Consider the following 111,991-nt stretch of genomic DNA (forward strand, 5'->3'; position numbering starts at 1 on the left):
CTTGTTATTGCACCTTTACCATCGTCGCTCAGAATTTACCGGTTCGTTGTTTGAGCTGACGGTTCGCATATCTCATGTCCTGCACGAACGGCCCGCGACGCCAGAGTTGAGGGATCGACGAAGGCAGAAGCGAGAAAAGCTGAAGGCTGCCCAAGGCAGCCTTCAGCTATGAAACATGTTTACCGGACACTAGTGACGCTCTGCGTGGGAATGCCTCTTGTGACGCTCTGCGTCAGGCTTTGGGACGCAGAGCGTCCCGGGCTGCATTCCCACGCGGAGCGTGGGAACGATCATTGGCTTAGTACCATCCTTTCTTCACCCACTTCCTCGGCATACCGCGCCACCACCTTCTGACACAACCCCACAATCTCCTCCACCAACTCCACCCCCACACGCCACGACACCACCACCTGCAAATTCGGCAGGCGTTGCGCCATGGGCAGCATCACCAGCTCTCCGCGAGCCAGTTCTTCCATCACCAGCACCGGCGGTAACGCGCCAATCCCGAAGCCATCGCGCAGCAAGCGGGTAATCGCCGACACCGAGTTCACGCAGTTCATGCGTGGCGAGGCCACCCCGTTGGCCTGCATCAGGCTCAGCACATCCTGGTGCGGGTGGGAATTTTTCGAGTAGGTGATGATGCGCTCCTGGGCCAGTTCGGCGAGGGAGGCGTAGTCACGGTTGTAGATGGAGTGGCTGGCGACTATCCAGGCCATGGGGTGGCTGGCCAGCTCCAGGCTGCGCACGGTTTCCAGGCGCAGCAGGTCGGTTTGCAGGATCAGGTCGAGGAAGCCTTTTTGCAGCTGATCACTGAGGTTAAGCGCCGTATCGGCGACCAGTTCGATTTCTACCCGCGGGAAGTGATCCATCAATTGTGCCACCAATGGGCTCAGCCAAGTGTGGATTACCGTGTCCATGGCACCGATGCGGATGCGCCCAACCTTGCTGCTGGTGGTCTCCAGGGACTGCTTCAAACCCTGCATTGTGACCATCATCTGCTCGGCATAATCGAGCACCTTCAAGCCTTCCGGGGTCAGGCTGACGCCGCGTGAATCGCGCAGAAACAGCTTCACACCCAGTTCGCTTTCGAGCACGGCGATGCGGCTGGAAATCGAGGCCTGGGTGGTGAACAGCTTTTCGGCGGTCAGGCGAAAGCTCTTGAGCTTGGCCACCCAGACGAAAGTTTCGAGGAACTTCAAATTCATGGGATCAACTTTTCTTATGCTTGGATCGGTTTTTATTAGTTGGACGCCGCACCCGGCAAACGCCAAAAATCGAGGCATTCCACGATAAGCGCCGTTAGGGTGTCAGGACAAGTTGCGAGTTCTGCGTAAAAAATCCCACACTACAAAAAATACAAAGCCTACAGGAGCAACCACCGTGAGCCGTCTGCTTTTGAATTGCGACATCGGCGAAAGCTTTGGTAACTGGACCCTGGGTCTGGACGCCGAGGTCATGCCGTTCATCGATTGCGCCAACGTGGCCTGTGGTTTTCATGCCGGCGACCCGAGCATCATGCGCCAGACCGTCAGCCTGGCACTCAAGCATGGCGTGCAAATAGGTGCGCACCCGGCCTACCAGGACCTGCAAGGGTTCGGCCGCCGTTCCATGGCCTATACGCCGCAGGAAATCCAGGACCTCATGCACTACCAGATCGGCGCCCTTGAGGGCATCTGCCGTGCGCAGGGTACCCGCGTCAGCTACGTCAAACCCCATGGTGCGCTGTACAACGACATGATGGCCAAACCGGCGCAACTGCGAGCGGTGATGCAGGCTGTGGCCGCGTATGGCGATTTGCCCTTGATGTTGCTGGCCAAAAGCGACAACAGCGAGGCCCAGGCGATGGGCGATGAATTCGGCCTGACACTGTGGTTCGAAGCCTTCGCTGATCGCGCCTATGACCCTAAGGGCCATCTGGTTTCGCGTCAGTTGCCGGGCGCGGTCCATCACGACGCCGACACCATCGTGCAGCAAGCCCTGACCATTTCCCGTGGGCAAGCCCTGACGGCCAGCGACGGCAGCGCCCTGGTGTTGCAGGCCAACACCCTGTGCGTACACGGCGACAACGCCAGCTCGATCGCCGCTGTGCAGCGCATCCGCGAGGCGTTGAAACCAGCATGAAGCCACGCATTGAAGTGGTGGCCATCGACTGCCTGATGGTGCGTCTGTTTGAGGTGATTGCGGAAGCCAACATGCCGTGGATGCTCGCCGCCACCCAACGTCTGCGTGAAGGTTTTGGTGACGCGCTGGTGGATCTGGTGCCGTCCTACACGACCTTGATGGTGCATTACGACCTGACTGCGCTGAGCCCCGCTCAAGCGCGGGAACTGATCGATCAGGCGCTGACCGACTTGCAACCCCAGGCGCAGGGCAGCGGCCAGTGCCACGTGTTGCCGGTGTGGTACGACCTGAGTGTCGGCCCGGAACTGACGTTGCTCAGCCAGCGCAGCGGGTTGTCGATCGAGCAGGTGATCCATCGCCACAGTGCCCACGAATACCAAGTCTTTGCCCTCGGCTTCGCGCCCGGTTTTGCCTTTATGGGCTTGGTCGACGAAATCCTCGCCACACCACGGCTCAACACGCCGCGTAAACGCGTGGCGGCCGGCAGTGTCGGCATTGCCGAGCGGCAAACCGCCGCCTACCCGGTGGTGTCGCCGGGCGGCTGGAACCTGATCGGTCGCACCCCGGCCAAACTGTTCGACCGCGAGCGTGACGGCTACAGCCTGATGCAGCCGGGCGATACCGTGCGTTTCGAAGCGGTCGGCCACGCCGAATTCATCCATTTGGGTGGCGATGACACGCCGTTGGAGGCGCAGGCATGAGCCGCTTGTTGATCGAGGCCAGCACGCCGCTGTGCCTGTTACAGGACGCCGGACGCTTTGGCGTGCGCCACCTGGGCGTGACCCAGGGCGGTGCGCTGGACTGGGTGTCGATGTCTTGGGCCAATTGGCTGCTGGGTAATACGCTGGATGCGCCGGTGGTGGAAATCACCCTGGGCGGGTTTACCGTGCAGGCCGAAGACTATTGTTTGCTGGCATTGGCCGGGGCGGATTTGGGCGCCTATATCGACGAACGCGCCATCAGTCCCGGGCGCAGTTTTATCCTGCAAAAGGGTCAGCGTCTGCGCTTTACCCAGCCATTCAGTGGTGCGCGGGCTTACCTGGCGGCGCCCGGCGGGTTTGATGCGCCGGCTGTGCTGGGCAGTTGTTCCACGGTGGTACGTGAGGCATTAGGTGGGCTGGACGGTTTCGGCAAGGCCTTGGCCGAAGGCGGGCGGTTGGTTTATTCCGGTACGGGCGGCGCGATGAACGTGCTGAGCACGCCTGATCTGCCGGCAAAAGCGCCGCTGGACGTGATTGTCGGCGCGCAGATCGGCCAGTTCAGTGGGCAGAGCCTGTTCGATGCATTCAATACCGACTGGTCGCTGGACAGCCGCGCCGACCGCATGGGCATGCGCCTGCTGGGCACGCCGTTGCAGTACCAGGGGCCGTCGTTGATCTCTGAAGGCATCCCGTTGGGCGCGATCCAGGTGCCGCCGGATGGGCAGCCGATTGTGTTGCTCAATGATCGGCAGACCATTGGCGGCTATCCGCGTTTGGGCGCACTGACGCCGTTGGCATTGGCGCGGCTGGCGCAGTGTTTGCCGGGGGAGAAGGTGAGGCTGGCGCCAGTGGTGCAGGAGACTGCGCATCGGCAGCACATCGAGTTTTTGCAGCGGTTTTTGAATCGCTAAAAGCATCGCAGGCAAGCCAGCTCCCACAGGGGAATGCATTTCAACTTTGGAATGCACTCCCCTGTGGGAGCTGGCTTGCCTGCGATAGCGTCAGTGAATACACCACCTACTTAGACAGAAAACGCATGCCTTCTTCCAGCCCACGCAACGTCAGCGGATACATCTGATCCTCCACCAACTCGCGCACAATCCCCGTCGACGCCGTATAGCCCCAAGTGTCTTTCGGGTACGGGTTAATCCAGATCAGCTTCTTGTACTTGGCCATGAAGCGCTGCATCCACACATACCCAGGCTCCTCGTTCCAGTGCTCGACACTGCCGCCGGCCTGGGTGATTTCATACGGCGCCATCGACGCATCGCCGATAAAAATCACTTTGTAGTCGGCGCCGTACTTGTGCAGCAGGTCCTGGGTAGAGGTGCGCTCTGAAGTGCGGCGCTGGTTGTTCTTCCACACCGACTCGTACACGAAGTTGTGGAAGTAGAAGTACTCCAGGTGCTTGAACTCGGTTTTGCACGCCGAAAACAGCTCTTCGCAGATCTTCACGTGAGCGTCCATCGAGCCGCCGATATCGAACAGCAGCAACAGCTTGATGGTGTTGCGCCGCTCCGGGCGCATCTGGATATTCAGCAAGCCGGCATCCCGCGCCGTGTGGTCGATGGTGCCGTCGATATCCAGCTCTTCAGCCGCACCCTGACGCGCAAACTTGCGCAGGCGGCGCAGGGCGATCTTGATATTGCGCGTGCCCAGCTCGACCTGATCGTCGAGGTTCTTGTATTCGCGCTGGTCCCAGACCTTTACGGCTTTGCCCTGGCGTTTGCCGGCATCACCAACCCGGATACCTTCCGGGTTGTAGCCGCCGGAGCCAAACGGGCTGGTGCCGCCAGTGCCGATCCACTTGTTGCCGCCGGCGTGGCGTTCTTTCTGTTCTTCCAGGCGTTTCTTGAATTCTTCGATCAACTTGTCCAGGCCGCCAAGAGACTGGATCTGCGCGCGTTCCTCATCGGTCAGCGAGCGTTCGAATTCCTTGCGCAGCCATTCTTCAGGGATCAACGCCTGCAGGTGGTCGTCGAGCTTTTCCAGCCCATTGAAATAGGCGCCGAACGCACGGTCGAACTTGTCGAAGTGCCGTTCGTCCTTGACCAGAATCGCCCGGGCCAAGTAATAAAACTCGTCCATGTCAGCGAAGACCACGCGCTGTTTAAGCGCGTTGATCAGGTCGAGCAGCTCGCGCACCGACACCGGCACCTTGGCGGCGCGCATCTCGTTGAACAGGTTGAGCAGCATCAGCGATTACCGCGACGGCTCATGAACGCCAGACGCTCCAGCAACTGCACGTCTTGCTCGTTCTTGACCAGGGCACCGGCCAGCGGCGGAATAGCCTTGGTCGGGTCGCGCTCGCGCAGCACCGCTTCGCCGATGTTGTCGGCCATCAGCAGCTTGAGCCAGTCGACCAGTTCGGAGGTGGACGGCTTTTTCTTCAGGCCCGGCACTTTGCGCACGTCGAAGAACACGTCCAGCGCTTCGCTGACCAAATCCTTCTTGATATCGGGGTAGTGCACGTCGACGATCTTTTGCAGGGTGCTGCGGTCGGGGAACGCAATGTAATGGAAGAAGCAGCGGCGCAGGAACGCGTCCGGCAGCTCTTTTTCGTTGTTGGAGGTAATGATGATGATCGGGCGTTTCTTGGCCTTGATGGTCTCGTCGATTTCGTAGACGTAGAACTCCATCTTGTCGAGTTCTTGCAGCAGGTCGTTGGGGAACTCGATGTCGGCCTTGTCGATTTCATCGATTAGCAGGATCACGCGCTCCTCGGACTCGAAGGCTTCCCAGAGCTTGCCCTTTTTCAGGTAATTGCGCACATCGTGGACTTTCTCGTTGCCCAGTTGCGAGTCGCGCAGGCGGCTGACCGCGTCGTACTCATACAGGCCCTGATGCGCCTTGGTGGTCGACTTGATGTGCCAGGTGATGAGCTTGGCACCAAAGGACTCGGCCAATTGCTCGGCGAGCATGGTCTTGCCGGTGCCCGGTTCGCCCTTGACCAGCAGCGGCCGCTCCAGGGTGATGGCGGCGTTGACGGCCAGTTTCAGGTCATCGGTAGCCACATAGGCCTGGGTGCCTTCGAACTTCATCGGTCATTCCTCGAATTCATCAATGCCCGGACTATACCGCGCAGCCCCGGCGACTGTGAACGCAGACGGGTTATTCAGTCTCTGAATGGCCGGTCACATCGCAGGCCAACGGGCGGGGTCATGCTTATGCTTGTGTGGGAGCTGGCTTGCCTGCGATGCGAGCACCTCGGTGATTCAGGCAGACTGAGTTGATGCTATCGCAGGCAAGCCAGCTCCCACACAAGCCAGCTCCCAGGGTTAGTTGGCGGAAGGCTTGGGTTGTTCGTAGCGCGCATTGAACGCCTGGATGAAGCCATTACGCAAAATCGCCAAAAATGCGGAGAACGCGCTGATATCTTGCTGATGCACGCTGCCACTGAGTTCCACGCGGGTGGCAAACTGGTTTTTGTTCTGGTTCTTGAGCACGGTTTCGCTGGTGCCTACCACGGCTTCCCAGATCGAGCGGAAGATGTTTTTGTCCTTGTTCTCCACGTCCTGTTTCCAGTCGAACACTTCTACATCGCGCAGCAGCGGCTTGATATAGCCAGTGAGCTGGCCTTTTTCCGCTTGGGCTTCAATCACCACGTCGCCGGTGCCAGCCTTGAAGTCGAATTTGCCATAGGCCGAGGCGAAGTCGTTCATGCGTTTAAGTTGCAAGTCGCGGGCGCGGAAGCGGAATTCGAAGTCTTCAAAATTATTTAAAGGATCAAAGGTTGCGTTGGCCTCCATAGGGGCCTGGCCCTGCAGCAGGGCCTTGCCTTCGAATCGCGCGTCGCGTTTGCCTTTGAGGTCTACCACGTTGGTCAGGTTGTACAGACTGGCATTGACCTCGGTGGCCTTGATGTTCACCTGGGGCTTGGAGCTGAAGTTATGAAAGGCGATTTTGCCATCTTCAATGCGCACTTCATTCAGCGTGATCGGCAGCAGTTTTTTCAACTGTTGCTGCCAGTCGGTGCCCTTACCGGTTTGGGACGCCTGTTTGTTGGCACCGCCGTCGACGAAGTTGATTTCAGGCTTTACGAAATGGCCCTCGGCGACGACGGCATGGTCGTACCACAGCGAGTGCCAGCTGACCGCAAATTCAATCAGCGGCGCGTTGACGAACGGCACAGGTACTTTACCGTCGACCTTGACGATTTTCAGGCCATTAATGCGGTAGGCGCCACGCCACAAGGCCAGGTCCACGTCAGTGACCTGGCCACGGTAGTCGCCCATGTCGGCCAGCTTGTCGTTCAGGTAATTGCGCACCAGATAGGGCAGGGCCAGGTCCAGGGCGATCAGTACTACCACCAGTACGGCGACGATCCATAGCAGCCCACTGTAGCGACGTTTCATGTCAATGCTCTCCAACGGTATAGGCGATGGACCGCACGCGCGGGCGCAACGTTCCTCTGACTGGACGCCCAAAGGCCTGAGGCATACCCTTGGGGCCTTCTTGAAATTGCCTTAAGGACCCGTCATGAGCCGTATCTTTGCCGACAACGCGCACTCCATCGGTAACACGCCCCTGGTGCAGATCAACCGCATTGCGCCGCGTGGCGTGACCATCCTGGCCAAGATCGAGGGGCGTAACCCGGGTTACTCGGTGAAGTGCCGCATTGGCGCCAACATGATCTGGGACGCCGAAAGCACCGGCAAACTCAAGCCGGGCATGACCATTGTCGAACCGACCTCCGGCAACACCGGCATCGGCCTGGCATTTGTCGCCGCCGCCCGTGGCTACAAGCTGCTGCTGACCATGCCGGCCTCCATGAGCATCGAGCGACGCAAAGTGCTCAAGGCCCTGGGCGCCGAGTTGGTGCTGACTGAGCCGGCCAAGGGCATGAAAGGCGCTATCGACAAGGCTGGCGAGATTGTCGCCAGCGACCCGGCCACCTACTTTATGCCGGCCCAGTTCGAAAACCCTGCCAACCCGGCTATTCACGAGAAAACCACCGGCCCGGAAATCTGGAACGACACCGATGGCGCCGTGGACGTGCTGGTGGCGGGCGTGGGCACTGGCGGCACCATTACTGGCGTTTCGCGCTATATCAAGAACATTGCGGGCAAGCCGATTCTGTCGGTGGCGGTTGAGCCGAGGGTATCGCCGGTGATCACCCAGGCGCTGGCCGGTGAGGAGATCAAGCCGAGCCCGCATAAAATCCAGGGCATCGGCGCCGGGTTTGTGCCGAAGAACCTCGACCTGTCGATGGTTGACCGCGTGGAGCTGGTGACCGACGACGAATCCAAGGCCATGGCCCTGCGCCTGATGCAGGAAGAGGGGATTTTGTGCGGTATCTCCTGCGGCGCCGCCATGGCTGTGGCCGTGCGTCTGGCCGAGAAGCCGGAAATGCAGGGCAAGACCATCGTGGTGATCCTGCCGGACTCCGGCGAGCGTTACCTGTCGAGCATGTTGTTCAGCGATCTGTTTACCGATCAAGAAACCCAGGCGTGATGATCTCCCTCGCCACAGGTTTGATGTATATCAGCCGGTCGGCCTGGGCCTTCTGCATAATGGCCCAAGTGTTTATCATGGCCGGCTGCTACGTCTGGTTTCCCGTTGACGGGAGGTTGCTGGCCAGGCGCTTATTTTCAGGAGTTGCTGCATGACCTTTTCTTTGGCCGCCAAACTGTCGGTGCTGGCGTTGTTTATCGGCAGCATTCTGTATGTGCACTTGCGCGGCAAGGCGCGTTTGCCGGTGTTGCGCCAGTTCGTCAACCATTCGGCGCTGTTCGCCCCGTATAACGCCTTGATGTACCTGTTCTCGGCCGTGCCGTCCAAGCCATACCTGGATCGCAGCAAGTTCCCGGAACTGGATGTGCTCAAGGATAACTGGGAAGTGATCCGCGAAGAGGCCATGCACCTGTTCGACGAGGGTTATATCCGCGCCGCCGAAAAGAACAACGACGCCGGTTTCGGCTCGTTCTTCAAGAAGGGCTGGAAGCGTTTCTACCTCAAGTGGTACGACAAACCCCTGCCATCGGCCGAGGCGCTGTGCCCGAAAACCGTGGCTTTGGTGAGCAGCATCCCGAACGTCAAGGGCGCGATGTTCGCGCTGCTGCCGGGTGGCAGCCACCTCAACCCGCACCGTGACCCGTTTGCAGGCTCCTTGCGTTATCACTTGGGCCTGTCCACGCCGAACTCCGACGACTGCCGCATCTTCGTCGACGGCCAGGTCTACGCGTGGCGCGACGGTGAAGACGTGATGTTCGATGAAACCTACGTGCATTGGGTGAAGAACGAAACTGAAAAGACCCGTGTGATTCTGTTCTGCGATATCGAACGCCCGCTGAGCAACCGCCTCATGACCGGCATCAACCGCTGGGTCAGCAAGCAGCTGGGTCGCGCGACTGCGCCGCAGAACCTGGATGACGAGCGTGTGGGCGGGATCAACCAGGCGTATGCCTGGAGCAAGACGTTCAGTGACAAGTTCAGTGGTGTGGTCAAGCAGTGGAAACGCAAGCATCCCAAGGCCTACCGCATTGCGCGGCCGGTGCTGGCTGTGGTTGTGCTGGTGCTGCTGTGGAAGTGGCTGTTCGGCTGATCTGAACACGGTCAAAACTGTGGGAGCAGGCAAGCCAGCTCCCACATTTGATCTCCCGTGTTGCTTAGGACGCGATCAACTGGCGCAGCACATAGTGCAAGATGCCACCGGCCTTGAAGTATTCCACCTCATTAAGCGTATCAATCCGGCACAGCACCTCAACCTTCTCGCTGCTGCCGTCTTCGCGGGTAATCACCAGTGTCAGGTTCATCCGTGGTTCGATCTCGGCATCGGTAAGCCCAAGAATGTCGATCTTCTCCTTGCCGGTCAGCTTGAGCGCCTTGCGGTTCTGATCCAGCTTGAACTGCAGCGGCAACACACCCATACCCACCAGGTTGGAGCGGTGAATCCGCTCGAAACTCTCGGCAATCACCGCCTTGACCCCCAGCAGGTTAGTGCCCTTGGCCGCCCAGTCGCGGCTTGAGCCGGTGCCATATTCCTGGCCTGCAATCACCACCAGCGGCGTGCCCGAGGCCTGGTACTTCATGGCGGCGTCATAGATCGGCATTTTCTCGCCGGTGGGGATGTACAGCGTGTTGCCGCCTTCTTCGCCGCCGAGCATTTCGTTGCGGATACGGATGTTGGCAAAGGTGCCGCGCATCATCACTTCATGGTTGCCCCGGCGTGAGCCGTAGGAGTTGAAGTCGCGTGGCTCCACGCCTTGCTCGCGCAGGTAGCGCCCGGCGGGGCTGTCGGTCTTGATATTGCCGGCGGGGGAGATGTGGTCGGTGGTCACCGAATCGCCCAGCAGGGCCAGCACGTTGGCGCCCTTGACGTCTTCGATCACCGGCAGTGGCCCGGAAATATCGTCAAAGAACGGCGGATGCTGGATGTAGGTGGAGTCCTCCTGCCATACATAGGTCGCGGCCTGCGGCACTTCAATCGCCTGCCATTGCTCGTCACCGGCAAACACTTCGGCATATTCCTTGTGAAACATACCGGTGCTGACCTGCGCCACCGCGTCGGCAATCTCTTTGCTGCTCGGCCAGATGTCTTTGAGGTACACCGGCTTGCCGTCCTTGCCTTCGCCCAGCGGCTCGCTGCTGATGTCGATACGCACGGTGCCCGCCAAGGCATAGGCGACCACCAGCGGCGGCGAAGCCAGCCAGTTGGTTTTCACCAGTGGGTGCACGCGGCCTTCGAAGTTGCGGTTGCCCGACAGCACCGAAGCCACCGCCAGGTCGGCCTTCTGGATGGCTTTTTCGATCGGCTCAGGCAATGGCCCGGAGTTGCCGATGCAGGTGGTGCAACCGTAGCCGACCAGATCAAAGCCCAGCTTGTCGAGGTATTGGGTAAGGCCGGCCGCCTTGTAGTAATCGGTCACCACTTTGGAGCCGGGCGCCAGGGAGGTTTTCACCCACGGCTTGCTGGTCAGGCCTTTTTCCACGGCCTTTTTCGCCACCAGGCCTGCGGCCATCATCACGCTGGGGTTGGAAGTGTTGGTGCAGGAGGTAATCGCGGCGATCACCACCGCGCCGTTTTTGAGGCGATAGGTGTGGCCGTCGTACTCGTAATCGGTCTCGCCGACCAAATCCGCATTGCCCACGGCAACCCCGCCGCCGCCTTCACTTTCCAGGCGGCCTTCTTCTTTGCTGGCGGGTTTGAACTGCAGGTCGAGGAAGTCCGTGAACGCCTGGCCAACATTGGGCAGTGACACACGGTCCTGCGGGCGTTTCGGCCCGGCCAGGCTGGCTTCGACACTGCCCATGTCCAGCGCCAGGGTGTCGGTGAACACCGGTTCCTGGCCGGCGTTACGCCACAGGCCCTGGGCCTTGGTGTAGGCCTCCACCAACTTGACGGTTTCTGCCGGGCGGCCCGACAGGCGCAGGTAGTCCAGCGTCACCTCGTCCACCGGGAAAAAACCGCAGGTGGCGCCGTATTCCGGGGCCATGTTGGCGATGGTAGCGCGGTCGGCCAGGGGCAGGTCGGCCAAGCCGTCGCCATAGAATTCGACGAATTTACCGACCACGCCTTTCTTACGCAGCATCTGGGTGACGGTCAGCACCAGGTCGGTGGCAGTAATACCTTCTTTCAATTTGCCGGTCAGTTTGAAGCCGATCACTTCCGGAATCAGCATCGACACCGGCTGGCCGAGCATCGCCGCTTCCGCTTCGATACCGCCCACGCCCCAGCCCAGTACGCCGAGGCCGTTGATCATGGTGGTGTGGGAGTCGGTGCCCACCAACGTGTCGGGGAAGGCGTAAGTGCGGCCGTCTTCGTCCTTGGTCCACACCGTGCGCCCCAGGTACTCAAGGTTGACCTGGTGGCAGATGCCCGTGCCCGGTGGCACTACGCTGAAGTTGTCGAACGCACTTTGGCCCCAGCGCAGGAAGGCGTAGCGTTCGCCGTTGCGCTGCATCTCGATGTCGACGTTCTGTTCAAAGGCGCTGGTGCTGCCGAACTTGTCGACCATCACCGAGTGGTCAATCACCAGGTCCACGGGGGACAGCGGGTTGATGCGCTGCGGGTCGCCACCGGCCTTGGCCACGGCGGCGCGCATGGCGGCCAGGTCGACCACGGCGGGCACACCGGTGAAGTCTTGCATCAATACGCGAGCCGGGCGGTACTGGATCTCGCGGTCGGACTGGCGCTCTTTGAGCCAGGCGGCGATGGCCTTGAGGTCGGCGCCGGTGACGGTCTTGTTGTCTTCCCAGCGCAGCAGGTTTTCCAGCAGCACCTTGAGGGACATCGGCAGCTTGTCCAGGTCACCCAGGCTCTTGGCGGCTTCGGGCAAGCTGAAGTAGTGGTAAGTCTTGTCGTCGATTTGCAGGGTTTTGAGGGTTCTCAGGCTATCTAGCGATGACATTACATGACTCCTTATGGTCCGCACGGCTACGGACCTGACGGGACGAACAGAGCTTTCAACTTAGCCCTGTTTTCATTAGCAGGCTAATAACTGGACTCTATCGTTAAGTCCAAGGTTCCGAACTCGGCTATCATGCGCGCGTTTTCATGACAGGTATTGCGATAGCGCAAGGCCGGTTGAGTCACCAGGAGAGTTGATGAACACCCTTTTTATGCACTGCCGCCCGGGTTTTGAAGGCGAAGTCTGTTCCGAGATCGCGGAACACGCCGCGCGCCTGAACGTTTCCGGCTACGCCAAGGCCAAGACCGGCAGCGCCTGCGCCGAATTTGTCTGCACCGAAGAAGACGGCGCCCAGCGCCTCATGCACGGCCAGCGCTTTGCCGAGCTGATCTTCCCAAGGCAGTGGGCGCGCGGGGTATTCATCGACCTGCCGGAAACCGACCGCATCAGCGTGATCCTCGCCCACCTGCGCGAATTCCCGGTGTGCGGCAGCCTGTGGCTGGAGATGGTCGACACCAACGACGGCAAAGAGCTGTCGAACTTCTGCAAGAAATTTGAAGTGCACCTGCGCAAAGCCTTGCTCAACGCCGGCAAGCTGGTGGACGACCCGAGCAAGCCGCGCCTGCTGTTGACCTTCAAAAGCGGTCGCGAAGTGTTCATGGGCCTGGCCGAGTCGAACAACTCGGCGATGTGGCCGATGGGCATCCCACGCCTCAAGTTCCCGCGTGACGCGCCAAGCCGTTCGACCTTGAAGCTTGAAGAGGCCTGGCACCACTTCATCCCCCGCGACCAGTGGGACGAGCGCCTGCATGGCGACATGACCGGCGTCGACCTCGGCGCCGCGCCGGGCGGCTGGACCTGGCAACTGGTCAACCGTGGCATGCTGGTGACCGCCATCGACAACGGCCCCATGGCCGAAAGCCTGATGGACACCGGCCTGGTGCAGCATTTGATGGCCGACGGTTTTACCTTCGTGCCCAAGCAGCCGGTGGACTGGATGGTCTGCGATATCGTCGAGAAACCGGCACGTAACGCCGCGCTGCTGGAAACCTGGATTGGCGAAGGGCATTGCCGCGAAGCGGTGGTGAACCTCAAACTGCCGATGAAGCAGCGTTATGCTGAGGTAAAGCGTTTGCTTGAGCGCATCGAAGACGGCTTCAAGGCTCGTGGTATTCGGGTGGAAATCGGCTGCAAGCAGCTGTATCACGACCGAGAGGAAGTGACTTGCCACCTGCGTCGGCTGGTTGATGCAAAAAAACCTAAAGGTCGCTGAAACCCAATGTGGGAGCTGGCTTGTCTGCGATAGCGGTATAACGGTTGAAATCTATGTTGAATGTGCCCCGGTCATCGCGGGCAGCCCGCTCCCACACTGGAGCGGGCCAGTTTCAGGAGTGATTATGAGTATTGAATTGCCTGTCGACGGCACCCTCGACGCCACCGGCCTCAACTGCCCGGAGCCAGTGATGATGTTGCACCAGCACATCCGCGACCTGCCGCCGGGCGGCTTGCTCAAGGTGATCGCCACCGACCCGTCGACCCGCCGCGATATTCCCAAGTTCTGTGTGTTCCTGGACCACGAACTGGTGGATCAGCAGGAACACGCCGGCAAATACCTGTACTGGATTCGCAAGAAGTCCGCTTAAACCAGGCGAATCCGCCGGCGCGCGCTGCGTGCCAGGCGGATCACCAGCATCGCCGCGGCGCAGCTCAAGCCCACGATCAGCCCTTGCCACAGCCCACTCGGCCCACTCGCTGCGCCCAACCAATCGGTCAGCCCCAGGGCATAACCCACCGGCAACCCCACGCCCCAGTAAGCAAACAAGGTCAGCACCATGGTCACCCGTGTGTCCTGGTAGCCACGCAGCGCGCCGGCCGCGGTGACCTGGATCGCGTCGGAGAACTGGAACAGCGCCGCAAACACGATCAGCATCGATGCCACGTGGATCACCCGCGGGTCAGGCGTGTAAATCGTGGCAATCTGTTCGCGAAACAGCAGCATCAGGCTGCAGGACAGGCACGCGTAGGTCAGTGCCGTGCCCATGCCGACCCCGGCGGCAAAGCGTGCTTCACGCGGCTCGCCACGGCCCAATGCCTGGCCGACCCGCACCGTGACCGCCATGCTCAGCGAATAGGGGATCATAAACACCAGCGAGCTGAAGTTCAGCGCGATCTGGTGCCCGGCGACCACGTTGGCGCCCAGGCTGCCGATCAGCAGGGCGATCACCGCAAAGATGCTCGATTCGGCAAACACCGCGATCCCGATCGGCAGGCCGATGCCCAGCACGCGCTTGATCACGGCCCATTGCGGCCAGTCGAAACGCTTGAACAACTCGCTGCTCTGGTACGCCGGTGCCCAGCGGGTCCAGGCGGCGAGGCCGAGCATCATCACCCACATCACAATGGCTGTAGCCCAGCCACAGCCCACGCCGCCCATGGCCGGCACACCGAAGTGGCCATAAATGAACACGTAGTTCAGTGGAATATTCAACGCCAGCCCGCACAGGCCCATGACCATGCTGGGGCGCGTACGGCCCAGGCCATCACTGAAGCAACGCAACACGTAATACAGGGCGATGGCGGGCATGCCGGACGCGATGCCGTGCAGGTAGGTCATGCAGGGTTTGATCAGCTCGGGGTCGACATTCATCGCGTGCAGGATCGGCTCGGCGCTGATCAGCATCAGCAGGGCAGTGATGCCCACCACCACTGCCAGCCACAGGGATTGGCGCACCAGCGGGCCAATCTCGGTGTGGTGACCGGCGCCGAAGCGCTGGGCGACTTTGGGCGTGGTGGCCAGCAGCGTGCCGGTCATCAGCAGGTATACCGGAATCCAGATCGAGTTGCCCAAGGCCACCGCCGCCAGGTCTCGCGGGCTCACGCGCCCGGCCATCACCGCATCGACAAAGCCCATGGCCGTGGTGGCGAGTTGGCCGATCATGATCGGCAGGGCCAGGGTCAGCAGGCTGCGCACCTCGCGACTGACGCGGGCGGGGCGGGAGAGGGTGGCGGTGTTCAAGTGCGGTTGTCCAGTAAAAGAGTTGCAAAGGACGGCGAAGTCTACGCGTTGACGCTGTGGTCAGGAAAAAACCTGTGTTGCTGATTTGTAATGCGCTTTCCCGGTAGAGGATAAACCCCTGTGGGAACTGGCCCATGTGGGAGCTGGCCAGCTCCCACACTCGAACTACGCATCCCTGTACACTGCTGGTCCGCGAAAGGAGCCTGCCATGCTGATTATTGCCGACGAAAATATCCCGCTGCTCGATGCCTTTTTTGAAGGGTTTGGCGAGATTCGCCGCGTACCCGGGCGTTCCATCGACCGCGCCACGGTCGAGCAGGCCGATGTGCTGCTGGTGCGCTCGGTAACAAACGTCAATCGTGCCTTGTTGGACGGCACTCAAGTGCGCTTTGTGGGCACCTGCACCATTGGCACCGATCACCTGGACCTGGATTACTTCAAACAGGCCGGTATCACCTGGTCCAGCGCCCCAGGCTGCAATGCCCGCGGTGTGGTGGACTACGTGCTGGGCAGTTTGCAGACCCTGGCCGAAATCGAAGGCGCCGACCTGAACCAGCGCACTTATGGCATCGTCGGTGCCGGTGAAGTGGGCGGGCGCCTGGTCAAGGTGCTTAAAGGTCTGGGTTGGAACGTGCTGGTGTGCGACCCGCCGCGCCAGATTGCCGAAGACGGTGATTACGTCAGCCTGCAGCAGATTATCGAGCAGTGCGATGTGATCAGCCTGCACACGCCGCTGACCAAGTCTGGTAACGGCTCCACCTGGCACCTGTTTGATCGTGAACGCCTTGGTCGCCTCAAGCCCGGCACCTGGCTGATCAACGCCAGTCGCGGCCCTGTCGTCGATAACGCGGCCTTACGCGAAGTACTGCTGGAGCGCGAAGACCTGCAAGCCGTGCTGGACGTGTGGGAAGGCGAGCCCGAAGTGGACGTCGACCTGGCCGACCTGTGCGTGCTGGCCACACCGCATATCGCCGGCTACAGCCTCGACGGCAAACAGCGTGGCACCGCGCAGATCTACCAGGCTTTGTGCGCCCATATGGGCCAGGAACCCAGTATCCAGTTGAGTGATTTGTTGCCGCAGCCATGGCTGGCCGAGGTGCACTTGAATGCATCGACAGACCCGGCCTGGGCGCTGGCGACCTTGTGCCGCAGTGTGTACGACCCGCGCCGCGATGATGCGGATTTGCGCCGCAGCCTTGTGGGAACCGTGGAAGAGCAACGCAAGGCGTTCGACCTGCTGCGCAAGCATTACCCGGAGCGTCGCGAGATAGATGGCTTGAAGGTGCGGATCAATGGCGAGTCGGCAGTGTTGTCGAACATCGTCACTGCATTGGGCGCCATGCCTTTATAGGACTGTTACGCCTGTGGCGAGGGAGCTTGCTCCCGTTCGACTGCGCAGCAGTCGCAGGCTTTCAGGGGCGCTGCGCACTGGAGCGCCAGCCCGGCCCAGCGGGAGCAAGCTCCCTCGCCACAAAAGGCGGACCACAAAAAACAGGCATAAAAAACCCGGCCATCAAGGCCGGGTCTGAAAGAGCGTGGGCGCGTCAGCCTTGCTTGGCAGGTTTGACCAGTCGCTGTTCCAGGTCGCTGCACGCTTGCTGGATCATTTCTTCGGTAATCTGCACTTCGCGGCCCTTGGCGTCGATATACGAGCAAGGCAGGTGCTGCGGCTGGCGAATCACTTCAATTTTGGCGTCACTGCTGTTTTGCAAGGTCATGGCCTGTCTCCTCATCAGGTTGTGTGCCTAATCTAATACCTGCGCGTGACCGCGCTATTACAACTGCTTACACGATCACCGCTTCGAACGCCCAGTCCAACAGAAACCGATACAAATTTCCACCCAGGCGTTAGACCGATAGCCTCTAGGCATCAACATCGGCGGGCATAATTAACCTGACGCATTGTTATTTAGCTAAGTTCCCCCAATGTTGGTGTACAGGTTCCTCATCGGTATGCCCGCCATGTTCTCAGTCCGTCAACGCCGTGCCATTCGCCTGGCCAGCCGCTTTATCGCGCCGTACCGCTGGCAGGCACTGGGTGCTTTGTTGGCACTCATCGTCACTGCGGGCATCACCTTGTCCATGGGGCAGGGCATTCGCCTGCTGGTGGACCAGGGGTTCATGACCCAGTCGCCGCACCTGCTCAACCAGTCCATTGGCCTGTTCATGGTGCTGGTGCTGGGCCTGGCCGTGGGTACGTTTGCGCGGTTTTACCTGGTGTCGTGGATCGGCGAACGGGTGGTGGCGGACATTCGTCGGCAAGTCTTCAATCATCTGATCTACCTGCACCCAGGCTTTTACGAGAACAACCGCAGTTCGGAAATCCAGTCGCGGCTGACCACCGACACCACGTTGCTGCAATCGGTGATCGGCTCGTCGCTGTCGCTGTTCCTGCGCAACGCCTTGATGGTGATCGGCGGCATCGTGCTGTTGTTTGTCACCAACCCCAAGCTCACCAGCATCGTGGTGGTGGCGCTGCCGCTGGTGCTGGCGCCGATCCTGATCTTCGGTCGCCGCGTGCGCAGCCTGTCGCGGCTGAGCCAGGACCGTATTGCCGATGTGGGCAGTTACGTGTCGGAGACGCTTGGCCAGATCAAGACCGTGCAGGCCTATAACCACCAGGTGCAGGACGAACAGCGCTTTGCCATCACCGTGGAAGAGGCGTTTGCCACGGCGCGTAAACGCATCGCGCAGCGCGCCTGGCTGATTACACTGGTGATCATGCTGGTGCTCGGCGCGGTGGGGGTGATGCTGTGGGTGGGCGGTATGGATGTGATCAGTGGGCGGATTTCCGGCGGTGAACTGGCGGCGTTCGTGTTTTACAGCCTGATCGTCGGCAGTGCGGTTGGTACTCTGAGCGAAGTGCTCGGTGAGCTGCAACGTGCCGCCGGTGCCGCTGAGCGGATTGGCGAACTGTTGCAGTCGAGCAATGACATCCAGGCACCCGCCGAAGGCAGCGTGCAGTTGCCGGAGCGGGTCAGCGGTCGTATGGAACTGCAAGACTTGCGTTTTTCCTACCCGTCGCGGCCGCACAGCTACGCCATTGACGGTTTGAGCCTGAGCATCAACCCCGGTGAAACCCTGGCGTTGGTCGGCCCATCCGGCGCGGGTAAATCGACGATCTTTGATTTGCTGCTGCGCTTTTACGATCCGCAGCAAGGCCGCATCCTGCTTGAGGGCCACCCGCTGACCGAACTCGAGCCAATGGACCTGCGCCGTCATTTCGCGCTGGTTTCCCAGAGCCCGGCGCTGTTCTTCGGCAGCGTTGAAGAAAACATCCGTTATGGCAACCCGTCCGCCACCCGCGAACAGGTCGAAGCCGCGGCACGCATCGCCCACGCCCATGACTTCATCCTGCAAATGCCCGATGGCTACCAGACCCATCTGGGCGACGGCGGTATGGGCCTGTCCGGCGGCCAACGCCAACGCCTGGCCATCGCCCGCGCGTTGCTGGTGGATGCGCCGATCCTGCTGCTGGACGAAGCCACCAGCGCCCTGGATGCGCAGAGTGAGCATTTGATACAGCAAGCCTTGCCGCAACTGATGCAGGGCCGCACCACGCTGGTGATTGCGCATCGGTTGGCCACAGTGAAGAACGCCGACCGGATTGCGGTGATGGACCAGGGCAAGCTGGTGGCAGTGGGTACGCATCAACAGTTGATTGCGAGTAATCCGTTGTATGCACGGTTAGCGGCGTTGCAGTTCAGTGATGGCGGTGAGGTTGTGAAAAACGAAGGCTAGCTTGATCTATGTGGCGAGCGGGCTAGTGTGGCAGGCAGGCTAGTCGGGTGAGCAGGCTAGTAGGCTGAGCAGGTTTGTTGTGGAGAGCGGGCTTGATGTGGCGAGCGGGCTTGCCCCGCGTTGGGCTGCGTAGCAGCCCCAAAACTTGCCGACTCGGTCTATCAGTTACACCGTGGCGGGGCTGAATAGGGAGCGCTTCGCACTCCAGCGCAGGGCAAGCCTGCTCGCCACAACAAGGCTGCTCGCCACAACAAGCCTGGTGGCCAAATGAAACCTGTTGGCCACAGCAAGCCTGCTGATCGCACTTCAGTCAGTCTTACTGATCATCAAAATACCGCTCATGCCAATCCACCAGCGGCTGCGGTGAATTGAGTTTCTGCCCGTAGATCACCGAATAAGACAGCACGTTCTGCACATACTGGCGGGTTTCGTCGAACGGGATGCTTTCCACCCACACATCGAAACTCAGGTGGTCGGCACCGCGCAGCCACTGGCGCACACGGCCGGGGCCGGCGTTGTAGGCGGCGGAGGCGAGTACGCGGTTGCCGTTGAATTGGCTGTGTACCTGGCTCAGGTAGGCGGCGCCGAGCTGGATGTTTTTGTCCGGGTCCAGCACCTGGGCCGGGGAGGCCAGTGGGATGCTGAATTTACGTGCGGTTTCTTTGGCAGTGCCGGGCATCAGTTGCATCAGGCCACTGGCGCCGACGCCGGAGCGCGCGTCGTCCATGAAGGCACTTTCCTGGCGGGTGATGGCGAACACCCAGCTTGAATGCAGGCCACGCACCTTGGCTTCGCGTACCAGCGTGTCGCGGTGTGCCATCGGGAAACGAATATCCAGGTCATCCCAGTACTGCGCCTGGCTGATGGTGCGGATCGCCGGGAAGTACCACTTCATGTCGTAGGCCAGCTTGGCCTGGGCGACCATTTCATCGCGGTTGAAGTGACGGCTGACGTGGTACCACTCGCGGCGGCCATCGACAATCTGGCCGCGTGCATAGAACTCCATCGCGCGGCGCACACCGGGGGTGTTGCGCACTTTGTTGATCAGCGCCTGGCTCATCACCAACGGTTTGTTTTTCAACTGGTAGGGCGCTTTGGAGCGATCAGCCGCGAGGAACCCGTAGAAATCACGTTCCTGCGCAAGGTTTTTGTACAGCACCAGCGGCTGCGGGTTCTTCGGCTCGGCCAGTTCCAGGCTACGCGCCTGCCAGTAGCGCCAGCGGTTGGTGGTGGCCAGGTCTTGCGGGAGTTTGCGGGTCAACTGGTAGGCATCTTCCCAGCGAGCCAGGCGCAACAGCAGGCGCAGGCGCCATTCGGAGACGGTGTTGTCACGCAGCTCGGGGTCGTACTTGGTCATCACGTCCAGGGCGCGTGGGTCGTAGCGGCGCGCGAGGGTCAGGCCGATTTCGCGGGCGATCGACACTTTTTCGTCACGGGAGAAGTGCATGCTGCTGGCATAGCCGTCGAGCAGGGCCATGGCCTTGTCCGGGTCCTGGCGTGCCAGGCGGCGCAGGCCCAGGCCCACAGCGTCAGACATGGCCTCGTTGGCCGGCAGGAAGCGCGACGGGTCGCTGAGCATGTCGGGCTTTTGCGCCACGTCGATCATCAAGCGGCCTTGGGCGCCAAGGGTTGGCAGGGTTTTCACCAGGCTGTTGGCCAATGCGTAGTTGCGGGCTTCGGCGGCGAGCTTGGCGCGGTCCCAGATTTTCTGTTCGGTGAGTTGGCCATCGGCGGCCCACTGGCCAAAGGTGGCGTCACAGGCGGCCGGCTGGGATTTGCCGGTCATCCAGAGTTTTTCGGTGGTCTTGTAGCCTTCGGCTTTGAGGTTGTGCGTCAGCTGGTACTGGCCATGCAGGCAGTCCAGTTCGACGAAATTGAGCTTGGCGTCGTAGTACTTTTCGAAGGTTTGCCAGTCACCACGGTCGGCCAGCCAGCGCAACCAACGCAGTTTCATCCAGTTGGCCTGGGGCAGGTCGCCGTTTTTGGCGAGGAACTGTTCGATTTCCTCGTTGCTCGCGGTTTTGAGGCGCGCGGTCAGCTCGTCGTAGGCCAGGTACGGCGTGAGCGGGTAGTCGGCCAGGGCCTGGCTGTATTGCATATACGGGCCGCTGTCGCCTTTGGCGAGGGCGCGTTTGGCTTCATCGTAATACTGACGTTGGGTGGTGAGGTCCACGGCCTGGGCGGATTGAACGGCGGTGGCGGAAAGAAGCAGACAAGATAAAAAGTTGAAAAGGCGACTGCGCATGAGACGTCCGTGCAGAGAAATCACGACTAGCACCGGCACCGCCGACACTGATTGCCCCTAGCTTAGCCTTTTGCCAGCGGCTGGCGAAAGCTTTGCCGGCCGGCTGGCAGCAGTTCACCGTAAATGTCCTACAGAACGTGTCTGTGGCAAAAATGCCGGCCGCATCCCACCCTCAAGTCAGGTAGAATGCGCGCCCAGTTTTTGGAGAAGCGTATGACCCTGCTCAAATTCAGCGATGTGTCCCTTGCTTTCGGCGCTATGCCGTTGTTGGACAAGGTGTCCTGGCAGATCGCCCGTGGTGAGCGGGTGTGCATCATCGGCCGCAACGGCACCGGCAAGTCCAGCATGATGAAGCTGGTAAAAGGCGACCAGAAGCCCGATGACGGCTCTGTATGGCGCGCGCCGGGCCTCAAGATCGGCGAATTGCCGCAGGAATTGCCGGTGGCCGACGGACGGACAGTGTTCGACGTGGTTGCCGAAGGCCTCGACGGCGTTGGCGAGTTGCTCGCGCAGTACCATCACCTGGCGCAGAACTGCGTCACCGAAGCCGACCTGGACAAGCTCATGCACGTCCAGCAAGACCTCGAAGCCCGTGACGGCTGGCGTTTGCAGCAGCTGGTCGACAGCACCCTGAGCCGCCTGCAACTGCCCGCCGACAAGACCCTCGCCGAGTTGTCCGGTGGCTGGCGCCGTCGCGTGTTGCTGGCCCAGGCGCTGGTGTCCGAGCCCGACCTGCTGCTGCTCGACGAACCAACCAACCACCTGGACATCGGCGCTATCGCCTGGCTCGAAGAAGCCCTCAAGGATTTCCAGGGCGCCGTGCTGTTCATCACGCACGACCGCTCCTTCCTGCAAAACCTGGCCACGCGCATCCTCGAACTGGACCGTGGCGGCCTGATCGACTGGAACGGCGACTACGCCAGCTTCCTGGTACACAAAGAAGCCTCGCTGGCCGCTGAAGAAACCGCCAACGCGCTGTTCGACAAGAAGCTGGCCCAGGAAGAAGTCTGGATCCGCCAGGGCATCAAGGCCCGTCGCACCCGTAACGAAGGCCGTGTACGCGCCCTCAAAGCCCTGCGTGTTGAGCGCAGTGAGCGCCGCGAGCGCACCGGCAAGGCCAATATCCAGCTGGACACCGCCGACAAGTCGGGCAAGCAGGTGATGGTGCTGGAGAATGTCAGCTTCCACCACCCGGATGGCCCGTTCCTGATCAAGGACTTCTCGATGGTCCTGCAGCGCGGCGACCGTATCGGCCTGCTGGGCGCCAACGGCACCGGCAAGACCACCTTGCTCAAACTGATGCTCAATGGCCTGCAACCGACCAGCGGCACCGTGGAAGAAGGCACGCGCATCGACGTGGCCTACTTCGACCAGTTGCGCCATCAGTTGGACCTGGAAAAGACCGTGATCGACAACGTTGCCGAAGGCCGCGACTTTATCGACATCGACGGTCAGAGCCGCCACGTGCTGAGCTACCTGGGCGACTTCCTGTTCAGCCCGCAGCGTGCGCGTACGCCAGTCAAAGCCCTGTCCGGTGGTGAGCGTGCGCGCCTGCTGCTGGCCAAGCTGTTCAGCAAGCCGTCCAACCTGCTGGTACTCGACGAACCGACCAACGACCTCGACGTGGAAACCCTCGAGCTGCTGGAAGAGGTTTTGCTGACCTTCAACGGCACCGTGCTGATGGTCAGCCACGACCGGGCATTCCTCGACAACGTGGTGACCAGCACCCTGGTCTTCGAAGGTGAAGGCAAGGTGCGTGAATACGTCGGTGGTTACCAGGACTGGATCCGTCAGGGCGGCTCGCCGCGCCTGCTGGGCGTGACCGAGAGCAAGTCCGGCAAGGCCGACCTGACCTCGGCAGTCGTGGCGCCTGTGGCCGCTGCTGCTGCACCGGTTGCGGAAGCTGCACCGGCGGCCAAGAAGAAGCTCAGCTACAAGCTGCAACGCGAGCTGGAAGCCTTGCCGGGTGATATCGACGCCAAGGAACAGCAGATCGCTGCGGTAGAAGCAGACATGGCTGACGCGGGTTTCTACCTGCGCCCGGCGGCGGAAACCGCCAAGGTGATTGCTTCCCTGGAAACGTTGAACCAGGAGCTGGAAGTGCTGATGGAGCGTTGGGCTGAGCTGGATGCCTGATTGATTCGCACGCCATAAAAAAGCCCGGCGCTCATCGGTATGATCGCCGGGCTTTTTATATGAAATGCGATTCGAAATGTGGGAGCTGGCTTGCCTGCGATAGCCTCACCTCGGTCTGCCTGAAGCACCGAGGTGCCTGCATCGCAGGCAAGCCAGCTCCCACATTAGATCTTCATCGGCCTTACGAGCTTTTTACCAGCTTCACCGCCAGCACATCACACGGCGCGCCGTGCAGCACGTCATTGGCGGTAGAACCCAGCAACAACGCCAGGCCATGACGACCATGGCTGCCGACCACGATCAGGTCGCAGTTCTGCTCTTTGGCCAGGTGATGGATTTCCTGGCGCGGTTGGCCGTAGGTGAGGTGGCAGTCTTCCTTTTTCAAGTGCGGGTACTTGAGAATCAAACGGTCCAGGCGCTCTTTGGCCTGGTCAAACTGCTGTTGCTGCAACTGGGAAAGGTCCATGGGTACGTCGCCACCAAAGGCCATGGCCATGGGCTCGACGATATGCACGAGTGACAGCTTGGCGCCGTTGGCGATTGCTGAAGCCTGAGCGCGCTTGATAACCGGGTCGCACTCTTCGGTCAGATCGACCGCGACCAGGATATGTTTGTAGGAATATTCGTTGGGCATGGCGCGTTCCTCCAGGAGACTGCAATAAGTTCAGTATGGCTGGTTTCAAGCGGATGGGGTTGCGTCAGCTCAAATCCGCGCATCTAGAAATTCGGGAGTACACATATGACGGTCTGGATAGTGGTGTCAATCCTTCTGGTGGTTCTTAGCCCCCTGGCCTGGCTGCGCCCGTCGCGCCATCAGAGCGGGCGCATGGCCCTGCGCATGGAGGCGCGCCGCATCGGTTTGGCCATGCAATTGGCGCCACAGGAGTGGCCGCACTGGCTTGCGCAAGAGCCGCCGAGCCCCTGCGCGCAGTACTGCAGGCCACGGCGCGGCAGCACGCCGGCCCTGTGGAGTTATTGGCAAATGTCGCCAGGCGTATGGGTCAATCAATGGCGTGAAGTGTGTGAGGATGAAAAGTTGTTGCCGCATTTTGCGACGTTGCCGGCCAACGTCTACAAGGTCGAGGCCGACAAGCAAATGATCGCCCTGTATTGGGGCGAGAAGGGTGAGGCCAGTGTGCTGAAGGACATCGATACGCTGCTCAAGGCCCTGGCATGACGCCATTAGCGTTAAAAGACTGGCATTAAAAAGCCCGACATCATCATCGGGCTGGAGTTGGCCAGGCAGGCCGGTAATTCTGTGTTCCTCGCGCCGGGTGTTCATCACGGGGCGCTTTGCGGTTGTCGCAAGCCTAGCGGCATATCCGATTCTGTACAGCCTTTTCCCACATCTTTTTTATTATTGATTCTGTGAATATTTGAATATTGACAGGGCGCAGGCGTGGGCGTGGAGTTCTGAACTGACTGGAAAGTCGCGTTTTTCCTGGCCTTTCGAGCGATTGACAATTGCCCTGAATTGGATGAAGGTGACGTACCCAAATCAAACGGGCGTATGAATTGAGCGTTTGTCTGTCAGACGACTCATACAGAACCCCGACTAGCGCATTGGCGGGTGTGCCTGGCGGATTGGCATGAGCATTGAGGCAACTATCAATGTCCAACCAATAGGCCAGCGTCCAGTGTGTACTGTTCAGCTTCCATATCGTGGAGATCAGTTGATGATTTACGAAGGTAAAGCCATCACGGTTAAGGCTCTTGAAAGTGGCATCGTCGAACTGAAATTCGACCTCAAGGGTGAGTCCGTCAACAAGTTCAACCGTCTAACCCTGAACGAACTGCGTCAGGCCGTAGACACCATCAAAGCAGATGCTTCGGTCAAGGGCGTGATCGTCTCCAGCGGCAAGGACGTGTTTATCGTCGGCGCTGACATCACCGAATTCGTCGACAACTTCAAGCTGCCCGATGCAGAGCTTGTGGCCGGCAACCTCGAAGCCAACAAGATTTTCAGCGATTTCGAAGACCTCAACGTGCCAACCGTGGCTGCCATCAATGGCATCGCGTTGGGCGGCGGCCTGGAAATGTGCCTGGCTGCAGACTTCCGCGTCATGTCGGCCACCGCCAAAATCGGCCTGCCTGAAGTCAAACTGGGCATCTACCCAGGTTTCGGCGGCACTGTGCGTCTGCCGCGCCTGATCGGTGCTGACAACGCGATCGAGTGGATCGCCGCCGGTAAAGAAAACCGTGCCGAAGACGCGCTGAAAGTCGGTGCAGTCGATGCCGTGGTTGCCCCGGACAAACTGGCTGAAGCCGCCCTGAACCTGATCAAAGGCGCCATCAGCGGCGAATTTGACTACAAGGCCAAGCGTCAGCCGAAGCTGGAAAAACTCAAGCTCAACGCCATCGAACAAATGATGTCGTTCGAAACCGCCAAAGGTTTTGTGGCCGGCCAGGCCGGCCCGAACTACCCGGCGCCGGTTGAAGCGATCAAGACCATCCAGAAAGCTGCGAACTTCGGTCGCGACAAAGCCCTGGAAGTGGAAGCGGCAGGTTTCGTCAAACTGGCGAAAACCTCGGCAGCACAAAGCTTGATCGGCCTGTTCCTGAACGATCAGGAACTGAAGAAAAAGGCCAAGGCCTACGACGAAATCGCCCGCGACGTGAAACAGGCTGCCGTACTGGGCGCCGGTATCATGGGCGGCGGTATCGCCTATCAGTCGGCGTCCAAAGGCACGCCGATCCTGATGAAAGACATCAACGAGCACGGCATCGAGCAAGGCCTGGCAGAAGCCGCCAAGCTGCTGGTGGGCCGCGTTGATAAAGGTCGCATGACCGCCGCGAAGATGGCTGAAGTGCTTAACGGCATTCGTCCTACGCTGTCCTACGGCGATTTCGGTCACGTCGACCTGGTGGTCGAAGCCGTAGTCGAAAACCCGAAGGTCAAGCAAGCCGTACTGGCTGAAGTGGAAGGCCAGGTTAAAGACGACACTATCCTGGCCTCGAACACTTCGACCATTTCCATCTCGCTGCTGGCCAAAGCCCTCAAGCGTCCGGAAAACTTCGTCGGCATGCACTTCTTCAACCCGGTACACATGATGCCGCTGGTGGAAGTGATCCGTGGCGAGAAGTCCAGCGAGTTGGCGGTTGCCACCACCGTTGCCTACGCCAAGAAAATGGGCAAGAACCCGATCGTGGTCAATGACTGCCCGGGCTTCCTGGTCAACCGCGTGTTGTTCCCGTACTTCGGCGGTTTCGCCAAGCTGGTCAGCGCCGGTGTGGACTTCGTACGCATCGACAAGGTTATGGAAAAATTTGGCTGGCCAATGGGCCCGGCGTACCTGATGGACGTGGTCGGTATCGACACGGGCCACCACGGTCGTGACGTGATGGCTGAAGGCTTCCCGGACCGCATGAAAGACGACCGCCGCTCGGCGATCGACGCGCTCTACGAGGCCAAGCGCCTGGGCCAGAAAAACGGCAAAGGCTTCTACGCCTACGAGGCTGACAAGAAGGGCAAGCAGAAGAAAGTGGCCGACCCGTCGGTTCACGAAGTGCTGGCTCCGGTCATCTACGAGCAGCGTGAGGTGTCCGATGAGGACATCATCAACTGGATGATGATCGCCCTGTGCCTGGAAACCGTGCGTTGCCTGGAAGACGGCATCGTTGAAACCGCCGCCGAAGCCGATATGGGCCTGGTGTACGGTATTGGTTTCCCTCCATTCCGTGGTGGTGCGCTGCGTTACATCGACTCGATCGGTGTGGCTGAGTTCGTTGCCCTGGCTGACAAATACGCTGATTTGGGCCCGCTGTACCACCCGACCGCGAAGCTGCGTGAAATGGCCAAAAACGGCCAGAGCTTCTTCGGTTAAGCGCCCAGACGACTAGAGCGAGAATATTTATGAGCTTGAATCCAAGAGACGTGGTGATTGTCGACTTCGGTCGCACGCCAATGGGCCGCTCCAAGGGCGGCATGCACCGCAACACCCGCGCCGAAGACATGTCGGCGCACCTGATCAGCAAATTGCTGGAGCGTAACGTCAAGGTCGACCCTAACGAAGTCGAAGACGTGATCTGGGGCTGCGTCAACCAGACCCTGGAGCAGGGCTGGAACATCGCGCGCATGGCGTCGTTGATGACCCAGATCCCGCACACCGCAGCTGGCCAGACCGTCAGCCGCCTGTGTGGTTCGTCGATGAGCGCGCTGCACACTGCTGCGCAAGCGATCATGACCGGCAACGGCGATGTGTTCGTGGTCGGCGGCGTGGAGCACATGGGCCACGTCAGCATGATGCACGGCGTCGACCCTAACCCGCACATGTCGCTGTACGCGGCAAAAGCCTCGGGCATGATGGGCCTCACCGCAGAAATGCTCGGCAAAATGCACGGCATTACCCGCGAAGCCCAGGACGCATTCGGCGTGCGATCCCACCAGTTGGCCCACAAGGCGACCGTGGAAGGCAAGTTCAAGGATGAAATCATCCCGATGAACGGTTACGACGAGAACGGTTTCCTCAAACTGTTCGACTACGACGAAACCATTCGTCCGGATACCACTCTGGAAAGCCTGGCGGCCTTGAAACCCGCCTTCAATCCAAAGGGCGGCACCGTGACAGCCGGTACGTCGTCGCAAATCACCGACGGTGCTTCGTGCATGATCGTGATGTCGGCGCAACGTGCCCAGGACCTGGGCATTCAGCCGATGGCGGTGATCCGTTCGATGGCAGTGGCAGGTGTGGACCCGGCAATCATGGGCTATGGTCCAGTACCGGCCACACAAAAAGCCTTGAAGCGCGCGGGCCTGACCATCTCCGATATCGACTTCTTCGAGCTCAACGAAGCTTTCGCCGCACAGGCCCTGCCAGTGCTGAAAGATTTGAAAGTACTCGACAAGATGAACGAGAAGGTTAACCTGCACGGCGGCGCGATTGCCCTGGGCCACCCATTCGGTTGCTCCGGTGCACGTATCTCCGGCACTTTGCTTAACGTGATGAAGCAAAATGGCGGCAACCTTGGGGTTGCAACCATGTGCATTGGTCTCGGCCAAGGCATTTCCACCGTCTTCGAACGTATCTAAACGTTTCGCTGACGGAAGCCGGGGCCCAGTGCCCCGGTTTTTGTTTTTTGGAATTTTTAATATTTTTTTTCAACAAATTTTGCACGAGGGCCAAAGCATGAAAGTCGAACCAGGGCTCTACCAACATTATAAGGGCCCGCAGTACCGCGTTTTTAATGTGGCGCGGCACTCCGAGACCGAAGAAGAAGTGGTGTTTTACCAAGCACTGTATGGCGATTACGGCTTTTGGGTGCGCCCATTGAGCATGTTCCTGGAGACCGTCGAAGTTGACGGCGAGCAGGTCCCGCGCTTTGCTTTGGTGCAGGTCGAACCCAGTCTTTTTTCAGGGCAATAACGGCAGGCCGCGCAGAATGCTGCGCTTGACCTCACCTTGTTGCCACTATATATAGCGTTGCCGCGACAGGCGCCAACTGCCTTTCACTTCTCGAATTCAGGAATTTTCCGATCCATGGGCAAATCGCTGGTCATTGTGGAATCCCCGGCTAAGGCCAAGACCATCAACAAGTACTTGGGCAACGAGTACGTGGTGAAGTCGAGTATCGGCCATATCCGAGACCTGCCCACCAGCGGTTCGGCTAGCGCCAGCAAGGAGCCTGCCGCCAAGCGCGGCAAGGCCGCTGCGGGCGAAGGTCCGGTGCTCAGCCCTAAAGAGAAAGCGCGCAAGCAGCTGGTCTCACGCATGGGTGTGGACCCGGATCACGGCTGGAAGGCCAAGTACGAAATCCTTCCAGGCAAGGAAAAGGTCATCGAAGAGCTGCGCCGGCTCGCCAAAGATGCCGACACCATCTATCTCGCGACGGACTTGGACCGCGAAGGGGAAGCCATTGCCTGGCACCTGCGCGAAGCCATCGGCGGTGATGACAGCCGCTACAAGCGTGTGGTGTTCAACGAAATCACCAAGAAAGCCATCCAGGAAGCCTTCTCCAAGCCGGGTGAGCTGGATATCGACCGTGTTAACGCCCAGCAGGCGCGTCGTTTCCTCGACCGCGTGGTGGGTTACATGGTCTCGCCACTGCTGTGGGCGAAAATCGCCCGTGGCCTGTCCGCCGGCCGTGTGCAATCGGTAGCGGTCAAGCTGGTGGTGGAGCGTGAGCGTGAGATCCGTGCGTTCAACCCCGAAGAATACTGGGAAGTCCACGCCGACCTGGGCACTGCCAAGGGCGCCAACGTGCGCTTTGAAGTGGCCCGTGAGAAAGGCGAGGCCTTCAAGCCGCTGAACGAAGCCCAGGCCATGGCCGCGCTGGAGAAGCTCAAGGCTTCCAGCTACAGCATCGTCAAGCGCGAAGACAAGCCAACCAGCAGCAAGCCGTCGGCGCCGTTCATCACGTCCACCTTGCAACAGGCCGCGAGCAACCGCCTGGGCTTTGGCGTGAAGAAGACCATGATGATGGCCCAGCGCTTGTATGAAGCCGGCTACATCACGTATATGCGTACCGACTCCACCAACCTGTCGCAAGACGCGGTGGCGATGGCGCGCACTTATATTGAAAGCGAGTTCGGCAAGAAGTACCTGCCGGAAAAGCCGAACGTCTACAGCAGCAAGGAAGGCGCACAAGAGGCTCACGAAGCGATTCGTCCTTCCGACGCCAACACCGAGCCAAGCAAGCTGAGCGGCATGGAGCGTGATGCTGAGCGCCTCTACGAGCTGATCTGGCGCCAGTTCCTTGCCTGCCAGATGCTGCCGGCGCAATACCTGTCCACCACCGTCAGCGTGGGCGCAGGCGACTTCGAGCTGCGTGCCAAGGGCCGTATCCTCAAGTTCGACGGCTATACCCGCGTGATGCCGCAAATCGCCAAGCCAGGCGATGACGACGTGCTGCCGGACATGGCCCAGGGCGACACGTTGAAGCTGATCAAGCTCGACCCGTCCCAGCACTTCACCAAGCCGCCGGCGCGTTACTCCGAAGCCAGCCTGGTAAAAGAGATGGAAAAACGCGGTATTGGTCGTCCTTCGACCTATGCGGCAATCATCTCGACCATCCAGGACCGTGGCTACGTAGCGCTGCACAACCGTCGTTTCTACTCGGAAAAGATGGGCGACATCGTCACCGAACGCCTGTCCGAGAGCTTCTCCAACCTCATGGATTACGGCTTCACCGCCGGCATGGAAGAGAACCTCGATGACGTGGCGCAGGGCGAACGCGACTGGAAAAACGTGCTGGATGAGTTCTACGGCGACTTCAAAAAGAAACTCGAAGTAGCCGAAAGCCCTGAAAGCGGCATGCGCGCCAACCAACCGGTGATGACCGACATCCCGTGCCTGACGTGCGGCCGCCCGATGCAGATTCGTACCGCATCCACCGGTGTGTTCCTCGGTTGCTCGGGCTACAGCCTGCCGCCGAAAGAGCGCTGCAAGGCCACCGTTAACCTGGTGCCAGGCGATGAGATTGCCGCCGACGACGAGGGTGAATCCGAGTCGCTGGTACTGCGCGGCAAGCACCGTTGCCCGATCTGCAGCACGGCGATGGACGCCTACCTGCTCGACGAGAAGCATAAGTTGCACATCTGCGGTAACAACCCGGATTGCAATGGCTACGAGATCGAAGAGGGCACCTACCGCATCAAAGGCTACGAAGGTCCGAGCCTGGAATGCGACAAGTGCGGCAGCGAGATGCAGCTCAAGACCGGTCGTTTCGGCAAGTTCTTCGGCTGCACCAACCCGACTTGCAAGAACACGCGCAAACTGCTCAAAAGCGGTGACGCGGCGCCGCCGAAGATGGACCCGGTGAAGATGCCTGAACTCAAGTGCGAGAAGGTCAACGACACCTACATCCTGCGTGACGGCGCTTCGGGTCTGTTCCTGGCGGCCAGCCAGTTTCCGAAAAACCGCGAGACCCGTGCTCCGCTGGTGATGGAAATCGTGCCGCACAAGGACGAGATCGATCCGAAGTACCACTTCCTGTGTGAAGCGCCGAAGAAGGATCCCGACGGTCGCCCGTCCGTGATCCGCTACAGCCGCAAAACCAAGGAGCAGTACGTGCAGACCGAAGTGGACGGCAAGCCTACCGGCTGGAAAGCTTTCTACGACGGCGGCAAGTGGAAGGTCGAGGACAAGCGCCAGGGCGCTTGATCGGCTGATCTGCCAGCTACAAAGGCCGCCTGAAAAGGCGGCCTTTTTTTACGCTTGCAGGAAACTTGGCTGATCCGTGACACTGTTCAGCCAGCATCACGCTTATTTCGTTGTGGAGATTGCCGTTATGGCCAACGAACTCTATACCCGTACCAATCAGAAAATTTACTTCGCGGGTTTGTCCCTGGAAGCCCTTGGCCGCGCCGAGGAAGGGAAGGAGATGAATGCCATCGCGCTGGTCCAGGCCGGGCGTGAGGCGGCGTTGTTCCACCTCTATGGCGCTTTGCTGGGCCTGTGCCATGAAATTGCCGGGTTCTACCGCTTGCCCCAGGCGGGCGCACCACGCGCAGAAATGCTCATGAACCGCGAAGTGCTGGACAGCATGGCGATTCCTGAACTGGCCGAACTGGTGGAAATGGCGCAGAGCCCCGACAGTTGGGTTGCTCGATTGCTCAAAGCGCATGCGGATATGTTCCAGCCGCCGCGTGTTCCCCATGTGCCCAAGGGTGATGTGACACAGCCGCTGATCGTGGCCGTTGCGCTGGGAGAGGATGAGCCCAAGCCCTTGAGCCGCGAAGAGCTGGAAAGCTGGCGCCAGGAGCTGAAGAAGATGGCGTTGCGGTTTCGTGAAGGCTTGAACGAGTGTTAAGAGGTTTGCGCTGAACAAAGGTGGGAGCTGGCTTGCCTGCGATAGGCTGGGTCAGCTTGCCGGCCATTTGCTGATGCACCGTAATCGCAGGCAAGCCAGCTCCCACATTGAGAGCAGTCTTGCCGAAGAGCACCATTCATCAAGCCGTTAAGAAACCTGTTCAGATCCTCAGCGAGGCTGGGTGGATGACTGATATAATCCCGGCCTTTCGTGGAGAACAGACTTATATGCCAACGTCCTTTCTGGAAATTGTAGAGTTGCCTGACGGCCGAATCGAGCTGCGCAGGGCCGAGGACGAGGGTTCTCTGGTTATTTTGGATTTTTCCGAAGATGCAAAAGTGTTCCTGCAGGGCCAACATGTAGAAGTGGCAAAAGCCATGTTGAGCGTTGGTGTGCAGATGGCTGGTCGCCTGGCCGAAGGCGAGCCGGAGAAGGAAGATGGGCCGCGGGTGCTTCACTGAGTAGCAATGACGCGCTGTCGGAAGTGTTCTGACGACCGGGCTTCTGTGGCGAGGGAGCTTGCTCCCGCTGGGCTGCGAAGCGGCCCTGAATAGATTTAATGCGCTGTATCAGGTATTCCACGGTGCCTGGTTTTGGGGCTGCTGCGCAGCCCAGCGCGAGCAAGCTCGCTCGCCACAACAAGCTCACCTGCCACAACAGGCTCGCCTGCCATAACAAGCCCATCCATACGGCTGGCCTGCAGCAGATCCCATTACCCCAATCGAATATTCAAACTCTGCGCATCGCCCGTGCGCGCGGCGCTGATCAGCTGCTGCTTGGCTGTTGCATTCAGTGGGTTCAACCAGCTCACCACCGTGTGGCTGCGCCCCAGGCGCAAGGCTTCGCACGTCAGTTGCTGAGCACTTTGCGCACCGCGCGGTTGCAGCAGCAGGATGCGCTCACGGTTGAGCCCGGCGTCCCGCAGCCAGGCCTGGGTCAGGCTGGCGGGTGGGGCAATCAGCGTCAGCCAGCGTGCGTCCTGCTCCTCGCTCAATTCTCGAAGGATCGGCGCCAGCAGGCTCAGGCAGCTCCCGGCAGCACCGCGCAACGACAGTTCACTGAACGCCTCAGGTTCGGAGCCCCAAGGGGCCTCGACCGCTTCCTTGAGAATGGGCGCAAGGGGTTGGGCCATAAAGGCCTCGAACAGCGACAGTTGTGTGTGTTGTGGGGTGTGCACGAGTTGCATGGTGCCTCCTTTAGCGGCGAATAACGCCGACGCTCAAGCCTTCGATCACCAGGTCCTGATCTTTCAGGTTCACTTCAATCGGGGCGAACTCAGGGTTCTCGGCCATAAGCCAGACCTTGCTGCCTTCGCGCTTGAAGCGTTTGACGGTGACTTCGTCGCCGATACGGGCGACGACGATCTGACCATTACGGGCTTCGCGAGTGGTGTGGACAGCCAGCAGATCACCGTCGAAAATGCCCACGTCCTTCATGCTCATGCCGTGTACGCGCAACAGGTAGTCGGCACGCGGATGGAAGAACGTCGGGTTGATGTTGCAGGACTCTTCGACGTGCTGCTGCGCCAGGATCGGCGCACCGGCGGCGACGCGACCGATGATCGGCAGGGTCGATTCGTCGGCCTTGGCTTCAAAGCCAGGGATGCGAATACCGCGTGAAGCACCTGGGGTCATCTCGATCGCGCCTTTGCGGGCGAGGGCCTTGAGGTGTTCTTCGGCGGCGTTGGGGGACTTGAACCCCAGTTCCAGCGCAATTTCCGCTCGCGTCGGCGGGTAGCCGTTGTCGTCGAGGCAGCGCTTGATAAAAGCCAGAATCTCAGCTTGGCGTGGCGTCAGTTTTAGCATGTTGATCGCTCTGTCTTTTTATACAGTGACTGGGATTATATACAGTGAACTGCGCTTGGCAATCATCCTTTTTTGGCACTCCGCTGGACGGTCGTCTGTCACTCTTCCTGCAAGGCATAGACAGCGCTGCCTACAGGGCGCGAAGGATGTGATTAAATAGCGATGAAATAGATGACTGCCCGGCCGGAAAACGGCCTCGCAGGCTTGACAAGACACACCCTGAAACGTATGTTTCAAACAAGTGTTTGTCAGGCGGAGTAGCCATGGCCCAGTCGGAAACCGTTGAACGCATTCTCGATGCTGCCGAGCAATTGTTCGCGGAAAAAGGATTTGCTGAAACTTCATTGCGGCTGATTACCAGCAAGGCTGGGGTTAACCTCGCCGCTGTGAACTATCATTTCGGCTCGAAAAAAGCCCTGATCCAGGCGGTGTTCTCGCGCTTCCTGGGGCCGTTCTGCGCCAGCCTCGACCGTGAGCTGGAGCGTCGCCAGACCAAGCCCGAAAACAAGCCAAGCCTGGAAGACCTGCTGGAAATCCTGGTTGAGCAAGCCTTGGTGGTTCAACCGCGCAGCGGCAATGACCTGTCGATCTTCATGCGCCTGTTAGGGCTGGCCTTCAGCCAGAGCCAGGGCCACTTGCGCCGTTACCTGGAAGACATGTACGGCAAGGTGTTCCGTCGCTACATGCTGCTGGTCAACGAAGCTGCGCCGCGTATTCCGCCGATCGAACTGTTCTGGCGTGTGCACTTCATGCTCGGCGCTGCCGCGTTCAGCATGTCCGGGATCAAGGCGTTGCGCGCAATTGCCGAGACCGATTTCGGCGTCAATACTTCCATCGAGCAAGTGATGCGCCTGATGGTGCCGTTCCTTGCCGCCGGCATGCGTGCCGAAACCGGCGTGACCGATCCGGTCATGGCCGCTGCCCAGTTGCGTGCGCGCAGCAAATCTACGCCGGCCGTCGCCAAGGCGTGATTGCCCCAGGTGTGCGCGGCGGCTAAGCTAGCCGCCATGCCGATTTCAGCTATTTACTCACAACCCGTTGTGCTCGCTGCGCTTATTGCGCCAGGTGAGGGCAACGGGTTGTGTGCGTTATTTAAGGAAAGTTTATGACTGCTGCCCTGCAAGGTTCGTTAATGGTCGATGTGGCCGGTACTTGGCTGACGGCCGAGGATCGCCAGTTGTTGCGCCAGCCTGAAGTGGGCGGGTTGATCATTTTTGCGCGCAATATCGAGCACCCGCGGCAAGTGCGCGAATTGAGTGCGGCCATTCGCGCGGTGCGCCCAGACCTGCTGCTGGCGGTCGATCAGGAAGGCGGGCGTGTGCAGCGCCTGCGCCAGGGCTTTGTGCGTCTGCCGGCCATGCGCCTGCTGGCGGATAAACCCAACGCCGAATACCTGGCCGAGCAGTGCGGCTGGATCATGGCCACTGAAGTGCTGGCGGTCGGCCTCGACCTGAGCTTCGCCCCGGTGCTTGACCTCGACTACCAACGCAGCGCCGTTGTCGGCACCCGTTCCTTCGAAGGCGATCCGGAGCGCGCTGCCGTGCTCGCGGGTGCATTCATTCGCGGCATGAACAGCGCCGGTATGGCGGCCACCGGTAAACACTTCCCGGGCCATGGCTGGGCCGAGGCGGATTCCCACGTCGCGATTCCAAACGACGAGCGCAGCCTGGAACAGATTCGTGCAAATGACCTGGTGCCTTTCGCACGCCTGAGCAAGCAATTGGCGGCGGTGATGCCGGCTCACGTTATTTATCCGCAAGTGGACGCACAGCCCGCCGGTTTCTCGCGTCGCTGGTTGCAGGATATTTTGCGCGGCGAGCTGCAATTTGATGGGGTGATTTTCAGCGATGACCTGTCCATGGCCGGCGCTCATGTGGTCGGTGATGCGGCCAGTCGAATTGAGGCGGCGCTGACGGCCGGTTGTGATATGGGGTTGGTGTGTAATGACCGTGCTGCTGCGGAGCTGGCACTGACTGCGGCGCAACGCATGAAGGTCACGCCGTCGGCGCGGATTGCGCGGATGCGTGGGCAGGCAATTGCCTCTACGGAGTACAAGCAGGATCCGCGTTGGCTGGTGGCGCTTACCGCGTTGCGCGATGCTCAGTTGATCGACTGAATATCGCGTTGCTGCCATCGCAGGCAAGCCAGCTCCCACTCTCGATTTGTGAATACATTCAAGGGTGGGAGCTGGCTTGCCTGCGATAGCGATCTAACCGTCAGCGCTTCTCTTGCTTGTTGGGCAACGGCGCAAACAACGCCTCGATATCCTCATTACCCAACTGCCAATCCCCGGTCGTGCGCCCATCCAGCACGCCTGCTGCCAGATCAGACTTTTCCTTCTGCAGGTGTTGGATCTTCTCCTCCACCGTGCCTCGCGCAATCATCTTGTACACGAACACCGGCTTCTCCTGCCCGATGCGGTACGCACGGTCGGTCGCCTGGTTTTCCGTCGCCGGGTTCCACCACGGGTCATAGTGGATCACCGTATCCGCCTCGGTCAGGTTCAAGCCCACGCCGCCGGCCTTCAGGCTGATCAGAAAAATCTGTAGCTTGCCGCTCTGGAAATCCTTCACCGGCGTGCGCCGGTCGCGGGTCTGGCCGGTGAGTAATGCGTAGGGCACGCCGCGTTTTTTCAGCTCGGCTTCGATCAGGCTCAGCATCGAGGTGAACTGCGAGAACAACAATATTCGGCGCCCTTCGGCGAACAGCTCTTCGAGCATCTCCAACAGGCTGTCGAGTTTGCCTGAGCTGCTGCCACGGGCGGGCAGGGTGGCGTCGTTGACCAGGCGCAGGTCGCAACACACCTGGCGCAACTTGAGCAGCGCTTCAAGAATGATGATCTGGCTGCGCGCCACGCCCTTGCGGGTGATTTCGTCGCGCACCTTCTTGTCCATGGCCAGGCGCATGGTTTCGTACACGTCGCGCTGGGCCTCATTGAGGTCGACCCAATGGATGATCTCGGTCTTGGGCGGCAGCTCGGTGGCCACCTGCTCTTTGGTGCGGCGCAGCAGGAAAGGTTTTATCCGACCGTTGAGGTGTTGCAAGCGCACCTCACTGGCGCGCTTTTCGATGGGCACGCGGTAATCGCGGTTGAAGCTTTTTACGTCACCCAGCCAGCCCGGCAGCAGGAAGTGGAACAGCGACCACAGCTCGCCCAAGTGGTTTTCCAGCGGCGTGCCGCTCAGGCACAGGCGCTGGCGAGCAGTGAACTCGCGCGCGGCCTGGGCAGCCTTGCTGTTGGGGTTCTTGATGTATTGGGCTTCATCGAGGATCAGCACATGCAAGGGCAGGGCGGCGAGCGTGTCGATGTCCTTGGGCAGCAGCGCGTAGGTGGTCAGCAGCAGGTCATAGTCCTGCAAATGGGGGAAATGTTTCTTACGGCCAGCGCCGTATAGCGCCTGCACCCGCAGTTGCGGTGTGAAGTGCGCCGCCTCATCCAGCCAGTTGGGAATCAGGCTGGTGGGCATCACCACCATGCACGGTCGGTCGAGGCGTCCGGCGGCCTTTTCGCTGAGAATATGCGCCAGGGTCTGCAGGGTTTTGCCCAGGCCCATGTCATCGGCAAGGATCCCGCCGACATCGAGCTGACGCAGCGACTGCATCCAGCTCAAGCCTTCCAGCTGATACGGGCGCAAGGTCGCGTTCAAGCCCTCGGGCGCCACGCAGGTGAAGTCCTTGATGTCGCGCAGGCGCTGGGCGAAATTGCGGATCTTCTCACCGCCTTCCCATTGCAGCGGCAGGTCTTCCAGCGGGTTCAGGCGAATGGCGTCGGCTTTGGCCAGACGCAAGCTGGTGGTGCCGGTTTCCTGTAGGTAAAACTCGCCAAGGGTTGCCAGCACCGGCTTGAGCCTGCCGTACGGCAAAGCCACTTGCAGCGGGCCGTGGCCGTTGGGCAGGCCGGGAATATTCACCAGGATCAGCTCGTCGTCACGGCGCCGGGCAAGTTTTTCCGGGTTGAGGATTTCGGTATGCGAACGCATCAAGTTGAGCAAAATCGGCAACAGGCTCAGGCGCTCGCCATTGACGATAATCCCCAGCTCCAGGTCGAACCAGTCGCGTTCCGGGCCTTCGTCGACGGTGGCGTACCAGTCATCGACGGTGCTCAAGTCGAAACCGAAATCCTCATCGATCTGCAACTCCCAACCCTCGGCGCGCAAGGTCGGCGAGGCGTTGAGGGTGAAGTTCAACCAGGCGCTGTCATTGACCATTTCGAACAATTCACCGGCACTCTCCGGCAACGCCTTGCTCTGGCGTGTAGCGATCTTGAAGCCCAGCAGGCGCAGTTGTTCGCGATAGGGTTGCTCCAGTTCCGGATGGCGCTTGATGCGCAGGCTCTGGGTTTCCTGGCGCACGATGATGTCGGCGTTTTTTTGCCCGCTGACATAGTTGCCCAGGTAATTGAACGACAGCGCCGCACGGTGCTGGATATAGCGCTGCATCTTGCCATTACGCGGTTCAAACGCGCTGAACTCCACGCTGGCCAGCCACAGGCGCGGCACTGGCCGCACATCTTCCATCACCACCTGTGGCAGCACCACGCGGTTATCCAGCACGGCCTGGAGTTTTTCCAACAGCTCGGCATCTTGCGCGGCGGCCGGGTAAGCCAGGGTTTCCTGGACCTTGAGCAGCACTGCCGCGATGTGTTTGCAGTTGGTGTGTACCGGGCAGGTGCAGCGGCTGTCCACCAGGATCAGCGTGCCCTTGGCCGATTCGCGCAGCGAGATGGTTTGTCGGTATACATTGCCGCCAGAGCCTTCGCAGCTGGCGATGATGGTGCTGTCGCCGGACTCGACGATGCGCACGCGGTTTTCCAGGGCGTAGCGCCGCCCGCGCTCAAGGCTTTGCTCTTTAAAGCGATTGGCCCACGAAGGGGCCAGGGGTTTGGTCAACGACGACGTCAGGGGCATGGCGCTGGATCAGTCCTGAATGTCGGGCGGTGGCGCACTGGGTGGTTTGGCGGTCAGCGAAGTGATCTTGATCAGCAGCGCCAAGTGGCCGCCATCCAGGTAATTGAGTTGGTTGTTCTTGGTGCGCACGTCTTGCTGGCTCAAGTGTTCGCTGGCAATCACGCTGCCATTGGCGTCGAACTGGTTGATCCAGAAATCCGCGTCGATATCGGTAAAACGCCCCAGTTGCAGGTTCAGCGTGCCTTCGATGGGGAACTGGCCGAACTGCTCCTGGCCGTCGGTAATGGCCAGCTTCACGGGTTGCTCGCCCAGGTTCTGATCCCAGGCCCGGTGCAGCAATACGGTGTAACTATTGTCCGCACTGAGCTTGTCGACGATGTTGCCCAGCCGCGGTGGGCTTAGCTTGTCGGTCGGCAACCGCGCAGCGCCGGCATCCCAGTTTTCCGGCGCGGCGCGGCTGTTGATCACCGGTTCGGCGTTCTGGCGCACCAGGATCATTTCAACCAGGTACGGGCTGTCGGCAAACGCCGAAGGTGCGACCACCACCAACACTAAGCTCAGAATGCGGAACAGGCGCATGGGGGCGTCCTTCAAGCAGATTTCGGGATGAGGCGCTCAAACAGCGCCTCCAGGGTATTGAAGCGTTCTTCGGCACGCTCCATCGGCACCATGAATTTGAACAGCGTAGCCCCTTCGAACTTGTAGCGGTTGGGTTGGCCCTGAATCAGTTTGATCAGCACCAATGGGTCCACCGGCGTTTGCGCCTCGAACTCGATGCGCCCACCCTGCGGCCCGGCGTCGACTTTCTTGATGCCCAGCTGTTCGGCCTGCAATTTCAGCAGCGTCAGGCGCACCAGGTTCTTGGTTGGCTCGGGCAGCAGGCCGAAGCGGTCGATCATCTCGACTTGCAAGTCCTTGAGGCCTTCTTCGTCGGTGGCCGAGGCGATGCGCTTGTACAGAATCAGCCGCGCGTGCACGTCGGGCAGGTAGTCCTCGGGAATCAGCGCCGGCAAACGCAGGTTGATTTCCGGGCCGCCGCCCAAGGGTTGGTCGAGGTTCGGTTGTTCGCCCTTGCGGATGGCTTTCACTGCGCGCTCGAGCATCTCCATATACAAGGTGAAACCCACGGCCTGGATCTGTCCGCTCTGGCCGTCGCCGAGCAGTTCGCCGGCGCCACGGATTTCCAGGTCGTTGGTGGCCAGTACAAAACCGGCACCGAGGTCCTGGGTATTGGCGATCGCTTCCAGGCGCTTTTCGGCATCGGAGGTGATCTGTTGGCGCGGCGGAGTCAGCAGGTAGGCATAGGCCTGGTGGTGACTACGGCCCACACGGCCACGCAACTGGTGCAATTGCGCCAGGCCAAACTTGTCGGCGCGCTCGATGATGATGGTGTTGGCGCTTGGCACGTCGATGCCGGTCTCGATGATGGTCGAGGCAATCAGCACATTGAAGCGCTTGTGATAGAAGTCGCTCATGACTTGTTCGAGTTCGCGCTCGCGCATCTGCCCGTGGCCGATGGCAATACGGGCTTCCGGCACCAGTTCGGCGAGGTCGGCGGCGCATTTCTCGATGGTCTTCACGTCGTTGTGCAGGTAATACACCTGGCCGCCACGCAGCAATTCGCGCAGCAGTGCTTCCTTGACCGTGCTTTTGTTCTGCTCCATCACAAAGGTGCGCACCGACAACCGGCGCGCCGGCGGCGTGGCAATGATCGACAAGTCGCGCATGCCCGACACGGCCATGTTCAGCGTGCGTGGGATCGGCGTCGCAGTGAGCGTAAGAATGTCGACTTCGCTGCGCAGGGCCTTGAGCTGTTCTTTTTGACGCACACCAAAGCGGTGCTCTTCGTCGATGATCACCAGGCCCAGATTCTTGATCTTCACATCGTCCGACAGCAGCTTGTGCGTGCCGATCACGATATCGATCTTGCCCTCGGCCAGGTCAGCGACGGCGGCGTTGACTTCCTTGGCGGATTTGAACCGGCTCATCACTTCCACGGTCACCGGCCAGTCGGCAAAGCGATCACGGAAGCTGTTGTAGTGCTGTTGGGCGAGCAGGGTGGTCGGCACCAGGATCGCCACCTGGCGGCCACCGTGCACGGCAATAAAAGCTGCGCGCATGGCCACTTCGGTTTTGCCGAAGCCCACGTCGCCGCACACCAGGCGGTCCATCGGCTTGGGCGCCAGCATATCGGCGCGCACCGCTTCGATGGTGGTTTGCTGGTCGGGAGTTTCTTCGAAGGCAAAGCCGGCGCTGAAGGTGGCGTAGTCGGCTTTCGGGTCGGCAAACGCATAGCCTTCGCGCGCGGCACGGCGGGCATAAATGTCGAGCAACTCGGCCGCTACGTCGCGCACCTGTTCGGCGGCCTTGCGCTTGGCTTTCTGCCAGGTCTCGGAGCCCAGGCGATGCAACGGCGCCAGCGCGTCGTCGCTGCCGGTATAGCGGGCGATCAGGTGCAGGCTGGCCACCGGCACATAGAGCTTGGCGCCTTCGGCGTATTCCATGGTGAGGAATTCGGCGGCCTGGTTGTCGATCTCCAGGGTCTGCAGGCCCAGATAGCGGCCCACGCCGTGGTCGATATGCACCACCGGCGCGCCTTCGCGCAGTTCGGTGAGGTTCTTGATCACCGCGTCGTTGTTGGCGTCGGCGCGTTTTTCACGGCGCCGGCGCTGCATCACGCGCTGACCGAACAGCGGGCTCTCGGCGATGAGTGCCAGCGCCGGGTCGTCCAGCAACAAGCCTTCGTCCAGCGGCGCAATGGTGATCGCCAGGCGCTCTTTGCTGGCGACGAAATCCGGCCAGCTGTCGACGGTTTTCGGGCGCAGCTTCAGGCGTTCCAGCAATTCCAGCAGCACTTCGCGACGGCCGGCGGATTCGGCGGTAAACAGCACGCGGCCAGGGAAGTCGCCAAGAAAATTCGACAGCGCTTCCAGTGGCTGGGTGGCTTTGGCCTGGATCGCCAAGTCCGGCAGCGTGCTCGCCGGGAAACGCTCGCGACCACTGCCGGTGTCCACGTCCTGCTGGCTGGCGACCACGCGCGGCCAGTTTTTCAGGCGGGCGAAGCAGTCTTCCACCGGCAGGAACAGCTCGGCGGGCGGCAATAAAGGTCGCGACGGGTCGACGCGGCGCTCTTCGTAGCGGTTGCGCACGTCGTTCCAGAAGTTTTCCGCCGCCTGCTCGATGCCCGGCAGCGAGAACACTTGGGTGTCTGCGGGCAGGTAATCGAACAGGGTGGAGGTTTCGTCGAAGAACAGCGGCAGGTAGTACTCGATACCGGCCGGTGTAATCCCGCTGCTTAAATCCTGAAAGATCGGGCAGCGGCGGAAGTCGACGTCGAAGCGTTCGCGAAAGCGCGCCTTGAAGCGCGTGACCGCGTCTTTTTGCAGCGGGAATTCGCGCGCCGGCAGCAGCTTGATCGACTCTACTTTGTCGATGGAGCGCTGGTTGTCCGGGTCGAAGGTGCGCAACGTCTCGATTTCGTCATCGAACAGGTCGATGCGGTACGGCAGTTTGCTGCCCATCGGAAACAGGTCGATCAACGCACCACGCACCGCGAACTCGCCGTGTTCGTACACTGTGTCGACGCAGCGGTAGCCGCTGGCTTCCAGGCGCGTGCGCATCTGCTCTACATCGAGTTTCTGGCCGACATCCAGCACCAGGCTGCTGCCGAGCAGGAACTTGGTCGGTGCCAGGCGGTGCAGGGCGGTGGTGATCGGCACCACCAGCACGCCGTGCGCCAGTTCCGGCAGGCGGTACAGGCTGGCGATGCGCTGGGAAATGATGTCCTGGTGCGGCGAGAACAGGTCGTAGGGCAGGGTTTCCCAGTCGGGGAAATGCAGCACCGGCAAATCGGGGGCGAAGAAGCTCAGCTCCTGCTCCAGCCGCTCGGCGCTTTGGCTGTCGGCGGTGAGTAGCAGGGTAAAGCGCTTGGCTGCGCTGGCAGCCTCGGCAATGGCCAGGCTCAGGGCGGCACCGGGCAGGTTGCCCCAGTGCTGTTTACCTGCCGCGGCAGGGAGAAGCGGTAGACGCAGAACGGGCACGGAAGGTTGAGCTCCAAGCGTTGCGACAAAGTCGGTAATTGTAGCGGTCCAAGGTGCCGCCTGTCAGTTGCTGACTGAGCCTATTACGGTTTGCAGGAAATGTAGTGGCTAAGACAAACAATGGCGGGTTTTGACTCAATATGTAGTGCTATTTTGCGTGGATGTTTCGGAGGGTTACGGACAAGTCGACGTTGGCGCTCAACCAGCGGCCTTCTGGAAGCCGCGTATTTACTGGGCTGCAGCGGGGTGTGATTTTTTCGCAAGCACTTTTTGTTGCCCGACGCGCATTGCTCCGAGGCCGGTCGGGCGGCATAATGTAGCCCCTTTTTTCTGCCCCTACATGTGGAAGGTTCCCGTGACTCAGAAGCCCGACCAGTGTCTTGGTGAATGGATCGACCGTGAAGCACTCGCTGAAGCGATGATTCCGCTTATCGGTCAGCTGTACCGCAATAACAATGTGGTGAGCTCGATCTATGGCCGCAGCCTGATCAACCAGTCAGTCATCGCGATTCTCAAAGCCCATCGCTTTGCTCGCCATCGTTCTGCCGACGACAGCGAACTCTCCGTCCACGAAACATTCCCTCTGCTTAAAGCCATGAGCGAGCTCAAGCTCGGCGCGGCTTCGGTAGACCTGGGCAAGTTGGCTTACAAGTTCCGCAAAGAAGGTGCCGGCCGCAGCGCCGAGCAGTTCGTGCGTGAAGAAATGGCCGATGTGGTTGGCCAGCAAAACGCTGCAGCCCGCAAAGGCACCGACGTGGTGTTGTACGGCTTCGGTCGTATCGGCCGCCTGCTGGCGCGCATCCTGATCGAAAAAACCGGTGGCGGCGACGGCCTGCGCCTGCGTGCCATCGTGGTGCGTAAAGGCGCCGAGAACGACCTGACCAAGCGTGCCAGCCTGCTGCGCCGCGACTCGGTACATGGCCCGTTCAACGGCACCATCGTCATCGACGAAGAAAACAACACCATCACCGCCAACGGTAACCTGATCCAGGTGATCTACGCGAAGAACCCGGCCGAGGTGGATTACACCCAATACGGCATCAAGGACGCACTGCTGGTGGACAACACCGGTGTATGGCGTGATGCCGAAGGCCTGGGCCAGCACCTGGCCTGCCCAGGTATCGACCGCGTTGTACTGACTGCGCCTGGCAAGGGCAAGCTCAAGAACATCGTGCACGGTATCAACCACGGCGAAATCACCGCTGACGACAAGATCGTGTCCGCTGCTTCCTGCACCACCAACGCCATCGTGCCGGTGCTGAAGGCTGTGAATGACAAGTTCGGCATCGTGAATGGTCACGTTGAAACGGTTCACTCGTACACCAACGACCAGAACCTGATCGACAACTTCCACAAAGGCGATCGCCGCGGCCGTAGCGCCGCGTTGAACATGGTGATCACCGAGACCGGTGCCGCCACCGCTGCTGCCAAGGCCCTGCCTGAGCTGGCCGGCAAGCTGACCGGTAACGCGATCCGCGTACCGACGCCGAACGTGTCGATGGCCATTCTCAACCTGAACCTTGAGAAAGCCGCCACCCGCGAAGAGATGAACGAGTACCTGCGCTACATGGCGCTGCACTCCGACCTGCATAAGCAGATCGACTTCGTTAACTCGCAGGAAGTGGTGTCCACCGACTTCGTGGGCTCGCGCCACGCCGGTGTGGTCGACGCTGAAGCGACCATTACCCAGGACAACCGCGTTGTTCTGTACGTGTGGTACGACAACGAGTTCGGCTACAGCTGCCAGGTGGTTCGTGTGATGGAAGACATGGCCGGGGTTAACCCGCCAGCATTCCCGCGCTAAGCCTTTGCGGTAAATGAAAAAGCCCCGACTGGTTCGGGGCTTTTTTGTGGCTGTTGGTTTTGTGGTGAATATCAGGGCCTCATCGCAGGCAAGCCAGCTCCCACATTTCGACTTGTGAACACCGTCAAATGTGGGAGCTGGCTTGCCTGCGATAGCGGTCTATCAGGCGCCGCCAACCACCGAAGCCTGCGCCGTCCGCAGTTCATGCCGATTGCCTTTAAACAGCACCAACGTCGCAATCAGCCCCAACACCGCCGCACCACTGAGCCAAATCCCTGGCGCCGCCTTGTTATCCAGCACATGGATCAGGTAAGTACAGGCCGCCGGCGTAAACCCACCAAAGGTCGCCGTTGCCAGGCTATAAGCCAGCGAGAATCCAGTGGTGCGCACTTCAATCGGCATGATCTCGGTAAGCGCCACCACCATCGCCCCGTTGTACGAGCCATACAGGAACGACAACCACAACAGCACGATCAGCAGATGGCTGAAACTCGGATTCGCCACCAGCCACGACAGCGCCGGATACGCTGTGAGAATTGCCAGAATCGTCGCACCCAGCAGCAAGGGTTTGCGCCCGATCTTGTCGGACACCGCGCCCATCACCGGCAGCCAGATAAAGTTGGAGATGCCCACGCACACCGTCACCAGCAATGCGTCGAAGTCAGACAGGTGCAGTTCGGCCTTGCCGAAGGTCGGGGTGTAAGCGGTAATGAGGTAGAACGACACGGTGGTCATCACCACCAGCGCCATGCCGGCGATGACGATGCCAAAGTTCTGGCCGATCGAACGCACGATTTCCTGCAGGGTAGGGCGGTGTTTACGTGCCTGGAACTCTGGGGTTTCCTCCAGCGAACGGCGAATCACGAAGATCACCGGCACGATCAGGCAGCCGATCAGGAACGGCACGCGCCAGCCCCAGTCACCCATCTCTTCCGGGCTTAGCCAGTGGTTGAGGCCCACGCCGAGCAAACCGGCGAACACCACCGCAGCCTGCTGGCTGGCGGACTGCCAACTGACGAAAAAGCCCTTGCGGCCCGGTGTGGCGATTTCTGCCAGGTACACCGAGACACCGCCCAGCTCGACGCCGGCAGAGAAACCCTGAAGCAGTCGACCGAACAGCACGATCAGCGGCGCGGCCACACCCAATGTGGCGTAGCCGGGCACGCAGGCAATCAGGATGGTGCCGGCGGCCATCAAGGCCAGCGTGATGACCAGGCCCTTTTTGCGGCCGTGGCGGTCGATATAGGCGCCGAGGAAGATTGCGCCCAGTGGCCGCATCAGGAAACCGGCGCCGAAGGTCGCAAGCGATAGCATCAACGAGGCAAACGCGCTGTCGCTGGGAAAGAAGGTCTTGGCAATGGCCGTGGCGTAGAAGCCATAGACCATGAAGTCGAACATCTCGAGGAAGTTGCCGCTGACAACGCGAAAAATCGCTTTGCCTTTGCCCGTGGTAGTGGACATGTCATGCACTCATGTTGGCTGTCTTATTAGTGATCCCTGGTCATCATTCGTCCTTGCTGTAGTTTTGTAACCATATGTGTATTGGCCATTACCGGCAATAAAAATTGATAGCAAGCATGACTAAATGCGCAGTTGTCGAGGGCGATGAAAATCAAATGTGGGAGCTGGCTTGCCTGCGATAGCGGTGTGTCAGTCCGCAAATGAGTGGCTGACCCACCGCTATCGCAGGCAATCCAGCTCCCACAGGGTTCTTTGGTGTTTTTGGGGGCGTTGGTTAGTTCAGGAGGGCGTTGCGCAGGCTGTCCGACAGGCCTTTCGGCGCGAGCCAGATACCGAGGTAGGCCTTTGCCAATTCATCATCGCGACTGCTGAACACCACTTGCTCATTGATCTCCAGGCTCAGCCCACGCCCAGGACGAAAATCCAGGGCGTAACGGTCACCGCTGCGAATGTTGCGGAAACTGGCGTGCAGTTGGTCCAGCTCAGGCTTCAGGCGGGCGAGGGTTGCAGCGGATTGCTGACGTTCAAGGGTAGCCGTAGCGGCCTTGATCACATCATTGCGGTCGATGTCGCGAAAGTAATACAGCGCCAGGCGCACAGCCTTTTGCTGGTCCCAGGCCTGTTTGGCGCTGATATCAGCTGGAGCGTACAGCGCGGCCGCATACACATCCGCCCAGAGATACACCAGCACCGCCTGGTTTTTCAGCGCCAGCTCATGCGTTTGCGCAGCAAAACCGGCTTGCTTAAGCCGACTCGCTTCACTGGCGTGCGCTGTCAGCGAAAAAATCATCATTAAACAGAAAACCACATGCCGCATAATGGCCCCGCCTGCGAAGGTGCGTGTCAGCAGTGTAATGCCAGTTTGCAGTTCCTGTAGTAAAGGCAAGACTGGCCTACGACGCGACCAAGGGTTAATGTGCGCGGCGTTGAGCCTTATATAGACTGTGCCCCGGCTCACACACTTGAGCCAAAAATTTCCTTCATGCCCGCTGGCCGCGGCATGATTTAGCCAGGCGTCCAACCGTACGCCTGGCCTGTTCTGAGGAGTACGCATGGCTGTCTACAACTACGACGTGGTGGTACTGGGTTCCGGCCCGGCTGGAGAAGGTGCGGCAATGAACGCCGCCAAAGCGGGGCGCAAGGTGGCGATGGTCGATAGCCGTCGCCAGGTCGGCGGTAACTGCACCCACCTGGGTACCATCCCGTCCAAGGCCTTGCGTCACTCGGTGCGCCAGATCATGCAGTTCAACACCAACCCGATGTTCCGGGCCATTGGTGAGCCGCGCTGGTTCTCGTTCCCGGACGTGCTTAAAAGCGCCGAGAAAGTCATCTCCAAGCAAGTTGCGTCTCGCACGGGTTACTACGCCCGTAACCGCGTCGACCTGTTTTTTGGCACCGGCAGTTTCGCCGACGAGCAAACCGTCGAAGTGGTCTGCGCCAATGGCGTGGTCGAGAAGCTGGTGGCCAAGCACATCATCATCGCCACCGGTTCGCGCCCGTATCGCCCAGCCGATATCGATTTCCACCACCCGCGTATCTACGATAGCGACACCATCCTGAGCCTGGGCCACACCCCGCGCAAACTGATCATCTATGGCGCCGGCGTGATCGGCTGTGAATACGCCTCGATCTTCAGTGGCCTGGGTGTGTTGGTGGAACTGGTCGACAACCGCGACCAGTTGCTGAGCTTCCTCGACTCGGAAATCTCCCAGGCGTTGAGCTACCACTTCAGCAACAACAACATCACCGTGCGCCACAACGAAGAGTACGAGCGGGTCGAAGGCCTGGATAACGGGGTGATTTTGCACCTCAAGTCCGGCAAGAAGATCAAGGCCGACGCCTTGCTGTGGTGCAACGGCCGTACCGGCAACACCGACAAGCTGGGCATGGAAAACATCGGGGTCAAGGTCAACAGCCGTGGCCAGATCGAAGTGGATGAGAATTACCGCACCTGCGTACCGAACATCTACGGTGCCGGTGACGTGATCGGCTGGCCGAGCCTGGCCAGTGCTGCGCATGACCAGGGCCGTTCGGCCGCTGGCAGCATCGTCGACAATGGCAGCTGGCGTTATGTGAACGACGTGCCGACCGGGATCTACACGATTCCCGAGATCAGCTCGATCGGCAAGAACGAACACGAACTGACCAAGGCCAAGGTGCCTTATGAAGTCGGCAAGGCATTCTTCAAGAGCATGGCGCGTGCGCAGATCGCCGGTGAGCCGCAAGGCATGCTGAAGATCCTGTTCCACCGTGAAACCCTTGAGGTTCTCGGCGTGCATTGCTTCGGCTACCAGGCCTCGGAGATCGTGCACATCGGCCAGGCGATCATGAGCCAACCGGGTGAGCAAAATACCCTCAAGTATTTTGTAAACACCACGTTCAACTACCCGACCATGGCCGAAGCCTATCGGGTAGCGGCCTACGACGGCCTCAACCGGCTTTTTTGAGCGGCTCCGGCCGGTGGCCTGAGCCGGCCGGGGAGACCGATTTCAGTAATTCTCGAGGGTGGCAGTGGCCAAACCGGGAAAGTCTGTAATCAGGCTATCTACGCCGAAGTCGGCGAGCCTGCGCATCAGCGCAGGTTCGTTGACCGTCCACACGGACACGTGCAAACCCTGACGCTGGGCTTTTTCCAGGCGCTCGGGGGTGCACAACGTCCAGTTCAACGCCAAGTACTCACAGCCGTAGTTCTGCGCGACCTTCAACGGGTCGAGCCAGGCGTATTCGGCCACCAGGCCGCGTGACAGGTCCGGGGTGAGCTCAACCGCCGCTTTTAATACTTCCCGAGAACTTGAGGTCACGGTGACCTTGTCCATCAGGCCATGCCGCACGGCCATCTCGCGGATCGCCAGCACAGTGGTCGCGGCGCGGGTGCGCGAGGCACTTTTGACTTCCAGCTGCCAGTGATCGAAGTCGCACTGTTCGAACAGTTCTTCCAGGCGCGGAATCGGGCACGGTTTGACCCAGCCTGGGCCACCTTTGCGCGCGTCCATCTTTACCAGGTCTGCCGCCGAATACTCGACGACCTTGCCGCGCCGGTCGGCGGTGCGCTTGAGGGTCGGGTCGTGGATCACCATCAACTCGCCGTCCATGGACAGGTGCAAGTCCAGTTCGCAACGGCGTACACCGTGCTTGAGGCACTCCTGAAAGCTGGTCAGGGTGTTTTCCGGTGCTTCGCCTTTGGCACCGCGGTGGCCGTAAATCAGGGTCACAGTTGCTCCTTTGCGCCAGATAGGCTGGCGTGTTCAATACGTATTCAGAGGTCGTCGCTTTGTTCCCGCGCCAGACGGCGTTCCTGTGCCTGTTTCTGCAGGATATAGCGCGCCAGCAACTGGCGTTGGGCGTCGGTCATGGATTCGAACTCCGTGCCCACGTCAAAACCATCGCCTTTGGGCTCGCAATGCGTCACGCGTGCGCGCAGCAGCAGGCCGAGCGCCTGGGGCATCAGCACCAGCTTGACCGCCAGGTGCGCGCCGGGCGCCAGCGGCGTGGGGCGCTGGAAGTCGATGCCGCCTTCGGAGATGATCACCGGCTGCGGTGCGCCGACTTCGTCCAACAGACCACGGGCCATGATCTGGCTGAGCAGGTCCACGCGTTTGTTCTGGACTTTGAGAAAGGCCGCCAGGCTGCGATCTTTCTCGCTGATCTGGCGCAGCAGGTGCTGGGCTTCGAATTCGCTGAGGTGCAGTTCGCTGAGCAGATTGAACAGCGGGGAATCATCCAGCAACACTTCCTTGCTCGCCGCTTCCGGGGCAGACAGTGTGCTGATTTGAAGTGCGATCATGTCGTCGATACGGTAGTATTCGCGGCGTTCTTCTTCATCTAATGTCGACATGGCGAACCCCAGGTAACGGTAATGGTCAGAGTGTAAAGCTGCTTACCAGACCCCGCCACCGGGACGTCTTCTTTTCCTCCGAACAAGCCCCGACATGTTCAGACCTCTCTTCGTATTTATCGGCACGCGTTATACCCGTGCAAAGCGCCGCAATCATTTTGTGTCGTTCATTTCCCTGACCTCGATGATCGGGCTCGCCTTGGGCGTGGTCGTGATGATCGTGGTGCTGTCGGTGATGAACGGCTTCGATCATGAGATGCGCACCCGCGTGCTGGGCATGGTGCCCCACGCGACCATCGAGTCCGATGAACCCATCAACGACTGGCAAAGCCTGGCCGCCAAGGTCAAGCAGAACCCCAAGGTAGTGGCCGTTGCGCCGTTTACCCAGATGCAGGGGCTGCTGACCAACGACGGCAAGGTGCAGAAGATCCTGCTCAATGGCGTTGACCCGGCCCAGGAACGTAACGTGTCGATCATCGACAAGTTCATGTTGCAGGGCAAACTCGACGACTTGGCACCCGGCAGCTTCGGCATCGTGATCGGCGACAAGGCGGCGGCCAAGCTCGGCGTGGGCATCGGCGACAAGCTGACCTTCGTCGCGCCGGAAGTCACCGTGACCCCGGCCGGCATGTTCCCGCGCATGAAGCGCTTTACCGTGGTCGGCACCTTCCACGTCGGCGCCGGCGAAATCGACGGCTACCTGGGCCTCACCAACCTTACCGACCTGGCCCGCCTGCATCGCTGGCAGCCGGATCAGGTGCAGGGCCTGCGCCTCAAGTTCAACGACCTGTTCGATGCACCGCGCGGCGCGTGGGAAATCGCCCAGCACCTGGGCGACTCGCAGTACTACGCCCGCGACTGGACCCGCACCCACGGCAACCTCTACCAGGCCATCCGCATGGAAAAAGCCATGATTGGCCTGCTGTTGCTGCTGATCGTCGCCGTGGCTGCGTTCAACATCATCTCCACGCTCGTGATGGTGGTGAACGACAAGAAGGGCGATATCGCCATCCTGCGTACCCTTGGCGCCACGCCGGGCCAGATCATGGCGATCTTCATGGTGCAGGGCACCGTGATCGGCGTAGTCGGCACCTTGATCGGTACCGCCGTCGGCATTCTGGCCGCGCTGAACGTCAGCGCCGCCATTGCCGCGCTGGAAAAAGTCATCGGCCACAAGTTTCTCAACGCTGACGTCTACTTCATCGACTACTTGCCGTCCCAGGTTCAGGCCCAGGACGTGTTGATGGTGGGCGGCGCCGCGTTGCTATTGAGTTTCCTTGCCACCCTGTATCCAGCCTGGCGCGCGGCACGCACCCAGCCAGCACAGGCCTTACGTTATGAGTGAATCGGGCATGAGTGAAAAAGCTATCTTGAGCTGCCGCAACCTGGGCAAATCCTACGAGGAAGGCCCGGAGTCGGTAGTGGTGTTGTCCAACCTGCAGCTGGAACTGCACCCGGGCGAGCGCGTGGCGATCGTCGGCAGTTCCGGTTCCGGCAAAAGTACCTTGCTCAACCTGTTGGGCGGCCTGGATACGCCTTCCGAGGGCAGCGTGTGGCTGGCCGGCGAAGAACTGTCGGCACTGGGTGAAAAAGCCCGTGGCCAACTGCGCAACCGTTCGCTCGGTTTTGTGTACCAGTTCCACCACCTGCTGCCGGAATTCACCGCACTGGAAAACGTGTGCATGCCGCTGCTGATCGGCAAGACCGCGATCCCGGAAGCCCGCCAGCGCGCCAAGGCACTGCTGGAGCGCGTCGGCCTCGGCCATCGCCTGGAGCACAAACCGGCGGAACTGTCCGGCGGGGAGCGCCAGCGTGTGGCCATCGCCCGTGCCCTGGTGAACAACCCAGGCCTGGTGATGCTCGATGAGCCGACCGGCAACCTCGACTCGCATACCGCGCAAGGCATCAAGGACTTGATGCTGGAACTGAGCACCCAGATGCGCACCGCGTTCCTGGTGGTCACCCATGACATGAGCATGGCCCGCCAGATGGACCGCGTGTTGCACCTGCAGGAAGGTCATCTGGTCGCCATCTGACCCGTTTCAAGCCTGGCTTTTTTAAGCCAGGCTTTTTCATTTTTTTAAACGGTGCCCGCGAATGTTCAGACCGTTATCGATTTTTATCGGCACGCGCTATACCCGCGCCAAGCGCCGCAACCGTTTTGTCTCGTTTATCTCGATGACCTCGATGATCGGCCTCGCCCTGGGCGTGCTGGCGATGATCGTGGTGCTGTCGGTAATGAACGGCTTCCAGCGTGAAATGAGCACGCGCATCCTCGGCATGGTGCCCCACGCCACTATCGTCGGTGTAAACCCGATTGATAACTGGCAGCCCGTGGCCGCCGCCGCGCTGAAGAACCCCGAGGTCACCGCTGCGGTGCCGTTCACACAGATGGACGGCATGTTCTCCTACAAGGGCGCGATGCAGCCGATCGAGATCAGCGGCGTTGACCCGGCCCAGGAAGGCAAGGTGTCGATCGTTGCCCAGCATATCGTGCGCGGCAAACTCGAAGACCTGAAGGCCGGCGAGTTCGGCGTAGTGATCGGCGACATCACCGCACGGCGCTTTCGCCTGAATGTGGGCGACAAGCTGACCCTGATCGTGCCGGAAATCAGCACGGCCGCACCGGGTGGCATCACCCCGCGCATGCAGCGCCTGAACGTGGTCGGTATCTTCAAGGTCGGCGCCGAGCTGGATGGCTCCATGGCCCTGATCAACATGGCCGACGCCGCCGAGATCCAGCATTGGCAGCCGAACCAGGTGCAAAGCGTGCGCCTGGCGGTGAAAGACTTGTACGCGGCCCCCAAGGTTTCGGCCGACATTGCCGCGAGCCTGGGCGCCGGCTACAAGCCGGATGACTGGACCCACACCCAGGGCAGCCTGTTCAGCGCCATGAAGATGGAAAAGACCATGATCGGCCTGCTGTTGCTGATGATCGTCGCCGTCGCTGCGTTCAACATCATCGCCACCCTGATCATGGTGGTGAACGACAAAGGCGCGGACATCGCGATTTTGCGCACCATCGGCGCCACGCCACGGCAGATCATGGCGATCTTCATGGTGCAGGGCACGGTGATCGGTATCGTCGGCACCTTGATCGGCGGCGTGCTGGGCGTGATTGCGGCGCTGAACGTGAGTGAACTGGTGGGCTGGCTGGAGCGCGTGACCGGGCAGCATATCTTCAGTTCGGACGTGTACTTTGTCAGCAACCTGCCTTCCGAGCTGCAAGGCGGCGATGTACTGCTGATTTGCACGGCCGGGTTTGTGTTGAGCTTTATGGCCACGATTTACCCGGCGTATCGGGCGGCGAAGATTGAGCCGGCGCATGCCCTCAGGTATTCGTAAACGCTAAGACCGCTATCGCAGGCAAGCCAGCTCCCACATTTTGATGTGTGAATACATTCGAATGTGGGAGCTGGCTTGCCTGCGATAGGGCCGGCCCAGCTTGAATCAATCCCCCTTGGGCAACTCAATCACAAACCTGGTCCACCCGGCTTCAGACTCACAATAAATCCTCCCCCCATGCGCCCGCACAATCGACTGGGTAATCGCCAGCCCCAGCCCAGCATGCTCGCTGCTGCCTTCACGGCGCGCCGGGTCTGCCCGATAGAACCGGTCAAACAATTTAGGTAACAAAGCCGCTGGAATACCTTCCCCGGTATTGGCGACAGTCAGCGTCACAGCCTGTGCGCTTTCCGTTATCCGCACCCGCACCTCGCCACCCACGGGGGTAAACCGCAGCGCGTTATCCAGCAAGTTCGACAAGGCCCGGCGCAACATACCGCGATCACCCGCCGTTTGAGCCGTGCCCTCGCACACCAGATTGACCTGCGCGTCTTCGGCCAACAGCGCAAAAAACTCCAGCAACGCCTCCACTTCATCGTGCAGCGCCAGCGCTTCGCGCTTGGGCATCAGCAGGCCATGGTCGGCTTTGGCCAGGTACAACATGTCATTCACCAACTGCGCCATCCACTGCAACTCCTCCAGGTTGCTGTGCAGCGCCTCGCGGTAGTCCTCCAGCGGGCGCGGCTGGGTGAGGATCACCTGGGTTTGAGTCAGCAGGTTCGACAGGGGCGTGCGCAGTTCATGGGCGATATCGGCGGAGAAAGACGAGAGGCGCTGGAACGCGTCGTCGAGCCGCCCCAGCATCGCGTTAAACGCTTGGGCGAGTTCGGCCAGTTCCACCGGCATTTGCGCCTGGGGCAAGCGTTGGGTCAGGGAGTGGGCCGACACGCCGGCGGCCACTTCACTCATGCGCCGTAACGGCCGCAGCCCGCTGCGCGCTGCCCATGCGCCGAGCAGCGCGGTGGCCAGGGCGGACAAGCCGACCGTGAGCCAGATCAACCGCTGCATGCGTTGCAGAAAGTGCTGGTGGTGCGTGATGTCGAGGATCAGCGTCACTTGCGGCGAGCCGGGTTGGCCCGCCAGCAACGGCGCGTTGTACACGCGGTAGTCGGTGCCGGCGTTTTGCAGGCTGTGCAGGCCGGGCGCTGCGGGCAGCGTGACACTCGGCGCGCCATCAAACCAGCGTTGGCCGGCGGCGCTGATGCGCAAGGCAAGGTCCGGCTGGCGGCTGAGTTCGGCACGCAGTTGCGCTTCTCGCTGAGTAAAGGACGCCAGTGAGTCGACACCCTGCAAGGTGCTGCGCAGCGCGATCAGTTTGCCGTCGAGTTGCTGCTGGTCCAGTTCGATAAAGTGCGCTTCGCTGGCCTGGTTGAACAACACGCCAGCGATGAGCGAGACCACCGCCGTACAGCCGGCAAATAACAGGGCCAGACGGCTGGCCAGGGACAGGCGCGCAATCAATTGCACCGTTCCTCCAGCACATAGCCCATGCCGCGCACGGTGTGGATCAGCTTGGTGGGGAAGTTGTCGTCGACTTTAAGGCGCAAGCGGCGGATCGCCACTTCGATGATATTGGTGTCACTGTCGAAATTCATGTCCCACACCTGGGAGGCAATCAGGCTCTTGGGCAGCACTTCGCCCTGGCGGCGCAGCAGCAGTTCGAGCAGGGCGAACTCCTTGGCGGTGAGGTCGATACGCTGGCCGCCGCGCTCGACGCGGCGGCGGATCAGGTCCAGGCGCAGGTCGGCCAGTTGCAGCGTGGTTTCCTGCGGGGTGCTGCTGCCACGGCGCAACAGGCTGCGCACCCGCGCCAGCAATTCGGAAAAGGCGAAAGGCTTGACCAGGTAATCGTCGGCGCCCAGCTCAAGGCCGTGCACACGGTCTTCCACGGCGTCGCGGGCGGTGAGGAACAACACCGGAATGTCCAGGCCCGCACTGCGCACGGCGTGCAGAATTTGCCAGCCGTCGCGGCCGGGCAGCATCACGTCGAGGATCAGCAGGTCGTAATCGCCGGTCAGGGCCAAATGCTGCCCACTCGTGCCGTCAGCCACCAACTCGGTGGTAAAGCCAGCCTCGGTCAGGCCCTGGCGCAGGTAGTGGCCGGTTTTCGGTTGGTCTTCAACGATCAGCAGTTTCATGGGCAACTCGTGGCAACAGGTGGCGATGGGCTTTATACCGTGGGCGGCAGCGTCAGGGCGTAACCTGACAAAGTTGTAATCTAGCAGTCAGCTGGCTGGCAGCAGAGCCATCTTAAAGTGCTGACCAAGCTGGACACACTTTTTTGGAGAAGCGTCATGGCGTTGCGTACACCTCTGTTATTGGCGGGCTGTTTGTTGGCATTGAGCGTTAATGCAATGGCTGATGAGGCTCACACCTACGCGTTTGGTCACCCGGCACCGGCCGATAAAGCCACGCGCACCGTAGAAGTAACCCTGCAGGACATTTCCTTTTCGCCCAAGGCTCTGGATGTAAAAGCCGGTGAGACCGTGCGCTTTGTGCTGGTCAACAAAGGCCAGTTGCTGCACGAGTTCAACCTGGGTGATGCGGCGATGCACGCCGAACACCAAAAAGAAATGCTCAAGATGCAGGCCAGCGGCATGCTCACGGCCACCGGCATGGGCAAGATGGACCACGCCGCCATGGGGCATGGCGATATGGGCGAGATGGGTGGCATGAAGCATGACGATCCCAACAGCGTGCTGGTGGAACCGGGCAAGACCGCCGAGCTGACCTGGACCTTCAACAAGGCCACCGGTCTTGAGTTTGCCTGCAACATTCCGGGGCATTATCAGGCGGGCATGGTCGGCAAGCTGACCGTTGAGTGAGGCGATTCTTAAGGGCGGGAGCAAAGGCTGGTAGACTGGCGCGGTTTATTTAGCCAGGTTTCCGCCATGCATCCCGCAGCCGAACATTCGCCGCTGGGCAAGTCCAGTGAATACATCTCTACCTACACGCCGTCGTTGCTGTTCCCGATCCCTCGCGCCGCCAAATGGGCCGAGCTGGGCCTGACTGCCGAAACCCTGCCTTATAAGGGCGTGGATTTCTGGAACTGCTTCGAACTGTCGTGGTTGCTGCCATCGGGCAAGCCGGTGGTGGCCATCGGTGAATTCAGCATCCCGGCCGAGTCGCCGAACATCATCGAGTCCAAATCTTTCAAGCTGTACCTCAACTCGCTGAACCAGACCGCGTTTGCCGACACGCAAAGCCTGGAAGCCACCTTGTGCACCGACCTCAGCGCCGCCGCCGGCCTGCCTGTGAGTGTGCGCATCCGCAGCCTGGCCGAGGTTGAGGCCGAAGGCGTGATGGCGTTGCCGGGCGCGTGCATCGACGACCTGGACATCAGCGTCAGCAACTACGAGCACCCGCGCCCGGAGCTGCTGCGTTGCGACGACTCGCGCATTATCGAGGAGAGCGTGCACAGCCACCTGCTCAAATCCAACTGCCCGGTCACCAGCCAGCCGGATTGGGGCAGCGTGGTGGTGGAGTACCGTGGTCACGCGTTGGATCACGCCAGTTTGCTGGAATATATCGTGAGCTTCCGCCAGCACTCGGACTTTCATGAGCAGTGCGTTGAGCGGATCTTTTTGGACTTGCAGCGGTTGCTCAAGCCAGAGAAGTTGACGGTGTATGCGCGCTATGTGCGGCGCGGTGGGTTGGATATCAACCCGTATCGCAGCACTGAGAATGTGCAGTTCCAGAACGTGCGCCTGGCTCGTCAGTAGCCGTCACACAAAACAAATGTGGGAGCTGGCTTGCCTGCTCCCACATTTTGGTTCTGTGTTTGGCTTGGGGCCGGGTTAGATCCCCATGTTGCCCAAGGTGATCATGATATTGCGCAGTGTCCCGGAAATGACCGGGTGTTCGGCATCGAACTCTATGGCTGCTTGATTCACATCGTCGGAAATACTGGGCGTTTGGGTGGCCGGTTCAAGTTCGAGTTGTAATTCGAACTTGGCAATCAAGGCTTCCAGTGCTTCACGTTTTTCTTCAGACAGCGGCGGTTGCTGTTCCAACTGCCCGCGCAGGATGTTGACCTGTTCTTCAAGCTTTATGCGGTCAGGCATGACGTTCTTCCTTTTATCGATAGGCACTGGCATAGACCGCGGCTCGCCGTGAAAGGTCTACGGGCTGACCTGTAGATTAATCCACCGGCGCCTTGAGTGCATGATCTCTATCAGGGCTTCTCGCCTTTAAGCTGGCGCAGGCTGATATCCGCCAGGCAGGTGCCCAGCTCGCCAAGGTGATCGATCACTGAATGCACGCCCAGCCCATACAGCGCCACCGTGGCTTTGCCGCGCTTGTGCTCGCGCTGTTGTTCGGTCAACGCCTGCCATTGCTCAGGTGACAGGCCGCACAGCGAGCCGCAGGACGCCAGGCCGATGGTCCATAACCCGGCATTCAGGCCCGATTGCAGCAAACGCGGCTCGCCGCTGACCAGCACACAGCCTTCGAGGCGTTGGATATTCAGTTCCATCAAGGCTTGCCAGCAGGCGTGCGGCGCCGGCCAGCGGATCGAGGAGGGGGGCGTGGCTTTGAGCCAAGCGGGCAGGGCAGCCGCCAGCGGGGTGGTGACCGAGGCGGGCAGCTCATCCAGCCAGGCGCAGGGCACGCCTTGGTCCTTGAGGCTGCGCAGAATCTTCAGCGCGCCGGGCGTGGCCTGGGAGTCGGGGCAGGGCGAGTCTGTGCGGGCCTGGGAACCGAAATCCACCAGGCAGCCACTCAGGCCAAACAGCACGGCAGTCAAGGTGGGGGCGCTGGCTATGGCAATTTCGGCGTGAGGCATTTCGACTTCCCTGAAATAGCTACGACGCTATCCGGGCTGCATGACAAGCGGATGACACTTAACCTGTTTGTAGGAATTTTGTGCATTTTGCGTATGTCGTTTCCTCGTTACTGCCTAAATCCACACATCCGTCATATACTGACGGTCTTATTCAGGGCATAGCGCCCATGACAGATCATTCAAGGAGCCAAAGCTATGCGCTGGAGCCAGTACTTCGCTCAGCTATCTGTGTGTGCAACTATCCTGCTCGCCCCCTTCGCGGCCCAGGCTGCGTCGGAAGACGATCCATGGGAAAGCGTCAACCGCCCGATCTTCACCTTCAACGACACCGTTGATACCTACGCGCTCAAGCCGATTGCCCAGGGTTATCAATTTGTAACCCCGCAATTTGTACAAGACGGCATCCACAACTTCTTCCGCAACATCGGCGATGTCGGCAACCTGGCCAACAACGTGCTGCAGCTCAAGCCGCACGCCGCTGGTGTGGACACTGCCCGCCTGTTGATGAACACCACCTTCGGCGTGCTTGGCTTTGTTGATGTGGGCACCAAAATGGGGCTGCAACGCAGCGATGAAGACTTCGGCCAGACCCTCGGCTACTGGGGCGTCGGCAGCGGTCCTTACGTGATGCTGCCGCTGCTCGGCCCAAGCACCCTGCGTGATGCGCCGTCCAAATACGTCGACAGCTACACCCAACCGTACCGCTACATGAACGATATCGGCTGGCGCAACAGCACCTTCGGCCTGAACATCGTTGATACCCGTGCCAGCCTGCTCGACAGCGAGAAGCTGATCACGGGCGACAAATACACCTTTATCCGTAACGCTTACCTGCAGAACCGTGAGTTCAAGGTAAAAGACGGCAAGGTCGTCGACGACTTTTAAGCCGTGACGTTTTGAAATGAAAAAAGGCGACCTCTATAGGTCGCCTTTTTTGTGCGCGTTTTTCAGCGCATTTTCAAGATCCTGAGGCCCAGGTGCTGGCGCTCGCCTTCGTTTTTGGCCCACACCACCTCGGTGTCCGCCTCCAGGCCCGTGAGGGCGGCATGTTCCGAATCGATGCGCACGGTCAGTTGGTCTCCCACCTGAAACTGGCGAGGTGCCTCAACCTGCATGCCGGAGCTGGAAAGGTCCACACAAACCCCGGCAATCTCTTGCCCCGCGTGGATCAGCGCCACATCGGCATCCACGCGCATGCGGATGAAATCGCGTTTTTCGTCGTAGCCGCGCTCATGTTCGCTCACGGGTTCCATCCTTACTTTGTGTTGTGGTGGTGACTGTTCTTATAACTCCCGGTGATTTGCGGTGTAAAGACGCCCGGCGACCATCGGCATGAGCTTGAAACCCCTGACGGATGGGAGTACCGTCTGCGCCTTAGAAGGGCACCTCTGCTTTACCGTTGTGCATGGGAGAAATCCCAGTACTTTGTAGGACAGAGAGGCTAGAAAGCGAATCCAGTACGTGAGCCCGGCCATTGCCGAGCCGCCTACGCCAACCTAATTCTGGCGCCGTTTGCCCACATGCAAAAAACCAGTGCCACGCTGCTGATAATCGATGACGACGAAGTAGTGCGCGCGAGCCTCGCGGCCTATTTGGAAGACAGTGGCTTCAGCGTCCTGCAGGCCAGTAATGGCCAACAGGGTCTCCAGGTGTTCGAGCGCGACAAGCCCGACCTCGTGATCTGCGACCTGCGCATGCCCCAAATGGGCGGCCTCGAGCTGATTCGCCAGGTAACCGAGCGTGCGCCGCAGACGCCAGTGATTGTTGTGTCCGGTGCCGGCGTGATGAACGATGCTGTCGAGGCCCTGCGCCTGGGCGCTGCCGACTACCTGATCAAGCCCCTGGAAGACCTGGCGGTGCTGGAGCATTCGGTGCGCCGCGCGCTGGACCGTGCTCGCCTGCTGCTGGAAAACCAGCGCTACCGCGAAAAGCTCGAAACCGCCAACCGCGAACTCGAAGCCAGCCTCAATTTGCTCCAGGAAGACCAGAACGCCGGTCGCCAGGTGCAGATGAACATGCTGCCGGTGAGCCCGTGGACCATCGACGAATTCAAGTTTGCGCACCAGATCATCCCGTCGCTGTACCTGTCGGGTGATTTTGTCGACTACTTCCGCGTCGATGAGCGACGTGTGGCGTTCTACCTGGCCGACGTGTCCGGCCACGGCGCTTCTTCTGCGTTTGTTACCGTGTTGTTGAAATTCATGACCACACGGCTGTTGTTCGAATCCAAGCGCAATGGCACCTTGCCGGAGTTCACCCCCTCCGAGGTGCTGGGCCACATCAACCGAGGCCTGATCAGCTGCAAGCTGGGCAAGCACGTGACGATGGTTGGCGGCGTGATTGATGAAGAAACCGGTCTTTTGACCTACAGCATCGGCGGTCACCTGCCGATGCCGGTTTTATACACTCCCGACAGTGTGCGTTACCTGGAAGGCCGTGGTCTGCCGGTGGGCTTGTTTAACGAAGCCACCTACGAAGACCACATCCTGGAATTGCCGCCGACGTTCAGCCTTACGCTGATGTCCGACGGCATACTGGACCTTCTTCCAGAGCCTACACTCAAAGAGAAAGAAGCCGCCTTGCCCCAAAAGGTCAAGTCGGCGGGCGGCAGCCTGGATGGCCTGCGGCAGGTTTTTGGATTGTCCACGCTAGGGGAGATGCCGGATGATATCGCCCTATTGGTGTTGAGCAGGAATCTTTGATGAGTACCGGAAGAATCCAATTCGCCGAGCAAGACGGGACCTTCGTCCTGAAGTTTGTCGGTGAAGTGCGCCTGACCTTGTGTTCGGCGCTGGATGCGACGATTGAGCGGATCTTCACCGCGCTGAACTTCTCAGCGATCGTGATCGATCTGACCGAAACCCGCAGCATCGATAGCACCACCCTTGGCTTGCTGGCCAAGTTGTCCATTCTGTCTCGGCAGAAGGTCGGCCTGTTGCCGACTGTGGTCACCACCCACGAAGACATCACCCGTCTGTTGCAGTCCATGGGCTTTGATCAAGTGTTCAACATCGTTGACCGCCCGATCCCGTGCCCGGAATGCCTGACCGACCTGCCTTCGCAAGACCAGTCCGAAGAAGTGGTACGGGTTAAGGTGCTGGAAGCGCACAAGATCCTGATGGGCCTGAACGAGTCCAACCGCGAAGCCTTCCACGACCTGGTCAACGCCCTAGAGCGCCACTGACCTTCAGTTGAAACCCAATCCAATGTGGGAGCTGGCTTGCCTGCGATAGCGGTATGTCAGCCACCTATTCATTGCTGACCCACCGCTATCGCAGGCAAGCCAGCTCCCACAGTTTGAACGGTGACTGGTTTGAGAAATGCGAACCACAAAAAAGGGCGGCACCCTCACAGGTGCCGCCCTTTTTGTCGTCGCCTGCCTTACAGCTTGGCAGTCAACAACGCCTCCAGCTTCTCCTGGTCCCGAGCAAACTGACGAATCCCCTCCGCCAGTTTCTCAGTCGCCATTGCGTCCTCGTTGGACTCCCAACGGAACTGCGCTTCAGTCAAATGCACCCGCGCTTCACCGGCATGGCCTGGCGACAGCTTGCGCTCCAGCTTGCCTTCATCCGCCGCCAGCTTCTCCAGTAGGTCCGGGCTGATGGTCAGGCGGTCACAGCCCGCCAGCTCTTCAATCTGGCTGAGGTTACGGAAGCTCGCACCCATCACTACAGTTTTATAGCCATTGGCCTTGTAGTAGTTGTAGATGCGCGTCACCGACTGCACGCCCGGGTCATCGGAACCGGTGTAGTCGTTGCCGTTGGCCTTCTTGTACCAGTCGTAGATACGGCCCACGAACGGCGAAATCAGGAACACACCGGCTTCGGCGCAGGCCACGGCCTGGGCAAACGAGAACAGCAGCGTCAGGTTGGTTTGAATGCCTTCTTTTTCCAGCTTCTCCGCTGCGCGGATGCCTTCCCAGGTGGAGGCGATCTTGATCAGCACGCGGTCACGGCCTACGCCAGCTTTGTCGTACAGGTCGATCAGACGGTGCGCACGCTTGAGAATCGCGGCTTCATCGAACGACAAACGCGCATCCACCTCGGTGGAAATACGCCCCGGCACTACTTTGAGAATCTCTTGACCTACCGCCACCGCAAAACGGTCGCTGGCCAGGCCCACGTCACCGTTGCAGTCCTTCACAGCCTCATCCAGCAGCGTGGCATAGCCTGGAATCGACGCCGCCTTGAGCAGCAGGGAAGGGTTAGTGGTGGCGTCTTGCGGCTTGAGCTTGGCGAGGGTGGAGAAATCGCCGGTATCGGCTACAACGGTGGTGAATTGCTTGAGTTGTTCCAGCTTGGAAGTCATGGGCGTGCTCTGTCCTGTGGGTCTGATGACATTACCCGAGCGCCGACAAGCGCTCAAGGGCGCAAATACATTCAGTCGTTTGCGAGGGCAACAACCTGAAAACAGCCGTTTGAATGCCCCGTCTTGGTGCTAAATAGGAGACCAAAACCCCCGACAGGTTCAACCCAAGTTCCCCCAACCCACGCGGCCCCGTGTGAGAGCTGGCTTCCTGTGGCGAGCAGCCTTGCTGTGGCGAGCAGGCTTGCCCTGCGTTGGGCTGCGAAGCAGCCCCAGTAAGGCGATCGAGTTTTTCATTCAGAACGCCGTCATAGTCATCAGGGCCGCTACGCACCCCAACGCAGGGCAAGCCTGCTCGCCACAACAGCCCAGCCACCGACCAACTCCCTGACACCCATCACCCAAAACGGTGGGAGCTGGCTTGCCTGCAATAACGCCAGCCCAGCCACCAACCAACTCCCTGACCCCCCGCACTCAAACTGTGGGAGCTGGCTTGCCTGCGATAACGCCAGCCCAGCCACCACCCAACCCCCTGACACCCCGCATTCAAACCTGTGGGAGCTGGCTTGCCTGCGATAACGCCAGCCCAGCCACCACCCAACCCCTGACACCCCGCACTCAAACTGTGGGAGCTGGCTTGAACTGGTCAAGTAATCCCGGACACCGATTACGGTGTTTATGCCGCTTTTTGCTCCATGGCTATTGGCGACAGGTAGTTGTTGTAGCTGTGGAGCCTGATTCGATTGTATCGCATGAAGAAACTGGTCATATCCTGCCTGGCTTCTTCAACCGTCGTGTAGCCCTTAATGGGCACCCACTCTGATTTGAGCGTCCCGAAGAAACGTTCTGTTGGTGCGTTGTCCCAGCACTGCCCTCTGCGGCTCATGCTTTGCGTTATCCCATGCTCCAGCAGTTCGGACTGAAAGAGCTGGCTGGTGTATTGGCAGCCTTGATCCGAATGAAACATCAAGCCTGCATGTTTGCCTCGAACCTCCACCGCCATTCTCAGCGCCCTGCTAACCAGGGTGGCGTCATTGATCAGAGAAAACGCCCAGCCAACGATTCGGCGGGCGAACAAATCAATGACCGCTGCCAAGTGATACCAGCGTTTACCAACCATCAGGCTGGTAACGTCGCCGCACCAGACCTGATTGATTGCGGTTGGCTCGAAATTACGCTCGAGCAGGTTCTTGGCCACAAATGCTTCGACGCCTCTAGAGCGATATTGATGGCGGCGGCGCTGCTTGCTGGCCAGATTTGCCTCCGCCATGAGTTTTCCGGCCAGATGCCGTCCCACTTTGATCTGCTGGGCCTTTAAGTGCTGAGAGATCATCCGCGCGCCTGAACTTCCCCGGCTTTCGTCATGCAGTTGCACGACTTTTGCTCTGAGCGCGTCACGCTTGGTATTCGGCGCTGAGCGACGCTTAAGCCACTCATAAAACGCGCTGCGGGAAACACCAAGCGCACTACAAAGCAGGCGGGTCGGATATGAGCTCGACTCTCTCAGCTCCTCGATCAGGAAAAACGATCGGGATCCGACATCAAGAGAGCCGTAGCCTTTTTTAAGATTTCAGCCTCGGTCTCCAGGCGCTTGACCTTGGCTCGCAGCTGTTGAAGCTCTCGCTGTTCGTCGCTGATTGCCTTAGTACCAGGCACTGGCTGCCCTTTCTGACGCTCTTTACGAACCTGATCAATCCAGCGGCGCAGAGCCGTAGGGCCAACGTCCATCGATGCACAGACGTCAGGAACTGAGCAGTTATCATCAAGAACCATGCTTGCAGCACGTTGCTTGAACTCGCGGGTGTAGGTCTTTCGTTCTTGCATGGAACCTCCTGATTGGGCGAATCATATCGCCCTTAAGAGGTGTCCGGGATCATTAGGCCTGTTCAGCTTGCCTGCGATAACGCCAGCCCAGCCACCAACCAACCCCCTGACACCCCGCACTCAAACCTGTGGGAGCGAGCTTGCTCGCGAAAGCGGCCTGTCAGCCTCCAAATAAACTAACTGACACCCAACCCCTCACCGCCCCTCCAACAACTCCCCAGCCTGATCCAACAAAGCCAACGGATCACTCGCCTTATGAATATCCACCGACAACAACTGCCTGAACCGACGAGCCCCCGGAAACCCGGTCCCCAACCCCAACACATGCCGAGTAATGTGATGCATCGCACCACCGCTCGCCAAATGCTCCGCAATATAAGGCCGCAACAACGCCAACACCTGCGCCCGACTCACCACCGGCGCCTCACTCCCAAACAACCGCTGATCCACCTCCGCCAACACATACGGATTGTGATAAGCCTCCCGCCCCAACATCACCCCATCAAACACCTGCAAATGCTCCTGGCACTGCTCCAGCGTCTTGATCCCGCCATTCAACACAATCTCCAACTCCGGGAAATCCTGCTTCAACTGCGCCGCCACGTCATAGCGCAACGGCGGAATATCCCGATTCTCCTTCGGCGACAACCCCTCCAGAATCGCAATCCGCGCATGCACCGTAAAACTCGTACACCCCGCGTCCCTCACCGTGCCAACGAAATCACACAGCTCGGCATAACTGTCCCGCCCATTGATCCCGATACGATGCTTCACCGTCACCGGAATCGACACCGCATCCCGCATCGCCTTCACGCAATCCGCCACCAACGCCGGGTGCGCCATCAGGATCGCGCCGATCATATTGTTCTGCACCCGATCACTTGGGCAGCCGACGTTCAAGTTCACTTCATCGTAACCGGCAGCCTCAGCCATACGCGCGCAAGCGGCCAGGTCGGCAGGAACACTGCCGCCCAACTGCAGCGCGAGTGGGTGCTCGGCTTCGTTGTGGCGCAGGAAGCGGTCGTGGTCGCCGTGCAGGATCGCGCCGGTGGTGACCATCTCGGTGTAGAGCAGGGCGTGCTTGGAGAGCAGGCGCAGGAAGAACCGGCAGTGGCGGTCGGTCCAGTCCATCATGGGGGCAACGCTAAAGCGCCGAGACAGTGCGGGGCTTGATTCTGCTGGGCTAAAGCTCTGTTTATCTAGCATTTTACTCAACGTGTTCTGGGCGTGTTTTTGGGCGTTTTCCGGCGTTTTTACAGCCTCGGTGGTACGATGTACCACTCAAAAACTGACGCGTACCACTTTCTATATGGCGACTATCAGGGCAAGAAAACTGGCAGATGGGATGGTGAGCTACACGGCTCAAATCCGCATCAAGCGCGACGGAGTGCAAGTCTACCAAGAGAGCCAGACCTTCGCCCGAAAACAGGCCGCCCAGGCCTGGGCGCGCAAGCGCGAATCGGAGCTGGACGAGCCTGGCGCGATCGAGCGCGCCAGCCGCAAAGGCGCCACGCTAAAAGAGATGACCGATCGCTACCTGGTTGAAGTCGAGAAAGCCCGGCCGCTGGGCAAGACCAAGCGTGCCACGCTGAATGCTATCGGTGAGACGTACCTGGGCGAATTGACCGACACGGACATCAATACCAGTGCCTGGTCGATTTCGCCCTCTGGCGGATGAGTGCCGAGGGCGGTGGTGTTCAGCCACAAACCGCTGGTAATGACCTGGCGCACCTCGGCGCAGTTCTCGCGATTGCCAAAGACGCATGGGGTTACCAGGTTGATCCGCTCGCCATGGGCGGCGCCAGGCGCGTGCTGCGCAAGCTGGGTTACAACCTGAAAAGCCGGGAGCGTGACCGCCGGCCTACTTTGGACGAGTTGGGAAAGGTGCTGACGCACTACCAAGCCATGCAGGCGAGGCGCCCGACGGTCATCAATATGCTCAAAGTCGTGGGTTTTGCCCTGTTCTCCACGCGCCGGCTGGATGAAATTACCCGTATTCGCTGGTCCGACGTCGATGAACCCGGTCAGCGAGTGCTGGTGCGCGACATGAAAAACCCTGGCCAGAAGATCGGCAACGATGTGTGGTGTTACCTGCCGGACGAGGCGTGGCACATCCTCCAGACAATGCCAAAGGCCGGCGACGACATCTTCCCCTACAGCCCTGAATCTATCTCCACGTCATGGACGAAAGCCTGCAAGTTCCTGGCGATCGCGGATCTGCACTTCCACGACCTTCGCCACGAAGGTATCAGCCGGTTATTTGAGATGGACTGGGATATCCCGCGCGTGGCGAGTGTTTCCGGCCACCGAGATTGGAATTCGATGCGGCGATACACCCACCTACGTGGCAAGGGCGACCGCTATTTGGGGTGGGAATGGCACGAAAAGATATTGAGGGCGCCCGTCCAACTGGGCGCCGCATCAATGAAGTGGCTCAATAGACGTGTTTTAACCCGTTGAGCTGGTTGTGCTCTTTAACTGCAGCAGCGTGCTGTAGATCCAGGTACGTGGCCAGATCGGTGAGGTGGACGCCCTTTGCCGACTTCTGGCTCGGCTCCAGGCGTGTAATTGGCAACTTGATCTGACCACTCATCACCTTGCGTTGGAACATATCCGGTGTCAGGTGAGTGAAGTAGTCCCGGCACACCAGCTCCAGCGGGATGATCGCCTGGCCGTCATATTGGGCCATCAGGATAAAGGCTGTATTCATATGGCACCTCACATCCGAAACGATTCATGAGTGAAGACCGGCCGCGCTCGGATTTCTGCCGGCTGCGCGCCGTCGGACTGAAATTCGCAAACAAACCGATGTAACTCACGGTTGTGGGCACCCAACGCTTTAGTAAGGTCGGAGACTTCTCCCAGACACTGCTCATAAGCATCTGGGCCGTTCCAGAGCTGGGCCGGTAGCACCATGCAGTCCGTTCGGCTAGCGTCCGTGCATATGTAAAGCAGTAGAAATACCGTCATACGCCAACCTCCTGCTGAGCCACGCTCAACGCAATCGCCACCGGCTGCACCCAAATCGACACATTGCTGAGCATGAACGTCTCCTCAGCCTCGGAAAGCAGCAGCGTCATGCCGAACACGTCAGCCATTGCCCTTGCAGCCGCGCGCGGTACCGCGTTGCCGATCCGCTCCCGGTGGTGGCCGTCGTTGGCACCGTCCAGCAAGAAGAACCGCCCCTGCTCGATCTTGCGCACCCGCTGCATCACCTGGATTTCATGGGCGGTCTGCGGATCTGTCGACCAGTGATCCTCTGGATCAAACAGCGATTGCAGCGCGGCTAGCTCCAGTGTGGTGAACGGACGGTGCCAGGTGCCGTCGAGGCTAGTGATCATGCAGGTCAGCCGGTCGTTGGGCGCCGGCATGCGCTGGTCTGCAACTGACCACCGACCGTTGTCGTGGCAGGCACTGGCGGACACGGCGCCGGCCGGGGTGTTGTAGTCGACTACGCCGTAATGCCCGCCTGTCAGGTACGCGTCGCCCTTGGTTCGCGACATGCCCGGGCGCGGATCTGCGATCGATAGCGCGCCGCTTGCAACCTGTTGCGAGCCGGTTACAGTCTTGGCGTTATCGCACCAGGGCGTAATGCGCAGCTTTTGCGTGCTGGCCGCTGGGTGCCAGTTCTTGTAGGCCGGATCGGCCACGGCAAAAGCGCCCTGACCAGTGGTGCTGCCGGCGATCACCGTGCCAGCATGCTTGCTGTAGTCAGTGACCAGATACTTGCCGAACCCCTTTGATGGTTGCCGAGGATCAGCCACCGCTTGCCCACCAGAGCTGGGGCCATGCCCTGCGGTGACGGTGCCAGCCGCTTTGTCGTTGCGCACAACGCGGAACACATTGTTGTGCCTCTCGCCGCCCATGCGCGGGTCCGCGACGCTGAACGTCCCTTGCCCTGGACTGCGCTGGCCGGTGACCACACCGCAGTGACGGTCGTAGGGCAGCACGCCGTATTGGGTGTATTCGAATTTGCTGGTGGGTCGGGGGTCGGCCACCGAGAATTTGCCGTTGGTTGGGCCTGATCGGCCGGCGACTGTGCCCGCAGTATCCTGCCAGTCATGCACTCCCATATAACCAGCACGGCATTCAGGCACGATCACGAAGTCGCGCAAGTATCCGTCCTCAATCGCAAACCGGCTCAGGCTGCGCCAATCCTTCCCTGCTTCCACGAGGGCCAGGCGTACCCACGTTTTCCACTGCAATGCTGGCACTCGGTGCATCGGTCCCGCCTGTTCGATATCACCGGCTAGCGGCATGCGTCTCAGCACATCACCGACAGCGCGCAGGCTGCGTTTTTCAGGTTCATACAAAAACGCTGGAACCTGCTCGACATGCCTGGCCACCAGCAAGAAACGCTTTCGGCTCTGCGCCAACCCACCAATTTCCCCGCAGTCGTGAGTGGTTTCCGCCACTGCGTAGCCGTAATGGCGGAGTAGCTTGGTGATTTGGTCTAGCAGGTACCGGCCACGGGTTGCCAGGCGCGGTACGTTTTCGAACACGATCAACTTCACCGGTTTGTGCTTCCAGGCTTCGCACATCAGCCACACGCACCGCAACGTCAACTCGTTCAGAGCGCGGTACTTGGGTGTCTGGCTCAATGACTCGGAAAGCAGGCCCGATGCGCCTTTACAGGGGCTGCTGATGAACACCGCATCCGGGTCTTCGTTGCCGGCTGCTCGGCGCAAATCCTCGGCGCTGGCCTCTATCCAACCTGCGGGCGGCTGCTGGCCGTGGAAGGCTGTGTATTGTTCGCGTGTGAACAGATCCATCAGCGTGCCAGGCACACCGGTCATCATCTGGAAGTCGCGCAAGCCGGCAGGGTCGACGTCGACGCCGCCCAGGCAGCGCCATTCGGCTTGCACGGTGCCCAGGGCTGGTTTGGAGTCGCAGAAGCCAGCGGCACCGCTGCCGAGGCCACAGCAGAGGTGGAAGTGCGTGAGGGTGTGCCTGATCATGAGCGCCCCTCCCTGAGCACTCGGGTCAATGTATTGGTCTGGCCGTCCGATGTCGGCTTGTCGAGCGGTGATGTGATGCAGCGGCCATTCGCCGATCGCAAAGTGGCGACGTCGCCGACGATTAGTGGGGTTGTGGTAGCCTTTGCAGCGCTGCCTTGGGGTTGATTCACTTGCATGGTGGTTCTCCTTTGGGTGGTAGGTGTCGGGGAGTTGGCGCTCCTCGACACCATCTTTCAGGCCCGTCTGGCCTGGTCTTGCTCAATGATCTTTATGACTTCGTCTCGGTCTTTCGCATAAGCGAAAGGCAGTCCGCCTCCTGGGCGAGTAACGGGGTAGCGCGACTCTGGCAACCGACATTCCGCCACGGTGTAACCGTTGTCGCTGATCCAGCAGTTCTGCTGTACCTGGCCATCTCTGTTTCGTTTTACTGCCCACTTCATGTCTAACCCCTCATAAGTTCCGACCTGGTGTTACGCGCTCTGGAACACCCAGCAGCGCACGGTTAACGGTTTGTTGAACAAGGCATTGCCAACGCTCTGCGAGGCGCGAACCGCGCTGTAAGTGGCTTTGTTGGTTTCCATCAACTTGCGGCTGCGGCTCTCGGTAAGCAGCGAGCGCAAGGTCTTGAGGTCGGCCAGGTTCTGGCGATGAATACTCGCCAGCTCGGCGAATTCGTTGAGGTTGATGGCGATCAACTTGGGGTCGGAGCTGTGGTTGACCTGCGGGCCTTCGCCCAGGCTTTCCAAGTACTCGTAGACTTCCCAGAATTCGGCCACCAGTGGATGGTCGGCGCTGATCGCTGACTGGCGCTCCAACGCCATGATGGTCAGGGCTTGGTGGGTGGTGACCCGCTGGTTTTCGTTCAGCGGGCAGATCAGGCACAGGCAGTCGACCAGGGCCATGATCTGGCTGTGGTTCTTGATGATCCTCTCGACGCGGATGTCCTTGAGCTTGCGCAGCTGTTGCTCGTGTACCAGAACGCGTTCGGCAAATTTCGCCATGATCTGGGCTTCGGTACGCACGGCCATCAGCAGGAAGTGGCTGAGCTGTTCCACTGGAATCAGGTTGAGGTTGTCTGCCGCTGCCCGGCTCTCAGTGGTCACTTCCGGACGAGCAAAGTGAGTTTTGATAATCCGGGTCAAGATGGCTTCAGAGGTGCTGACATCGGCGTTCTGGCTGATGGCAATAGCCCCGCGAAACGGCGGTTCGTAGGTTTCATTACCGCTGGTTTTCATCCCTTTGGTGCCCAGCGTGCCGCCGCCGAAGAAGTCTTTCAGCTCGTCCCAGTCGAAGCCCTTGGCATGCACCTTGTCCGGCTCGTTGCGGTCACCCTCGATCAGCACCACCGGCATGTTGGAAACCTGGCCCATGGCTCGCTGACGGCCTGCACGGGTTGATTTTGAAGGGTCAAAGCCTTCGTATTCACGGCCCAGCAGTTTCCACAGGAACATGAGCAGGGTGGTTTTGCCGGCGCCGGCTTCGCCCGTGACTTCCAAGAAGGGGAACGACTTGTACTGTGCGCGGATCTGCTCGGCGAACAGCGAACCAAACCAGAAGGCTAGGGCGACAATGCCTTTGGCGCCGAAACACAGCCAAAGCATTGGCAGCCAGTCGCTGCGGTATTGCTTAGCGTCACGCTGGATGTGCATTGAGATCGACTTCTGCAGCGTTTTAAGGCGCAGCTTGCCGAACTCGAAAAAGTCTTCTTTGTTGACTTGGCTGATCACGCCGTTGCGTACGGCGAGATCACCGAACACGTATGCACCGTGTTCCTTGCTGTAGCCCACGTAGTCAATGGTCTCCACGGTTTTCAGACCGTAGAGCTGGTCTTTCATGATCTTGTCGAGCTGCTGCCCGCTGCCGGTGAATACCGCGCCGGCTGCCATGCTGAGCAGGCGTTTCTTGAATTCGCTGGCGGCGGCGACCTGGCCACCAGTGAAGGTGTTTTTGACGCTACCGCCGTCGTGGGGGAAGTCCACGCGAAAGTAGTACCAGGACTCGTCGGTAACTTCGTTGCGTTGGAAGTACAGAGCCTGGGGGTAGCAGTTGGCGATTTCGACCACGCCACCGCATTGGCGTAGCGCTTTTTGACGACGTTGCTCGTCATTCAGCAGTTGGTCTTCGTGGCGGGTGGAAGACTCCAGCCCCTGCATGGCCTTGTTGAATTTCTCCAGATCCATCTTGAACCAGTACAAATGGCTGTCGAAACCGAAGTGGAATTCATGACGCTCGCGCCAGTCGTACATCAACACGCCTTTCTCGGCTGCGTTCTCTGCAATCAGTAGGGAGCCGTGGTAGCGCGCAGTGGATAGGTCTTTGCAGGTCTGCTCGGCTCGTTTCTCCGCGTCGTCGATAAAGGTCCAGCGCTGGTGCAGGTCGTTCCAATCGATCTTGCGGCTGTCGGGCTGAGGGATCTGTGCCGCCTCGCAGGCATAGCCCAGTTCGCGTGCCTGGCGCACCCAGCGTTTGGTGTAGCGGTGAGCGCCTGGCTCGTTGTCCAACGCCCAAACCAACTTGGGCAGCTTGCTACCGCGCTGACGGGCGAGCTCTTTCAGTGATTCCTCGGGATAGGCGCCGGATGACATTGCCGAGACCGCCGCAATGCCGTTGTGTACCAGGGCGATGGCGTCAAAGATGCCCTCGACAATCCATAGTTCTTTGACATCCAGCAGCTCGACGCACGGCGGGCACCACCACACGCCACGGGGGCTGTCTCCGGGCTTGAAGCGCGCCTTCATCTTGCCGAAACGATGCGGCCGATCAATCAGTCTTTCCCAGTAGCCGCCTTTATCGAGCGGGAACCGCACGGTGGCGCTACCTTCGTTCAGCTCGTTGGAAAAGTAGGAGTCCTGGGTAAACCAGCCCTGGATAACCTCGAAACGGAAACCCCGAGCAAACTCCAAATAGGCGCGTGCGGTGGCATTGGGGTGCTGTTCGGTGGCCGGTGCGCGGGTACTCCAATCGTTGAATAGATCTTCGTAGAGTTCTTTGACATGCCAGGTTTGGCCGCATTTGCCACGGCCGCAGCGAATGACCATGGGGTTATCGTGGAACGCGAACAGCTCCTTTTTGTTGCAGGCTGGGCACTTGCCTTCCCGCATGTATTTGCCGGCCTTGTGCTTGAACCCATAATCGGATTTCAGGCGATCCAAGACGTCGGCGCGTAATTTGGATTCCATTGTCATCGGGCCTACTTCACTTCGCCGAGGCTGTATTTAAGGGCGCCAATCAGGCGTTTTTTTGCAGCCAACGCAGGGAAAGCAGTCAGCAACGAGCCATGCCGCAAACCCTCGGGGATCATGCGAAAGCGATCGTCATACCAGTGCTCGTTGAACAACACCGAGTACTCAGCGCGCAGGTCCTGCAGCAAGGCTTCGGCTTGGTCGCGGGGCAGTTTTGCGGTGATGGCGATGTCGATTTCCATGGTCCACCTCGGATTGCGGGCAAAGCTCACCCAAACCCATTGGAAGCGGGGCAGGGCGGGGGGCGTCGGGGGTTACAGTGTTACGAGGCGCAGTCGGCGGTTTTCCGGTGCGTTGATGATGCGTTGGTAAATCAGGCTGACCGGCACAGCCCAGGTCATACCGCTGGCCGGGTCGGTGATAACTGCAATGGCACCGTCGCTGGCGTCGACGTCCAGCTGGTGTCGGTCGTTGTTGGATTTGAGTTCGCCATAGGCGCGGCTGATCAGTTTTTCAGCCATGTGCAAAGGAACCTCCAGGCCGCCCACAAGGTGCTGTACCGCGCGACAGAACAACAACTGGTCGTTGCCCAGGTGTTCACCCTGGTGGCGCTGCAGGAAGGACAGGCCAGCGGCTTGCATGGCCGCTTGGTATTCCTGGTAGTCGGTATCGGTAGCTGTATTCATCACGCACCCTCCATTTCCATTTGGTCCAGCAGATCGGGTTGATCATTGGCGGTTTTCATTGCTTGGCGACGAATGACCACGTCCGCAACCGGCAGCTTTACAGCAGGGTTGGGCATGCCGCTGGGGCTCAGTTCGTGGGTCATTTGAAATTCAGCACGCACCGCCCAGCCGCAGGCCTCGTTGGTACATTGCATGTAGGTGATACGCAGAAATATGTGCTGTCCTTCGCTGGTGCGGATACGCATGCGGCCGTGGCAGTGGGGGCAAACCAATTTGTAAGTACTCACCGTTTGGCTCCCTGGCTATGCAGCAGAATGGTGGCAAGCACTTCCGCATGGCGGGCCGACATATAGCGGCGGTGCGCGGCCAGGATCGTTTCGGCTTCACCCTTATCTATTTCGCCGTTCTCCAGTGCCTTAGCGATGAACTGGTCGACCGCGCCGCGTTTGGCGGCTGTCTTCACCGAGCGGCTGTACAACTCGACGTTATCCAGCGTCTCAGGTGCTGCGAGCGGAACGAACATGCCGCCGTACAGCGCCGCAATGTATTCCGGCAGGTGCGTGGTGCCGGCATCCTGCTCCAGCTGGTGGATCTGCTCGTCGCTCAAAGGGCGGCTGCCAGCGTTTTCGTAGATGTGGTTATCGAACTTCTTAAGCTCGTATCCAAGGCGCGCGGCTGCACATTCACGACCGCCTGGGTAGGCGCAGATCACGGCACTCATTACTTGTCGTTTAGTCGCTAGAACTGGGCGTTTCATATTCTGGTTTCTCCCTCGTACCGAACGACTTAGCTTGTTAACTCGCCGTCTTTGATTCCGAGCAGGACGGCTGCGCGATGGGCTTCACCACGCAAACACTTCTTTTGCCCGTTCAAGACCGCGTACACCGTCGAGGGATTGAATTCGTGCCTTTCAGCCCAGTCTTTGGCCGATATTCCAAGCCGTGACAGGCGGTCGCGGGCGTCTTGGCGCGCTTGCTCGATAGGGGATGGGTTCGGCATAGTTCGTTTCGTGTGGTTTCGTGTGATGACAGGAAGAGGTTATTCAATGAGTGTTGAATAGTCAAATCTAAAAGAGGTCGATTTGTTGAATATTGGTGAAAGGCTAAGGGAGGAGCGCGTGCGCTTGGGTTTCAATCAGGCGGATTTCGCCGCGATTGCAGGCGTGGCGAAAACTTCTCAGTTCAACTACGAAAAGGGCGATCGGAGTCCTGATGCTGAATACCTTGCAGCAGTCGCGCAAAGGGGAGTCGACATCCTCTACGTGGTAACCGGGGTGGCGACGCCGCAGGTCGTCGAAGGTTTTACTGCTGTAGAAGACAAGCTGGTAAATCGCTACAGAACGTTGCCCCAGGCAGACCAAGAGGCGATTCATCGGATCGTAGACGCTATGTGGGAGTTATCTTCTAAAGGTAAGGAATAGTCCTACAGCTGCAATCTAAAACGGCCCACTCCAATTCCGCCTTCCCTCCCTAACGCTAATCCGACTATGTAATCAACGGAGTGATGATCATGTCGGATGAAAGCGGATCCAGTGGCAGCCCTAACGATAAGAAAGCCATCGATACCTTCCCGTTAACGGATGACGAGAGGAGGCTCCTTACGTGGTACAGGGATATGTCCCAGCCTGACCGGCGGTACATTCGTCGGGTGGCTGAGGTGCTAATCGGGACGTCAACTTGACATCTTGTTGACGGTCTTCAGCCCAGGCTTCGGCTTGGGCTCCACTGAAAAGCTGGATGCTTAGTTCGCCGAATCGAGTTCGGCGCTTAAGGGATTAAGGGAAGGTGAGAACTTTTTAGCATTCGTTGGTTTTATCGGAATCTCACTAATTGGATAAAAAAAGTGCGACTTGTGTCCTAGACCGGCTTCAGATTGCACTCGGTGTGAAGAACGATTCCCAGCTATGTGAAGTCACAGGCACAAATCGGCCGACTTTGGGTAACTGGCGGTCTAGAAATTCTGTTCCTTACCCATTGTGTGTAAAGGTTGCAGTGGAGTATGGGCTGTCACTCGATTGGGTACTCACTGGCGAAGGATCAATGTTGCGGGGTGTTTCGGCGCCACCTGCCGAACCGCTGACCGCTAATCCACAGGAGGAGGCCATTCTTGAGCTGTTCCGTTCACAGGGAGAGGCTGGTAAGCGGGGAATACAAAGCGCTGCTGAAGAAAAGACACGCTTAATGGATGTTGAGCAACGCCTCAAGGATTTGACCCAGGCCCTTGCCGATACCAAACTGCCAGCATAATCTGTACTCATTAAGAACGGATCAGTCAGGCAAGGGCGCCGATGATCCACTCGTCAAAGCCCGATTACAGGGATTACGAGTCTGCCGAATCGACATAGGGACGTGATCTATGCACAGCGCCACGGCCTTCTCGATATGTTTTCCTCCCATTTATGCCTTCGATGGTAAGGCCGAAAAAATAAACGGCGCTTTATCCATCATTAAATTAATTAGCTAGGGCGCAGCAGAATTATGGAAATTACTGAATCGATTATTCATGGGGTTCTTAAAGCTCGTGAAACTAACGGTGATGATGCGGTAACAATAAAGCCGCGTGGTGTTGTACTGCCTATTGATGCGCGCCTTGATACCTTGGGGGGCGAAGTTTTAACCCTTTACACGCGATTAAGTAACGGGTACGGGACATTTGGTGATAATGCGTTAATTCATCAGTTTCCCGTTCTCATGAAAAGATATATCGATCAGGAAATAGATCTCGTCGAATTTAGTCGGGGCGTGTGTTCTCTAATATCTGTTCCTATGCAAGAGCAGTGGATGGCTACAACGACCTGGCCGCTTTTTGTTCGATATCATAATCAGGGCAGAGATTGGCTTCTTATAGCAATGTTGAAGCTTAAGGAAGGTGTAGGCATTGATGAAGCGACTCTTGATTTGAATGACTCCTTGTCATTTGACGTTAGCCATTTGTACGAGGCAGCACGGATTGATATTCAAAAGTGGCAAAATAATGAGCAGCCATATCTTTCGTTTATAAAAAGACGGGCGGCTGATGCGGATGTCACTAAGTATTTTCGAGTAGCATTGGCGTGTACTGAGTATACTGATGCTCGACATAATACAGAGGTGACGGTCGCAGCGCTGAACGATTATTTTGAAAGTCAGGGTTGGGAGCCACTGAAAAGGCAAGTCGCCACTGATCGCCTATATGCTCATTGTGTTGAAAAAAAAGCCAATGATGAGCCAGTAAATTTGGTGGCATTGTCTGCAATCATAAACGATCAAGCTCCTGAGTCGTTCATAAATTTCATAAGAGATAATGAATACGAGGTGAGCGAGGTTTTTTCACCCAATCCTGCTACTTACAAAAAGTTAATGAGAGTTAGTAGACGGTTTGGTAGTGTTAGTGTAAGCTTTGATGTTAATGATCTTCGGAATGAAACTGTTTATTATGATCCGGAGTTGCAAGGTTTAGTTATAATGAATCCTCCAGCAGACTTGCTCGCTGAGATGGATAAGGCTCTCGGTGCTCAAAATGCTGCCAACGACGAAGATTGAGCTAGCTGTCGCGGTTTACAAGCTGCTGGAAGATCGCACGATCGAGCAAGGCCGTTTGAGGGGTAGTCTTCCTGAAGAAGTATTTGAAGAGGCCTCTACGAAGTTGGAGCAGTTTGGAATGCTCCAAAGTTCGTCCTCTGTTAACAGAGAGGTGTTTTTTATGCCTCCTCTGGAGCAGAATGCTTTTTTTGCTTTCTCGTTAGAAGACTTGCTTGCTACTAGTCAGCGCCGTCAGTCTGTACCAGCCAAATTTTATTTGGCTGATGTCGACTATTTGTTTGATGGTGATTATGATGTCGCCCCTCAAATAGTGCGTTCGTATGTTGATGCTGTTACGTTGATAGGGTTATTTTCTCCTCCGTTAGCTGATCACGTCGTTCCTAAAGGCGCTGCGAAGTTAATTTTCTTTCATGGGGAAAAAATTGAGCTGTTCCTTGAATATAGTCGAGAGGAAATGTCTTGTCTGAGTGGGGTCGCAGAGTTTGCTCAGGAGTATATGAATACAGAAACTCACGTGGAGCAAAAACGTACTATTGTTAAATCTATACTTCTGGAGATGAAGAAGGAGGTTGGTGGCGAAAAGTTTCATGTGGGCCTGATTATGTCTAGGTTTGAAGAGTTTGCGCGGCGTGTATCATCCAGCTATCAGTTATATGTTTCGGAGTTTTCTTTCCAGAAAATAAAGGCCGAGGTCGAAAAGAGCAAGTTTGAAGCGCTGTCTAAAATTAATAAGGTTTTCTCTGATATACAGAATCAGCTTCTTGCGATTCCAGTCGCATTGGTTGTTGTGTGCGGTCAAATGGAAGTGGTTAACGGGTTCTCTTTAAAGAATTTTTTTATTCTTGTGAGTTCGCTTATTTTTGCAATTTTCATGTTGTTTTTGATATTGAATCAAAGAAATACCCTGTCCACTATTTTTCTTGAGATGACCGCGGAATGGGATTTGATTAAAGGAAAGCATAATGCGGTAAAATTAAAATTCGATGCGCCTTACAAGTTGCTTCGTAGTAGATATCGGTATCAGGCTATATTGTTAGAGGTAGTCGGCTTGGTTGTACTCGTTTCCTTCGGTGTCGCAATTGGTATGTTTTTTTATTATTCTGAGATGGAAGCTGTGCCGTGGGCGGCAATTACTTGGACGTCTATCACTATCGTGTCTTACGTTGTGTTTAGAGCTGTTTCACTTTTTTGTGATCCTTCTTTGAGAGAAGAGTGCGACAACAAAACTGGATGTGCGTAGTTAACTGCGCAATTTCCCCCACTCCCGATCCACCGCCCGTTTCGCCGTATGCTGGTTTGAATACAACCACTTCAAACGTCTCGGCTTGGTCGGATCCCCCGCAGTCACTGTCTTTTCCCTCCCTGTTTTCGGATCGCGGTAGTAAGCGATGATCCCCGTGTAATCCCCCTCGCTTTCCTCCACCAGATCTTCAACCCCATCCTCGGGCAATTTGCTCTCCAGTTCCAAGCTCAAGGTGTACCCGCCGTCCGCGCTGAGGCTGTGTTGCACGTTACCGCCGTACCAGACGATCTCGTCGATTTCCGCCTTCACGCCTTGGAGCGTGTACGTCAGTTCGGGTATCAGATCCGGCCTGCCCCTGGCCAGGATGTAGGCGAGGGTGGCGCTGCCGCGCTGCAGGCGACGGAACTCGGCTCGGGCGGCGCGCAGGGCAGACTGCTGGTCGCTGTAGGTATGGCGCAGGTCTTTGAGGTTGTCACCGCCACCTGCAATCGCCTCCTGTTTTTTGGCACTGTTCACGTCGTAGAAGTACGCCCGCACACCGTCATAGCTATCGCGGTCGGCTTGCAGGTAGCGGTGCTGGTCGCCGTCGGCGCGGGTGAGGGTGATGTGCGGCAGATCGAGGCCGCTGGCGGTCTTGCCACCGCCCGCAGGAAGGCACAACAAGCAGCCGGCTTTGACGCTGGCCACCGCGTCGAATTCTTCGCCCAGGCGGGTGATCAGGTTGGCGTCGGATTCGTTGGCTTGGTCGAGTTGCAGGATGGGTAATCCGCCGAGGGTTTCAGCGACGGTTGTGGTTAGGCCGTTACCCGTGGCGATATCGGCCAAGACCGCGCCAAGAGTGGTGTTGCTCCAGCTGCGCTCACGTTTGGTTTTAAGACCCTTGCGCAAGTCGGCCGATCGGGCGCGGATACTGAGTACGTCCGGCGCGCCGCTGTGTTCGGTTTCGTCGACGGTGTAGGTGCCTTTGTCTACCAGGCCGGTATCGCTCCAGCCGAGCCACATCCGCAGCACTGCACCTTTGGGTGGGATTGACAGTAGGCCATCGTGGTCGCTGAGCGTGATGCTGAGTTGGTCAGCCTCGACGCCGCGGTTGTCGGTCAGCTCCAGGTTCATCAGGCGTGGGCTGATCAGTTGGGCGATGTCCCGGCCGTCGACGGTGAGCCGAAAGGTCGGCACGGGGTAGGCGGCATCACGGACGTAGCGCTCTGTCGTGTTGCGCACATAGCCAGTAACTTCGGAGATATTGGACTCGATCACAGCAGGCCTCGCAGGATGTTGACGCCGATGTGGGTACCCGCGCCGAGCAAGTCGATGCGGTCATCGTCGATACGCTTGAGGCTCAGAGTGAATTCAATGCGCCTTGCAGTACCGTCGGGAAAAAAGATGGTCTTGTTCTCGCTCAAACTGTCGATTACCCACAGACCGTAAATCCGCCCTGTGCCCTCCACCATGGGCCAGGCCTTGCCGGTGTTTGCCATCAGGCGCAAGGCGTCGAGGCTGAGGGCGGTGCCGGCCAGTTCGGGGAGGATGATGCCGGGAAGGGTGATGCTGTCTTCGCCGCGTCCCACGAACTGTCGTGCAGGGGCGGCGCCGACGCGGTTGTTGCTGGCGTGGCGCCAATCGGTTTGGCGTTGCAGCTCCTGGTAGGCGGCGGTTCTGAGGCTGAACACGAACATGCCGAGGGCCATCATCATGGTGGTTATTCCAGGTCAGAAAGTTTGCTGCGCTGGCGCGCCTTCTTTTCGTTTTCGATGCGGGCAAGCATGGTGCGGATGCTCTTTTCCAGGCTTTGCAGGTCGGTGCCAGGCCCAGCGGTGATGGTGAATTGGTAGGTGTCGTGGCTGTCGTAAACGGCTGCAGCGGGAGCACTGCTGATCGGGGGCGTGTTGTCCACAGCAATCGCTGGCATCGCGGCGGCACCCAGGGCCAGGGTGCCGGCGGCTGTCAGCTGTTTACTCATGCTGGTCAGCACGGCCAGCGGGCCTTTCTGGCCGCCTTCCAGTCCTTGCGTCAAGCCTGCCATCGTGAACCCGCCCAGCTCGGCGAACACCCGAGATGGGCTGTGTATGCCGAGCTTTTCCTTGAACCAACCGATGGTCGAGTCGCTGATGCGGCCCATGGTGTCCTTGAGCAGCCCCAAACCGCTGGTCAATCCATTGATCAAGCCGTCGATGATCATGCCCCCGAACTCGGTAAAGCGACCTGGCAAGTCCACACCCAGGTAACTCATGACCCCGGCAAAGGCCTGGTAGACCAGGCCGAGAGGGCTGAAGTTGGTGAGTACAGTGAGGATGCCTTTGACGCCACCGCTGAACCCAGCCTTGATTTCGTCCCAGGCGCTGCTGAAGTAGGTTTTCACCGCGTCCCAGTTTTTGTAGATCAGGTAGGCGGCGCCGGCAATGGCAGTAATGGCCAGGCCTATGGGGTTGAGTAGCAAGGCACGGCCCAATAGAAACAAAGCCTTGGCGACAAAGGGCAGGACGGTTTTGCCGAGGTTCCACAGCAGGCTGATCAAGCCCGGCAGGCGAACACCCAACTGAGCAAACATAAACCGCAGGGCCAAAAACGGTAATAGAACACTGGCGACTGTCACCATCAGGCTGCCCACCGCCACCATCAGCGCTGCAATGATTGCCGCAGTTTTGACCAGACCTGCACTCAGCAAGGGATTTTCCTTCGCCCAGGCTTTGATCCCTCTAACGACGCTGATGACCGACTGAACCAGCTCCCGTAGTGGCCCGTTCTGTTGCTTCCCCAACTCGATTCCGAAGTCGGCCCAGGCACTACTGAGGGCCGTCAGGTCACCCTTGAGGTTGTCGGACATGACGTCGGCAGTTTTCTTGGCTTCCCCTTGGGTTTCTCGCAGCGTGGCAATCAGTTTTTGCAGCTCCCCGATCCCGGCCTGGTCCACCAGTTGCGCCATACCCTTGACCGCTTCTTCGCCGGCAAGCGCCTTGAACAAACCCCCTTTTTTGGCCGTGCCCATGGCTTGGGTTTTATCGTAGATCTCTTTGAGCAAATCGGGCATCGGCCGAAGGTTGCCCTGGGCATCTGCGGTTTGGATCTGCAGTTCTTCCAGGGCTTTACGTGCGGCCTTCGGTGGCGCGGCCAGTCGGTTCATGATGGTGCTGAGTGCGGTGCCGCCCATGCTGCCCTGAAGGCCCGCGTCCCCCAGTTTTCCTGCCATTGCGGCGGCAACCTCCAGCTCAACACCGTAGGTTTTTGCCATGGGCGCTGCATATTTCATCGTGTCGCCAAGCATCTGCAGGTTTGTATTGGAGCGGGTGAACGTGCCTACCAGCACATCACCGAGTCGCCCCATCTGATCGGCCTGCATACCCAGGCCCGACATGATGTTCGACGCGATGTCGGCGGTCTGTGCCAGGTCTGCGCCACCTGCTGCTGCCAAATCAAGCATGCCGGGCATGGCGGCTTTGATCGCCTTCGGATCGAACCCCGCCATACCCAGGTAACCCTGAGCGTCTGCTGCTTGCACAGCGGTGAATCGGGTGGATCCACCCAATTCCCGCGCCTGCTCGCGCAGGGCTTTCATCTGTCCGTCGTTTTTGTCCAATCGGCTGATAGCTTGGACGCGGCTCATGCTGGCGTCGAACTCCACACTGGGCGCTATAAAACGAGCGCCTGCATAAAGCGCACCCCCACCGCTGGCAGCAGTCATCGCGCCATTGCCGGCCATGGTTTGGGTGAGTTGTCTTTGCTTGTCGTATTTTGCCCGTGCGCTTGCCAGGGCGGCTTGTCGCTTTCCAACGGCGGTGAGGCGGTCGCGCTGCGTGCTGAGCGAGCGGTTGACCGCGTCGACTTGTGTTTTCAAGCGCGCCTCATGTTCGCCCAGCTTGCCGGTCGCGATGCCGGCTTCCCTTAGCTTGACCATATGCGGCGTCAGCCCCTTGCGCTGCGCCTGCAGTTTGGTGGTGAGGTCTCGCACGGCCTCATGGGCTTTTCGCAGGTCATTTTTGAATTTGCCTGAGGCGGCGTTGCCGCTGGTGTTCATCGTCGCTTTCAACTGGCGCAGTTTTTCCTGCGCGGTATTGAGCCTTTCTGATGTCGTCGCGATAGCGCCTTGTTGTTTTTTGAAGGATGCAATATTGGACTGTTGATCCTTCAGACCTTTGAGCTGATCACGGGCCGCTTTCAATGCTCTCGCGGTGTCAGTGCTTCCCGCTGTGATGCGCCGGAGCGGTGCGGTGGCCCTGTCGATGGTACTGAGCAGTACCCGTAGCCGCAGATCATTTGCCATCAATAGAACTCCGCACCCTGGCGCGTTCGCGCCACTCCATCAGTTCATGCAAGCCCAACTGATCCATGTCAGCCGGAGCCCAGTGAAAAACCACAGCCAGGTCGGCCATGGCGTCTTCTACGCAACGAGGGATGCGTCCTTCTTCATCGATTTCTGTAGCAAAAAACCAGACACCTTGGCGCCGAGTGCGAACAAGTCGGCAGGGTCCATCGACGTGACTTCTACGGCGGTGAGGGTAGGGTTGCTGATGCGCGGCACCACCTTGACCAAGCTGTCGACGTCGATCTGCAACAGATCGGACAGGCTCACGCCGCGTAGCTCGCCCGAGTTGGGTTTGCGCAGGGTGATGCTATCGATGGTGGTGGTACCTCGACGTATCGGCGTGTCGAGAATGACGGTGTTGTCGTCGGCGAGTGGTTGCACTTCTGGTTGTTCAGTCGTTGCGGTTTTCATGGAAAAGCTCCTGATGATGAACGTATGCGGTTAGCGATCGAGGTCGAGTATCAGAGGCCGATGGCAGTGCGCTGTTTCTCCAGCATGTCGACGCCGCCGACGTTCTCGATGAAGTTGAGCAGGTCGATTTCGATGATGTCTTCGTTGTCGACTGTCAGCTTGTAGTAGCTGCAGGTGGTGGTAATGGAGTGTTCAGTGTCTTCACCTGGTTGGGCGTCGCCCATTTCGATGGTCTCGTGGCGGCCGCGCACGGAGATTTCCACGGCGCTGACTTCTTCGGTGTCATCTCGTTGGAAGGCACCCGCGAAGCGCAACGCCACACCGGAAGCATTTACCGCTCCGAACTGCTTGAGCACGATCAGGTCCAGCCCACCGAGTTTCCATTCCAGCTGGATACCGTCGTCGGACATACCCAGGTCAGCCTTTACCGGGCCGTTCATGCCGGCGGCGCGATAGGCTTCCATCTTTCGCCCCAGGGAGGGCAATGTGACGGTCTTGGCTACACCGGCGTAGCTGTTGCCGTCGTTGAACATATTCATGTTTTTGAGTTTGCGGGGCAGGGCCATGGCGGTGTCCTCTGAGGTTATGGCACGCGGTTAACTCCCCTCGCGGGGAGGTCCGATTCAGGCGTTGACGGCGTTGGCGAACTGCATCAGGTAGCGGTCGGTGATGCGCTGGCGCAGGGTGAGGTCTTCCAGGGGCGGCACAGGGGTGTAGTCGTAGTCGATCGTCAGCTTGCCGGCCTTGAGGGTGTCCTTGTCGTTGATATCTTCCGGGTACCAGCAACTACCGCCGATCAGGTAGCCCTGGGCAACCAACTCGCGGAACTTGGCATTGATACCGCCGATGATGTCTTTGACCAGGGACGCATGCATGGGCTTGTCCATGGCCCACATTTGAGCCTCGGCCATGGTGTCGGCGAGAATTTGGGCGGTGCGGGTGTAGTTTTCGAAGGCGAACAACGGATCGTCGCTGCAGGTGCGGCTACCCCAGAAGCGGAAGCCGCTTTCGTTGATGAGGGTGGTGACGTCATTGCTGTTGAGGTAGTTGGCGTCGGTGGCCGGGTTTTGCAGATCCCAAAATACGTCGGCGCTGATGCCGGTCACGCCGTTGACGGCGACGTTGGAGAGGGTCTTGTGCCAGCCGGTTTCCTGATCGATCTTGGCACGTAGGCCCAGCGCCCTAGCCACTGCCGACGCGTTGGTTGTTTTGTCGGTGACGGTGTCCCAGCTCTGAAACTCCGGCCAGATCAGCATGGCTTCGCGGGCGCCGAAGTTCTCGCGGTAGGCGACCACCTCTTCCTTGGTTTTGCAGCCGAATGCACTGAGGTAGGCAAACGCGCGCAGGTCTTTGGCGATCGATACCAGGGCGGTGGCCACCTGCAGGCTGTCTAGGCCTGGTACGCCGAGAATGCGCGGCGTCATGCCCACGCGGGCCTTGGCGGCGAGCAACGCTTTCATACCGGTGTACTGGCCGGTCGGGGTGGTAGTACCGATCAGGGCGCTGGTGGTGGAGGCTTCGTCTTCGCCTTCCTTGACCCTTACCACGATGGTGTAGGGCTTAGTCTGGTCGGCGATGGCTTGCAGGCTTGGGGCCAAGGTGCCTTTCGCACCAGCCTTGGCGATGGCGCTTTGTACGTTGGTCAGCAATACAGGCGTGTCGAACGGGAATGCGATCGGGTCTGCGTCGTCACCCGTGCAAACCATGCCGATAACGGCGGTGGGGATGGTGCGAATGGGGCGGGTGCCGTCGTTGAGTTCGAGGACCCGCACGCCGTGGAGATAATCGGCCATGGGTTGTGCCTGTGCTGTGATGGATGACACTGCACAGGCTGCCGCGCGCGCGCCGGTTGGGCGAGCGCGGGGGCTTGTAGAAATAACAGTTACAACGAACCGTTATCGACCAGGCTGACGGTAACTCCGTGAAGGAGGCTTATAAAGCGTTCTCCAGAAACGACAACACCCCGCCGAGGCGCGGCGTTGATAGGGATGAAACCGACTGGTTAGTGTCCAGAGCGAATGTGCTCAGCGATCCATGGCGGTGCTACAGGCCTGTGCTCAGCGCCTGGAAAGCCTTCCAGCTGCGGCCAGTCGCGTAGCGTCTGTATATAGGCCAGCAACTCCTTGTACTGATCTACAGTCAGGGTGTTTTTTTGCGCTTGCTCAGTTTCGTCGCGGTGACGTTCTCGTAACCACTTAATGCTCTCGATCTCAGTGTCACGCCAATAGCGCTCTTCATCAGCGGCACGCTCGTCGTCTTGGTCGGCAACATCGACAAGCGCCGGCATTCCGTCCTTATCGATCTCTATTCGTTTAAGCCCGGACTGCCCATCACGCAGCGTTTCGTAGAGCGAGTTAGAGATGCCGACGGCATCCGCAGGGATTTGCTCTTTCGAGTGAACATCCGTGTTGTAGAACCCTTTACTGGACGGACCGTAGTAATACTTCGTCATGATTAGCCCCATTAGCAGCCGACCGACCACCAGGAAATAATTCCGGCGGATGCCGTGTAGTTGTTTTGAAACCGTACAACCGCGTTAGAAACGATGACTGCCCCTGGAGTGAAGGCGGACGTTGTCGACATGGTTGTGAAGTTCATGGACCCGGCCACGACCAGTGCGGCGGTTGGATAGACGATCGGCAGTGTGATATCTAAGGTTGGCCCAATTGAGCCTGGGACCGAACTTGCGGCGGGAATATCTCTGACAACCCCCCATTGAAAAATCAGGCCCAACATCCAGGTTGGAAAAGCGACGTGTCCGTTTTGCCCCAGGGAAATGGAAAACCCCAGGCGCAGTTTTTTGGGCGTTACCGCTGACGTGTCATCATCACCCAGTTGAACAGCCTTTAGAGTTGCGAGCGGTATGACTCCAGATGCTTCTTCGCTAGCGGTATTTGAGTCGAAAACAACACTACCAAGATCGGTATCATCGACAGTTGCCTTCAACCTGTTGTTGGTGCCGAAACCAAGGAAAATTTTGTTGAGATCGGCCTGCCCTTTGCCGCCCCCTTGCTGCACAGGTACGTAGGCATAGGTTCTATCGTCGACGTACTGGCGAGTGGCAAGGACAACCGAAGGGTCAATTTTCAACACCACATTAGCGGTGCTGCTGACAACAAAAGTCATACGAACGACTTGAGTGCGTCCCGACCCTTGCTCCAGCAACGGCTTGTAACTGGGAGCACAATTCGCAACAGCGACCAAGTCACCATCAACGTCATACAACCCCACCTCCCGCACCCACCATCCGCCAACGTCGGCAGGGATGATCTGTTCGGCGATCAGCAGGCCAGGGTTAGCCTCATCGTCGCGCAACTGGTTGAGCGGCGCTCGGCGTTGTTCGTGGATCAAGGCCGTTTGCATTCGATCCGGGATCGGGTCGGTGTTGTTGGCATCGCCCACGCCCATTTCAGTGAGGAGCCAGGGCAAACCCAGGCCGATAGCGTTGGCCAGCTTAGCCTCACCGACAGCGGTGAGGATGGCTAAGAACTTGGAGTCTTTATCGATCATGGTATACGTCCAGGGTATCAATACTGTGTTCGCGGCCGCTGACGCCTATCAAGCCGACGACATCGATGTCGTCTTGGGCTGGCGGGTAGACATTGGTTTCATCGCCTTCATACACACCCGCGCCAACGTGCAGCGTGCCGTCGCTGGTGAGGTTGATGGCCAGGCCGGTGAGATGGCGCGTGAGCGGCTTGGCGTCATCGATCAGCCAGGTCAGCTCCTGGTACATTTCTTCGGTGATACCGGTGTCCAGCACGCCGACTTTCAAGGCAAAAGTGGCAGGTACCCCCTCGGGTACGGTTTGCCACCACTCCATCACCTCGATCAGATAGCCCAGCGGCTCAACCACGCGGCGCAGGGCGCCGATCGTGCCTTTATGGGCGTGGATGTACCGGGATGATCGAATGGCCGCGCGCTTGGTGGCTTCGCTCCAGTTGCTGTCCCATCGGTCGACAGAAAAGGCCCAGGCCAGGTAGGGCAGCGCCGGTAGCGGGCAGGTGTCCGGGTTGCACAGCTGCCGCAGAGGAATGGGCACTCGCTGAATGTGTGCGAGCGCTTGCGCCGCGTTGCGCTCAAGCAGCGTGGAGTTTCCCGGCAGCAGTCGCTGGGCGCCCATTACTCGACACCCCGCGTCACGGTAACACCGGTGCAGTAGGGCGCCTGCTCCTCAGTGGCGATGATGTCGACCCAGTCTTCCAATACAACCTTGCGCACACCTTCGACGAACGCAGCGGCGTGCAGGGCGGATTCGGACACTTCCATTGCCAGGCGTCGGCGCTGGTGGACGTATGCCAGCAGCCGTTGTTCGGCGGCTGCAAGAATCGGCTCCGACTCGGGGCCGTTGGTCAGCAGGTAGAGCTTGGCTTTTACCTGGTAACGAATAACCTGCGCGCCCTGGACGGTTAAGCGGTCACCCACGGGCCGGCGGTCATCGTCGCTCAGGTAGGCCTTTACGATGGTGAGCAGGTCAGCTGGCGCGGTACCGTCGCCGAGTAGCGATTGCACGGTGACCACCGCCACGGCAGGGGATGGGCTTTCAGCCGTGGCGTCGGCAACGCGACCGTCCGCCCCTCGAGCGTGGAAGATGTAGCTGTTGCGTGGGCCTGCGGTGCTCAGCCCCTCCCAGGACATCTGCGCCCGCTCGCGCAAGCTGTCGTCGCTCTCCATCAGCCGAGCTACGGGAGGAACTGCGAGGGGTTTGCCGTCTTGAACCACCAGCCGCTTGACGTTGAAGTTGCCCGCTAGTTGATCCAGATCGGGACCTTTGGCGAAGGCCAGCAAATTTGCAATCGACGCTTCATTCACCCGCTGACGCCAGATCATTTCGCGGTAGGCGTTCTCCTGCAGCAGCTTGGCCAGCGGCTCCGATTCCATTTCGAGGCGTGCCGCGATTTGAGCCTGTTCCTCGATCGGCCAGAGGCTGATCATGTAAGCCTTGCGCCCGGCCAGGATCCGTTCGAAGTCGATCTGCTCGACGATCTGCGGCGGCGGCAGCTGGCTGAGGTCAATCGCTGCAAAGGCGTTCATACACTGCCTCCCAATTGCAGCGGAAGGCTCAAGCTGAACGGCTCATTGCTGTCGACCACGCTGCCCTCTACATCCAGCACAGACTGGCCTTGCAGAGTCGCGCCGAGAAATTGCACGCGGCTGAGGGTTACGCGCGTCTCCCAGCGCATAAGCGCCATAACCGCACCGGAATATGTCCGAAGGCGCGTGACATCGTTGAACGGGTGGTCCACCAGCTCGGGCAGCAGGCTGCCGTATTCACGGCGCATAACACGCGTGCCGATGCGAGTGGTGAGTATGTCGGTCATCGACTGGGCGATGTGATCCAGAGTGCCGATAGCGGCGCCGGTTTCTCGGTTCATTCCGGTTTCCCCGTCTTGCCGCTGCCAGGCATCACGCCGCCGTGCGGATGGTTGACCAGGCTGATGCCGGCTGCGACCACGTCTTCGGAGACAGTTACATGCCCGACCACGTTTTGATTGCCGGTCTGGTTGTAATCGCCCTGGTGATTGATGGGGCCGATGATGTTGATCCCGCCCTTGCTTACCAGGCTGGTGGTGCCGTTGTCGGGGAGGATGGCGTTTAAATGATGGGCGACGCTGTCGTACTCCACCACCGCGCCGTCGGCGTAGGTGCGCCGGTGCAGGCCCGCGCGGTTGCCGTTGGCGGGTAGGTGGTCGCTGGGGAGTCCGGTGATGACGACGCCATTGGCGAGCTGGCCGGATGGGCTGACCAGGATCACCTGTTCGTCAACGGTGGGCGGGTCCCACACACGGTCAGCACCGGCGCGCAACGCCAGCCAAGGCAGCCAGGCGGTGGTCAGTTCTCCGGTTTTCACCTTCACGCGCGGGGGCACCATCTGAACGTCGACGATGACGCCGAAGCGGATGAGGTTTTCGAGCAGGCGGGAGAGGGCGGCGAAGTCGTTCATGTCGCTGATGGTGGCGCCACGCGCCCGTGAATACATTATCCTTATCTTGTAGGGCTCAGGTTTACAGAAGGTCCGTGTATCAGTATTCGATTTTCAAGCTAGTCGAGCGCAGGATTAGCAATTAACTTGTACGTTTGTGAATGTTATTAAAAGGAGTTGATGTCTGTGGGTGGAGTAACGTTTTCTAATTCGACTTTTTGTGGTGGGGAACCTTTCTGGGCCAATGCGTGTGTTGGTGAGAATGGCATGCCCGACTACTTTGATTATGCTAAGGGGTATTCGTCTGCTGCTAATTTGCTAATAAAAAGTGTGCTGGATGCAGAGGGGTTGGAGTATTCTGTTGATCAGTTTATATATCCAATTTGTTTCAATATGCGCCACTCTATAGAGTTGAGGCTTAAAGGAGTGGTTAGTTTTCTTGAAAAAATATCGAAGCATAGAGAAGCACTTGAAGATTTCGATCTTAAGGCTTCGCACGATTTAGGGCGAATTTGGTGCTACATAAAACGTGAGTCCATTAAGCTAGACAAGAGATTTGTTTTTTTTGTTACTGTTCTTGATCAGCGTCTGTTTGATGTTTCGAGTGTTGATCCGACAGGGCAAACATTTAGGTATCCTGTGGATAGGAATAATAGTAAGCATCTTGTTGAGGTGTCTATTATAAATGTGAGTAATTTATATAGAAAGTTCTCGAGTTTAGAGTGTATTTTAGATAATTTTGAAGTGTTTTGTGATGAGTTGGTCCGTGAGTATGATTTTGAAACGCATACTACTAAGCTTTCTAGGGCGGAGCTTTTAAGCATTGCTGAAGATATTCCCAGAAGAGATGACTGGGGGAGTGAAAAGTTTAAGATATTTAAAAAGGATACGATGCTGAATTATGGGTTGAGTAGTAATGATTTCAACCGGGCGGTAGCGAAAATCGAGTCGCATTATGGTGCTTCGCCCGTTTTGGATTCACCATCTCTGAAGTATATTGATATAAGTATTCTGCACGCTTTTTTCGAAGCGTGGTGCTACAAAAGTGACATTGTTAATACTCGAAATGACAAATTTAAGGAACCTGAGGTCTGGGGTTTTGAAAGTTCAAATGACTTTTTGGATGTAATGCGCAGGGAGGCCGAAAAGGATAAAGTTGTATGGGGGATTTTGGAGGGGGCAATTTCCATTGAAGGCTTGGTTGGTTTGCTCGCTCTTTACGATTGTCATGGTAGTGGATACTCAGAAGAATATTTAAAGTACTTGGACTACAATGAGCGTGACCTACTTGTGAATGTTGAGGAAGGTAGCCCTGGACATCAATATAAGGTGCTTAAATTGGTTTCAAAGCCTAGGGCTGGGGAGTTCATACTTCGAGCTATTTTTTTGCTGGGGCATCATGCTTTAGCTGAAGAAATTATAGGCACACATAACCTGGCTGGATGTTTTGACTGGCTTGATAAAGCACGCTCTAGAGAACTATTTATTGAGCCGTATAAAAGTATTCTTGCTAAGACGTTACAGTCTTGTAGTTTGGGGTAGGTTCAATCTTGTAGGGATACTTTCAAGTTGAGTGCGGCGGTCACTTTAATGCTTTGGTGATCGCTCCAGCACGCTAAGAATAGTGCTTCTAATTAACTCTATATCATTTGCCGTAAAGCCAAGAACTTCCCGATACTCGTAGCGTACATGGGGGGCGCCACGCTCGGCTCTGTCCCTCAAACCGTACTGATGAACCCTTGCAATCCGTGCGACTCTCCCTGTGAACCCAATGCTGATGGCACTACCGTCACCTTTCGCCTTCAGGTATGCCACCTTGCTTAGCTTTTGGAACATCGCCAGTTTTCTACGAATGCGTCCCTTCTTCCCGCGTAAATCACGCTTCTTCCTCGGGATGTACTTGCTGCCGTCCGGGTTCGCCTGGGCTTTCACGCGTTGCTGCTGATTGCGCCGAAGCTGTTGAGCCAGGCTGCGGGCGAGTTTACCGCGCTCTGCCGGCTCTAATTTCCTCAGCAGGGGGGCTGCCCAGGTCTCAAGAGCTTCCAAATTATTGCTCATTTCGGCACAACCCACTCGCTGGTATTGCCCTGGGCGCCCGGTATCCAGTTCGGGTCGAGATAACCGGCAACACGCTGTGGCTCGCCGGGATGCGTGACGGTGACGTTGCCCTGGTCATCCCTGCCGACCACCACCCTCTCAGTCAGGGGCAAGGTCAGGCTGAGGTCGACTTTTTCCTTATCGAGGATATCGGCTTCGAATTGAATGCCATTCATGACCTTGTCGAGGTTTTCCAGCAGCTCGGGTTGGTTGACGCTCAGCCAGCCCAGGATCGGCAGGAACACGCTGTCGGGGTGGCCGGCGAACTCGGTGAGAATTATCTGCAGGTCAAAGCTGTACTCAAACGACAGGCCTGGTGCCGAAGTGCATCGGACTTTACCGTTGTCGATGAAGATCAGCAGGCGGTCGGGGTCGTACTTGAAGTCAGCGACGGTGGCCAACAGGTGAGCGCGTAGGCTTTCTGGTTTGTTCATGGGGTGACCTGTTGGTGTTGGTAAACCATGTCCACCTGGGCGGCGCAGTCTGCCCAGGCGGCTTCGGCGCGGTCCTGGTCGGTGAGTTGGTCGCCGTTATTGCGCGGGCTGGTCGCCGGCAGTTGGCAGGGCACCACGGCCGGACAGCCAGTCACGATAAGCGGCGGCGCCGGTGAGGGCGGGGCGCTCGCGCAGCCGGCGAGCAGCGTCAGGCAAAGGCTGAACAGCCCAGTCGCGTAGTTCGGCGTTTTCACGTTTCAGTTCCTCTATGGTGCGTTCGCGTTTTGCCAAACCCTGGCGCAGCAAACCCTGTTGGGTGCGCAGTTCGCTTTGTGCATCACGTTCCTGTTTCAGGGTGGCGGCAAGGGTGTCGGCGGTCGCCTGGTTGCGGTCGGCATCGTCGCGGGCCGTCTTCGCTGCATCTTGTGCCCGTTCGGTTTTGCCTTGAGCGACGTCGATGCGTGTTTCCTGGGTCCAGATCAGCAGCGCCAGAGCGCCGAGCAGGGCAATGCCGTACAGGGCCTGGCGCAAGGGACTCATGCGCGGTACCAGCCAAGTTTGTTCATGGCGGCGGTGTCGAGCTGTGTGATGGAGCCGCGCACGATCACAGCCCTCGCACCGTTCATCAACTGAATGCACTCCGCTAGTCGCTCTATGTCTGCCTGTCGGAATGTATCCGGCACCACCAGCAGATCACCGTCCTGCACGCGTAATTTCTGTACCGCTTCAAAGTCGATCATGCCGCCACTCCTTGCCCGCATTCGCACTCAGCGTGCCGTTCGTAAGCGCGCTGGAGCTTGATGTCGTAGAGGTTTCGCTGGTAATCCGGCCCGTTGTAGAGCTTGGCAAACTCGGCCCATTTGCGGGCTTTCAGGGCCTTGTGAAGTACCGGGTCGGTTTCGATGAAGCGGGTGAAGGCGTCGAGCTGCTGCGATTCGTCGGCAGCCATCGCCGTTGTAAAGGCTTGCACGCTTGCGTAGCCGAGGCGTTTCCAGTGAAAGCCCATGATTTGGAAGGCGCCCCAGGAGGCAGACTCCAAGGCAGCGGTATCGTCGATCAGGCGGGCCATGGCCAGGCGCTGGTGTTCGGCGGTACCGCCGATGTATCCGCCGGCTTTGGGGTTGACCAGGGCGGGGTTGGCAACGGCGAGCTGGTCGGCGTGGCGCTTGAGTTCGGCCGGATCATCGCTTGCGGTGTGTGGCGTAGCGAGCTGGCGATACATGATGTGACGTTCGAACAGAATCACTGGCTTGCCATTGTCGAGAAAGCCGTTGCCCTTTGATTCCACTTCATTGACCGCGTAGAGGCTCGCCAGCGGCACGTCGAGGCGTTCGGCAGCTGCTTTCAGATCGTTGTTGCGCAACAACTGAGCGCAGTCGCCACCCGCCAGACTCGTCTGGGTTTTAATGCCGGCGATGCCATCGGCAACCAGGCCGACTTTCACCTGGTAAGCGCGGACGGCGACTTCGGTGGTGTCGCCGTAGTCGCCGTCCGCCACCAGTTTGGCACCGGCTTTGTTGAGGTTTTTTTGCAGCATAAGCACCGCTTGGGAGCGGTCGCCGTGGCGAAGGGTATTCATAGCTGTTCTACCTTTCGATTGAAAAACCTCTTGGCCGCCGCGCGGGTGCCTTCGACCCCAAGCAGTCCGATAATCCCGCCGAAGAAAGGTGCTGTGGATATCGGGATGCCGAGCAGCGCCAGGCCATGGCTTGCGGCCAAGGCCAGCAAGCCGCATAGCGGGGCCTCGATCAGCATGCGGCGCAGGGTGCCACCGCCGTACATGATGCGCAGGGCAGCGATGATCAGTGCGAGGACTCCGGCGTATAGAGTCGGCCAGTGCTGTTCGAGCCAGGCGGCGAGCCAGGCCCAGGTGTCGGGACGTTCAGGCATGCGCTTCATTCCGTTGTCCAGGGTTGGTGGGTTCAAGGGCTTGGTGCTGCGGTGTCAGTCCCATAGCTGCACCATCTGCCGCTGAGGCGCGCTGGTTTGAGCTTCGGGCATATTGACGACAAGGCCTTGCGGCAAAATGGGGCCGTGATCGGCCAGGCCTGGGTTGGCGTCAAGCACGGCCTCGGTGACGCCTGCGGTGCGGCCGTAGAACCTCCAGCAAAGGGCATCAACCGTTTCGTTTTGGTTGGCGCGGACGGCGACGGGCATCAGATCAGCTCCACGGTGGTGCGGCTGAGGCTCAGGAAGTCACGGACGGCCCAGCGCAGGTCGCGGCGGTAGTCGTCGATGGTCGGGGCGGTTTCTTCAGCTTTTTCGTTGCCCTTGTTGGTGGCGCTGTAGTCGCGGTACCGCTCGCAAACTTCGGCGCCGGTAGCGGCTTCGATCGCACGGCGGTAGAGGTGAGCCTTTACCGACACGCCCTCGATGCGATCACCTGGCACATCGGCCAGGCTTTCGTAGCCAGCGGCTAGCTGGGTCGCACGCCATTTGCTCAGTTCGCTGTTGAGATTGATCGCGGCGGCGATCACGGCGGTTTCCAGACGAGCCGGGGTGACGCTGGCGTCGATGCGCAGGGTGGCGCGCAAGACATCCAGGTCAATCGACGGCCAGAATGGGTCGGTGTTGATGTGGCCGCTGGTGACGGAGCCGCTGGCTACAAATGCACTCATGACTGCACTCGAAAATAGGTCGCCGGTGGTCGGGGCTTCACGTTCAGGAGGAGCGGCCTGGCCGTTCCGCCCCGAGCCGGCGGGGTGCGTGGGGACGCTCGGTGAGCTGCATGCTTCTAGGTAGAAGGTGCAGCGTGTTTTTTCAGGAGGCGCTCGGCGCTGTCCAAATCCTTCTTGCCGCCGCAACCGTCGTGCAGCTCTATCGCCCGTTTGAGCAGAAAGATGCCGGCCTGAATCTGTCCAGGCTTGCCCGGTTCCTCGGTGGTGATGCCATGCAAGGTGGCGCGACCAGACGCCAGGAAAAGCTTGGCGCGGGCTTGGTCGGGCATGTCTTCTGCGTCGGTCAGTTCAACCGTGCGGTACAAGATCCCCAGGTCGAAACTGCCGTTGGCCTTCTGCGCTTTCAGCGCGGCGGTGGCGATTTCTTCTGCCACCAGACAACCCGTGGTGCGTTCGAAACGATCCGGCATGATCAGCTTGTGCTTGAGCACGTAGTCGGCGATGTCTAGGGCGCCGCTGTAGTCCTCGACGTCGATGCGCCAGACCATGACGGTGGTCATGACGTCATCCTGGGCACCGTTGCCGGCTGCAAGTACACCCTCGACATAGGGAATGTACTCAGGCAGCAGCTGCATCTTGAGTGCGGCCTTGCCTTCGTTGGACTGGATGGCTTTCAGGCGCAAACGGTCCTGTAGCAACTGATTCAGCTGATGCTCGTAGGCAGTGGCGCCGGCCATCGATTGCTGCGGCGCTGTTTTGGCCGACTCCATCGCCGCACGTGCGCGGCGTTGGTGGGCTTGGGCAAGGCTGAGCGCCATGGGTTACTCCTCGCTGCCTGGATCAGGTTCAACGGCTTCGACTGGGGTGATGTTTTCCAACAGGCAGCCCAGGCCGTATTCCTCAACCACGTAAGCCTCATTCGACGATTCGAAGTTGCTGACGCGGTTCCACTCCGGCTCTTCCTTGAGGTAACGGCGGCGGGCGCCAATCAGCCAGTACACCGACAGGTTGGCAAAGGTGGTGATGAGGATCGTGCCTTCAGGGATGTACGGCACTTCATACAACGGCAGGCCACCTACACGACGATGCGAGATGATCAGGTCGCTCGCCAGCGTGTTGATCGCGTCCTGGTCCTTGTTGACCAGGGCCAGGAATTTGTCGTGCACCAGCTCACGGCCGGTCAATACAACCAGGCCAGGGTTACGGCGATACCAAGGGTCCAGCAACTGGATGGCGTCATAAACCAGAGCGTCGATGTTCTTGAAGTCGCCAGTTTTGCCGATTGTGATCTTGCCCGCGACGGCGCCTTCACTCAGAACGCGGTCAGGTGCGTGGGTGCGGTATTGCTGGAGCCAGCCAATGTTGACGTCTTCCAACAGTGGATGCGCGGTGCGGTCGGTCTGCTCGGCGGCCGAGATGCCGTAGAACCCGATCTGAATACGGTCGAGTGCCTGGCGTTGGGCAATGGCGCTGGACAGCCGGGTTTGAAAGTCGGCGAACTTCGCCCAGGCATCCAGCTGTTTGTAGCTAACAAAGGTGTCGAAGTCGGTTTGCTCGGCCTTGTACTTGTCGCTCGACAGGGTGCCGATGCTGCGTGGTTCACGCTTTTTGACGTTAGTGTTGGTGCGGCTGGCAACGGTGCCGCCGACGCCCAAGCCGACTTTTTCGCCTTCCTGCTCATCGACGCCGATCACGTTGACCTTGGTCAGGAACTCGCTGGAATCCTGAATCTTGGTTTCCAGACGCTGCTGGATGGTTGGGTCAACGCTGAACGTGGCAGTGGCCGATTCCACGCCGTTTAGTTGTGCAACCTGGGTGAGGTAGCCGGTGTAGAGTTTTCGGGTGTCGTTACGCATGGTTGTCTCCGATAGTGGGCTGGGCGGTGAAGGCCGCAGGTCAGAACTCAGCCAGGGCTTGTTTGCCGCCGCCGGTTACCGGTGGGCGCTGGGTTTGGGAGTGGTCTTGGGTGTTGCCGAGGGTGGTTTTCAGCTCGGTCAAGTCTTTGCTGAGCTGCTCAACCTTGGTGTTCAGTTCGCCGGAGAATTTCTTCTCAGCGGCTAACTGATCTGGCAAGTCTTTGACGTGGTCGGCAATCGCTTCGACGGCTTGGCCAATCTGGGCGAGTTCGGCATCGTCCTTCGCCTGTTTGCCGCCCAGTAGCGCTTGCACCTTGCTGAAGAGCTGGGCGCCGAGGCCGGGCTTGTCTTCGACTTCCTCAAACTGCAGCTCGGTTTCCACCGCCTCAGTGAACATCGACGTCGCCGAGTAGTGGCGGTCTTTGAATGGACTGGATTCTGGCTTCTGCGCGGAGAAAGACAGTACGTCGGTGCCCAGGCTGGCCGGGGAGTCCGTCACCGCCAGGCCGACGATGTAGGCCTCGCCGGTGTCCGAGAAGCTGTCGTCGATTTCGATCGAGGTGTAAATCTTCTGCTTGGCCTTGTTCATGGCGATCAGATCGGGCGTCGGCTCGACCTGGGCGAACAGGGCCAGCTTTTTCGCACCGTTGATTTCCACTTCATCGGTCTTGACCGCGAGTACGTCGCCGTAGGCTTTGAACGGGCTGTCGGGCAGCAGGCTGCGGAAGTGCTCCAGCCAGATGCGGGCGCCGTAGGTGGACGGGTTGAAGTTCTTCGCGGCCTGTTCCAGCCAACTGCGTTTGATGGTGCGCTTGTCGGAGGTAGCGCCCTCGACGGCGACGCGGAACCAATTGCTGCGAAATTTCTTCATGCCGGGAATCCTCAGTGCGTATGGCGCTAAATGCGTTGCAATGAGGGGCATGGTCGTGACGCGCGCAAGTTGCGGCAACAGGGCCTGGTTGTATGGGGTAAATCTACAAGGGGGAGTGAGAGTTATTAGGATGTTCGTGTAATGGGTGTCATTGTGCCATGATAGCTTGTGGGAATTGACTTTTCCGCTTTGATCTCTTACTGAAAAGGATTTTTATATGGCAGTTGCAGGAAAGCCTGAATCTAATCGTATTAAGTTCGCTTACTATCTCGCGGGCTGGTCTTACGGAGGCGATAAAGTTGCGCTCCGAGCGTCGGCAAAGTCTGTGCTAACTTCCGAATATCAAAAAGATATGAAAGGTTTTATTTTTTGTCCAGAATGTTGCGTTGGCTTATTTAGATCTCCCGAGGAAGGAGATAAAGACGCAAATGGACGAGCTGCATACTTCGCTCACAGCAGGAAGAATCGGCCGCCTTGTGGTTTAAGAGTGAGGAAACGTGACGGGCAAAGATTTACGACCGAAGAAGAAGCTAAACAAGCCATTGATGATGAGCTGCTTGTAGTTGTTAAAAGCTTCATGAGGGAAAAACCTATCGCACCCGCATTGCCTGGTCAAGTTTACGATGGCCCAGTGGTTGAGGATATTGATGGTGAACCTACTGACGTCCCCATTAAGAGACATAATGGTGAGCAAATTAAGCTCCCTAGTAGAATAACTACAGTCAGAGGGCTTTGCAGAAACTTTGATAAAAATTATTACAAATATTACTTCTTGCCTGAGGCCCAGTATCCTCAGCTTCTGAGCGATGCATTGATGGATGTGTCGAATGTTCGCGAGATAAATGAGAAGCCGAAACTTTATTTCGGCCGTGTAAAAAGAATATTCGCAATGGGAGAGGGTAATCCGTGGAATATTCAGATGACTCGGCTTCAATACGAGAACGACGGCGATTATCAAGATTTCACTTTGAAAATGTCTATACGCGATTCTAAAGAGCACGGAATAACGGATGCCTCCATTGGTCGCATAGTCATGATGTATGGTCCAGTTTCAAAAAGTGGCAGCGGGCTAGCTATCAGCGATCTTGGTTGGGGTGAGTTTGCTTTGCTTCCTGCCAAATATGATCAGGTGCTATTTCCTGAAAAAGCCGAACCGTATCAAGATACTTTGGAGCAACTGCTTGCAGATGCGACAGATCTCACGGTTGAAGAGATTGAAGAATGGATGCTCGACGAAGAACAAGAAATTACTGATGACGGCGTCTTAGTGGGTCATATCATAAATTTCCGTGATGATACTCCCGAGGAAATTATGGGGCGGGTTGCCGGTAGGACGGGTGAGTACACTGCGAACGTTGGGATTATTGATTTAGATGAGGGGGAAGAATAAACTTTTTGATGATTCCCTCTGTCTAACTGAGTGTTAGTGGTCATTAACTAAAATTAGTCTGTCGGAGCAAAGGCTACAAGTAGCAATGCTACTTAATAGCCTTTGTGATCGGCAGAATTTTTTTATGACTTCGATCGAACTACTTGCAATCGACCCTCGACGCCAATCCAAATTTTTGTATTGGATGGGTTGGCGCATCTGTGAGATTGCCGAGGCTACGGGGGAAAAGGAAAAAACGCTACACAGCTGGAAGGCCCGAGACCAGTGGGACCGGGCCGACAACGTCGAACGAATTGGCGGTGCGCTGGAAGCACGGTTGGTGCAGCTGATCCTCAAAGAAGGCAAGAGCGGCGGCGACTTCAAGGAAATTGACCTGCTGCACCGCCAGCTGGAACGCCAAGCGCGTATTCAGCGTTTCCAGAGCGGTGGTACCGAAACCGAACTCAACCCCAACCTCGCCAAGCGCAACGAAGTGCCTAAGAAAAAGACGCCGAAGAACGATATCAGCGAAGACCAAATCGAGCTGCTACGTGAAGCGTTTATCGACGGGTGCTTCGACTACCAGAAAGACTGGTACCGGGCGGGCAATCAGCGCACCCGCGTCATCCTCAAGAGCCGACAGATCGGCGCCACTTATTACTTTGCCCGCGAGGCGTTTATTGATGCGCTGGAGACCGGGCGCAACCAGATATTTCTTTCGGCTTCGAAGAACCAGGCGTACCTGTTTCGTGGGTACATTCAGGCGTTTGCCCGCGAGGTCATCGGCGTTGAGCTGACGGGTGATCCCATCGTTTTGCCGAACGGCGCCGAGCTGTTTTTTCTTGGTACCAACGCACGCACAGCCCAGGGTTACCACGGGAATTTCTACTTCGACGAATTCTTCTGGACGTTCAAGTTTGAGGAGCTGAACAAGGTGGCTTCGGGCATGGCGATGCACAAGAAGTGGCGCAAAACTTACTTTTCGACGCCGTCGACCATGGCCCACGAAGCCTACACATTCTGGACCGGTGAGCGATTCAACAAGGGCAAGCCGGCTGCGCAGCACACCAAGGTCGACGTTTCCCATGGGGCGCTCCAGCAAGGACGGTTCTGCGAGGACCGGTTATGGCGGCAGATCGTCACCATCCTCGACGCGGAGCAGGGCGGCTGCGACCTATTCGACATTGAGGAGCTACGCCGGGAGTACAGCCCCGAGGCGTTCGCTAACCTGCTGATGTGCGAGTTCGTCGACGACGGCGCGAGCATTTTCCCACTGACGGTACTGCAACCTTGCATGGTCGACAGCTGGGTCGAGTGGGCCGAGGACTACAAGCCGTTTGCCATGCGCCCGTTTGGTGATCGCCAGGTGTGGGTGGGCTATGACCCAGCGGAAACCGGTGACTGCTCCGGTCTGGTGGTGGTAGCGCCGCCGCTGGTGCCGGGGGGCAAGTTTCGAGTGTTGGAACGCCACCAGTTCCGTGGGATGGACTTCGCGGCCCAGGCCAGCGTGATCAAAGCCGTCTGCGACCGTTACTGGGTGACGTACATCGGGATCGACGTTACCGGGTTGGGCAGCGGCGTGGCGCAGCTGGTGCGCCAATTCTTCCCCAACGTCACCACGTTCAGCTACTCGCCCGAGGTCAAGACACGCCTGGTGCTGAAGGCTTACGACGTGATCCATAAGGGCCGGCTGGAGTTCGACGCAGGCTGGACCGACATGGCGCAGTCGTTGATGGCGATCCGCAAGACCATCACCGCAGGCGGACGCCAATTCACCTACACCGCCGGCCGCAACGACACCACCGGCCACGCCGACCTGGCATGGGCGCTCTTTCACGCATTGCACAACGAACCGCTGGAGGGGCAGACCACTGCCAATACCGGGCGGATGGAGATTTTTTGATGTCGAACCGCCGCAGAAATACCAAGCAAGTGGCCCAGACTTCCACAGTTGCAACGCAGGAGTTCATTCCGCGCAGTGATAGCAAGATGGAGGCGTTCAGCTTCGGTGATCCGTCACCTGTGTTGAGTGGTCGCGAGGTGTTTGATTATCTGGAGTGCTGGTTTAACGGGCGGTGGTACGAGCCGCCGCTGTCGCTGGACGGTCTGGCACGGTCTGTGGGTTCCAGCGTGCATCTTCACTCGGGGCTGATGTTCAAGCGCAATTTGCTAAGCAAAACCTTCATTCCACACCGGCTGCTGTCGCGCGCGGCGTTCGAACAGTTCGCCCTGGACTTCCTGTGCCTGGGTAACGGCTATCTGGAAGGGCGGCGCTCGATGCTCGGCCCGGTTCGTGAGCTGGTACCGCCGCTGGCGAAGTACATGCGCTCGGGCAAGGACGGCCGGCAGTTCATGGTCCAGGGTTGGAAGGAAGAGCATGAATTTGAACCGGGCACCGTTTTTCATCTGCGGGAAGCGGATCTGCACCAGGAGGTGTACGGGTTGCCCGAGTGGATCAGCGCACTGCAGTCGGCGTTGCTGAATGAATCGGCCACGCTGTTTCGCCGCAAGTACTACGAGAACGGGAGCCATGCCGGCTTCATCCTCTACATGACCGACGCTGCGCAAAACGAAGCAGACGTCGATTCACTGCGCAAGGCGCTCAAGGATTCCAAGGGGCCTGGTAACTTCCGCAACCTGTTTGTGTACTCGCCGAATGGCAAAAAGGACGGCCTGCAGATCATCCCGGTCAGCGAAGTGACGGCCAAGGACGAATTCAACTCGATCAAAAATCAGACCCGCGATGATGTGCTGGCCAGCTTGCGCATTCCGCCGCAGCTGATGGGCATTGTGCCGCAGAACGCGGGTGGGTTTGGTTCGATCAGGGAGGCGGCGCAGATTTATGCGGCCAATGAACTGGAGCCGATTCAGGCGCGTATGGCGCAGGTGAATGACTGGCTCGGGGAGGAGGTCGTGTGCTTCAAACCCTATGAAATTCCCGTGGGGGCCTAATCCCCCCTGTGCAGCTGGCGAGTCGTTGGGTCGGTACAAGACATTTCTATGCGGATAAAGGGTTATGCCGGAGGTGTCCTCCATAGCTCCTCAAGATTGACATCATCGCTACTCGGGCGGTGTCCCTGGAGTAGCGGATCAATTTTTAGAATCATGGGTAAGTCAAATGCTGTGCCGGTGACTACGCAACAGCCCTTGGCGAGGGTAGGTATCAAAGCCTTAGAGGAGGAGTCGAGTGTGCTTATAGTGTTGTCCAGCAGCATTAGGTCACGATCGTTGACAAGTCGGTGTATAAAAAAATTGTGAATCTGAGAGACAATTGTGGGTGAAATATCGGCGGGGCGTTGACTTGATAGTGTCAGGTAAACTCCGTACTTTCTTCCCTCTTTAATAATTTCTTCAAAAAGTTCAAGTCGATAGTCTTTCCAAATTTCGTGCTCACGGGTGGACTGATCAGACAAAATATTGTGGGCTTCATCAATAATAATATGAAGTGTCCGATTCGGAGGGCTTTGCAAGGTCTCTGAATCTTTATGGTTTATATAGTAGTTTTTGGCAATTAGCAGTGGCAGGATTTTTTTTACTTCGTTTTTACATTTCTTTAAAGAGATGACATGCAGAAGTGATGGAGCGGGTGGGGTGTCTACTATTTTCAATACGTTGCGAAGTGCCGAAATTGACGACTTTGCTCGTGAAAGTACAGGTTGAATATGCTCATACTGTGCATAGCCCAAGACAACATCCGAGCAAAGCTGAAGATAACACCGGAGGATTAGCTCGCTGAACTGATCCATATTTTTTAGGTCGATGTGATCAAGCAGCGGTTTCAGATTTTGTTCGAAACCGTCGCTATCTGAGTTGTAGTAATTTCCATATGCGTCCCTAAAATACTTTCGCTGCGCATTGTAAACGATGCCTTTCAGGTGTTCTTGTAATGGCTCGCACTCAAGGATTCTTGCGATTTCCCGACTCAACTCAAGTGCGTCTGGTTTTGGTTCGCTAGCACTAAAGGCTTTTTCAAATGTTTTCTCAATGAAACGCTCAAGTGAGACATTTTTGAACCGCTCTTTGCCACTGAGGACTCGTCTTAGAAATGGCTGTTGAGTGTTTGTGGTTGCTTGGAATAGCAGGCTAAGAGTTTCTGCATCCCAGAAGTGTATGGCTTCAATTGGAAACTTGTGGCCGGCTTTTTTATTGTTTAGTATGGTTATCTTTTTTTCTTTGGCGGGAATTATCTGATCTTCTGTGTATTCACCGTTAAAATCAATAATAACGAACTGGCTTCTATTTTTTAGAGCGTCAATTTTTTCGTTGAATAGAGTAGTGTAAAGTTTTGCAAGCGTATTTGACTTGCCGCTACCTGTATTGCCGAAAATTCCAATATGGCTGTTGAAGATCTTTGTCCACGGCAAATTGATCGGTACGTTCTCTTTCAGCATGCACCCTATGGAAAAAGAAGTAACTCCTTCGGCTCCGTAAATTTTGGCAACCATAAGTTCACTAAGGAGATATGCTTTGTCTCTGATCATTGGCATAAATTTTATGCCTTCGAAAAAAGTGTCATCCATAATATAGCCAATTGGACGAACATCTACCTTTCTTATGTACAGAGTCTTTTCTGCGTCGGTATCCAACTTTCGCTCATCGAGATATTCGCCCTCAATTAGGCAAACAATGTCGATGAACCCGCGTTGGATCGTGATGTGCTCTCTGAGTGAAACTCCCCTGTATCTGATTCCGTCAAAAAAAATTGTCTCGTAGTTTGAGTCCTCAAATATTCGTAGGGATATGCGAACTCCCGAAACGGCTATAACCTCCCCAACAACGATGCTCATACAAGCTCCTCTTCTTCAGGGGGGACGTATCGCTGCGGTTTTAGTGAGAAAATATATTTGTTGAAGTTGGTGAAATCGAGTTTTTCTCCGTCAGGTGGGGAAATAATTGTAACGTTCTTCCAGAGTTTAAATTCCTCTATAAGGTTGTCCGCGCTTCTCTTGCTGTAACAGCAAATAAAGGTTTGAAGTTGTGGGTTTGCGAGCGAGCGCTGTATCAGTTTAAGTATATGCTCGTCCGCGAATGAGAAACCGAAGGCGATGAGGATAGAGTTTGGTTTTTCAAGCTCGTAACTTAGAAGTCTCAGCATTTGATAGTAGTGCTCTTCAAATACGGTTTCGTGAAACTTCCATTTTGTGGGGTTTACGATGGGAAGTTTATTGTAAGCGTTCCAGAAATTATTTCGCTGCTGTGAAGTAAATGCTACTTGTGGGATTTTTGTTGTGGTGCCACCTTCGGTTGTCAGATAGTCAGAGAATCTTTGAATCTTTGCTAATGTTCTAGGGTGGATTAGATTGTCGAAGTCGTTTTTATATTCAACCTCGATTTTTTCGCCGCTTTTTGACCAGTAGACTGATCCATGGAGGTGAATAAGATTTATCTGTGGGATTCCATAATGGGATCGCTCAAATATTCCTGTCTGGCATTGAAATGTACTGAAGTTTTTAGCGTGCAAGAGTTTTTTATGAAAACCAGATGTTCCGTCATTTATAACGAAGTCATGAGATCCCTTGGCTAGTATATTATCGGCACTGTGTGCCAGACAGCCATCGTAATTTGTCGTAAAGATATTTATCTTTCTGTTGAGATCTTTTCTTCTGTCAAGCAGGCCTAAGGTAGTTGTTATGAACTCCTCGTAATTTTTAAGATTTTTCCGGCCTGCTATATTTCTAACTTTTTTTGGCGAAAAGTTTTGAACTGGATAAATGCATGTATTGTAATAATGCATAAATATAGCGGTGTGCCTGTCAGCCCATCCAGAGTGTGCTGTCGCAAGCGTCTCGATAGTCTGCCATTTGCCTAGTGGGCATTTGATCTTTAGGGCCAGTGTTGGAAATAAATCCGCAGAAGCACCGGAGCCTAATAGGATGTTGATATTTTTGTTATAGACATCTAATGGCTCAATCGCCGTAAACATATGCGCCCCTATTATTGATTTCCATAAAAATAGAGCTTCAACAACGCAACCATCTACGACCCTTGACGGCTCAACTGTGAGTCGTATAGACGACGTCAGGGTTAAGCGACCTCGCGATGTTTTCGGAAAAGCGCTCTGCACCTTTCTTTCAACCCTTTCAGTGGGCCGCATAACCTTGTCCGAAGGTAACCCACTAGATGGTAATTTGTCATCCAAGCTGGGGAGTGCTTCAGTAGTCGCCCTGATGGGGTCGTACTCTCAAATATTGGTCGGGCTTGCGATATTTTTTGCACTGTTGTGGTGCATCCTGGTGATTTGTTGAGCATGTTCACCCGGCGCGCCGTCGTCCCCCCACCTCGCCTGCGGGCTAAATGGGTCTCTTTTTCCGCAGTACTTCACCTGGCCAAGATCCCCCACGGTCGGGCGCTGTCGTAGTGGCTTGGAAGGTTAAAAAGCCTGCGGATCCCTGCGAAGGGTAGGTCGTCTGATGTGGCGAACCTGGCAGAGCGGGGGGGGGCAGATATACGAACTATTCGATGCGTGTTTTTCAGGAACGCCATCGGAAAAAAGTAATGTGGTAATTCGAATATCTGAACACCAGTGAAAGCCCCGTATTCATTGGCTTTGCTGGCTTACTTCGAAAAGTAATTTTGAGTAATGAAACAGGTAATGTTTTTGTAAGTAGTTGATTTATAAAGGATGAATAAAAAAATAAATTACTCTCTTAAAAGGTAATTACATTACCTCTACCTTACTCAAAAATTACCTTGTGCCGATTCTTTGCAGGCCAGTGAAATCAAGGTTCTCAGCCTGATCAGCGGATCGGCTTACCAAAATTACCTTTTTCCGATGCCTTTCCCGAAAAAAGCGCGTCACCTATCAGGCGGTGCAGCCGATCGCCTCGCCATTCACTCATGTAGATGCGAAGAGACACTCGTGCGCAGGTCGTTTTGCCCTCGACAGAAAGGCTTGTAGGGAGTGCTTAGAATTGGAGCGACAGGTGTGTGCCGACGATGCGAGAGGAACTTCGCTTGTCCCGCCTGGGGAGAAAAATAAAATGGTTGGTACGAAAATGGTACGCAGGCTTCTTGATGATGCTGGAGGCCATAGGTTTAGCGGCTTACAGAATTAATCGTGCCAATCCATCATGGGGGCGACGGAGAAGCGGCGGGAGAGGGGAGCGGATTGTAGGGGCATTGGGGAATCTAAGTCAGCGGGGTGAATGGGGCGCAGTTTATCAGGGATGGGGCTTGGGTGTGGTAGGGGCGTGTTTTGCGCTTCTCACCACCTCGCGTTGCACATTGCTTTGTGTGGAATGTGTCGGTATCTGAGGCAGGCCAGTACTTCAGATATCGTGGTCTGACCCCGATATTCCCCTAGAGATTGATAAATGAATTGGTGAATTCTGTCTTTAATGCATGGACGTGATTGCAAAATGCCACCTCTAGCAATATTCTGTGAAAAACTCATGGAAGGTGTGCGTCATGGCAAGGGTGGATTCTTTCCAGCATGATGGTTATTGGGTAGATTTATTCAAGCCTACTCAGTTGAATAAAGAAGATAATATTTTTTCAGTTGTTGTTGGGAAAAATGGTGTGGGCAAAAGCCGGCTATTAGCTGATATTGCTAAATCCAATGTCGTTGAATATCCGTACATGGTTGATTACGAAAGTAATAAAATTATGTACCCTGATCGTGATGATTTAGATGGTGATCCCAAAGTTATTGCGGTTTCTACAAGTCCTTTTGATAAGTTTCCGAGTGCTCGAAAAAAATTCAATCAAGATGTTTTGTCTAATTATCGATATGTTGGTATGCGCGGCGAGGGCATGTATCAGCCATCCTCTGCAGTTGCACTGATAGGGTCTGCGGCGAAAGGCTTGATCGATAAGCTTTTAAGAAACGAAAGTAATCATAATCTCCTCGCTGTTTTTGATTCTCTAAATTTTAGACCTGTTGTGGATTTTTTGTTCAAGCCTGGATATTTAAGGCCGGCGAAAGTTTATGAGGATTACAATCCTAATCGTGTTAGTGATTCAAGCTTGGCAATTGATTTGACATGCCTTGCTAATGATCATGGGGTCCTTGTTGATGAGCGGTATTTTCCTATTCTAGAGTCTTTACCTATTTCTAAGCGTCATCAAGTTTTTAACGCGATGGCGAAAGTTCAAGAACTTTTAACTAAGCGGAAGGCTGTACAATTAACTATAAATTTTTCAGGTGGTTCTGCATATCTTGATGGTGAGACCGCCAATAGCTCCTATATAGAAGCTATGCTGGTTTTGGTTAATGTGGGTTTAATGCGTCTCATCGATTTGGTTCTAGAGAAGTTTGAATATGGTTCAATGTCTCTGAAAAGAGCTAGTTCGGGTGAGCAATGCTTGTTAGTACTTATGTTAGGTATAGCAGGTCACATTACTGATGGTTCGATTATTTTAATTGATGAGCCTGAAATCAGTCTGCACCCTCGCTGGCAGGAACAATTTATGATGTTGTTGACAACATCATTCTCAGCGCACAGAAGATGTCATTTTATAGTGGCTACGCACTCGCCGCAGATTATCGCAAGGCTAAAGGATAGGCAATGCTTTATAACTTCTCTTTCTAAAAGAGAAGTATATAACGCTGAAGAGTTCTACCATCGATCTGCCGATTATCAGCTCGCGGAATTGTTCGATGCTCCCGGTATTATGAATGAATATATATCGCGTATCGCGTTTAATCTCCTCGCGAAGGTTAAGGCAAGTAAGTTTGTAGACGAGGAGTCTTCAAAGGATTTGCAACGTTTGATAGAGTTGGATGTGCAGGTTGAGTCGGGCGATCCAGTAAAAGAATTGATTAAATCAGTTTTGCAACTGTGTGGTAAATATGCCGATACTAAATGAGCCTGTAATTCTGAGTGATGAGTCACTGGCAGTGATCAGGGCGAAAACTAACGCTCCAGGGTTTAATTACACAAGCTGGGGGGACGCGGATCTCGAAGCAGTAAGGTGTGAAATCAGAAATCACTACCGTGACGTGCAGCGCTTGGCCTGTGTGTATTGTCAGGCGCCAGTAGCGACGCGTTCGGCACAAGGCGCTCCAGTCGAACATATAGTGCCGAAGTCGCAACACGTTGGATTTATGTTTGAGCCAAAGAATTTGTGTGTGATATGCCCTGATTGTAACGAATATAAGGGTAAGCGTGAGGTTCTGGTTGAACCGGTTTTGGTGGCTGGTAGAGTTAATTATCCAACAAATCGAATGGCTTTCAGGATAATGCACCCTCATTATGATGAATATGAAGATAATATAATGAGGCATAATAAAGTTTATGTAGAGTGTTCGGATAAAGGGGGTTATACAATCTACATATGTAATTTGAATAGATTCTTTAGGAAGTTTGGGCGCTGTGATGAGTTTGTGAATGACGCGGAATTGGTTCGACGTTCCGAACGCTTTTATGAAGATGGACGCGTGGATTTGTAGCAAACCCTACATTGAGGTAGGGTTTGTTCATCACTACTGCTTCCCGAACAACTTGGATTGCTCATCAACTGCTTTTTGACGCTGACGATCTATGTATTCCGCAAGGTCGTTCGAGTGAATTCCAAGACCTGCCTTTTGGGTCTGGGCTCCAAGCCGAACAAGGGTAATCGGGGGCAGACCACGATATATCTACGATATACCATAGGAACCTTCCCACACTTTTCTCAGCTTGCCCGTCAGACCTCGCGCCGCTAACCTCCTCAAGTCGCTGCAAACCCAGCGGCCGGAGGTGGAAGTCCGTATTGCTAAGGCGTTTTAACTCCCGAAAATATTTGGAGCTTCGCCCATGCCTAACAAATCACGCCATCCTTATGTAGATCACAACCCTGCACCCGTCGACACCAAGCTTCACGCAGCGGCCGAACGAGCCATTCATCATTACCTGCCGCCATCTGACGACAACGCCGCCCCCGTCGACCACCCACCCGGCAACCTATTCTCCGTCAGCCCCAACATCGACACCGAAACCCTCCTAGCCAACGCCGCCGAGCACCTCGATTCCGCCAACCAAATAACCGCCACCCTGGCCTTCGACCTCGAAGACCCGCACCGCGCCATCATCCTCGGCATCCAGCAACTCATTGACCTAAGCGCTCTACTCGTCGCCCGCGCCCAAGAGCAAGTCGCGCCTGCCGCCAGCCCAGCCACCGCTTGACCTAACCCCCGCCGCCTTACCCCAAGGCGGCAACCTGAACCCGTGCTGTCACCGCGCAAAATTTCATAATCCCCAGCGCCTTTGAGGTCTACGATCGTCTTTAAGAGAGGCCCCCGCACCTCCAGCCCACAGGGAACTGAAAACATGATCTCGAACCTGGTTAAAGTCGCGCTGATTGCTGGCACGTTGTTGTTGGGCGCTTGTTCGACGGGGTCGTCGGGCGGGAGCAGTGACCCTTGTTTTTCGGGGGGATGCCAGGCGTTTGGGGACCATAGCCCGAGCAAGGCGGCCAAGATGAGTTTTGGCGGGAGTGGGTTGGGGAGTAGTTATGGGGAGTATGGGTCGGGGTTGTTGCATGATGATTGATGGGGTGGTGGGGCAGTCATTGACTTGGTGACTGACCCACCGCTTTCGCGAGCAAGCCCGCTCCCACATTGGATCTTGGGTGGGCTTTAAAAAGGTGGTGTCAGTGGCCGCCTTTCATGCGGCGGGCGATGAGGTAGATGCCCAGGCCGACCAGCGCGGTGGCGGCGCCGATGTAGCCGGTGCTGGTCCAGCCATATCCCGCTGTAATTGCCATTCCGCCGAACCACGGCCCTAGCGCGTTTGCCAGGTTGAACGCTGCGTGGTTGGACGCTGCCGCCAAACTTGGGGCTTCGTGGGCAATGTCCATCAGGCGGATTTGCAGCGGCGCGGCCATGGCAATCATGGTGCCGACCAAACCGATGCCCAACAGTACGCTCCACAGCGAGCTGGCGGCGAAAGTGAAGAAGATCAGTACGGCCATCGACCACACCATAATCCAGCCCACGGCGCGAAATTGCATACGGTCGAACAGTTTGCCACCGGCGATGTTGCCGATGATGCCGCCCAAGCCAAACGCGGCGAGGCCGAAGGGGATCCACTGGGGCGAGACTTTGGTCACTTCGAGCATGGTCGGGGCGAGGTAGCTGAACACGCAGAACATGCCGGCAAAGCCAATCGCGCCGATGGACAGGGCCATCCACACTTGGGGTTTGGTGAAGGCGCGCAATTCTTTGCGCGGGTCGCTGCGCGGTTCGTCGTGGCGGTCGGGGACGAATTGCCAGACCAGGGCGATAGTGCACAGGGCGATGGCGCTGACCAGTGCGAACGCCGAGCGCCAGCCCAGGTGTTGGCCCAGGAAGGTGGCGATGGGGTTGCCGAGCAGCATGGCGAGGGTGAGGCCCATCATCACGCGGGCCACGGCGCCGGCGCGTTTGTCGTTGGGCACCATGCTGGAGGCGACGACGGCGGCGATGCCGAAGTAGGCGCCGTGGGGCAGGCCGCTGATGAAGCGGAAGGCCACCAGCGAGCCGAAGGTGGGGGTGAAGGCGGTGGCGAGGTTGCCCAGGGCGTAGAGTCCCATCAGCAGTAAGAGCATGTGTTTGCGCAGCAATTTGGCGCCGAGGATGGCCAGCAGTGGCGCGCCGACCATCACGCCCAGGGCGTAGGCGCTGATGGCGTGGCCGACTTGGGGTTCGCTTAAGCCCAGGTTTTGGGCGATGTCGGGCATCAGGCCCATGATGGCGAATTCGCCGGTGCCGATCGCGAAGGCGCCCACGGCCATGGCAGCTTCCATTTTGGCGGCGCTGCGCGCGGGCAGTACGTGCCCGGGTGTTTGCTGGATAGTCATGGGTAACTCTGTAGGAAAAAAGTGCACGAAGGACAGTGGCGATGCTACGCAAGCCGCCACGAAGGTGTCTAGAACAGCGTTTTGCGCGAGCGTTCAGTTTGATTAAACGCCCTGTGACCCCAGGTCGCGGCTGCGATGCTTGACACGTGCGCGTTAAAAGCCGCGATTTAGAGCTGTCAATTGGCCAAACGGCGCATAAATGCGGTTCAGCGTGATATTCTGCGCGCCGTCTTGGTCTAGTCTTTCCCCGGTGCGTACACCCGTATACGTCCCGGCGGTCGGCTGTCGCCCAGGTAGCTGAAGCCAATAATGATAAGAAGTCAGCGCAGAAGGGACAAAAACAGTGAGGTCGCTACGTCGGCCTTGTGTGCCCACCCTACGGCCTGCAGAGTCAGGGGCGGTGGGGCGGATGGCGTTTTATCATAGGTGCTACTGATGTTTAAAAAAGTAAACACTGCCCTGCTGGGGCTGGCTTTGTCGATGGGGATCACGTCCGTTCACGCGGAAGAGGCAAAGAAAGTCGATGTGCTGCTGATCGGCGGCGGCATCATGAGTGCGACCCTGGGTGTTTGGCTCAATGAGCTGCAGCCGGACTGGTCGATGGAGATGGTCGAGCGTCTTGATGGCGTGGCCGAAGAAAGCTCCAACGGCTGGAACAACGCCGGTACCGGTCACTCGGCCCTGGCCGAGCTGAACTACACCCCGGAAAACAAGGACGGCACCGTTGAGATCCCGAAAGCGGTCGAGATCAACGAAGCGTTCCAGATTTCCCGTCAGTTCTGGTCCTGGCAGGTCCAGCAGGGCGTGCTGAAGAACCCGCGTTCGTTCATCAACTCCACACCGCACATGAGCTTTGTGTGGGGCGATGACAACATCAAGTTCCTGAAAAAGCGCTACGAAGCCCTGCAAGCCAGCCCGCTGTTCGCCGGCATGCAGTACTCCGAAGACCCGGCGCAGATCGCCAAATGGGTTCCATTGATGATGGAAGGCCGTGATCCGAAGCAGAAGATCGCCGCCACCTGGACCCCGATCGGCACCGACGTGAACTTCGGCGAGATCACCCGCCAGTTCGTCGCTCACCTGCAAACCACGCCGAAGTTTGATCTCAAACTGTCGAGCGAAGTGCAGGACATCACCAAGAACGCCGACGGTTCGTGGCGTGTGAGCTACAAAAACCTGAAAGACGGCACCAAGACCGAAACCGACGCCAAGTTCGTGTTCATCGGCGCCGGCGGCGGTGCACTGCACCTGCTGCAAAAGTCGGGCATTCCTGAAGCCAAGGAATACGCAGGCTTCCCGGTTGGCGGTTCGTTCCTGGTGACCGATAACCCGGCCATCGCCGAGCAGCACATGGCCAAGGCCTACGGTAAGGCTTCGGTTGGCGCGCCACCGATGTCGGTTCCGCACCTGGACACCCGCGTGCTGGATGGCAAGCGTGTGATTCTGTTTGGCCCATTCGCAACCTTCTCGACCAAGTTCCTCAAAGAAGGCTCGTACCTGGACCTGCTGACCAGCACCACCACCCACAACATCTGGCCTATGACCAAAGTCGGTATTCGTGAATACCCACTGGTCGAGTACCTCGCCGGCCAACTGATGCTGTCCGATGACGACCGCTTCAAGGCGCTGCAAGAGTACTTCCCGAACGCCAAGCAGTCCGACTGGCGCCTGTGGCAAGCCGGTCAGCGCGTGCAGATCATCAAGCGTGACGAAGAGCAGGGCGGCGTACTGAAACTCGGCACCGAAGTGGTCAGCTCCGCCGACAACACCATCGCCGGCCTGTTGGGTGCATCGCCAGGCGCGTCCACCGCGGCTCCGATCATGCTGACCGTGCTGCAAAAAGTGTTCAAGGACAAGGTCGCGACCCCTGAGTGGCAGGCCAAACTGCACCAGATCGTGCCGAGCTACGGCACCAAGCTGAACGACAGCCCTGAGGCTGTTGCGAAGGAGTGGGCCTACACCGCCGGTATCCTGCAATTGACGCCTCCGCCTGCGATCCCGCAGCTGACCGCGCCAAAGGCCACCGAGGCTGCCAAGCCTGCGGCTGAGCCGAGCAAGCCGACGTCTGACCTGGCGCTGTAAGCCAAGCCTGATGTTAAAAAGCCCGCTGAACCGGTAACGGTCAGCGGGCTTTTTTGTGGGCGTGGGTTCAGGTGCGGGAGCGTTCGGCTGGCGGCAGTTCAACTGTGCGCTCGGCGGCGGCCAATGCGGCCTTTAAACCGGCTTTATCCAGCGCCACGCAGTACGCAGGCTTGGCCCGCTCAAAGCGCCAGCTTTCATCCAGCGTTCCCGCGTCCACCGCGTCGAAACCCAGCTCGTCGAGCAGCGTGATCACGTGCGCCTTTGCCGTCGCATCATCGGCGGCCACCGGCAGGGCGCGACGGTCAGGCGCGCCGTGGGGGCGTGCATCGCGGTTGATGTCTGAGTCAAAGATCGCATTAAACACTTTGACGACCTTTGAGTCGGCAAAATGCTCGGCCAACAGGCGGCTGGTGGTGGTTTCAAAACGGTCCAGCACCGGGATATGCCCATCGCGGTCAGGGTAGTAATTGTTGGCGTCCAGCACCGTTTTGCCTGCCAGCCACTGCGCGGGCA

105 protein-coding genes and 3 pseudogenes (1 of these 108 cut by a window edge) are annotated in these 111,991 nt (G+C 58.1%); 43 read left to right on the forward strand and 65 right to left on the reverse strand.

Annotated elements, in window-relative coordinates:
- Positions 1-290: 290 nt before the first annotated feature.
- Positions 291-1,205: a LysR family transcriptional regulator gene (locus tag HBO23_RS16545; protein ID WP_170038786.1), complete on the reverse strand. Its 915-nt coding sequence runs from the start codon at positions 1,203-1,205 to the stop codon at positions 291-293.
- 175 nt (positions 1,206-1,380) lie between these two features.
- Between HBO23_RS16545 and HBO23_RS16550 the strand changes: the two genes are divergently transcribed.
- From HBO23_RS16550 to HBO23_RS16560, 3 genes are read left to right on the forward strand one after another with little or no spacing between them, the layout of a single operon-like run.
- Positions 1,381-2,121 carry a 5-oxoprolinase subunit PxpA gene (locus HBO23_RS16550; protein ID WP_017137398.1) on the forward strand — a complete coding sequence of 247 codons (741 nt, stop codon included), beginning with the start codon at positions 1,381-1,383 and terminating at the stop codon, positions 2,119-2,121.
- Entirely contained in the window at positions 2,118-2,822 is a 705-nt protein-coding gene (gene pxpB / locus HBO23_RS16555; protein ID WP_170038796.1) for a 5-oxoprolinase subunit PxpB, read from the forward strand. Before HBO23_RS16550 ends, pxpB begins: the two co-directional genes overlap by 4 nt.
- Positions 2,819-3,733, forward strand: coding sequence for a biotin-dependent carboxyltransferase family protein (locus tag HBO23_RS16560; protein WP_169985547.1), 915 nt, complete (start codon positions 2,819-2,821; stop codon positions 3,731-3,733). Before pxpB ends, HBO23_RS16560 begins: the two co-directional genes overlap by 4 nt.
- 106 nt (positions 3,734-3,839) lie before the next feature.
- Here the strand turns inward: HBO23_RS16560 and HBO23_RS16565 are convergent, their stop codons facing one another.
- The 3 genes from HBO23_RS16565 to HBO23_RS16575 form a co-directional block, all read right to left on the reverse strand.
- Positions 3,840-5,018: a VWA domain-containing protein gene (locus HBO23_RS16565; protein WP_138816246.1), complete on the reverse strand. Its 1,179-nt coding sequence runs from the start codon at positions 5,016-5,018 to the stop codon at positions 3,840-3,842.
- Positions 5,018-5,863 carry a MoxR family ATPase gene (locus tag HBO23_RS16570; RefSeq protein WP_017137402.1) on the reverse strand — a complete coding sequence of 282 codons (846 nt, stop codon included), beginning with the start codon at positions 5,861-5,863 and terminating at the stop codon, positions 5,018-5,020. The genes HBO23_RS16565 and HBO23_RS16570 overlap by 1 nt, the downstream gene beginning before the upstream one ends.
- Positions 5,864-6,100: 237 nt before the next feature.
- A complete protein-coding gene (locus HBO23_RS16575; protein ID WP_017137403.1) occupies positions 6,101-7,177 on the reverse strand; it encodes a DUF748 domain-containing protein in 1,077 nt (358 codons plus the stop codon).
- A 124-nt stretch (positions 7,178-7,301) separates the two neighbouring features.
- Between HBO23_RS16575 and cysK the strand changes: the two genes are divergently transcribed.
- Positions 7,302-8,276, forward strand: a complete 975-nt coding sequence (gene cysK, locus HBO23_RS16580; protein WP_099548669.1) for a cysteine synthase A — start codon at positions 7,302-7,304, stop codon at positions 8,274-8,276.
- 151 nt (positions 8,277-8,427) lie between these two features.
- Positions 8,428-9,366, forward strand: a complete 939-nt coding sequence (locus HBO23_RS16585) for an aspartyl/asparaginyl beta-hydroxylase domain-containing protein (RefSeq protein WP_017137405.1) — start codon at positions 8,428-8,430, stop codon at positions 9,364-9,366.
- A gap of 64 nt (positions 9,367-9,430) precedes the next feature.
- On the opposite strand, the gene acnA is transcribed toward HBO23_RS16585, so the two are convergent.
- Positions 9,431-12,172, reverse strand: coding sequence for an aconitate hydratase AcnA (acnA, locus tag HBO23_RS16590; RefSeq protein ID WP_099548671.1), 2,742 nt, complete (start codon positions 12,170-12,172; stop codon positions 9,431-9,433).
- Between the two features lie 196 nt (positions 12,173-12,368).
- Here acnA and rlmM point away from each other — a divergent pair, with 196 nt between their 5' ends.
- Both rlmM and tusA read left to right on the forward strand, forming a co-directional pair.
- Entirely contained in the window at positions 12,369-13,445 is a 1,077-nt protein-coding gene (rlmM, locus tag HBO23_RS16595; RefSeq protein WP_017137407.1) for a 23S rRNA (cytidine(2498)-2'-O)-methyltransferase RlmM, read from the forward strand.
- 124 nt (positions 13,446-13,569) lie between these two features.
- On the forward strand, positions 13,570-13,815 hold the full coding sequence (tusA, locus tag HBO23_RS16600) for a sulfurtransferase TusA (RefSeq protein WP_017137408.1): 246 nt from the start codon (positions 13,570-13,572) through the stop codon (positions 13,813-13,815).
- Here the strand turns inward: tusA and HBO23_RS16605 are convergent.
- Positions 13,812-15,188, reverse strand: coding sequence for an MATE family efflux transporter (locus tag HBO23_RS16605; RefSeq protein ID WP_170038798.1), 1,377 nt, complete (start codon positions 15,186-15,188; stop codon positions 13,812-13,814). The two genes, tusA and HBO23_RS16605, sit on opposite strands and share 4 nt — an antisense overlap.
- A 208-nt stretch (positions 15,189-15,396) precedes the next feature.
- Here HBO23_RS16605 and pdxB point away from each other — a divergent pair, with 208 nt between their 5' ends.
- On the forward strand, positions 15,397-16,539 hold the full coding sequence (gene pdxB / locus HBO23_RS16610) for a 4-phosphoerythronate dehydrogenase PdxB (protein WP_170038800.1): 1,143 nt from the start codon (positions 15,397-15,399) through the stop codon (positions 16,537-16,539).
- A 193-nt stretch (positions 16,540-16,732) separates the two neighbouring features.
- On the opposite strand, the gene HBO23_RS16615 is transcribed toward pdxB, so the two are convergent.
- The gene (locus HBO23_RS16615) at positions 16,733-16,906 is read right to left on the reverse strand and encodes a PA1571 family protein (RefSeq protein ID WP_017137411.1); all 174 of its coding nucleotides are present in this window, start codon (positions 16,904-16,906) and stop codon (positions 16,733-16,735) included.
- Positions 16,907-17,141: 235 nt separating this feature from the next.
- Between HBO23_RS16615 and HBO23_RS16620 the strand changes: the two genes are divergently transcribed.
- Complete coding sequence (locus tag HBO23_RS16620) at positions 17,142-18,929, forward strand: ABC transporter transmembrane domain-containing protein (protein ID WP_170038811.1); 1,788 nt, start codon at positions 17,142-17,144, stop codon at positions 18,927-18,929.
- Between the two features lie 316 nt (positions 18,930-19,245).
- On the opposite strand, the gene HBO23_RS16625 is transcribed toward HBO23_RS16620, so the two are convergent.
- A complete protein-coding gene (locus HBO23_RS16625; RefSeq protein WP_017137413.1) occupies positions 19,246-21,174 on the reverse strand; it encodes a transglycosylase SLT domain-containing protein in 1,929 nt (642 codons plus the stop codon).
- Positions 21,175-21,387: 213 nt separating this feature from the next.
- Here HBO23_RS16625 and HBO23_RS16630 point away from each other — a divergent pair, with 213 nt between their 5' ends.
- On the forward strand, positions 21,388-23,310 hold the full coding sequence (locus HBO23_RS16630; protein ID WP_017137414.1) for an ATP-binding cassette domain-containing protein: 1,923 nt from the start codon (positions 21,388-21,390) through the stop codon (positions 23,308-23,310).
- A gap of 181 nt (positions 23,311-23,491) precedes the next feature.
- Here HBO23_RS16630 and HBO23_RS16635 read toward each other — a convergent pair whose 3' ends face one another.
- Positions 23,492-23,944, reverse strand: coding sequence for a universal stress protein (locus HBO23_RS16635; protein ID WP_170038813.1), 453 nt, complete (start codon positions 23,942-23,944; stop codon positions 23,492-23,494).
- Between the two features lie 105 nt (positions 23,945-24,049).
- Between HBO23_RS16635 and HBO23_RS16640 the strand changes: the two genes are divergently transcribed.
- The 7 genes from HBO23_RS16640 (at position 24,050) to HBO23_RS16670 (ending at position 32,519) form a co-directional block, all read left to right on the forward strand.
- Complete coding sequence (locus HBO23_RS16640; RefSeq protein WP_017137416.1) at positions 24,050-24,487, forward strand: hypothetical protein; 438 nt, start codon at positions 24,050-24,052, stop codon at positions 24,485-24,487.
- 499 nt (positions 24,488-24,986) lie between these two features.
- A complete protein-coding gene (gene fadB, locus HBO23_RS16645) occupies positions 24,987-27,134 on the forward strand; it encodes a fatty acid oxidation complex subunit alpha FadB (protein ID WP_099548674.1) in 2,148 nt (715 codons plus the stop codon).
- 29 nt (positions 27,135-27,163) lie between these two features.
- A complete protein-coding gene (gene fadA / locus HBO23_RS16650; RefSeq protein ID WP_017137418.1) occupies positions 27,164-28,339 on the forward strand; it encodes an acetyl-CoA C-acyltransferase FadA in 1,176 nt (391 codons plus the stop codon).
- Positions 28,340-28,436: 97 nt separating this feature from the next.
- Positions 28,437-28,673, forward strand: coding sequence for a DUF1653 domain-containing protein (locus tag HBO23_RS16655; RefSeq protein WP_017137419.1), 237 nt, complete (start codon positions 28,437-28,439; stop codon positions 28,671-28,673).
- 114 nt (positions 28,674-28,787) lie between these two features.
- Positions 28,788-31,409, forward strand: a complete 2,622-nt coding sequence (gene topA, locus HBO23_RS16660) for a type I DNA topoisomerase (RefSeq protein WP_099548675.1) — start codon at positions 28,788-28,790, stop codon at positions 31,407-31,409.
- Between the two features lie 127 nt (positions 31,410-31,536).
- Positions 31,537-32,058, forward strand: a complete 522-nt coding sequence (locus HBO23_RS16665; protein WP_026013729.1) for a DUF6586 family protein — start codon at positions 31,537-31,539, stop codon at positions 32,056-32,058.
- 227 nt (positions 32,059-32,285) lie between these two features.
- Entirely contained in the window at positions 32,286-32,519 is a 234-nt protein-coding gene (locus HBO23_RS16670; RefSeq protein ID WP_010212068.1) for a hypothetical protein, read from the forward strand.
- A gap of 251 nt (positions 32,520-32,770) precedes the next feature.
- Here HBO23_RS16670 and sulA read toward each other — a convergent pair whose 3' ends face one another.
- Together sulA and lexA are read right to left on the reverse strand one after the other, a co-directional pair.
- A complete protein-coding gene (gene sulA / locus HBO23_RS16675; RefSeq protein WP_170038815.1) occupies positions 32,771-33,244 on the reverse strand; it encodes an SOS-induced cell division inhibitor SulA in 474 nt (157 codons plus the stop codon).
- Between the two features lie 10 nt (positions 33,245-33,254).
- The gene (gene lexA, locus HBO23_RS16680) at positions 33,255-33,863 is read right to left on the reverse strand and encodes a transcriptional repressor LexA (protein WP_017137423.1); all 609 of its coding nucleotides are present in this window, start codon (positions 33,861-33,863) and stop codon (positions 33,255-33,257) included.
- Between the two features lie 263 nt (positions 33,864-34,126).
- Here lexA and HBO23_RS16685 point away from each other — a divergent pair, with 263 nt between their 5' ends.
- Positions 34,127-34,834, forward strand: coding sequence for a TetR/AcrR family transcriptional regulator (locus tag HBO23_RS16685; RefSeq protein WP_017137424.1), 708 nt, complete (start codon positions 34,127-34,129; stop codon positions 34,832-34,834).
- A gap of 134 nt (positions 34,835-34,968) precedes the next feature.
- The gene (gene nagZ / locus HBO23_RS16690; RefSeq protein WP_017137425.1) at positions 34,969-35,979 is read left to right on the forward strand and encodes a beta-N-acetylhexosaminidase; all 1,011 of its coding nucleotides are present in this window, start codon (positions 34,969-34,971) and stop codon (positions 35,977-35,979) included.
- A 100-nt stretch (positions 35,980-36,079) separates the two neighbouring features.
- Here nagZ and HBO23_RS16695 read toward each other — a convergent pair whose 3' ends face one another.
- The 3 genes from HBO23_RS16695 to mfd are packed head-to-tail and all read right to left on the reverse strand — an operon-like array spanning position 36,080 to position 42,810.
- Positions 36,080-38,770 carry a DEAD/DEAH box helicase gene (locus tag HBO23_RS16695; RefSeq protein WP_170038817.1) on the reverse strand — a complete coding sequence of 897 codons (2,691 nt, stop codon included), beginning with the start codon at positions 38,768-38,770 and terminating at the stop codon, positions 36,080-36,082.
- Between the two features lie 9 nt (positions 38,771-38,779).
- Entirely contained in the window at positions 38,780-39,349 is a 570-nt protein-coding gene (locus HBO23_RS16700; RefSeq protein ID WP_017137427.1) for a CsiV family protein, read from the reverse strand.
- Positions 39,350-39,360: 11 nt separating this feature from the next.
- Positions 39,361-42,810 (reverse strand): transcription-repair coupling factor, encoded by a 3,450-nt coding sequence (gene mfd / locus HBO23_RS16705; protein WP_017137428.1) that lies wholly within the window; start codon positions 42,808-42,810, stop codon positions 39,361-39,363.
- 340 nt (positions 42,811-43,150) lie between these two features.
- Between mfd and HBO23_RS16710 the strand changes: the two genes are divergently transcribed.
- Complete coding sequence (locus tag HBO23_RS16710; RefSeq protein ID WP_017137429.1) at positions 43,151-44,614, forward strand: glyceraldehyde-3-phosphate dehydrogenase; 1,464 nt, start codon at positions 43,151-43,153, stop codon at positions 44,612-44,614.
- 162 nt (positions 44,615-44,776) lie between these two features.
- Here HBO23_RS16710 and HBO23_RS16715 read toward each other — a convergent pair whose 3' ends face one another.
- Together HBO23_RS16715 and HBO23_RS16720 are read right to left on the reverse strand one after the other, a co-directional pair.
- A complete protein-coding gene (locus HBO23_RS16715; RefSeq protein ID WP_017137430.1) occupies positions 44,777-46,075 on the reverse strand; it encodes an MFS transporter in 1,299 nt (432 codons plus the stop codon).
- Between the two features lie 274 nt (positions 46,076-46,349).
- Entirely contained in the window at positions 46,350-46,892 is a 543-nt protein-coding gene (locus tag HBO23_RS16720) for a chalcone isomerase family protein (protein ID WP_138454216.1), read from the reverse strand.
- Positions 46,893-47,127: 235 nt separating this feature from the next.
- On the opposite strand from HBO23_RS16720, the gene sthA reads away from it, so the two are divergent.
- Positions 47,128-48,522: a Si-specific NAD(P)(+) transhydrogenase gene (gene sthA, locus HBO23_RS16725; protein WP_017137432.1), complete on the forward strand. Its 1,395-nt coding sequence runs from the start codon at positions 47,128-47,130 to the stop codon at positions 48,520-48,522.
- Positions 48,523-48,564: 42 nt separating this feature from the next.
- Here the strand turns inward: sthA and HBO23_RS16730 are convergent, their stop codons facing one another.
- Both HBO23_RS16730 and HBO23_RS16735 read right to left on the reverse strand, forming a co-directional pair.
- Entirely contained in the window at positions 48,565-49,287 is a 723-nt protein-coding gene (locus tag HBO23_RS16730; RefSeq protein WP_017137433.1) for a glycerophosphodiester phosphodiesterase, read from the reverse strand.
- A 44-nt stretch (positions 49,288-49,331) separates the two neighbouring features.
- Positions 49,332-49,910 (reverse strand): PilZ domain-containing protein, encoded by a 579-nt coding sequence (locus HBO23_RS16735; RefSeq protein WP_170038819.1) that lies wholly within the window; start codon positions 49,908-49,910, stop codon positions 49,332-49,334.
- Positions 49,911-50,004: 94 nt separating this feature from the next.
- On the opposite strand from HBO23_RS16735, the gene HBO23_RS16740 reads away from it, so the two are divergent.
- From HBO23_RS16740 to HBO23_RS16750, 3 genes are all read left to right on the forward strand, one after another.
- A complete protein-coding gene (locus HBO23_RS16740; protein ID WP_017137435.1) occupies positions 50,005-51,255 on the forward strand; it encodes a lipoprotein-releasing ABC transporter permease subunit in 1,251 nt (416 codons plus the stop codon).
- Positions 51,256-51,262: 7 nt separating this feature from the next.
- A complete protein-coding gene (lolD, locus tag HBO23_RS16745) occupies positions 51,263-51,946 on the forward strand; it encodes a lipoprotein-releasing ABC transporter ATP-binding protein LolD (RefSeq protein ID WP_020372695.1) in 684 nt (227 codons plus the stop codon).
- A 61-nt stretch (positions 51,947-52,007) separates the two neighbouring features.
- Positions 52,008-53,255, forward strand: coding sequence for a lipoprotein-releasing ABC transporter permease subunit (locus tag HBO23_RS16750; protein WP_170038821.1), 1,248 nt, complete (start codon positions 52,008-52,010; stop codon positions 53,253-53,255).
- Between the two features lie 105 nt (positions 53,256-53,360).
- Here the strand turns inward: HBO23_RS16750 and HBO23_RS16755 are convergent, their stop codons facing one another.
- Together HBO23_RS16755 and HBO23_RS16760 are read right to left on the reverse strand one after the other, a co-directional pair.
- Entirely contained in the window at positions 53,361-54,716 is a 1,356-nt protein-coding gene (locus HBO23_RS16755; RefSeq protein WP_170039015.1) for a heavy metal sensor histidine kinase, read from the reverse strand.
- The gene (locus HBO23_RS16760; RefSeq protein ID WP_099548680.1) at positions 54,713-55,393 is read right to left on the reverse strand and encodes a heavy metal response regulator transcription factor; all 681 of its coding nucleotides are present in this window, start codon (positions 55,391-55,393) and stop codon (positions 54,713-54,715) included. Before HBO23_RS16760 ends, HBO23_RS16755 begins: the two co-directional genes overlap by 4 nt.
- Before the next feature lie 156 nt (positions 55,394-55,549).
- Here HBO23_RS16760 and HBO23_RS16765 point away from each other — a divergent pair, with 156 nt between their 5' ends.
- Together HBO23_RS16765 and queF are read left to right on the forward strand one after the other, a co-directional pair.
- Positions 55,550-56,080, forward strand: coding sequence for a cupredoxin family protein (locus HBO23_RS16765; protein WP_138453710.1), 531 nt, complete (start codon positions 55,550-55,552; stop codon positions 56,078-56,080).
- A gap of 66 nt (positions 56,081-56,146) precedes the next feature.
- On the forward strand, positions 56,147-56,977 hold the full coding sequence (queF, locus tag HBO23_RS16770) for an NADPH-dependent 7-cyano-7-deazaguanine reductase QueF (protein ID WP_170038823.1): 831 nt from the start codon (positions 56,147-56,149) through the stop codon (positions 56,975-56,977).
- A 75-nt stretch (positions 56,978-57,052) separates the two neighbouring features.
- On the opposite strand, the gene HBO23_RS16775 is transcribed toward queF, so the two are convergent.
- Together HBO23_RS16775 and HBO23_RS16780 are read right to left on the reverse strand one after the other, a co-directional pair.
- A complete protein-coding gene (locus tag HBO23_RS16775; RefSeq protein ID WP_017137441.1) occupies positions 57,053-57,319 on the reverse strand; it encodes a DUF4404 family protein in 267 nt (88 codons plus the stop codon).
- A gap of 110 nt (positions 57,320-57,429) precedes the next feature.
- Complete coding sequence (locus HBO23_RS16780; RefSeq protein WP_170038825.1) at positions 57,430-58,038, reverse strand: HAD family phosphatase; 609 nt, start codon at positions 58,036-58,038, stop codon at positions 57,430-57,432.
- 195 nt (positions 58,039-58,233) lie between these two features.
- Here HBO23_RS16780 and HBO23_RS16785 point away from each other — a divergent pair, with 195 nt between their 5' ends.
- Positions 58,234-58,923, forward strand: a complete 690-nt coding sequence (locus tag HBO23_RS16785) for a VacJ family lipoprotein (RefSeq protein WP_065929195.1) — start codon at positions 58,234-58,236, stop codon at positions 58,921-58,923.
- A 62-nt stretch (positions 58,924-58,985) separates the two neighbouring features.
- Here HBO23_RS16785 and HBO23_RS16790 read toward each other — a convergent pair whose 3' ends face one another.
- On the reverse strand, positions 58,986-59,282 hold the full coding sequence (locus tag HBO23_RS16790; protein WP_017137444.1) for a PilZ domain-containing protein: 297 nt from the start codon (positions 59,280-59,282) through the stop codon (positions 58,986-58,988).
- Between the two features lie 276 nt (positions 59,283-59,558).
- On the opposite strand from HBO23_RS16790, the gene rssB reads away from it, so the two are divergent.
- Complete coding sequence (gene rssB / locus HBO23_RS16795) at positions 59,559-60,740, forward strand: two-component system response regulator RssB (protein WP_099548684.1); 1,182 nt, start codon at positions 59,559-59,561, stop codon at positions 60,738-60,740.
- On the forward strand, positions 60,740-61,222 hold the full coding sequence (rssC, locus tag HBO23_RS16800) for an anti-sigma factor antagonist RssC (protein ID WP_003172602.1): 483 nt from the start codon (positions 60,740-60,742) through the stop codon (positions 61,220-61,222). Before rssB ends, rssC begins: the two co-directional genes overlap by 1 nt.
- Before the next feature lie 197 nt (positions 61,223-61,419).
- Here the strand turns inward: rssC and tal are convergent, their stop codons facing one another.
- The 4 genes from tal to dusA form a co-directional block, all read right to left on the reverse strand.
- Positions 61,420-62,346: a transaldolase gene (gene tal / locus HBO23_RS16805; RefSeq protein WP_099548685.1), complete on the reverse strand. Its 927-nt coding sequence runs from the start codon at positions 62,344-62,346 to the stop codon at positions 61,420-61,422.
- 673 nt (positions 62,347-63,019) lie between these two features.
- A complete protein-coding gene (locus tag HBO23_RS16810; RefSeq protein WP_346343059.1) occupies positions 63,020-63,862 on the reverse strand; it encodes an IS3 family transposase in 843 nt (280 codons plus the stop codon).
- Positions 63,859-64,167: a transposase gene (locus HBO23_RS33915; RefSeq protein ID WP_262378192.1), complete on the reverse strand. Its 309-nt coding sequence runs from the start codon at positions 64,165-64,167 to the stop codon at positions 63,859-63,861. Before HBO23_RS33915 ends, HBO23_RS16810 begins: the two co-directional genes overlap by 4 nt.
- A 195-nt stretch (positions 64,168-64,362) precedes the next feature.
- Complete coding sequence (gene dusA / locus HBO23_RS16815) at positions 64,363-65,373, reverse strand: tRNA dihydrouridine(20/20a) synthase DusA (protein WP_170038827.1); 1,011 nt, start codon at positions 65,371-65,373, stop codon at positions 64,363-64,365.
- Between the two features lie 103 nt (positions 65,374-65,476).
- On the opposite strand from dusA, the pseudogene HBO23_RS16820 reads away from it, so the two are divergent.
- Positions 65,477-66,627 (forward strand): annotated as a pseudogene (locus tag HBO23_RS16820) (site-specific integrase).
- Here the strand turns inward: HBO23_RS16820 and HBO23_RS16825 are convergent.
- The 8 genes from HBO23_RS16825 to HBO23_RS16860 form a co-directional block, all read right to left on the reverse strand.
- Positions 66,602-66,877 (reverse strand): pyocin activator PrtN family protein, encoded by a 276-nt coding sequence (locus HBO23_RS16825; protein ID WP_170038829.1) that lies wholly within the window; start codon positions 66,875-66,877, stop codon positions 66,602-66,604. The pseudogene HBO23_RS16820 and the gene HBO23_RS16825 overlap by 26 nt on opposite strands.
- A gap of 256 nt (positions 66,878-67,133) precedes the next feature.
- Positions 67,134-69,125, reverse strand: coding sequence for a DNA cytosine methyltransferase (locus HBO23_RS16830; protein ID WP_170038831.1), 1,992 nt, complete (start codon positions 69,123-69,125; stop codon positions 67,134-67,136).
- 470 nt (positions 69,126-69,595) lie between these two features.
- Positions 69,596-72,310 (reverse strand): toprim domain-containing protein, encoded by a 2,715-nt coding sequence (locus HBO23_RS16835; protein WP_170038833.1) that lies wholly within the window; start codon positions 72,308-72,310, stop codon positions 69,596-69,598.
- Positions 72,311-72,315: 5 nt separating this feature from the next.
- Complete coding sequence (locus HBO23_RS16840; RefSeq protein WP_170038835.1) at positions 72,316-72,549, reverse strand: hypothetical protein; 234 nt, start codon at positions 72,547-72,549, stop codon at positions 72,316-72,318.
- 72 nt (positions 72,550-72,621) lie between these two features.
- A complete protein-coding gene (locus tag HBO23_RS16845) occupies positions 72,622-72,993 on the reverse strand; it encodes a hypothetical protein (protein WP_170038837.1) in 372 nt (123 codons plus the stop codon).
- Positions 72,993-73,280: an ogr/Delta-like zinc finger family protein gene (locus HBO23_RS16850; RefSeq protein WP_170038839.1), complete on the reverse strand. Its 288-nt coding sequence runs from the start codon at positions 73,278-73,280 to the stop codon at positions 72,993-72,995. The genes HBO23_RS16845 and HBO23_RS16850 overlap by 1 nt, the downstream gene beginning before the upstream one ends.
- Positions 73,277-73,750 carry a YmfL family putative regulatory protein gene (locus HBO23_RS16855; protein WP_170038841.1) on the reverse strand — a complete coding sequence of 158 codons (474 nt, stop codon included), beginning with the start codon at positions 73,748-73,750 and terminating at the stop codon, positions 73,277-73,279. Before HBO23_RS16855 ends, HBO23_RS16850 begins: the two co-directional genes overlap by 4 nt.
- 29 nt (positions 73,751-73,779) lie before the next feature.
- Positions 73,780-73,992 (reverse strand): DNA-binding protein, encoded by a 213-nt coding sequence (locus tag HBO23_RS16860; protein ID WP_141064550.1) that lies wholly within the window; start codon positions 73,990-73,992, stop codon positions 73,780-73,782.
- An 85-nt stretch (positions 73,993-74,077) separates the two neighbouring features.
- Here HBO23_RS16860 and HBO23_RS16865 point away from each other — a divergent pair, with 85 nt between their 5' ends.
- From HBO23_RS16865 to HBO23_RS16880, 4 genes are all read left to right on the forward strand, one after another.
- Positions 74,078-74,413 (forward strand): helix-turn-helix transcriptional regulator, encoded by a 336-nt coding sequence (locus tag HBO23_RS16865; protein WP_170038843.1) that lies wholly within the window; start codon positions 74,078-74,080, stop codon positions 74,411-74,413.
- Between the two features lie 409 nt (positions 74,414-74,822).
- A complete protein-coding gene (locus tag HBO23_RS16870) occupies positions 74,823-75,239 on the forward strand; it encodes a helix-turn-helix domain-containing protein (RefSeq protein WP_170038845.1) in 417 nt (138 codons plus the stop codon).
- A gap of 231 nt (positions 75,240-75,470) precedes the next feature.
- Positions 75,471-76,514 carry a nucleoid-associated protein gene (locus tag HBO23_RS16875; RefSeq protein ID WP_170038847.1) on the forward strand — a complete coding sequence of 348 codons (1,044 nt, stop codon included), beginning with the start codon at positions 75,471-75,473 and terminating at the stop codon, positions 76,512-76,514.
- Entirely contained in the window at positions 76,483-77,754 is a 1,272-nt protein-coding gene (locus HBO23_RS16880; protein ID WP_170038849.1) for a hypothetical protein, read from the forward strand. Before HBO23_RS16875 ends, HBO23_RS16880 begins: the two co-directional genes overlap by 32 nt.
- Here HBO23_RS16880 and HBO23_RS16885 read toward each other — a convergent pair whose 3' ends face one another.
- From HBO23_RS16885 to HBO23_RS16945, 13 genes and pseudogenes are all read right to left on the reverse strand, one after another.
- Positions 77,755-79,014 (reverse strand): phage late control D family protein, encoded by a 1,260-nt coding sequence (locus HBO23_RS16885; protein ID WP_170038851.1) that lies wholly within the window; start codon positions 79,012-79,014, stop codon positions 77,755-77,757. It abuts the gene before it with no gap.
- The gene (locus HBO23_RS16890; RefSeq protein ID WP_170038853.1) at positions 79,011-79,451 is read right to left on the reverse strand and encodes a phage tail protein; all 441 of its coding nucleotides are present in this window, start codon (positions 79,449-79,451) and stop codon (positions 79,011-79,013) included. The genes HBO23_RS16885 and HBO23_RS16890 overlap by 4 nt, the downstream gene beginning before the upstream one ends.
- Before the next feature lie 5 nt (positions 79,452-79,456).
- Positions 79,457-82,015 (reverse strand): phage tail tape measure protein, encoded by a 2,559-nt coding sequence (locus tag HBO23_RS16895; protein WP_170038855.1) that lies wholly within the window; start codon positions 82,013-82,015, stop codon positions 79,457-79,459.
- Positions 82,005-82,124, reverse strand: coding sequence for a GpE family phage tail protein (locus tag HBO23_RS16900; RefSeq protein WP_170038857.1), 120 nt, complete (start codon positions 82,122-82,124; stop codon positions 82,005-82,007). Before HBO23_RS16900 ends, HBO23_RS16895 begins: the two co-directional genes overlap by 11 nt.
- A gap of 8 nt (positions 82,125-82,132) precedes the next feature.
- On the reverse strand, positions 82,133-82,468 hold the full coding sequence (locus HBO23_RS16905) for a phage tail assembly protein (RefSeq protein ID WP_170038859.1): 336 nt from the start codon (positions 82,466-82,468) through the stop codon (positions 82,133-82,135).
- 50 nt (positions 82,469-82,518) lie between these two features.
- Positions 82,519-83,034 (reverse strand): phage major tail tube protein, encoded by a 516-nt coding sequence (locus HBO23_RS16910; RefSeq protein ID WP_170038861.1) that lies wholly within the window; start codon positions 83,032-83,034, stop codon positions 82,519-82,521.
- Between the two features lie 57 nt (positions 83,035-83,091).
- The gene (locus tag HBO23_RS16915; protein WP_170038863.1) at positions 83,092-84,261 is read right to left on the reverse strand and encodes a phage tail sheath protein; all 1,170 of its coding nucleotides are present in this window, start codon (positions 84,259-84,261) and stop codon (positions 83,092-83,094) included.
- A 209-nt stretch (positions 84,262-84,470) separates the two neighbouring features.
- Complete coding sequence (locus tag HBO23_RS33920) at positions 84,471-84,920, reverse strand: phage tail assembly chaperone (RefSeq protein WP_262378193.1); 450 nt, start codon at positions 84,918-84,920, stop codon at positions 84,471-84,473.
- 590 nt (positions 84,921-85,510) lie between these two features.
- Positions 85,511-85,978: pseudogene (locus HBO23_RS33670) on the reverse strand (phage tail protein); the annotation flags it as partial.
- On the reverse strand, positions 85,968-86,591 hold the full coding sequence (locus HBO23_RS16930; protein WP_170038865.1) for a phage tail protein I: 624 nt from the start codon (positions 86,589-86,591) through the stop codon (positions 85,968-85,970). The pseudogene HBO23_RS33670 and the gene HBO23_RS16930, both read right to left, overlap by 11 nt.
- The gene (locus HBO23_RS16935) at positions 86,591-87,502 is read right to left on the reverse strand and encodes a baseplate J/gp47 family protein (RefSeq protein WP_170038867.1); all 912 of its coding nucleotides are present in this window, start codon (positions 87,500-87,502) and stop codon (positions 86,591-86,593) included. The genes HBO23_RS16930 and HBO23_RS16935 overlap by 1 nt, the downstream gene beginning before the upstream one ends.
- Entirely contained in the window at positions 87,499-87,843 is a 345-nt protein-coding gene (locus HBO23_RS16940) for a GPW/gp25 family protein (RefSeq protein ID WP_170038869.1), read from the reverse strand. The genes HBO23_RS16935 and HBO23_RS16940 overlap by 4 nt, the downstream gene beginning before the upstream one ends.
- Positions 87,840-88,412, reverse strand: a complete 573-nt coding sequence (locus HBO23_RS16945) for a phage baseplate assembly protein V (RefSeq protein WP_170038871.1) — start codon at positions 88,410-88,412, stop codon at positions 87,840-87,842. The genes HBO23_RS16940 and HBO23_RS16945 overlap by 4 nt, the downstream gene beginning before the upstream one ends.
- 246 nt (positions 88,413-88,658) lie before the next feature.
- Here HBO23_RS16945 and HBO23_RS16950 point away from each other — a divergent pair, with 246 nt between their 5' ends.
- Positions 88,659-89,933, forward strand: a complete 1,275-nt coding sequence (locus HBO23_RS16950; RefSeq protein ID WP_170038873.1) for a hypothetical protein — start codon at positions 88,659-88,661, stop codon at positions 89,931-89,933.
- 45 nt (positions 89,934-89,978) lie between these two features.
- On the opposite strand, the gene HBO23_RS16955 is transcribed toward HBO23_RS16950, so the two are convergent.
- The 12 genes and pseudogenes from HBO23_RS16955 to HBO23_RS17005 form a co-directional block, all read right to left on the reverse strand.
- A complete protein-coding gene (locus HBO23_RS16955; protein ID WP_170038875.1) occupies positions 89,979-90,449 on the reverse strand; it encodes a phage virion morphogenesis protein in 471 nt (156 codons plus the stop codon).
- Positions 90,446-90,922 (reverse strand): phage tail protein, encoded by a 477-nt coding sequence (locus HBO23_RS16960; RefSeq protein ID WP_170038877.1) that lies wholly within the window; start codon positions 90,920-90,922, stop codon positions 90,446-90,448. The genes HBO23_RS16955 and HBO23_RS16960 overlap by 4 nt, the downstream gene beginning before the upstream one ends.
- Positions 90,919-91,104: pseudogene (lysC, locus tag HBO23_RS33675) on the reverse strand (Rz1-like lysis system protein LysC); the annotation flags it as partial. The pseudogene lysC and the gene HBO23_RS16960, both read right to left, overlap by 4 nt.
- The gene (gene lysB / locus HBO23_RS33925; protein ID WP_170038878.1) at positions 91,019-91,462 is read right to left on the reverse strand and encodes an Rz-like lysis system protein LysB; all 444 of its coding nucleotides are present in this window, start codon (positions 91,460-91,462) and stop codon (positions 91,019-91,021) included. The gene lysB and the pseudogene lysC, both read right to left, overlap by 86 nt.
- Complete coding sequence (locus tag HBO23_RS16970; protein ID WP_170038880.1) at positions 91,459-91,662, reverse strand: hypothetical protein; 204 nt, start codon at positions 91,660-91,662, stop codon at positions 91,459-91,461. The genes lysB and HBO23_RS16970 overlap by 4 nt, the downstream gene beginning before the upstream one ends.
- Positions 91,659-92,501, reverse strand: a complete 843-nt coding sequence (locus HBO23_RS16975) for an N-acetylmuramidase family protein (RefSeq protein WP_170038882.1) — start codon at positions 92,499-92,501, stop codon at positions 91,659-91,661. The genes HBO23_RS16970 and HBO23_RS16975 overlap by 4 nt, the downstream gene beginning before the upstream one ends.
- Positions 92,498-92,821 (reverse strand): phage holin, lambda family, encoded by a 324-nt coding sequence (locus HBO23_RS16980; RefSeq protein ID WP_170038884.1) that lies wholly within the window; start codon positions 92,819-92,821, stop codon positions 92,498-92,500. The genes HBO23_RS16975 and HBO23_RS16980 overlap by 4 nt, the downstream gene beginning before the upstream one ends.
- 45 nt (positions 92,822-92,866) lie before the next feature.
- A complete protein-coding gene (locus HBO23_RS16985; protein ID WP_170038886.1) occupies positions 92,867-93,079 on the reverse strand; it encodes a tail protein X in 213 nt (70 codons plus the stop codon).
- Positions 93,079-93,540 carry a head completion/stabilization protein gene (locus HBO23_RS16990; RefSeq protein ID WP_170038888.1) on the reverse strand — a complete coding sequence of 154 codons (462 nt, stop codon included), beginning with the start codon at positions 93,538-93,540 and terminating at the stop codon, positions 93,079-93,081. The genes HBO23_RS16985 and HBO23_RS16990 overlap by 1 nt, the downstream gene beginning before the upstream one ends.
- Before the next feature lie 116 nt (positions 93,541-93,656).
- The gene (locus HBO23_RS16995; RefSeq protein WP_170038890.1) at positions 93,657-94,358 is read right to left on the reverse strand and encodes a terminase endonuclease subunit; all 702 of its coding nucleotides are present in this window, start codon (positions 94,356-94,358) and stop codon (positions 93,657-93,659) included.
- Between the two features lie 3 nt (positions 94,359-94,361).
- A complete protein-coding gene (locus HBO23_RS17000; protein ID WP_170038892.1) occupies positions 94,362-95,396 on the reverse strand; it encodes a phage major capsid protein, P2 family in 1,035 nt (344 codons plus the stop codon).
- A 40-nt stretch (positions 95,397-95,436) separates the two neighbouring features.
- A complete protein-coding gene (locus HBO23_RS17005) occupies positions 95,437-96,267 on the reverse strand; it encodes a GPO family capsid scaffolding protein (RefSeq protein WP_170038894.1) in 831 nt (276 codons plus the stop codon).
- A gap of 217 nt (positions 96,268-96,484) precedes the next feature.
- On the opposite strand from HBO23_RS17005, the gene HBO23_RS17010 reads away from it, so the two are divergent.
- From HBO23_RS17010 to HBO23_RS17020, 3 genes are all read left to right on the forward strand, one after another.
- A complete protein-coding gene (locus HBO23_RS17010) occupies positions 96,485-97,657 on the forward strand; it encodes a hypothetical protein (RefSeq protein ID WP_170038896.1) in 1,173 nt (390 codons plus the stop codon).
- 124 nt (positions 97,658-97,781) lie between these two features.
- Positions 97,782-99,539, forward strand: a complete 1,758-nt coding sequence (locus HBO23_RS17015; protein ID WP_170038898.1) for a terminase ATPase subunit family protein — start codon at positions 97,782-97,784, stop codon at positions 99,537-99,539.
- A complete protein-coding gene (locus HBO23_RS17020; protein ID WP_170038900.1) occupies positions 99,539-100,588 on the forward strand; it encodes a phage portal protein in 1,050 nt (349 codons plus the stop codon). The genes HBO23_RS17015 and HBO23_RS17020 overlap by 1 nt, the downstream gene beginning before the upstream one ends.
- A gap of 62 nt (positions 100,589-100,650) precedes the next feature.
- On the opposite strand, the gene HBO23_RS17025 is transcribed toward HBO23_RS17020, so the two are convergent.
- Positions 100,651-102,423 carry an ATP-binding protein gene (locus tag HBO23_RS17025; RefSeq protein WP_170038902.1) on the reverse strand — a complete coding sequence of 591 codons (1,773 nt, stop codon included), beginning with the start codon at positions 102,421-102,423 and terminating at the stop codon, positions 100,651-100,653.
- Positions 102,420-103,559 carry an SIR2 family protein gene (locus HBO23_RS17030; RefSeq protein ID WP_170038904.1) on the reverse strand — a complete coding sequence of 380 codons (1,140 nt, stop codon included), beginning with the start codon at positions 103,557-103,559 and terminating at the stop codon, positions 102,420-102,422. The genes HBO23_RS17025 and HBO23_RS17030 overlap by 4 nt, the downstream gene beginning before the upstream one ends.
- 1,484 nt (positions 103,560-105,043) lie before the next feature.
- Between HBO23_RS17030 and HBO23_RS33930 the strand changes: the two genes are divergently transcribed.
- Both HBO23_RS33930 and HBO23_RS17040 read left to right on the forward strand, forming a co-directional pair.
- Entirely contained in the window at positions 105,044-106,444 is a 1,401-nt protein-coding gene (locus tag HBO23_RS33930; protein ID WP_262378194.1) for an ATP-binding protein, read from the forward strand.
- Positions 106,428-107,027, forward strand: a complete 600-nt coding sequence (locus tag HBO23_RS17040; RefSeq protein ID WP_170038915.1) for an HNH endonuclease — start codon at positions 106,428-106,430, stop codon at positions 107,025-107,027. Before HBO23_RS33930 ends, HBO23_RS17040 begins: the two co-directional genes overlap by 17 nt.
- A 33-nt stretch (positions 107,028-107,060) precedes the next feature.
- On the opposite strand, the gene HBO23_RS17045 is transcribed toward HBO23_RS17040, so the two are convergent.
- Positions 107,061-107,216 (reverse strand): pyocin activator PrtN family protein, encoded by a 156-nt coding sequence (locus tag HBO23_RS17045; RefSeq protein ID WP_170039021.1) that lies wholly within the window; start codon positions 107,214-107,216, stop codon positions 107,061-107,063.
- Positions 107,217-107,373: 157 nt separating this feature from the next.
- Here HBO23_RS17045 and HBO23_RS17050 point away from each other — a divergent pair, with 157 nt between their 5' ends.
- Together HBO23_RS17050 and HBO23_RS33935 are read left to right on the forward strand one after the other, a co-directional pair.
- Positions 107,374-107,742 (forward strand): DUF6124 family protein, encoded by a 369-nt coding sequence (locus HBO23_RS17050; protein ID WP_170038917.1) that lies wholly within the window; start codon positions 107,374-107,376, stop codon positions 107,740-107,742.
- Positions 107,743-107,886: 144 nt separating this feature from the next.
- Entirely contained in the window at positions 107,887-108,108 is a 222-nt protein-coding gene (locus HBO23_RS33935; protein ID WP_244972943.1) for a hypothetical protein, read from the forward strand.
- Positions 108,109-108,208: 100 nt separating this feature from the next.
- Here HBO23_RS33935 and HBO23_RS17055 read toward each other — a convergent pair whose 3' ends face one another.
- Positions 108,209-109,396 carry an MFS transporter gene (locus tag HBO23_RS17055; protein WP_099549601.1) on the reverse strand — a complete coding sequence of 396 codons (1,188 nt, stop codon included), beginning with the start codon at positions 109,394-109,396 and terminating at the stop codon, positions 108,209-108,211.
- Between the two features lie 435 nt (positions 109,397-109,831).
- On the opposite strand from HBO23_RS17055, the gene mqo reads away from it, so the two are divergent.
- Positions 109,832-111,478, forward strand: coding sequence for a malate dehydrogenase (quinone) (gene mqo, locus HBO23_RS17060; protein WP_017137456.1), 1,647 nt, complete (start codon positions 109,832-109,834; stop codon positions 111,476-111,478).
- 67 nt (positions 111,479-111,545) lie between these two features.
- Here mqo and HBO23_RS17065 read toward each other — a convergent pair whose 3' ends face one another.
- Positions 111,546-111,991, reverse strand: the 3' portion of a protein-coding gene (locus tag HBO23_RS17065; RefSeq protein WP_264082989.1) for an NAD(P)-binding domain-containing protein. Its footprint extends 253 nt past the window's final position; 446 of the gene's 699 nt are visible here — the last part of the coding sequence; the start codon falls outside the window, past its right edge; it ends in the stop codon at positions 111,546-111,548.

The organism is Pseudomonas sp. WS 5532, from assembly GCF_012985445.1.
GTDB lineage: Bacteria > Pseudomonadota > Gammaproteobacteria > Pseudomonadales > Pseudomonadaceae > Aquipseudomonas > Aquipseudomonas edaphica.

What these genes read in the sequence shown, in the direction of transcription:
- HBO23_RS16545 (WP_170038786.1), bottom strand. Translation starts at nt 1,205, where the DNA reads ATGAATTTGAAGTTCCTCGAAACTTTCGTCTGGGTGGCCAAGCTCAAG.
- pxpB (WP_170038796.1), top strand. Translation starts at nt 2,118, where the DNA reads ATGAAGCCACGCATTGAAGTGGTGGCCATCGACTGCCTGATGGTGCGT.
- HBO23_RS16560 (WP_169985547.1), top strand. Translation starts at nt 2,819, where the DNA reads ATGAGCCGCTTGTTGATCGAGGCCAGCACGCCGCTGTGCCTGTTACAG.
- HBO23_RS16565 (WP_138816246.1), bottom strand. Translation starts at nt 5,018, where the DNA reads ATGCTGCTCAACCTGTTCAACGAGATGCGCGCCGCCAAGGTGCCGGTG.
- HBO23_RS16570 (WP_017137402.1), bottom strand. Translation starts at nt 5,863, where the DNA reads ATGAAGTTCGAAGGCACCCAGGCCTATGTGGCTACCGATGACCTGAAA.
- HBO23_RS16575 (WP_017137403.1), bottom strand. Translation starts at nt 7,177, where the DNA reads ATGAAACGTCGCTACAGTGGGCTGCTATGGATCGTCGCCGTACTGGTG.
- cysK (WP_099548669.1), top strand. Translation starts at nt 7,302, where the DNA reads ATGAGCCGTATCTTTGCCGACAACGCGCACTCCATCGGTAACACGCCC.
- HBO23_RS16585 (WP_017137405.1), top strand. Translation starts at nt 8,428, where the DNA reads ATGACCTTTTCTTTGGCCGCCAAACTGTCGGTGCTGGCGTTGTTTATC.
- acnA (WP_099548671.1), bottom strand. Translation starts at nt 12,172, where the DNA reads ATGTCATCGCTAGATAGCCTGAGAACCCTCAAAACCCTGCAAATCGAC.
- rlmM (WP_017137407.1), top strand. Translation starts at nt 12,369, where the DNA reads ATGAACACCCTTTTTATGCACTGCCGCCCGGGTTTTGAAGGCGAAGTC.
- tusA (WP_017137408.1), top strand. Translation starts at nt 13,570, where the DNA reads ATGAGTATTGAATTGCCTGTCGACGGCACCCTCGACGCCACCGGCCTC.
- pdxB (WP_170038800.1), top strand. Translation starts at nt 15,397, where the DNA reads ATGCTGATTATTGCCGACGAAAATATCCCGCTGCTCGATGCCTTTTTT.
- HBO23_RS16615 (WP_017137411.1), bottom strand. Translation starts at nt 16,906, where the DNA reads ATGACCTTGCAAAACAGCAGTGACGCCAAAATTGAAGTGATTCGCCAG.
- HBO23_RS16620 (WP_170038811.1), top strand. Translation starts at nt 17,142, where the DNA reads ATGCCCGCCATGTTCTCAGTCCGTCAACGCCGTGCCATTCGCCTGGCC.
- HBO23_RS16625 (WP_017137413.1), bottom strand. Translation starts at nt 21,174, where the DNA reads ATGCGCAGTCGCCTTTTCAACTTTTTATCTTGTCTGCTTCTTTCCGCC.
- HBO23_RS16630 (WP_017137414.1), top strand. Translation starts at nt 21,388, where the DNA reads ATGACCCTGCTCAAATTCAGCGATGTGTCCCTTGCTTTCGGCGCTATG.
- HBO23_RS16635 (WP_170038813.1), bottom strand. Translation starts at nt 23,944, where the DNA reads ATGCCCAACGAATATTCCTACAAACATATCCTGGTCGCGGTCGATCTG.
- HBO23_RS16640 (WP_017137416.1), top strand. Translation starts at nt 24,050, where the DNA reads ATGACGGTCTGGATAGTGGTGTCAATCCTTCTGGTGGTTCTTAGCCCC.
- fadB (WP_099548674.1), top strand. Translation starts at nt 24,987, where the DNA reads ATGATTTACGAAGGTAAAGCCATCACGGTTAAGGCTCTTGAAAGTGGC.
- fadA (WP_017137418.1), top strand. Translation starts at nt 27,164, where the DNA reads ATGAGCTTGAATCCAAGAGACGTGGTGATTGTCGACTTCGGTCGCACG.
- HBO23_RS16655 (WP_017137419.1), top strand. Translation starts at nt 28,437, where the DNA reads ATGAAAGTCGAACCAGGGCTCTACCAACATTATAAGGGCCCGCAGTAC.
- topA (WP_099548675.1), top strand. Translation starts at nt 28,788, where the DNA reads ATGGGCAAATCGCTGGTCATTGTGGAATCCCCGGCTAAGGCCAAGACC.
- HBO23_RS16665 (WP_026013729.1), top strand. Translation starts at nt 31,537, where the DNA reads ATGGCCAACGAACTCTATACCCGTACCAATCAGAAAATTTACTTCGCG.
- HBO23_RS16670 (WP_010212068.1), top strand. Translation starts at nt 32,286, where the DNA reads ATGCCAACGTCCTTTCTGGAAATTGTAGAGTTGCCTGACGGCCGAATC.
- sulA (WP_170038815.1), bottom strand. Translation starts at nt 33,244, where the DNA reads ATGCAACTCGTGCACACCCCACAACACACACAACTGTCGCTGTTCGAG.
- lexA (WP_017137423.1), bottom strand. Translation starts at nt 33,863, where the DNA reads ATGCTAAAACTGACGCCACGCCAAGCTGAGATTCTGGCTTTTATCAAG.
- HBO23_RS16685 (WP_017137424.1), top strand. Translation starts at nt 34,127, where the DNA reads ATGGCCCAGTCGGAAACCGTTGAACGCATTCTCGATGCTGCCGAGCAA.
- nagZ (WP_017137425.1), top strand. Translation starts at nt 34,969, where the DNA reads ATGACTGCTGCCCTGCAAGGTTCGTTAATGGTCGATGTGGCCGGTACT.
- HBO23_RS16695 (WP_170038817.1), bottom strand. Translation starts at nt 38,770, where the DNA reads ATGCCCCTGACGTCGTCGTTGACCAAACCCCTGGCCCCTTCGTGGGCC.
- HBO23_RS16700 (WP_017137427.1), bottom strand. Translation starts at nt 39,349, where the DNA reads ATGCGCCTGTTCCGCATTCTGAGCTTAGTGTTGGTGGTGGTCGCACCT.
- HBO23_RS16710 (WP_017137429.1), top strand. Translation starts at nt 43,151, where the DNA reads ATGTGGAAGGTTCCCGTGACTCAGAAGCCCGACCAGTGTCTTGGTGAA.
- HBO23_RS16715 (WP_017137430.1), bottom strand. Translation starts at nt 46,075, where the DNA reads ATGTCCACTACCACGGGCAAAGGCAAAGCGATTTTTCGCGTTGTCAGC.
- HBO23_RS16720 (WP_138454216.1), bottom strand. Translation starts at nt 46,892, where the DNA reads ATGCGGCATGTGGTTTTCTGTTTAATGATGATTTTTTCGCTGACAGCG.
- sthA (WP_017137432.1), top strand. Translation starts at nt 47,128, where the DNA reads ATGGCTGTCTACAACTACGACGTGGTGGTACTGGGTTCCGGCCCGGCT.
- HBO23_RS16735 (WP_170038819.1), bottom strand. Translation starts at nt 49,910, where the DNA reads ATGTCGACATTAGATGAAGAAGAACGCCGCGAATACTACCGTATCGAC.
- HBO23_RS16740 (WP_017137435.1), top strand. Translation starts at nt 50,005, where the DNA reads ATGTTCAGACCTCTCTTCGTATTTATCGGCACGCGTTATACCCGTGCA.
- lolD (WP_020372695.1), top strand. Translation starts at nt 51,263, where the DNA reads ATGAGTGAAAAAGCTATCTTGAGCTGCCGCAACCTGGGCAAATCCTAC.
- HBO23_RS16750 (WP_170038821.1), top strand. Translation starts at nt 52,008, where the DNA reads ATGTTCAGACCGTTATCGATTTTTATCGGCACGCGCTATACCCGCGCC.
- HBO23_RS16760 (WP_099548680.1), bottom strand. Translation starts at nt 55,393, where the DNA reads ATGAAACTGCTGATCGTTGAAGACCAACCGAAAACCGGCCACTACCTG.
- HBO23_RS16765 (WP_138453710.1), top strand. Translation starts at nt 55,550, where the DNA reads ATGGCGTTGCGTACACCTCTGTTATTGGCGGGCTGTTTGTTGGCATTG.
- queF (WP_170038823.1), top strand. Translation starts at nt 56,147, where the DNA reads ATGCATCCCGCAGCCGAACATTCGCCGCTGGGCAAGTCCAGTGAATAC.
- HBO23_RS16775 (WP_017137441.1), bottom strand. Translation starts at nt 57,319, where the DNA reads ATGCCTGACCGCATAAAGCTTGAAGAACAGGTCAACATCCTGCGCGGG.
- HBO23_RS16780 (WP_170038825.1), bottom strand. Translation starts at nt 58,038, where the DNA reads ATGCCTCACGCCGAAATTGCCATAGCCAGCGCCCCCACCTTGACTGCC.
- HBO23_RS16785 (WP_065929195.1), top strand. Translation starts at nt 58,234, where the DNA reads ATGCGCTGGAGCCAGTACTTCGCTCAGCTATCTGTGTGTGCAACTATC.
- rssB (WP_099548684.1), top strand. Translation starts at nt 59,559, where the DNA reads ATGCAAAAAACCAGTGCCACGCTGCTGATAATCGATGACGACGAAGTA.
- rssC (WP_003172602.1), top strand. Translation starts at nt 60,740, where the DNA reads ATGAGTACCGGAAGAATCCAATTCGCCGAGCAAGACGGGACCTTCGTC.
- tal (WP_099548685.1), bottom strand. Translation starts at nt 62,346, where the DNA reads ATGACTTCCAAGCTGGAACAACTCAAGCAATTCACCACCGTTGTAGCC.
- HBO23_RS33915 (WP_262378192.1), bottom strand. Translation starts at nt 64,167, where the DNA reads ATGCAAGAACGAAAGACCTACACCCGCGAGTTCAAGCAACGTGCTGCA.
- dusA (WP_170038827.1), bottom strand. Translation starts at nt 65,373, where the DNA reads ATGCTAGATAAACAGAGCTTTAGCCCAGCAGAATCAAGCCCCGCACTG.
- HBO23_RS16825 (WP_170038829.1), bottom strand. Translation starts at nt 66,877, where the DNA reads ATGAATACAGCCTTTATCCTGATGGCCCAATATGACGGCCAGGCGATC.
- HBO23_RS16830 (WP_170038831.1), bottom strand. Translation starts at nt 69,125, where the DNA reads ATGATCAGGCACACCCTCACGCACTTCCACCTCTGCTGTGGCCTCGGC.
- HBO23_RS16835 (WP_170038833.1), bottom strand. Translation starts at nt 72,310, where the DNA reads ATGACAATGGAATCCAAATTACGCGCCGACGTCTTGGATCGCCTGAAA.
- HBO23_RS16840 (WP_170038835.1), bottom strand. Translation starts at nt 72,549, where the DNA reads ATGGAAATCGACATCGCCATCACCGCAAAACTGCCCCGCGACCAAGCC.
- HBO23_RS16845 (WP_170038837.1), bottom strand. Translation starts at nt 72,993, where the DNA reads ATGAATACAGCTACCGATACCGACTACCAGGAATACCAAGCGGCCATG.
- HBO23_RS16855 (WP_170038841.1), bottom strand. Translation starts at nt 73,750, where the DNA reads ATGAAACGCCCAGTTCTAGCGACTAAACGACAAGTAATGAGTGCCGTG.
- HBO23_RS16860 (WP_141064550.1), bottom strand. Translation starts at nt 73,992, where the DNA reads ATGCCGAACCCATCCCCTATCGAGCAAGCGCGCCAAGACGCCCGCGAC.
- HBO23_RS16875 (WP_170038847.1), top strand. Translation starts at nt 75,471, where the DNA reads ATGGAAATTACTGAATCGATTATTCATGGGGTTCTTAAAGCTCGTGAA.
- HBO23_RS16890 (WP_170038853.1), bottom strand. Translation starts at nt 79,451, where the DNA reads ATGATGATGGCCCTCGGCATGTTCGTGTTCAGCCTCAGAACCGCCGCC.
- HBO23_RS16895 (WP_170038855.1), bottom strand. Translation starts at nt 82,015, where the DNA reads ATGGCAAATGATCTGCGGCTACGGGTACTGCTCAGTACCATCGACAGG.
- HBO23_RS16900 (WP_170038857.1), bottom strand. Translation starts at nt 82,124, where the DNA reads ATGGCCGACCTGGCTGTGGTTTTTCACTGGGCTCCGGCTGACATGGAT.
- HBO23_RS16905 (WP_170038859.1), bottom strand. Translation starts at nt 82,468, where the DNA reads ATGAAAACCGCAACGACTGAACAACCAGAAGTGCAACCACTCGCCGAC.
- HBO23_RS16910 (WP_170038861.1), bottom strand. Translation starts at nt 83,034, where the DNA reads ATGGCCCTGCCCCGCAAACTCAAAAACATGAATATGTTCAACGACGGC.
- HBO23_RS16915 (WP_170038863.1), bottom strand. Translation starts at nt 84,261, where the DNA reads ATGGCCGATTATCTCCACGGCGTGCGGGTCCTCGAACTCAACGACGGC.
- HBO23_RS33920 (WP_262378193.1), bottom strand. Translation starts at nt 84,920, where the DNA reads ATGACGAAGTATTACTACGGTCCGTCCAGTAAAGGGTTCTACAACACG.
- HBO23_RS16930 (WP_170038865.1), bottom strand. Translation starts at nt 86,591, where the DNA reads ATGGGCGCCCAGCGACTGCTGCCGGGAAACTCCACGCTGCTTGAGCGC.
- HBO23_RS16935 (WP_170038867.1), bottom strand. Translation starts at nt 87,502, where the DNA reads ATGAACGCCTTTGCAGCGATTGACCTCAGCCAGCTGCCGCCGCCGCAG.
- HBO23_RS16940 (WP_170038869.1), bottom strand. Translation starts at nt 87,843, where the DNA reads ATGAACCGAGAAACCGGCGCCGCTATCGGCACTCTGGATCACATCGCC.
- HBO23_RS16945 (WP_170038871.1), bottom strand. Translation starts at nt 88,412, where the DNA reads ATGAACGACTTCGCCGCCCTCTCCCGCCTGCTCGAAAACCTCATCCGC.
- HBO23_RS16950 (WP_170038873.1), top strand. Translation starts at nt 88,659, where the DNA reads ATGCCCGACTACTTTGATTATGCTAAGGGGTATTCGTCTGCTGCTAAT.
- HBO23_RS16955 (WP_170038875.1), bottom strand. Translation starts at nt 90,449, where the DNA reads ATGAGCAATAATTTGGAAGCTCTTGAGACCTGGGCAGCCCCCCTGCTG.
- HBO23_RS16960 (WP_170038877.1), bottom strand. Translation starts at nt 90,922, where the DNA reads ATGAACAAACCAGAAAGCCTACGCGCTCACCTGTTGGCCACCGTCGCT.
- lysB (WP_170038878.1), bottom strand. Translation starts at nt 91,462, where the DNA reads ATGAGTCCCTTGCGCCAGGCCCTGTACGGCATTGCCCTGCTCGGCGCT.
- HBO23_RS16970 (WP_170038880.1), bottom strand. Translation starts at nt 91,662, where the DNA reads ATGATCGACTTTGAAGCGGTACAGAAATTACGCGTGCAGGACGGTGAT.
- HBO23_RS16975 (WP_170038882.1), bottom strand. Translation starts at nt 92,501, where the DNA reads ATGAATACCCTTCGCCACGGCGACCGCTCCCAAGCGGTGCTTATGCTG.
- HBO23_RS16980 (WP_170038884.1), bottom strand. Translation starts at nt 92,821, where the DNA reads ATGAAGCGCATGCCTGAACGTCCCGACACCTGGGCCTGGCTCGCCGCC.
- HBO23_RS16985 (WP_170038886.1), bottom strand. Translation starts at nt 93,079, where the DNA reads ATGCCCGTCGCCGTCCGCGCCAACCAAAACGAAACGGTTGATGCCCTT.
- HBO23_RS16990 (WP_170038888.1), bottom strand. Translation starts at nt 93,540, where the DNA reads ATGAGTGCATTTGTAGCCAGCGGCTCCGTCACCAGCGGCCACATCAAC.
- HBO23_RS16995 (WP_170038890.1), bottom strand. Translation starts at nt 94,358, where the DNA reads ATGGCGCTCAGCCTTGCCCAAGCCCACCAACGCCGCGCACGTGCGGCG.
- HBO23_RS17000 (WP_170038892.1), bottom strand. Translation starts at nt 95,396, where the DNA reads ATGCGTAACGACACCCGAAAACTCTACACCGGCTACCTCACCCAGGTT.
- HBO23_RS17005 (WP_170038894.1), bottom strand. Translation starts at nt 96,267, where the DNA reads ATGAAGAAATTTCGCAGCAATTGGTTCCGCGTCGCCGTCGAGGGCGCT.
- HBO23_RS17010 (WP_170038896.1), top strand. Translation starts at nt 96,485, where the DNA reads ATGGCAGTTGCAGGAAAGCCTGAATCTAATCGTATTAAGTTCGCTTAC.
- HBO23_RS17015 (WP_170038898.1), top strand. Translation starts at nt 97,782, where the DNA reads ATGACTTCGATCGAACTACTTGCAATCGACCCTCGACGCCAATCCAAA.
- HBO23_RS17020 (WP_170038900.1), top strand. Translation starts at nt 99,539, where the DNA reads ATGTCGAACCGCCGCAGAAATACCAAGCAAGTGGCCCAGACTTCCACA.
- HBO23_RS17025 (WP_170038902.1), bottom strand. Translation starts at nt 102,423, where the DNA reads ATGAGCATCGTTGTTGGGGAGGTTATAGCCGTTTCGGGAGTTCGCATA.
- HBO23_RS17030 (WP_170038904.1), bottom strand. Translation starts at nt 103,559, where the DNA reads ATGTTTACGGCGATTGAGCCATTAGATGTCTATAACAAAAATATCAAC.
- HBO23_RS33930 (WP_262378194.1), top strand. Translation starts at nt 105,044, where the DNA reads ATGGCAAGGGTGGATTCTTTCCAGCATGATGGTTATTGGGTAGATTTA.
- HBO23_RS17040 (WP_170038915.1), top strand. Translation starts at nt 106,428, where the DNA reads ATGCCGATACTAAATGAGCCTGTAATTCTGAGTGATGAGTCACTGGCA.
- HBO23_RS17050 (WP_170038917.1), top strand. Translation starts at nt 107,374, where the DNA reads ATGCCTAACAAATCACGCCATCCTTATGTAGATCACAACCCTGCACCC.
- HBO23_RS33935 (WP_244972943.1), top strand. Translation starts at nt 107,887, where the DNA reads ATGATCTCGAACCTGGTTAAAGTCGCGCTGATTGCTGGCACGTTGTTG.
- HBO23_RS17055 (WP_099549601.1), bottom strand. Translation starts at nt 109,396, where the DNA reads ATGACTATCCAGCAAACACCCGGGCACGTACTGCCCGCGCGCAGCGCC.
- mqo (WP_017137456.1), top strand. Translation starts at nt 109,832, where the DNA reads ATGTTTAAAAAAGTAAACACTGCCCTGCTGGGGCTGGCTTTGTCGATG.